The organism is Streptomyces sp. NPDC007971, from assembly GCF_042958635.1.
GTDB lineage: Bacteria > Actinomycetota > Actinomycetes > Streptomycetales > Streptomycetaceae > Streptomyces.
In genome coordinates, this window is the sequence record NZ_JBIBJK010000014.1 from 57,672 (window position 1) to 173,014 (window position 115,343).

Genomic DNA, 115,343 nt, shown 5'->3' on the forward strand with positions numbered 1-115,343 from the left:
CCTTCGCGCCCGTCGTCGGCCTGCTCCTCGGGCTCCGTGGCCTGAGCCGCCTCCTGTGTGCCGGCCCCTTCCGGCTCGGTACCGGCCGGTGCCTCGGCGGCCGACGCCTCCGTTGCCGTCTTCGGCCTGTCCCTGCCGAGGAGTCGTGCAAAAACGCCCATATCCACTCCATACGTTACTCGTGCGGGCGAAATCCCGCGTCAAACGGTGCGTCCGTTTGCGCCGCCCGGGTCACCCCGTCCGATGATCGGCGGGCGGCACCTCGGTGCAACGACCGGAGATCCCTCCCGTCACGTAACTCGTTCGAGGCGTGTCCCTGAGGTTTGCGAGACTGGTGCGGTGAGCAGTGCATCCTCCACCCCCCGCGTCATCGCCGTCGTCGGACCCACCGCGGCCGGAAAGTCCGATCTGGGCGTATTCCTGGCCCAGCAACTCGGTGGGGAGGTCGTCAACGCCGATTCCATGCAGCTCTACCGAGGGATGGACATCGGCACCGCCAAGCTGACGCCCGAGGAACGCGGCGACGTCCCGCACCACCTGCTGGACATCTGGGACGTGACGGTCACCGCCTCCGTCGCCGAGTACCAGAGACTGGCCCGCGCCCGGATCGACGCTCTGCTCGCCGAGGGCCGCTGGCCGATCCTGGTCGGCGGCTCCGGCCTCTACGTCCGCGGGGCCGTCGACAACCTGGAGTTCCCCGGCACGGACCCCGAGGTCAGGGCCCGTCTGGAGGAGGAGCTGGCGGTGCGCGGCCCGGGTGCGCTGCATGCGCGCCTGGCCGCTGCCGACCCCGAGGCGGCCCGCGCGATCCTGCCCAGCAACGGGCGCCGCATCGTCCGCGCGCTGGAGGTGATCGAGATCACCGGCCAGCCCTTCACCGCCAACCTCCCCGGTCACGACTCCGTCTACGACACCGTCCAGATCGGTGTCGACGTCGCCCGCCCCGAGCTCGACGAGCGCATCACGCGCCGGGTGGACCGGATGTGGGACGCGGGGCTCGTGGACGAGGTGCGAGACCTGGAGGCGCAAGGGCTGCGCGAGGGGCGCACGGCGTCGCGCGCGCTCGGGTACCAGCAGGTGCTCGCGGCGCTTGCCGGGGCGTGCAGCGAAGCGGAGGCGCGGGCGGAGACCGTACGCGCCACCAAACGCTTCGCGCGCCGTCAGGATTCATGGTTCAGGCGGGATCCCCGGGTGCACTGGCTGAGCGGTGCCGCGGCGGACCGTGCGGCACTTCCACGACTTGCCCAGGCGTTGGTCGAACGACCGGTTACAGCCTGATCACGTCATGGCATCGGGATGCGCCGCCGGTCATCGCGGCCCGTGACGCCGTGCCATCATCGAGCTCCGATCGACCGAGTGAAGTCCTAGTTGGGAGGGCGCGTGGCGATGGAGGCCGGCCCTCGCGACACCGCACCAAGTGCCGAGCACGTTAGCACCGGCGGCGAACCGGAACCGATCGAGGACCGTCTGATCGAGGACGGTCTGATCGAGGACCGTCTCACCGAGGACCGTCTGATCGAGGACGGTCTGATCGAAGACCGTCTGGCCGACGACGGCCCCGAGGACACCCCGGGCGGTGTGACCGCCGACGGACCGACGCCCGAGGAGATGTACGCGGGCGGTCCCGAGGTCGAGGTCGAGCTGCGCCCGCAGCGGCGCCTGCGCATCTGGCAGCTCGCGCCCATCGTGGCGCTGGCCGCGGGCGGCTCCCTGATGTTCGCCTTCCCGCTCGCCTTCGACTTCGGCGACAGCGGCGCGGTCATCGCCATGCTGGGCCTGCTGATCTGCTCCTGCGCCGCAGGCTGGGGCATGATGGCCGCCCGCCGCGTGGGCTACACCTGGCCCGGCCTGCCCCCGCGTGGCTCCGGACGCCGCCCCGACTGGCGGGTCGTGATCGGATACATGCTGCTGGTCGCCGTGGTGGCCGTCCTAGCGGTGTGGCGAGTGGCCCGGCTGCGCTGAAGCGCCCTGCCCTGCAAGGCCACGGGGCCGTTGTCGACGTCCGACTGCCGTCGCGTGGCCGCGATCGACCCCGACCGAAGCGGCCCCGCCACCCGACGCGCCCCTGATCGACACACCCCCACCGACTCGCCCCGGCCGTCCCGCACCGTCCCTCCGCTCGGCACCGGCCCCCACCTCTCGTCGGCACCCCAGCGGGCGCTCCCGAACCATCGAGGGCCGTGCGCTCCCGAACGGTCGACGGCCCTGCGTTCCCGAACGATCGACGGCTGTGCGCTCCCGTACGATCGAGGAATGAGCACGCGGATCGCCTTCCTCAAGGGTCACGGCACCGAGAACGACTTCGTGATCGTCCCGGACCCGGAGAACACCCTCGACCTCACCCCGGCCGCCGTGGCCGCCCTGTGCGACCGCCGCGCCGGGATCGGTGGTGACGGGGTGCTCCACATCGTGCGGTCCGCCGCGCACCCGGAGGCCCGGGAGATGGCCGCCGAGGCGGAGTGGTTCATGGACTACCGCAACGGCGACGGCTCGATCGCCGAGATGTGCGGCAACGGCACCCGGGTGTTCGCCCGCTACCTCCAGCGCGCCGGACACGTGGCCGAAGGCGACCTCGCGATCGCCACGCGCGCGGGCGTGAAGACCGTCCACATCGCCAAGGACGGTGACATCACCATCGGTATGGGCCGCGCAAGCCTGCCCGCGGGCGAGGTCACCGTGAGCGTCGGCGAGCGCAGCTGGCCCGCGCGCAACGTGAACATGGGCAACCCGCACGCCGTCGCCTTCGTCGACGACCTCGCGCACGCCGGCACCCTGTACGATCCGCCGCCGGTCTCCCCGGCGAGCGCCTACCCGGACGGTGTGAACGTCGAGTTCGTCGTCGACCGCGGCCCCCGCCACGTCGCGATGCGCGTGCACGAGCGCGGCTCCGGCGAGACCCGCTCGTGCGGCACAGGCGCATGCGCGGTCGCCGTGGCGACCGCCCGGCGCGACGGCGCCGATCCGGCCGTCACCGGTGCCCCGGCGACCTACACCGTGGACGTGCCCGGCGGTCGCCTGGTCATCACCGAACGGCCCGACGGCGAGATCGAGATGACCGGACCCGCCGTGATCGTCGCCGAGGGCGAGATCGACGGCAAGTGGCTGGAAAACGCGCTCAGCTGACCTGTCGAAACATCGGCCGCGGCGGCTCCGGACGCCCGGATCAGCGGTTTCGGGCGGCTGGGTCTGTTCGAAACCGCGGCCGAGTGCAGCGCAGGTGGCGCAAACTCTAAACCTCTTACTCATCGCTCGATTGGGTGATCCGTTTCACGGTCGGCGAGAGGCGGTCGGTCGCGCGTGCTGGGCTCGATAGCATCAAGCACCGGCACGGACGGGGGAACGTCGCCTTCCCTGAGCCGCGCATGCCCTGGGCTCTGTCCGCCGGTCGACGAGCCGGAGGTTGCCATGAGTGCGGAGGCCACGAACCCTGCGACCCCTGGCCCGGTAGCGCCCACGGCGCCCGCAGTGGCCCGCAGGAAGTCCCGTGCCCGGATCGACCTGCGTCGGCTCGGCCGGGCCGCGCTGCTCGGCCCCGCCGCCCGCGGCAGGCTGCCCGACGCGATCAGCCACGTCGTCGAGGCGCACCGCGCCCACCACCCCGACGCGGATCTCGAACCCCTGCGCCGCGCCTACGTCCTGGCGGAGTCCTCGCACCGCGGCCAGATGCGCAAGAGCGGCGAGCCCTACATCACCCACCCGCTGGCCGTGACCCTGATCCTCGCCGAACTCGGCGCGGAGACCACCACCTTGACCGCCTCCCTGCTCCACGACACCGTCGAGGACACGGATGTGACGCTGGATCAGGTCCGGGAGCAGTTCGGCGAGGAGGTGCGCTATCTGGTCGACGGTGTCACAAAACTGGAGAAGGTCGACTACGGGGCGGCGGCCGAGCCCGAGACCTTCCGCAAGATGCTCGTCGCCACGGGCAGCGACGTGCGGGTGATGTCGATCAAACTCGCCGACCGCCTGCACAACATGCGCACCCTCGGTGTGATGCGCCCCGAGAAACAGGAGCGGATCGCCAAGGTCACCCGGGACGTCCTCATCCCGCTCGCCGAACGCCTCGGCGTGCAGGCCCTGAAGACGGAGCTGGAGGACCTCGTCTTCGCCATCCTCCACCCCGAGGAGTACGCACACACCAGAGAACTGATCGCCGCGAACGCGACCGGCCCCGACGACATCCTCGCCGAGGTCGCCGACGAGGTCCGCGGGGTGCTGCGCGAGGCCGACATTCCGGCCGAAGTCCTCATCCGCCCCCGGCACTTCGTCTCCGTCCACCGCGTGGCCCGCAAGCGCGGAGAACTGCGCGGTGCCGACTTCGGCCGGCTGCTGGTGCTCGTGGGCGAGGACGCCGACTGCTACGCGGTCCTCGGCGAGCTGCACACGTGCATGACCCCGGTCGTCTCCGAGTTCAAGGACTTCATCGCCGTACCGAAGTTCAACCTCTACCAGTCGCTGCACACCGCCGTCGCCCGCGCGGACGGCCAGGTCGCCGAAGTCCTCATCCGTACCCACCAGATGCACAAGGTCGCCGAGGCCGGGGTCGTCGCGCTCGGCAATCCCTACGCTCCGTCGGCGGAGGAGCAGTCCCAGGCGGCCGACGGCGAGCGCGCCGACCCCACCCGCCCCGGCTGGCTCTCCCGCCTGCTCGACTGGCAGCAGGCCGCGCCCGATCCCGACACCTTCTGGTCCACCTTGCGCGAGGACCTCGCCCAGGACCGCGAGATCACCGTCTTCCGGCCCGACGGCGGCACCCTGGGCCTGCCCGAGGGCGCCACCTGTGTCGACGCCGCCTACGCGCAGTACGGCGAGGACGCCCACGCCTGCATCGGCGCCCGCGTCAACGGCCGCCTGGCGACCCTCAGCACGGTCCTGACGGACGGCGACACCGTCCAGCTCCTGATGGGACAGGACCCGGCCTCCGAGCCCTCCCGGGAGTGGCTGGAGCACGCCCACACCCCGGCCGCCCGCATCGCCATCCAGCGATGGCTGGCGGCGCATCCGGGCGGGGGAGCGGAGAGCGGGAGCGACGGCGCGGGCGGCAGCGCCACGGGTGCGGGAAGGGCCGCGGGCCTCGCGGCCGGCGGTGCCGGTGGTGCGCAGGGCGAAGGCGCCGGGAGCGAAGGAGGCACGGAGGGCGGGGGACACCGCACGGCCGCGGCGAACGGCGCGCCTGGCGCGGCCAAGAGCTCCCCCCGGACCACCCGGACCACCCGGCCTTCCGGGTCGTCCCGCTCCTCCGGGTCCCCCCTGCTCTCCGGGACCGACGCCGTCGCGTCCGGTCGCACCCCGCGCGGGTCCGCCGCACCCGACGGCGCCCCGGCCGCCCGCCCGCGCGGTGCCGACGTCCTCGCGGACCGTCCCGGAGTCGCCGTACGCCTCGCCGGCTGCTGTACGCCCGTACCGCCCGACGAGATCACCGGTTTCGCCGTACGCGGGGGAGTGGTGACCGTGCACCGCGTGGGGTGTGCGGCGGTGGCACACATGAAGAGTCGGGGGCGCGCGGAGATCGGCGTGCGCTGGGGAGAGTCCACCGCCTGCCGGGTCACACTGGTCGCTGAATCGTTCGGCCGCCCTCATCTGCTCGCCGATCTGACCGAGGCGATCGCCGTGGAGGGCGCCGAGATCGTCTCCGCGACCGTGGAGCCGCCCACCCAGCAGCGGGTGCGCCACACCTACACCCTCGAACTCCCCGACGCCGCCCACCTCCCGGCCCTCATGCGCGCGATGCGCGACGTGCCCGGGGTGTACGACGTGAGCCGGGCCCAGCACCAGGCGCCGGCGTCCTGAGGACGGTATCCCTGTACAGAGCCCTTCCTGTCCTGAGGACGGGATCCCCGCACAAAGCCCTTCCTGCCCCGGCGGGACTGGATTCCCGCACAGAACCCTTCTGCCCCGCCCTACTGCCCCGGGAACGGGACTTCGTCCGGAAGCCTTCCTGAAGAAGGCGTCCCCGACCCAACCCGTTCGAGTGGGCCGGAAGCGCGTCGCCGCCGAAGCGCCCCCGGGCGCTGGTAGCGGTGATGCATGCTGCTCACCCCCCGCTCGCGCCCGCACCCCCGGCCCGCCCGGCGCACGAAGGCCGCCCTGCTCGCCTCCGCCGTCTCCCTCTGCCTCCTCGCTGCCGCCGCTCCGGCCGAGCCCCTGGGGGTAGGCGACCGGCTCTTCCCGTATCTCGGCAACCCGGGGTACGACGTGGCGTCGTACGACCTGTCCTTCACCTACCCCGGCACCAACGACAAACCGCTCCAGGCCGTCACCACGATCAACGCCTGGACCACCGCCGACCTGGAGCGCATCAATCTCGACTTCGCCCACGGCACGGTCCAGTCCGTGCAGGTCGACGGCCACCCCGCCACCTTCAGCAGCGCGGGCGAGGACCTCGTCGTCACGCCGGACAGACCCCTGCACGAGGACAGCTGGACGCGGATCACCGTGAAGCACACCAGCAACCCCGTCGCCGCCAAGGACCAGGACGGCGGCTGGGTGCGCACCTCCGACGGCCTGGCCATGGCGAACCAGGCCGACGCCGCCCACCTGGTCTTCCCGTCCAACGACCACCCGTCCGACAAGGCGATGTTCACCTTCCGGATCACCGCGCCGAACGACTACACCGTCGTCGCCAACGGCGTGCCCGCCGGCGTGGAGAAGGTCGACGGCTCCACCACCTGGACCTACCGCACCCAGCACCCCATGGCCACCGAACTCGCTCAGGTGTCCATCGGCCGCTCCGCCGTCGTACGCCGTACGGGACCGGACGGACTGCCGATCCGGGACGTCGTGCCCAGCGCCGACCGCAAGGCGCTCGAACCCTGGCTCGCGAAGACGCCCGACCAGATCGCCTGGATGGAGGGCAAGGTCGGCCGGTACCCGTTCGAGACGTACGGCGTGCTCATGGCCCAGGCCTCCACCGGATTCGAGCTGGAGACGCAGACCCTCTCACTCTTCGAGAAGCACGTCTTCAGCGAGCCCGCCTACCCCAAGTGGTACATCGAGTCGATCATGGTGCACGAGCTGTCGCACCAGTGGTTCGGCGACAGCGTCAGCCCCCGCAGCTGGTCCGACGTCTGGCTGAACGAGGGGCACGCCACCTGGTACGAGGCCCTCTACGCTCAGGAGAAGGCGAACAAGCCCATGGAGGAGCGGATGAAGGCGGCCTACGGCTCCTCCGACCGCTGGCGTGAGGCCGGCGGCCCGCCCGCCCAGCCCAAGGCACCCGCGCCCGGGCAGAAGATCAGCATCTTCCGCCCCAACATCTACGACGGCGCGGCGCTCGTGCTGTACGCCCTGCGCCAGGAGATCGGCCAGCCCGCCTTCGAACGCCTGGAGCGGATGTGGGTCCAGGAGCACCGGGACTCCACCGCGAGCACCGCCGACTTCGTCCACCTCGCCTCGACCGTCGCAGGCCGCGACCTGACGGGCTTCTTCAAGGGCTGGCTGTACGGCGAGAAGACCCCGCCGATGCCCGGCCACCCGGACTGGAAGCCCACCGCGTCGCCCAAGAGCGCCAAGGGCCCGCGCCGGAAATAAGGCGGTGACGAGACGGGCCGTGCCGTGCGACCATCGTCAGGTCGGCGCGGCACGGCCCGCGGGAATCTCCCGGGGTGCTCGCGCGTTCTACGCTATGAGGGCCACTGTGGCCTCCCATCGACGTTAAGGATCCAATGACCTCCTCTTCTTCCCCTTCCCAGGACACCAAGCGCCTCGCGCACGCCTATCCCGAAGGTCTTCGGGCCGATGCCCTGATGGAAGAGGACGTCGCCTGGAGCCACGAGATCGACGGCGAGCGGGACGGTGACCAGTTCGACCGCTCCGAGCGCGCGGCCCTGCGCCGTGTGGCGGGCCTGTCCACCGAGCTTGAGGACGTCACCGAGGTCGAGTACCGCCAGCTCCGCCTGGAGCGGGTCGTGCTCGTGGGCGTGTGGACCACCGGGACCGTGCAGGACGCGGACAACTCCCTCGCGGAGCTGGCCGCCCTCGCGGAGACCGCGGGCGCGCTCGTCCTCGACGGCGTCATCCAGCGCCGCGACAAGCCCGACGCGGCCACCTACATCGGCTCCGGCAAGGCCCTGGAGCTGCGCGACATCGTGGTCGACACGGGCGCGGACACCGTCATCTGCGACGGTGAGCTGAGCCCGGGCCAGCTGATCCAGCTGGAGGACGTCGTCAAGGTCAAGGTCATCGACCGTACGGCCCTGATCCTCGACATCTTCGCCCAGCACGCCAAGTCCCGCGAGGGCAAGGCGCAGGTCGCGCTCGCGCAGATGCAGTACATGCTGCCGCGGCTGCGCGGCTGGGGTCAGTCGCTGTCCCGCCAGATGGGCGGCGGCAAGGGCGGCGGCCTCGCCACCCGTGGTCCCGGTGAGACCAAGATCGAGACCGACCGGCGACGGATTCGCGAGAAGATGGCGAAGATGCGCCGGGAGATCGCGGAGATGAAGACCGGCCGCGAGATCAAGCGCCAGGAGCGCCGGCGCAACAAGGTGCCGTCCGTCGCCATCGCGGGCTACACCAACGCCGGCAAGTCCTCCCTGCTCAACCGCCTGACGGGCGCGGGCGTCCTGGTCGAGAACGCCCTGTTCGCGACCCTGGACCCGACCGTCCGCCGCGCGGAGACCCCGAGCGGCCGCCTGTACACCCTGGCCGACACGGTCGGCTTCGTCCGCCACCTGCCGCACCACCTGGTCGAGGCGTTCCGCTCCACCATGGAGGAGGTCGGCGACGCCGACCTGATCGTGCACGTGGTGGACGGCTCGCACCCGGTACCGGAGGAGCAGCTGGCCGCCGTGCGCGAGGTGATCAGGGACGTCGGTGCCACCGACGTGCCCGAGATCGTCGTGATCAACAAGGCGGACGCGGCCGACCCGCTGGTCCTCCAGCGGCTGCTGCGGGTCGAGAAGCGCTCCATCGTGGTCTCCGCCCGCACCGGCCAGGGCATCGACGAACTGCTCGCGCTGATCGACAACGAGCTGCCACGCCCCTCGGTCGAGATCGAGGCGCTCGTCCCGTACACGCACGGCAAGCTCGTCGCCCGCGCCCACACCGAGGGCGAGGTGATCTCCGAGGAGCACACCGCGGAGGGCACCCTGCTCAAGGCCCGGGTGCACGAGGAGCTGGCGGCGGACCTGGCGCCCTACGCGCCCGCATCCGCGGCCTGACCCGGCGGCCCGCACCCGCGGGCTGACCCGGCGCTCCGACCCGGCACAGCAGGAAGGCCCGCCACCCCTCGGGGTGGCGGGCCTTCGCCGTACGGCAGTCCCTGACGTCCCTGACGTCCCTGACGTCCCTGACGTCCCTGACGTACCGGTGGTGCCGGCTAGGCCGGCACCGGCGCGGTCACCGACCGCCGTACGTCCTGCTCATGTTCTGGTAGAGCGCCTCGGCCGTCGGGCCCAGCTGCGGGCCCGCCAGCCAGGTGTTGTCCGCCGGGCCGATGGAGGTGTTGGACACCAGCGCGGTCTTGCCGTTCACCACCCGGAACCAGCCGCCACCGGAGGAGCCGCCGGTCATCGTGCAGCCGATCCGGTACATCGTCGGCAGCGACGGGCTCAGCGCCAGCCGACCGGGCCGGTCGAGGCACTTGAACATCTTCAGCCCGTTGTACGGCGGTGCCGCCGGGTAGCCCCAGGCACCCATGGTCCCGGCCGAGGCCGCGGACGGCGCCGAGAAGTCGACGTCGAGGGCCGCCCCGACCGTCTCCTCCAGCGACTTCGCCCCGGACTCGGGCTTCACGTGCAGCACCGCGTAGTCGTACGCCGCACCCGCGCCGCCCGTCTCCGAGCCGCCCTGGATCCACTGGTTCGACGTCGACGCCCAGTCCGCCCACCAGGTGCCGTAGGGGGCGACCTGCGAGGTGCTCGCGTTCGACAGGTCCGCCTCGGACTTGCCGAGGTCGTTGTACGACGGCACGAAGGCGATGTTGCGGTACCAGCCACCGTCCTTGCCGGCGTGCACGCAGTGGCCCGCCGTCCACACCAGGTTGGACTTGCCCGGATGGTTGACGTCCTTGATCACCGTTCCGGAGCAGACCATGTGGCCCTCGGGCGAGTCGAAGAAGACCTTGCCCACCGGCGCGGCGTTGTCGTGGTACGGCGTCTTCTCCGCCTCGGCCTGCACCGGCCGCGGCTCCGGGTCGCTCACGCCCTGGTCGGCGGCGGCGTCCTTGGCGGTGACCGTCTTGTTGGCCTCCTTCGCGGACTTCATCCGCTCCGGCTTCCACAGACCGGCGATCACCGGATTGACGAAGTCCTTGGCCTCACTCAGCCACTTGTTCTTGTCCCAGTCCTTCCAGCCGCCGTTCTGCCACTTGTCGACATCGATCCCGTGCTGCTTGAGCTTGTTCGCGATGTCGGCCGGGATGTGGACCTTGCCGCCGCCGTCGGCCCGGGAGGCCGAGGCCCCCGGCCGGTCGTCCGCCTTGTCGTCGCCCGAGCCGTTGCAGGCGGTGGCGGTGAGCGCCAGGGCGGCGACGAGACCGGTCGCGGCGAGGACGGTACGGCGCGGGCGCGCCGAGGAACTACGTGCGAAACGCATGCTGCGATGACCCCCGATGAAATGTTGACACCCCACTATGCCCGCGGGGTTGGGGACGGACGGCGGCGAGACGGTGAAGGTTTCCGTGAGGCGCCCCGCCGCCGTCCATGGCCCCGCCGAGCGGATGGGCCGCTCAACCGCCTACTGCCAAGGGCTCACTGCCGGGCGAACTTCTTGCTCACCGACTCGTACACGCCCTTGGCCACGTCGCCCAGCCGCGGACCGGCCAGCCAGCCCGAAGTCACCGGGCCGATCGACGTGTTGGACACCAGCGCCGGCTTGCCGTCGGCACCCGTCTCCACCCAGCCGCCGCCGGAGGAGCCGCCCGTCATCGTGCAGCCGATCCGGTACATCGTCGGGTCCGCCTTGGCGATCGAGAGCCGGCCCGGCTTGTCCTGGCACTGGTACGCCAGCTGACCGTCGTAGGGGGGCGCCGCCGGGTAGCCGGTCGCCGTGATGCTCTTCACCTTCGGCACGGCCGGGGCGTTGAAGTTCACCGGAAGCGCGCCGCCGACCGTCTCCTCCAGCGACTTGCCGGCGTTGCCCTGCTCCGGCGTCACGTGGATGACCGCGAAGTCGTACGAGGCACCCTTGCCGCCGGTCTCGCCGCCCCCGTCGATCCACTGCTGCGAGGTCTTCGCCGCGTCGGCCCACCAGACGCCGTACGGGGCGATCTCGGACCGGCTCGCGTTCTGCAGCTGCGCGGTGGAACTGCCCTGGTTGTTGTACGACGGCACGAAGGCGATGTTGCGGTACCAGCCGCCCTTCTGGCCGGCGTGGACACAGTGGCCCGCCGTCCAGATCAGGTTGGACTTGCCCGGGTGCGCCGGGTCCTCGACGACTGTCGCCGAGCAAACCATCGTGCCCTCGGGAGAGTCGAAGAAGACCTTGCCCGACGTGGCCGCGTTGGTGTGGTACGGCGGCCGGACCGCCTGGGCCTTCACCGGCGCCGGCGTCGGGTCCGTCACCCCCTGGTCACCGGAGATGTCGTTGTCGTCGACGCCCTTGTCCTTGTCCGGGTCGTTGGCGCCCCGCATCCGGTCCGGGTCCCACAGACCCTTGATGATCGGATTGATGAAGTCGTTGGCCTCGCGCAGCCAGTCCTGCCGGTTCCAGTTCTTCCAGGCGCCGTTCTTCCACTTGTCGACGTCGATCCCGTGCTCTTTGAGCTTGTTCTTGATGTCGTCCGGGATCTGGATCTTTCCGTCGCCGGTGCCGTTCGCGGTCGTGCCGGCGCTCGGCCTGCCGTCGGCGTTGTCGTCACCGTCGCCGTTGCACGCGGTGGCCGTCAGCGCGAGCGTGGAGACGAGAGCGACCGTCGCCAGCACGGGGGAGGTCCGGCGTGCCCCGCCGCTCCCTCTGCGAATGGTGAACGACGGCCGTATGGATCGCATGGTGGTGACTCCCCCTGCTGTAAAGGAACTCGGCGCTTCGGCCCTGACAACGGGACCACACACTATGCGCTCGCCGTGGGGGAGTTCCGACGGTACCGCAACGGTTCGGCTACAGCGGCCTGACCTGGCAATCACCCGGGGCTGTCCTTGCTGTCGGTCACCCGATAGCATCGGCCGCGCGGGGCGGGGTCAAGTTCGCGCAGTGGTGTCCGAGTTCTGTGGAAGTGTGGAAGTGGCTGTGGTTGCGGGTCGAGTGGTGCGTTTTGACAATGTGCGGGGTTTTGGATTCATCGCCCCGGCGCATGGCGGAGAAGATGTATTTCTTCACGTGAACGACTTGATGATTCCTGAGGAATATCTCCGTTCCGGCCTACAGGTCGAATTCGAGATCCAAGAGGGTGAGCGGGGCCTGAGGGCTTCGTCCGTACGGCTCGCCGACGGTGTCGACCGAGCGTCCCTGAAATCCCTTTCGGTGGGTCACGGAAACGCGGCGGATGACGGGGAGCCGTTGTGCGACGTGTTCTCCACGGCGGAACTCAACCGGGAGATCACGGAGCTGCTGCTGGCCACGGCGCCTTCCCTCACCGCCGAGCAGATCCTGGTGATCCGGCGCAAGGTCGTGGAATTCGGGCGCGGGCACGGCTGGGTCGAAGGCTGAGCCGACCCGTTCACGGCGACCGGACATCCGTGTCCGAAGACGCGCGTTCAACCCGGCCTGGCCAAAGGTGTGTTCAACCTGAACGGCCGGGCCCGGTGGCGTGAATGCAGACAACGTTGCCGTGTTACTGAGCGGTTGTGATGGGACTGTTCAACTGGCGCACGAACCGCGGTGATGTGCGTTGTTACGATCCGGCTCAAGGTGTTGGGCACGGTGCCCGGAGTGAGGGGTTTGGGGATGGCTGTCGGTCGAGTGATCCGGTTCGACGGGATGCGTGGGTATGGCTTCATCGCGCCGGACCATGGTGGGGAAGACGTCTTCTTGCATGTGAACGATCTGCTCATTCCCGAGTCGTCGGTGCGCTCGGGACTCATGGTGGAGTTCGAGGTCGAGGACGGTGACCGCGGGCTGAAGGCCTCCGGGGTGCGGCTCGCCGAGTCGCAGGAGCCGGCGGTGCTGGCGGAGGTGCCCGGCCCGCGGATTCCCGTGGCACCGGCCGGCCCGTCGTCCGCGGAGGGCCAGGACACGATGTGTGACGTACTCGGCTCGGCCGAGTACACCCGAGAGGTGACCGAGCTTCTGCTGAACTCCGTGCCGGAGCTGACGGGCCAGCAGATTCTCGCCATGCGCAAGCACTTGGTCCTGTTCGGCAAGCGGCACGGCTGGGTCGAGGACTGAGAGCAGGGTGCGAAGACCGGCAGCACGGGTTCGAGGACTGGAAACGAGGTCCGAGGGCTGACAGCACGGGTTCGAGGACTGAAGGCACGGCTTCGAGGGCCTACAGGACGGGCCGAGGGCTGACAGCAGGGGCCATCTGCTGACGGCCAGGTCCGAGGACCCACAGGACGAACGGACGGCTCGGGCGTCCGCATGCAGACCAGGGCCGGGTGCGCCCCCCGTTGCACCCGGCCCTTCCCTTTTCGGTGTGAGCGAATCAACCCGTGGAGAGGGGACATGCCATGACGGAGCTGCCCACAGCCGCCCCGCCGGGGCCGGCGGGCACCGGGGGCGAGCCGGACGGTCGCGCGGCCCTCGTCGAGAACGACCCGCGCGACCCGCTGGTCCGACTGGCACGGCTGCTGGACGAGGGAACCCTCACCGTCGTGCACGACAGCGACGCGATCACCACGGCGGTGGCGTCCGGCCGGGTCCACGGTGTGGACGTCATCGCGTTCTGCACGGACGCACGGGTGATGGGCGGAGCCGTCGGCTTCGAGGAGTGCAGTCGCATCGCGGACGCCATCGACCTGGCTCTCAGGGAGAACCGCCCGGTCATCGGCCTGTGGCACTCCGGCGGCGCCAGACTCGCCGACGGCATCGAAGCCATGGACGGGATCGGCCGGATCTTTTCCGCGACGGTCCGTGCCTCCGGCAGGATCCCCCAGATCTCCGTGGTGCTCGGCGCGGCCGCCGGCGGCGCCGCGTACGGGCCGGCCCTCACCGACGTGGTGATCATGGCACCCGCCGGCCGGATCTTCGTGACCGGTCCCGACGTCGTGCGCAGCGTGACCGGCGAGCAGATCGACATGGAGGGGCTGGGCGGGACCGAGGCCCACGGCCGCAAGTCCGGCGTGACCCACATCGTGGCCCGCTCCGAGGCCGACGCCTGCGAGCGCGCCCGGAGGGTGACCGCCCTGCTCGCCGTCCCCGGAAAGGCCGACCTGGAAGCGGTGGGCCCGGCCCGGGACCTGCGCGCGCTGCTGCCCGCCTCACCCCGGCGGGCCTACGACGTACGACCGCTCGTGACCGGGCTCCTCGACAGCGATCCCGGATATCCGGACGGCGCACCGGGCGAGGGCGGATCCTTCGAGGAGTTCCATGCGAAGTGGGCGCCGAACGTCGTGACCGGCCTCGGCCGGCTGGCCGGCCAGAACGTGGGAGTCATCGCCAACAACCCCTTGCGCAAAGGCGGTTGCCTGGACTCGCTGAGCGCGGAAAAGGCCGCCCGCTTCGTACGGCTGTGTGACTCCATGGGGGTCCCGCTGCTCAGCCTGATCGACGTACCCGGCTATCTTCCCGGCGTCGCCCAGGAGTGGGGCGGAGTCGTCAGGCGCGGGGCCAAACTGCTCTACGCCTTCGCCGAAGCGGTCGTACCGCGCGTCTCGGTCGTCACCCGCAAGTCCTACGGCGGTGCCTACATCGCCATGAACTCGCGGTCCCTGGGAGCCACCAGGGTGTTCGCCTGGCCCGACGCCGAAGTCGCGGTGATGGGCGCCGAGTCGGCCGTGGGCATCCTGCACCGCAAGGCGCTCGCCGCCGCGCCCGAAACGGAGCGCGAGGAGCTGCGCGCCCGCCTCGTCGACGAACAGAAGCGACTCGCCGGCGGTGTCGACCGGGGACTCGCGCTCGGGGTCATCGACGAGGTCATCGATCCTTCGCGGACCCGGGCCGCGGTGGCGGAGGTCTTCGCCGCCGAGCCCTGCCGGCGCGGGTCGCACGGAAACATCCCGCTGTGAGAGCCCGGACGGCAGCTGGAACCCCTCCAGCAGCTGGGACCCCTCAGTCCAGAGAGTGAGGCTGATCATGGACAACAACGGTGCCCCCAACGTGTTCCTCACCGGCGCCCCGGTCACCGCGGTCGCCGCCGAGGAGCGGCTGCACCATCTCGCGGATCTCGGCGCCTCCAAGGTCAAGATTCCGCGCGGCAACCGCTACGAGCATTTCGAGGCCAGTTCCGAGACCACCCTCGTCGACGACCGCGAACTGCGGGTCTTCGTGTGGACCCACAGCACCTACGTGGCCGAGTGACGGATCAGCCCGGGCAGTCGCACCCCAGGGAGCCGGTGGTGGAAGAGGTACGAGCCGAGATCGTCGCCGTCGTGAGCGAGGTGCTCACCGCGGCCGGAGACCCCATTGCCGAGGGCGAGCCTCTGGTCGTCCTCGAATCGATGAAGATGGAGATCCCCGTCCTCGCCGAGAACGGCGGCCGGATCCTGGAGGTCCAGGTCGTCCCCGGCGACACCGTCCAGGAGGGCGACCTCCTCGCGGTGATCGGCCGGTAACCCGATGAGCAGGGCATTTGTGTACTGACGCACGACCCGCACGCCGAAGCCGTGCACCGTCCGAGGCTCGGACGGCGCACAGCTTCGGGCCCGTGGGGTGTGCTTGTCCGGACCGTTGCCGGTGTGTCAGATTTCGATGGTCCGCGTGCTCGCACGCATCACGTGAACAGAAGAAGGGAACCCATGAGCACCGAGACGCTGGAGTTTCAGGCCGAGGCGCGGCAGCTCCTGCAGTTGATGGTCCATTCGATCTACTCGAACAAGGACATCTTCCTGCGCGAGCTCATCTCCAATGCCTCCGACGCCCTGGACAAACGGCGCCTCGCCGGCCTCACGGACGACAGCCTCCGGGCCGACGACCTCCACATCGCCGTCGAGGCCGACAAGGACGCGCGCACCCTGACCGTGCGGGACAACGGCATCGGCATGTCCCGCGACGACGTCGTGGGACTCATCGGCACCATCGCCCGCTCGGGTACCGCCGAGACCCTGCGCCAGCTGCGGGAGAACAAGGAATCGGCCGAGCTGATCGGCCAGTTCGGCGTCGGCTTCTACTCGACCTTCATGGTCGCCGACAACGTCACCCTGCTCACCCGCAAGGCCGGCGAACCGACGGGCACACGCTGGGAGTCGGACGGTGACGGCACCTACACCATCGAGACCGTCGAGGACGCGCCGGAAGGCACGTCGGTGACCGTCCACCTGCGTCCCAAGGACGAGGAGGACGCGCTCTACGACTACACCGAGGACTGGAAGATCCGGGAGATCGTCAAGCGGTACTCGGACTTCATCTCGTTCCCCATCAGGATGGGGGACGACACCCTCAACTCGATGAAGGCGCTGTGGGCCCGGCCGCGTTCCGAGGTCAAGGACGAGGAGTACCAGGAGTTCTACCGGCACGTCACCCACGACTGGACCGACCCGCTGGAGATCATCCAGATGCGGGCGGAGGGCACCTTCGAGTACGAGGCCCTGCTGTTCATCCCCTCGCGTGCTCCGCACGACCTCTTCCAGCGCGACGGCAGCCACGGCGTTCAGCTCTATGTCAAGCGCGTGTTCATCATGGACGACACCCGCGAGCTGCTGCCCGACTACCTCCGCTTCGTCAAGGGCGTCGTGGACGCGGCCGACCTGTCGCTCAACATCTCCCGCGAGATCCTCCAGCAGGACCGGCACATCCAGCTGATCCGCCGCCGCCTCGCGAAGAAGGTCCTGTCCACGATCAAGGACCTCATGACGAACGACGCGGAGAAGTACCGCACGTTCTGGCGGGAGTTCGGCCCGGCCGTCAAGGAGGGCCTGCTCGGCGGGGCCGAGGACCACAAGGCGATCCTCGACATCGCGTCGTTCGCCTCCACGGCCTCCGAGGAGCCGACCACCCTGGCCGACTACGTGGCCCGGATGAAGGACGGCCAGGACAAGATCTACTTCATGACCGGCGACAGCCGCGCACAGGTCGAGAACTCCCCGCACATGGAGGCGTTCAAGGCCAAGGAGTACGAGGTCCTGCTGCTCACCGACCCGGTGGACGAGATCTGGGTCGAGGCGGTGCAGGCGTACGAGGGCAAGGAGTTCCAGTCGGTCGCGCGCGGCGCGGTCGACCTGCCCTCCGACGAGGAGCTGTCCGAGGAGAAGTCCGGTGCGTACGCCGAGCTGCTGACGTGGCTGAACGAGACGCTCGACGAGGTGAAGGACGTCCGCCTGACGACCCGGCTCACCGACTCGCCGGCGTGCCTGGTCAGCGATGTCGACGGCATGACGCCGACCCTGGAGAAGATGTACAGGGCGATGGGCCAGCAGGTTCCGCAGGTCAAGCGCATCCTTGAGCTGAACCCCGAGCACCCGCTGGTCAGCGGGCTGCGGTCCGCTCACGAGGCTCGCGCGAAGGCCCCGGAGCTGACCGAGACGGCGGAGCTGCTGTACGGCACCGCGCTGCTCGCGGAGGGCGGCGACCTGGCGGACCCGGCGCGTTTCGCCAAGCTGCTCGCCGACCGCCTTGCCAGGACGATGTGAGGTCCTGACCGTTCGCCGGTCGTGACGAAGTCGCCCCGCGTCACGCGACGCGGGGCGAGTGAACCGAACCCTGATTACCCTTTGACAACTCTGACGGCCCCCAACTTTCCGAACATGTCGGGCTGTTGCGGGGCCATCGGAATACGCGCACGGCGGCGCCGGCCGACCCGGGCGGACAGTCAGCCGGAGGTGCGGGCGCGTTCGTCCCGGAAGTGCTGCTCCAGCACCTGGAGGACCTCCTTGCTGCGCTCGCTGATGAAGAAGTGACCGCCGGTGAACACCCGAAGGTCGATCGATCCCGTCGTGTGCTGGGTCCAGGCCTTCGCCTCGTCCAAGGTGGTCTTGGGGTCGTTGTCGCCGGTCAGTACGGTGATCGGGCAGTCCACGGTGGCCCCGGGCTCACAGCGGTACGTCTCGACCGCCTTGTAGTCGGCGCGCAGCGAGGGCATCGCGGCCCGCATCATCTCCTCGTCACCGAGCAGAGCCGACGCGGTCCCGCTCAGCCGACGCACCTCGGCAAGAATCGCGTCGTCACTGCGATGCGCGTTCTCGTCCCGGTACGTGGACGGCGCGCGGCGCCCGGAAGCGAACAACCGGACCGGACCCTGTCCGTCGGCCTCAAGACGGCGAGCCAGCTCGAATCCGAGGACGGCCCCCATGCTGTGACCGAGGAACGTGGTCGGGAGTTCCGGCTGCCGTCGGAGCACCTCGTATATGCGGTCGCCGAGTACGGCCAGGTCGTCGATGGACTGTTCCGTACGACGGTCCTGCCGGCCGGGGTACTGGATGGCAAGGACGTCGACATCAGGTCCCAGTTCCGCCGCCACCGGGAGGTAGAAAGACGCCGACCCGCCTGCGTGCGGGAGGCATACCAGCCGAGCAGCCGGATTTTTGGCGGGGTGAAATCGGCGGCACCACAGTTCATCTCCGGGCGAAGGCTGAGACATGCCACTCCAGAAAGTTGTCACACCGGATCATTAAGTTAAACCAGAACCTAGCGAATTGCCGGAACGCCTGCAAGGACGCCGGATGCCGTCCTATCTGCGGGTATGTGCTCAACTGGCAAAATGAAGCAGTTGAACGGCGACCGGAGAGCAGCCCTGATGGTACTTATCTCAACGAGGGCATGTGGCCGCCTGTTGCGTCGTTCCCATGGACCCGGTTACTGTTCCAAAATACGTGGCGACAATGAGAGGTGACGTACGTGGGGCACAAATTCTCCCTGGTTCTCAGCAGGCAGATCACCGATGAAGAGTCGGGAATCCTGCGCGAGTCCGGTTTCGCCGACGCGACTTTCGCGACCGATTCACTTCCGACCAACGCGGATGTCGCCGTGACGAAGATTGACTTCGATGACGCGGCCGCGCCCTCCCTGGCAGAGGCGATCGAATCGGCTCTTGAGACGGTGAAGAAGGTTCCGGACCTCACCGTCCCGGGCCTCACCGTGCCGGCAGTGCCGCAGGCCGCGGACGAGGACGCGCGTGTGGTGGTCGGCGAGGTGGTCGAGGGTTCGGCCGCCGAGAAGGAGCCCGCCAAGAAGCGGAGCAAGAAGGCGAGCGCGGCGGACAAGGCGTAGTCCGCCGTCGTGAGCTGATCGACCGCTGAGAGCGGCCGCCACGAACGCAGCGAAGCTCCGGTTGCCGGGGTGACTTTCCCGAGTCGCCCCGAACAACCGGAGCTTTGCTGCGTTCTCGCACATCTGTCACGCCCCGACCGGTTCGGCGGCAGCTGTTCAACTGACGTGGCACCACGGTTGAACACACCCGTGCGCCGCTCACCTTCGGCCATGCAGTTGAACAGACGTTTCGGTTGAACAGCGCGATCCGATGTCCTCCCGGATCCCGTTTCTTGTCGCCAATGCGGTGTGCGGATGCTGCTGCGGCCGTCGTCCGCCGGCCGTTTGTCGCAAAGAACACGGCACTGATCACACGGCACTGATCATGGCGGGAGTCTTCACACAGGACGGCGTGGCCGCCGCCGGGCACTGCCCGTTCGTGCTGGTGCGCACGGTGGTCGACACGCACCGCGCCGACGGTGAATGTGCGCTCCACCAGCGGCTGACGTGCGGAGAGCTGCAGGTGCCCACGTTCGTCCCGCTGTGGATGGTGCCGGCCGACGTGCCGGCCGCTACGGCCTCTGGAGCCACGGCCCGTGCACACGACGGACGGACGCAAGGGACGGCGCCCGCGGCGGTCTCGGAGTGCCGCGGGCGCCGCCCGCTGTCCGGCCCCCGGCCACACCGTGGTGGCGACCGGCTGACACGTGTCCGTGACGAGCGCGAAATCGCCGCGAGCGATACGCCGGATCCCGAAGAACGTCTGACCCCGAATGTGCGGAAGCGGGCTTAGCGAAGAACTGGCCGAAAGTGCTCGTTCATCGAACCTCCACACTTTCTCCATCTCGGTAAACTCGGTCCAGTTCGGCCGCTCTGACCAGAACGCATGGCCAGGATTCGATGTGGGGGCACGGCGGTTTGCCGTTCTTCGGCGCGACACACCTGCCCGCGGCCCCACCCGACTTGGCTTGAACGGGTTAGAATCGCTGCGTCCGGATGACCCCGCAGGTGATATCGCCAACGCTTCGGTGATATTTGCCCTGCGGTGTTCACGGAGGTGCCACGGACCTGTTCCCTGCAGTTCCGTTTTGTTCGGCTGAGTACGACCTGAGAAGAAATAAGCATAGCGCCAGGACTCTGGAGTACTACCGAGCGTAGCGCCGGACGTCTCAATGTAATGCGTTAAAGAAGTCGCAAATCCGCAGGTGTAGCTTCCGTGAAGGTGTGACGGACTGCTAGCCTGTCAGCCAGATTCTGAAAATCTTGATAATAGCCTGACCAGCTATTGACTTGCGAGGGTCTCGGACTTACGGGGGGTTTCCGCGCGACGTTTCAGATGTGCCTTGCGGGTTCCAGGGCATACGACATGAGTCGGATGAAGCAGCCACTGCTTCTTTGCTGCAAATAACTCGTCGTAGTTGTCATGGGGGTGCAGTATGGGCCTTGCCGGCCGCACTACAATTTCGACTGAAGTGGATGAGGATCAGCATGATGAGTCGGGGATAGTCTCCGTTCCCATTTTGCAGGTCCTGCCCGGAGACTCGCCGCGTCTGAAGGGCGAGGACAAAGTCCACGTACTGAGGCTCGCAGCGATAGAGAGCCCGCTGCCACCGATATTGGTGGATCGAAGAACCATGCGGGTGATAGACGGGATTCACAGATTGATGGCTGCCTCTCTCAAGGGGCAGAAAACGATTGACGTCCAGTTCTTCGATGGCAGTCGCGAGGATGCCTTTCTCAAGGCGGTTGAGGCCAACGTCGAGCACGGCCTCCCGCTGACGCAGGCCGATCGCACCGCAGCGGCGCTGCGCATCCTCAAGTCGCACCCCACCATGTCGGATCGCGCCATCGCCAAGTCGACCGGGCTCGGTGCCCGGGCGGTCGCAGAACTACGGCGTTCCTCCGACTCCGTACCGCACTCGAATTTCCGGGTGGGGCGGGACGGCAAGGTCCGTCCGCTGAACGGTGCGAAGGGACGGCTGCGGGTGGCGGAGCTGATCCGCGAGAACCCGGAGGCTTCGCTGCGTCAGGTGGCGCGGACGGCCGGGGTTTCCCCCGCGACCGCGCTCGATGTGCGGCGGCGCTTAGAACGGGGCGAAGAGCCTGTCCCCAGCCAGGGCGGCACTGTCAGCACGGAGACGGAGACCCCGACGAGGGATCACTTGCCGGTCCCGCCCCCGCCCGTGCTCGGGCCACCGTCGACCGCCACCCTCGAAAAGCTCATGCGGGACCCGTCGTTGCGGCAGAGCGAGCTGGGCCGACGGCTGTTGCGCATGTTCAAGGAGAACGTGCTGGGCGCCAAGGACATGACCGACATCTGCGCCTCGGTGCCGTCGCACTGCATTGAGTTGATCATCCAGCTCTCCCGTCACAACTCGCAGATCTGGGAGGACTTCGCACAGGAGTTGAACCGGCGGGCGCAGATCGTGAATCCTGAATAGAGCGCGGCCCGTTCGGCCGGACCGCAGTGGGTACGACGAGGAGCCGTGAGACCAGGATCCGCACGGCGATCACGCGGACCCTGGCCTCAGGTCTGCTCGTCCACCTGCTTGCCGCTTGTCGTCCGATGTGGCGTGACGTCGGCGGTGGGTTCCAGGGGCGTTGCGTCGGCAGCGGTCTTTGGGGGTGTGCTGCGGGGCTGGGATCTGCGGTCTGCCGGTCTGCCGGTCTGCCGGCCTGCTGATCTGCGGGGCTCTTGGGCTCTTGGGTCAGGGGGCCACGGAGCGCTTCTGCGTCAGGGCGACGAACGCGTCCTCCAGCCTGGCCTCGTCCACGCGAAGCTGTTCGGGCGTGATCTGGTGGCGCGCCAGCAGCGAGATGACCGTACTCAGTGCGTCGTGGTTGCCGGTCACCACCACGTAGTCGCCTCGGCGGGCGACACCGCTCACCTCGGGCAGCTCGGCCAACAGGGCCTCGTCGAGCGGTGCGGACGGCCGGAACTGGATGCGCTGCTCGGCCCGGAGTCGCTCGACCAGCTCGGCCGGCGTGCCGGTGAGCGCGATGCGGCCCTTGTCGAGCAGCGCGATTCGGTCGCACAACCGCTCGGCCTCTTCCATGAGGTCGGTGACCAGGAGGATGGTGACGCCGCTGTCGCGGACGGTCTCGATCAGTTTCCAGGTCTCGCGCCTGGATCGGGCGTCCAGTCCGGTGGTCAGCTCGTCGAGTACCGCCACCTGTGGGTTTCCGACCAGGGCCAGTGCGACGGAGAGACGCTGCTTCTGGTCGGCGGCCAGGTCGCCGCACAGGATCCCGCCCTGGGAGGTGAGCCCGAGCGCGTCCATGAGATGCCGCCAGTCGGCGGGGTTGCGGTAGAAGGAGCTGTAGAGCGACAGGGCCTCCGCGACCTGCATCCGGTCGGGTAACCGGCCCTGCTGTAGTTGGACGCCGAGCTGCCGGGTGATCTCGGCCCGTTCCCGGCAGGGGTCGGCACCGAGCACGCTGATCTCGCCGCCGTCGCGGTTGCGCAGCCCCTCGATGCATTCCACGGTCGTGGTCTTGCCCGCGCCGCCGGGGCCGAGAATCCCGAAGATCTCTCCTTCCTCGACGGTGAAGGAGACATCATCGACCGCCACGAGGTCGCCGTACCTCTTGTGCAGATTCTGCACCTCAATCACTGCGGACATGATCGTCCTTTCGTGTGCCTGCTTGCCTGGGCGTCATCGGCGTCTGTTCGCTTCCCCGCTCATGTCGACCAGCCTGGGGCAGGACCACCCGACACTAGAAAAGGTACGGTCGGCCCGTCTGCGCCTGGTATCCCGCTATGCCCCGTGGGGGGTGGGTCTAGGCCCACTCGATTTCCTCCCCTGCGCGTTCAAACATTGAGGCGTTGGCAAAGATCGCGCCGAATGACCGATGATGTCTGCAAGTTGACGAACAAACCGAGCATCGGGACCGAAAAGGCCAGCGAACAAGCTGTCTCGGGTCGAGCGAACCGGCGTGGATGGGCTGAAACTGAGCTGTGGCGGTGTGGACTTGCCGCAGTCGTCCGGCCTGGTGGGGGAGGGCGTGGCTGAATGAAGCCCCTGGCCGGTGTGACCGGCATCATGTTGTGGGTGTTGCAGGGGCAGGCTCCCTCTGTGCATCGCTGACGTACTGCGCGGGCGGACCCGCCCAGGCTTCCGATGACTCAATGGCACGGCTCGCCGCGCAAGCTGATCGACCGTTTCTGAAATTCGCAGCGGGTATTCAGGAATCGGCCTCAGTCGCACTGGAAGTCGAATCTCCGCGCCGACCGGGTTCCCGGTCCGATCGGACTTCAATTTCCTCAGACAACCGCGTCTTTTCCTCCATGGATACTGACGTAGCTGAGGGCGTCCCGAACCAGCTGTCGGTATCGCCGAAGAGCATCGGCCACGTCCGTGCGCACGGGGTCACCGTGGTGATGTGGGCGGGGCGGGTGGTGTGTCCGGCTGGACTGCCGATCTCCAGGCAGCCGCCGGACACTGTCATCCGGCACCCGATCCCGCCCAGCCCGGAGCCCGACGACGCGGCGGCACCCATCGGCACCCATCGGCATCCTCATGGTGACCATGCGGGCCTGGGCTCCGTCGTACCCCCCCGCTCGATCCATTCCAGCTCGGCCGTCTGCGCTTGGGTCAGGTCCGCCCGGGCGGCGTCCAGTTCCTTGACCCGCCGACTGCGGGGCGCTCGCCGCAGAAGGTGAGCCGGGGCAGCCGCCCGGTGCTTCGGCCCCCGCAGGGCAGATGCTGTCTCACCGGGCATGGCCACTTCCCTCTCTGTGCTCCGGTGCTCCGCTCTTGCCCCCTTCACCCGACCCCCGCTGATGAAGCTACGTTCGGCCGCCCTGCGCCCGGTGTCCTGCTGTGCCCCGGGCAGTGGGCCCAGCCCCGCCTTCCCCGCTGTCACTGTGCACAGCATCTGGTTTCCCTCCGTCACCGGGCACGGCATCCGGTCGCGGCGGCATCGCGGAGGCGGCTTGGAATCTCCCGGGTCGCAGTGTTGCTCGGCGACGCCCCCGGCCCTCGCCGAGCAGCGAATCGGCCCGTCCACGGGCAGTGATCTCGAATTAACCCGTAACCCCTGGGCCCGTTAGCGGTTGGTAGCGGTGGGGGGCCTGCTGCCTGTGCCCGGCCCCGCGGATCAACTTGCCTCTGGACAGCGGGGAGGACAGCGAGCCGTGGCCGTGACCGAATCGGTGGCTGATGGCACGGACGGGGGAGTGCGTGCCGTGCACGACGGGATCCTGCGGCGCCAGTCGGCGCGCGAGTCCGCTGCGCGGACCTACGCCCGGGCTCTGCCCATCGTGCCCGTCCGCGCACGCGGAATGACCATCGAGGGCGCCGACGGCCGCCGCTATCTCGACTGTCTCTCCGGTGCCGGAACCCTCGCCCTCGGCCACAACCACCCGGTCGTGCTGGAAGCCATCCGCCGGGTCCTCGACTCCGGCGCCCCCCTCTCCGTTCTCGACCTGGCGACCCCCGTCAAGGACGCCTTCATCACGGAGCTGTTCCGCACCCTGCCGCCCGGGCTCGCCGACCGTGCCCGCGTCCAGTTCTGCGGGCCGGCCGGCACCGACGCCGTCGAGGCCGCCTTCAAACTCGTCCGGGCCGCGACCGGGCGCACCGGCATGCTCGCCTTCACCGGTGCCTACCACGGCATGACCGCCGGAGCCCTGGCCGCCTCCGGCGGCGCCGGTGACGTACGGGTCGCCCGCCTGCCGTATCCGCAGGACTACCGCTGCCCCTTCGGTGTCGGCGGCCCGCGTGGCGCCGAGCTCGCCGCCCGCTGGTGCGAGTCTCTGCTCGACGACCCCAAGTCCGGCGTACCACTGCCCGCCGGGATGATCCTCGAACCCGTTCAGGGCGAAGGCGGGGTGATCCCGGCGCCGGACGACTGGCTGCGTCGCATGCGCCGGATCACCGCCGACCGCTGCATCCCGCTGATCGCCGACGAGATCCAGACCGGCGTCGGCCGCACGGGAGCCTTCTGGGCCGTCGAGCACAGCGGCGTCACCCCCGACGTCATGGTTCTGTCCAAGGCCATCGGCGGCAGCCTGCCGCTGGCCGTGCTCGTCTACCGCGACGACCTCGACGTCTGGCAACCCGGCGCCCACGCCGGCACCTTCCGCGGCAACCAGCTCGCCATGGCCGCGGGCACCGCCACCCTGGCCCACGTCCGCGAGAACGGCCTGGCCGAACGAGCCGCCACCCTCGGCTCCCGGATGATGAGCCGACTGAGCGCACTCCAGGCGGAGTTCCCCTGCGTGGGGGAGGTCCGGGGGCGCGGGCTGATGATGGGTGTCGAGCTGGTGGACCCCGAGAGCGAGGTGACCGGGCCGGACGCGAGCGCCTCCGGCGACGATCACCCCATGGCCATGGATGGTCCGGAGCCCACCCGCACCCCCCACCCTGCCGACCCCGGCCTTGCCGCGGCCGTCCAGCGGGAGTGCCTCCACCGGGGCCTCATCGTGGAGCTGGGCGGTCGCCACGCCGGCGTCGTCCGGCTTCTTCCTCCTTTGACCATCAGCGACGAACAGGCGGCAGCCGTGCTCGACCGCCTGGCCGATGCGGTGGCTGCGGCGGCTCGCCATCAGCAGCAACACGGACGCCCTCAGCGCCCTCACGACGGGCCCGCCGAACAGGCCGGCTAGCAGCGGCCGCACCCGGCGTGCCCCGCCGGCGGGACCGCTGAGCACGGCACAGCGTGCGTCCCTCATCGCGACCGCACCTCCCTCCAGGCCTTCCTGTCCAGCACCGTCATTCCCCGACCACCCGATCGACACCCCGACCGCCTCCTCGCAGCTCAGCCCAACACGGCTCTCCGTCGGCGCCGCCAGGGGCGCCCCATCGATGACGGCTCGACGACCGAGCGGACGACAGGACGAGAACCACCCGCACAGGACCCAGCCCAGCCCCCGAGGAGCCGCCTTGAACGCCACCCCCACCCCCGACGGCCGTTCCGGCAGCCCCGACGACCAGGAAGACTCCGGCCCCCTGCCCTCTCCCGTGCCGATCGCCGAGTCGGTTCCCCAGCAGAAGCGCCGGACGCCGGGCGCCGTGCGAGTGGACGAGCCCGGTACCGAGCCGCTGGAGAACCCCGACCCGTACATCGCAGCCCAGGCCGCCGCCGTGGAGAACCTCCTCCGCTGCTGGGTACGCGAGACAAATCTCCTCGCCTCCGCCACCAGTGCCCTTCGCATCCCCCTGCCCACCAGCGGCACCGCCCTGATCGCGCCGGTCCGCTACTGCTCCCCGACGGGCTGGCACCGCTTCGGACAGCCGCGTCTCGCCGGCGCCCCCCAAGCAGCCCCTCCCGTCGACGCGGTCACCCTCGCGGCCCTGCTCGCCAGGGAAACGCCCGGCGGCACGGCCTGCACGGCCGGAACCCCGGACCCTGCCCCTGCCGTCGACGGAGACCTCGTCGCCAGGGTGGCCGACTCCCTGCGCCGCACCGCCACCTTCATCCGCGACCGGCGCGAACACCCCACCGACGGCCCCGACCTCTTCCTCGGCGCGGAGCAGGCCCTCCTCCTCGGCCACCCCCTCCATCCGACTCCCAAGAGCCGGGAGGGTCTGACCGAGGCCGAAGCCCGGCGGTACTCACCGGAGCTGCGCGGCTCCTTCCCCCTGCACTGGATGGCGGTCGCCCCCTCTCTCGTCGCGGCCGACTCGGCCTGGACCGAGCGCGGCCGACCCGTCGCCGCGCACGACCTCTCCCGACGACTCGCCGAAGCCGCCCTGCCCCTGCCCGACGGTTACGCCGCCCTCCCTCTGCACCCCTGGCAGGCACGCGAGGTCCGGCACCGCGAGGCAGTCGCCGCCCTGCTCGACTCCGGTCTGCTGCGCGACCTGGGACCACTCGGCTCTCCCTGGTGTCCCACCTCCTCCGTACGCACGGTCCACCGATCCGGTGCCCCCGCGATGCTCAAGCTGTCGCTGGGCCTGCGCATCACCAACTCCCGGCGACAGAACCTGCGCAAGGAACTCCATCGCGGCGTCGAGGTGCACCGGCTGCTGCGCAGCGGCCTGCTCAAGCAGTGGCAGTCCGTACACCCCGGCTTCGACGTCGTCCGCGACCCGGCCTGGCTCGCCGTGGACGACGCGGACGGTCGGCCCGTGCCCGGCCTCGACGTCGTGATCAGGCACAACCCGTTCGCGCCGACCGACGACGTCAGCTGCGTCGCCGGACTCGTCTCACCGCGCCCCCTCCCCGACGAGTGCCCGAACACCGCACGGGAGCACAGCACTTCCCCCTTCCGGTCCCGACTGGCCCAGCTGGTCGCACGGCTTGCCGCCCGCACGGGCCGGCCCGTCGGAGCAGTCGCCGCGGAGTGGTTCCTGCGCTACCTGGAACAGGTCGTCCGGCCCGTCCTGTGGCTGGACAGCGAGGCCGGAATCGCCCTCGAAGCCCACCAGCAGAACACCCTGCTCCTGCTCGACCGCGACGGCTGGCCCGCCGGCGGCCGCTACCGCGACAACCAGGGCTACTACTTCCGCGAGTCCCGACGCCCCGAACTCGATGCGAGGCTGCCCGGCATCGGCCGGCACAGCGACACGTTCGTCTCCGACGAGATCACCGACGAGCGCTTCGGCTACTACCTCGCCATCAACAACGTGCTCGGACTGATCGGTGCATTCGGTTCCCAGCATCTCGCCGACGAGCGGCTGCTCCTCGCCGCGTTCCGCCGCTTCCTCACCGGCGTCGCCTCGGGACCCGACCCCCTGCGCAGCCCGCTGCCCCGTCTCCTGCTCGACTCACCCGTCCTGCGGTGCAAGGCCAACCTGCTGACCGGGCTGCACGGCCTCGACGAACTCATCGGCCCGGTCGACACCCAGTCCGTGTACGTCGCCATCACCAACCCCCTTCACTCCTGAACGAAACCGCACCGTCTTCCTCCGTCCCCGAGGACCACGACCCCCTTCGTCTCCTGAGAGGAACACAGCGTGCCTCCCACCGACGCGAGCGCCGGCACCAGCACCGGCTCCGTCCCCGTCCACACGGGCTGTCCGGACCCCCAAGCCGTCGCGGGCGCGGGACACACCGCCGCCTTCGGGGACGGCGAGGACACGCTGGACCTGCGCCTGCCCGACGAGTTCGTCACCCGCTTCGCCGGGGGGACAGCCGACGTGGAGACCGGCGGACGAGAGGCGGGTCAGGAGCATGCCGGGGTCGCCGCCACCAGGTATGGAAGACGAGAGGTCTGCCGTACCGAGGTCGAGGAGGACCTGCTCGACCACATCACCACCTGGGGAACGACCACGTCCCGCGTGGGTCCCTTCCGTCTGGTGCCCGTACGGGTCGAGCACGACCTACAGCTCGTCCACGGCTGGATGAACGACCCCGCCGTCACCGCGTTCTGGCAGCTGGGCGGGCACCTGAACAGGACGGAGAGCCACCTGCGTGCTCAGCTCGACGGCGACGGACGCAGCGTGCCGTGTCTGGGTCTGTTGGACGGCACTCCCATGAGCTACTGGGAGATCTACCGGGCCGACCTGGATCCGCTGGCCCGCCACTATCCGGCCCGCCCGCACGACACCGGGATCCACCTCCTCGTCGGCAGCGCCTCCGACCGAGGGCGGGGACTCGGATCCGCCCTGCTCAGAGCTGTGGCCGACCTGGTCCTGGACTGTCGCCCCGCCTGCGCCCGTGTCGTCGCGGAGCCCGATCTTCGCAACACCCCCTCCGTGTCCGCCTTCCTCAGCGCCGGCTTCCGGTACGCGGCCGAGCTCGACCTGCCCGGAAAGAGGGCCGCCCTCATGATCCGGGACCGTGTCCTGCGCGGTCTGATGTAGCGCCATGTGGTGGCGCCGTCACAAGGAGTACGAACGGCGGCTCGCTCAGGTTCCCGGACTCGCGAAGCCGATCCGCAACAGGCTCGGATGCCCACGACCTCGAAGCCGGTCCGCGACCGGTTCGGGTGTCCGGATCCTCGAAGCCGATCCGCGACGGGCTCGGACGCCCGGAGACCCGGACTCGATCCGCGACCGGCTCGGGTTCCCCGGTCGTCGACGCCGATCGGTTCCTGGATCCTCCGGGTCACTCGCCCCGTGCCTGCCCGAAGCCGCTCGGGCCGAAGATCGTGCGGACAGCTGCACGGCCCGGAGATCGTGCGGACACCCGCACACCGGAAGGCACACGTACCCATCCGCTCCCGCAGCTCGCCGCGCCGTCCCGCAGTCCTCCGCTCCGTTCCTGAGCGACCCGCACACCCGTCCCACCCCTGGAGCCCGGTCAGTGATCCCATCCCTCGTCCCAGCCTTGATCGCCCGTTTGTCAGTGCCGGGCCGTAGGGTGGTCGGGCTATGACGAAGCCCTCACTCCCCGAACTCCTGCATGCCGCTGTCGCAGCCGTCGGCGGCACGGAGCGCCCCGGCCAGGTGACCATGGCCGAAGCGGTCGCCGAAGCGATCGACGACGGATCCCACCTCCTGTGCCAAGCCGGCACCGGCACCGGAAAGTCGCTGGGCTACCTCGTGCCGGCGCTCGCGCATGGCGAGCGAGTGGTCGTGGCGACGGCCACGCTCGCACTGCAGCGCCAGCTCGTGGAGCGGGACCTGCCGCGCACGGTCGACGCCCTGCACCCGCTGCTGCGGCGCCGCCCGGAGTTCGCCATGCTCAAGGGCCGGTCGAACTACCTGTGCCTGCACCGCCTGCACGAGGGCGTGCCACAGGACGAGGAGGAGGGGCTCTTCGACCAGTTCGAGGCCGCCGCGCCCACCAGCAAGCTGGGCCAGGACCTGCTGCGTCTGCGTGACTGGGCGGACGAGACCGAGACCGGCGACCGCGACGCCCTCACACCCGGTGTCTCCGACCGTGCCTGGGGGCAGGTGTCGGTGTCGTCCCGGGAATGTCTGGGCGCGTCGAAGTGTGCCTACGGCGCCGAGTGCTTCGCCGAGATGGCCCGCGAGCGTGCCAAGCTCGCCGAGGTCGTCGTCACGAACCACGCGCTCCTTGCCATCGACGCCATCGAGGGCGCCCCGGTGCTGCCGCAGCACGAGGTGCTGATCGTGGACGAGGCACACGAACTCGTCTCCCGTGTCACCGGCGTCGCCACCGGGGAACTCACTTCCGGCCAGGTCAATCGTGCGGTGCGCCGAGCCGCCAAGCTCGTCAACGAGAAGGCCGCCGACCAGCTCCAGACGGCCGCCGAGGGCTTCGAGCGCCTGATGGAGCTGGCCCTGCCCGGCCGTCTGGAGGAGATCCCCGAAGACCTCGGCTATGCCCTGATGGCGCTGCGGGACGCTGCCCGTACGGTCATCTCGGCGATCGGCGCGACGCGCGACAAGTCGGTCCAGGACGAGGACGCGGTCCGCAAGCAGGCTCTCGCCTCGGTGGAGACGGTGCATGACGTGGCCGAGCGCGTCCTGAACGGCTCGGAGTGGGACGTGGTCTGGTACGAGCGCCACGACCGCTTCGGCGCCTCGCTGCGTGTCGCCCCCATGTCGGTGTCCGGGCTGCTCAGGGAGAAGCTCTTCGCGGACCGCAGCGTCGTCCTCACCTCGGCGACCCTCAAGCTGGGCGGCGACTTCAACGGCGTCGGCGCCTCCTTGGGGCTGGGCCCCGAAGGCGTCGAGGGCGAGGACCTGCCCCAGTGGAAGGGCGTCGATGTGGGCTCGCCCTTCGACTACCCCAAGCAGGGCATCCTGTACGTCGCCAAGCATCTCGCGCGCCCCGCACGGGACGGCGAGCGCGGCGACATGCTGGACGAACTGACCGAGCTCATCCAGGCGGCCGGAGGCCGCACCCTCGGCCTGTTCTCGTCGATGCGGGCCGCTCAGCAGGCTGCGGAAGAGCTGCGCTCCCGCATCCCGGAGCACCCGATCCTGCTCCAGGGCGAGGAGACCCTGGGTGAGCTGATCAAGAACTTCGCTGCCGACCCGGCGACCTGTCTCTTCGGCACCCTGTCGCTGTGGCAGGGCGTCGACGTCCCGGGACCCAGCTGTCAGCTGGTGGTCATGGACAAGATTCCGTTCCCGCGCCCCGACGACCCGCTGATGAGTGCCCGCCAGAAGGCGGTGGAGGACGCCGGCGGCAACGGCTTCATGGCCGTGGCCGCCACCCACGCGGCTCTGCTCATGGCCCAGGGCGCCGGCCGTCTCGTACGCGCGTCCGGGGACCGAGGGGTGGTCGCCGTACTCGACCAGAGGCTCGCCACCGCACGGTACGGCGGCTATCTCAAGACGTCGCTCCCCGACTTCTGGTACACGACGGACCGCAATCAGGTGCGCAGGTCGCTCGCCGCGATCGACGCGGTCGCGAAGCAGGCGGAGGCACAGGAGGCCCAGTGAGCGTGGGGTGGCCCGACCCGGTGCAGGGACGGGCCACCCCACGATGCAAGAAGTCCGCGACCACATCTATGGTCCAGACCCTGCACAGCACAGGGCCCCGGAACCGGCGCAGGGGTTCCGGGGCCCGGTCAGGGGACAGCCGTTCGGCCGGTCCGCCGCAGCCGTCACACGCGGCGCAGCACTGCGACGACCTTGCCCAGGATGGTGGCGTCGTCGCCGGGGATCGGCTCGTAGGCCGCGTTGTGCGGGAGGAGCCAGACGTGGCCGTCCTCGCGCTTGAAGCGCTTGACGGTCGCTTCGCCGTCGAGCATGGCCGCCACGATGTCGCCGTTCTCGGCGACGGGCTGGCGGCGGACGGTGACCCAGTCACCGTCACAGATCGCGGCCTCGATCATGGAGTCGCCGACGACCTTCAGGACGAAGAGTTCACCGTCGCCGACGAGCTGCCGGGGGAGCGGGAACACGTCCTCGACCGACTCCTCGGCGAGGATCGGGCCACCGGCCGCGATACGGCCGACCAGCGGCACGTACGACGCGGCGGGCTTGCCCGCGGTGTCCGTGGGCTGCACGGTCACGGCCTGGTCGGACCCGCGCACCTCGTACGCACGCGGGCGGTGCGGGTCACGGCGCAGAAAGCCCTTGCGCTCCAGGGCCATCAGCTGGTGCGCGACCGAGGAGGTGCTGGAGAGGCCCACGGCCTGGCCGATCTCCCGCATCGACGGCGGGTACCCGCGCCGCTGTACCGAGTCCCTGATGACCTCGATCACCCGGCGCTGCCGGTCGGTGAGCCCGGAGCTGTCCGCCCGGATCCCTGGAGGTCGGCCCGGCAGGGAGCGCTTGTGTCCCTCGGGATTCGTGGCTTCGTTCATCGCATGTACCGGCTCGACTCGGCCCTGGGAGCGGTCCTGGGCAGTGATGGTGGCACTGTCTGCGGTGGTGGTCACGTCGGCCCCTCTCGATGGTCTCCCTGCTGGACAACGGTAGTTGCTTTCGAAAGGTTGCGCCAAACACACGTTCGAGTGAAAAAGTGCGATTCGCCAGACGTGATCGTGTGTCCGGGTGTATGACTCGCGCGACCCGTGGCGGACAAAAGCGTCCATCGTTGTACTCTTCACCGCCAGGGCAAACCACCTCGTGGGCTGTTTCCCAGTCTGCCATCCGGAATCCCGTCCACCGGGATCCGGGCCCCTTCTGCGCCGGAGTCCCACGCGTCCTCCGTGCGGCGCCCACGGTATCTCCGTAAGTGCCCAGGCCGCACGGCTGTGCGCCGCGTGTCGGGCGGGGCGGTCGCAGACGCCCGGGCCTGCTCTTTTCGCAGCGACACGCGAGGCTGCCTCGGTGTATGAGCCAAGCCCTACATCTAGTGGTTGGATGGCTACAGCGGCCCACAACTTGTGTTTTCAGGGGTCCCCCGGGTCTTCGGGGCCTCCGCGATCGCCTATGCTTGGGGCTGCTTCGAGGGGCCCGTGAGGCCCAGCGAGGCTATTGAGTCTGCTGTGAGGAGGGTTGGAGATCATGCACTGCCCCTTCTGCAGGCACCCCGACAGCCGCGTGGTCGACAGTCGTACGACCGACGACGGCACGTCGATCCGCAGGCGCCGCCAGTGTCCCGACTGCTCCCGTCGTTTCACGACCGTGGAGACGTGCTCGCTCATGGTGGTCAAGCGGTCCGGAGTCACTGAGCCGTTCAGCCGTACCAAGGTCATCAACGGTGTGCGCAAGGCATGCCAGGGGCGGCCTGTCACCGAGGACGCACTCGCCCAGCTCGGCCAGCGGGTCGAGGAGGCGGTGCGGGCCACCGGAAGTGCCGAGCTGACCACCCACGACGTGGGCCTGGCCATACTCGGCCCGTTGCAGGAGCTCGACCTCGTCGCCTATCTGCGATTCGCCTCCGTCTACAGGGCGTTCGACTCGCTCGAGGACTTCGAGGCCGCCATCGCGGAGCTGAGGGAGGCGACGCGAGGCCTCGCCGTGGACGGGGACGCGGGAGCGGGGGGCCAGGAAGACGAAGGCGGGCCCGGAGGGACCACGCAGGTCCTGGTGCCCGCCCGCACCGCCGACTGACCGACGGGCCGGAACCGGACGGAGACCCGGATTCCGGCCGGGTGGCGGCGACCCAAGACCTGTTGCGGGCGCCAGCTGAGGGCGCCCGCAACACAAGACAGAACACCGTGTCACGGGAACATCGTGGCACTTCAGGGCGTTTTAGCCCGTAGAGGGAGGCGGCATGACAGAGACGGCGAGCGGTCCGGCACGAGGTTCCCGAGCGAAGGGCGCCAAGGCCACCAAGGGGCTGCGTATCGAGCGCATCCACACCACCCCCGGCGTGCACCCGTACGACGAGGTTGCGTGGGAGCGCCGTGACGTCGTCATGACCAACTGGCGCGACGGCTCGGTCAACTTCGAGCAGCGTGGCGTCGAGTTCCCCGACTTCTGGTCGGTGAACGCGGTCAACATCGTCACCAGCAAGTACTTCCGCGGTGCCGTCGGCACCCCGCAGCGCGAGGTCAGCCTCAGGCAGCTGATCGACCGCATCGTGAAGACGTACCGGAAGGCCGGCGAGGAGAACAAGTACTTCGCCTCGCCCGCCGACGCCGAGATCTTCGAGCACGAGCTGGCCTACGCCCTCCTGCACCAGATCTTCAGCTTCAACAGCCCCGTCTGGTTCAACGTCGGCACCCCGCAGCCCCAGCAGGTCTCCGCCTGCTTCATCCTGGCCGTCGACGACTCCATGGAGTCGATCCTCGACTGGTACAAGGAAGAGGGCATGATCTTCAAGGGAGGCTCCGGCGCCGGCCTGAACCTCTCCCGCATCCGCTCCTCCAAGGAGCTGCTCTCCTCCGGCGGCAACGCCTCCGGTCCCGTCTCGTTCATGCGCGGCGCCGACGCCTCCGCCGGCACGATCAAGTCCGGTGGTGCCACCCGCCGCGCCGCCAAGATGGTCGTTCTCGACGTCGACCACCCCGACATCGAGGACTTCATCGAGACCAAGGTCAAGGAGGAGGAGAAGATCCGCGTCCTGCGCGACGCGGGCTTCGACATGGACCTGGGCGGCGACGACATCACCTCCGTCCAGTACCAGAACGCCAACAACTCGGTCCGGGTGAACGACGAGTTCATGAAGGCGGTCGGGGAGGGCGGCCAGTTCGGTCTGCGCGCCCGCATGACCGGTGAGGTCATCGAGGAGGTCGACGCCAAGGCGCTCTTCCGCAAGATCGCCGAGGCCGCCTGGGCCTGCGCCGACCCGGGCATTCAGTACGACGACACCATCAACACCTGGCACACCTGCCCCGAGTCCGGCCGGATCACCGCGTCGAACCCGTGCAGCGAGTACATGCACCTGGACAACACGTCCTGCAACCTCGCCTCGCTGAACCTGATGAAGTTCCTCAAGGACGACGGCAAGGGCAGCCAGTCCTTCGAGGCCGAGCGCTTCCAGAAGGTCGTCGAGCTGGTCATCACCGCGATGGACATCTCGATCTGCTTCGCGGACTTCCCGACCCAGAAGATCGGTGAGAACACGCGCGCGTTCCGCCAGCTCGGCATCGGCTACGCCAACCTCGGCGCCCTGCTGATGGCCACCGGCCACGCGTACGACTCCACCGGCGGCCGCGCCCTCGCGGGTGCCATCACCTCCCTGATGACGGGTACGGCCTACCGCCGCTCCGCCGAGCTGGCCGCGGTTGTCGGCCCGTACGACGGTTACGCCCGCAACGCCGAGGCCCACAAGCGCGTCATGAAGCAGCACGCCGACGCCAACGGCACGGCCGTGCACATGGACGACCTGGACACCCCGGTGTGGGCCGCCGCCACCGAGGCCTGGCAGGACGTGCTGCGTCTCGGCGAGCAGAACGGTTTCCGTAACTCCCAGGCGTCCGTCCTCGCCCCGACCGGCACCATCGGTCTCGCGATGTCCTGCGACACCACCGGTGTCGAGCCCGACCTCGCGCTGGTGAAGTTCAAGAAGCTGGTCGGCGGCGGCTCCATGCAGATCGTCAACGGCACCGTCCCGCAGGCCCTGCGCCGCCTGGGCTACCAGGAGGAGCAGATCGAGGCGATCGTCGCCCACATCGCCGAGAACGGCAACGTGATCGACGCTCCCGGTCTCAAGCTTGAGCACTACGAGGTGTTCGACTGCGCCATGGGCGAGCGCGCCATCTCGCCGATGGGTCACGTCCGCATGATGGCCGCGATCCAGCCCTGGATCTCCGGTGCCATCTCCAAGACGGTCAACATGCCGGAGACGGCGACCGTCGAGGAGGTCGAGGAGATCTACTACGAGGCCTGGAAGCTGGGCGTCAAGGCGCTCGCGATCTACCGCGACAACTGCAAGGTCGGCCAGCCGCTCTCCGCCAAGACGAAGGAGAAGGAGAAGACCGAGATCACGGAGAAGACCGAAGCGGTCATCCGTGAGACGGTCGAGAAGGTCGTCGAGTACCGCCCGGTCCGCAAGCGCCTGCCCAAGGGCCGCCCGGGGATCACCACGTCCTTCACGGTCGGCGGCGCCGAGGGCTACATGACCGCCAACTCCTACCCGGACGACGGCCTGGGCGAGGTCTTCCTGAAGATGTCCAAGCAGGGCTCGACTCTCGCGGGCATGATGGACGCCTTCTCCATCGCCGTCTCGGTCGGCCTCCAGTACGGCGTGCCCCTGGAGACGTACGTCTCGAAGTTCACCAACATGCGCTTCGAGCCGGCCGGCATGACGGACGACCCGGACGTGCGGATGGCGCAGTCGATCGTCGACTACATCTTCCGTCGCCTGGCGCTGGACTTCCTGCCCTTCGAGACCCGCTCCGCCCTCGGCATCCACTCCGCCGAGGAGCGTCAGCGCCACCTGGAGACCGGCTCCTACGAGCCGGCCGATGACGAGGTCGACGTCGAGGGTCTGGCCCAGTCGGCGCCCCGTGCCCAGGAGCTGAAGGCCGTCGCCACGCCGAAGGTCGAGACCGAGGTGGCCAAGCCCGCCGCGAAGCAGGCGCACACCAGCGCCGAGCTGGTGGAGATGCAGCTGGGCATCCAGGCCGACGCCCCGCTGTGCTTCTCCTGCGGTACGAAGATGCAGCGAGCCGGTTCCTGCTACATCTGCGAGGGCTGCGGCTCGACCAGCGGCTGCAGCTGATGACACGAGGGTCCTGAAGCGAGGGGCGCCGGCCGTGGCCGGCGCCCCTCGCCGTGTGCGGTGCACTCGCTTGCTGCGCCGCTGTCCGTGTGATCGGCACCGAACGGTGCCGGGAGGACTCGCGGCCGCGGCCCCCACAGGCCTCCCACGGGTTCCCCCAGGCCTCCTGGAGGCCCCGCGTGTCAGGTCCGGGGGTCCGGGGCGGTCCGGGGCGTCAGGTCTGGGGTGCCCTGCCCAGGATCCGCGTGAAGGTCGCCGGATCCTCGTCGAAGCCGTGGACACCGGCGCGGAAGTTCCATGCGTCCGACTCGTCCCGCACGAACTCGGCGATGGTGGCCGCCGTGGCTCCGGGGACCGAGCCGAAGTCGTCCTCGGCGAGAACGGTGTAGCCCTCACGCAGGCGCATGGCCGGATTGAGCACGTCGGCGAACGTCTTGTGGCCGGGCTGCTGCTGAATGACGACACCGACCACCACGCGCGCGTACTGGCTGCCGAGCCGGTCGAGTTCGAGTGTCATCACCTCGTCCCAGCCGAAGCCCCGCCCGTCCGTGCTGTCGCGGTTCAGGAAGATCGTGCCGTCCGGCGAACGGCTGTCGAAGTGCACCAAGTAGGCCGGAGCCCCGTACGCGTCACCCGATGTGAACGTCGCGGCGACGATGTCGAGATCGGTGGGCGGCCGACCCGCGGGACTGGGGTCCCACTTGAGCCCGACCTCGACCTTGCGGATTCCCTTGTTGAAGCCAGTCACCGGGCTTTCCCTTCCCCCTGAAGATCCCTCTTCCCAACTCCTCTGGAGCCAGCGCTTGTTGCCCATCGTGCCATGCGCACGGGGGCGCGGGCGCGGCTGATCTCCGCCGGAGCGTGACCGGCGCCACGTCCGCTGGCCTTACGATGGCGCGGTGCTGGTCAAGTGGATTCGCTGCACCGTGGTGGACCGCCGCGGCTTCGAGCGGGGGCAGCGAAAATGGGCGGGGCTTCTGGGGGAGCCGGGATTTCGGGGACAGGGCGGAGGCTGGAGCCGGCAGCGAGCCGGAGTGGCGCACATCTTCGCCTTCTGGGAGAGCCGCGCCTTCTACGACTCCTTCATGGCCCGCTCCCACGACCGCCTGGCGGCGGCCCAGTCCGGCACGTTCAAGGATCCCCAGGCCAAGCTGTTCGAGTACCGCTTCGACGTGAAGACCGGCTTCGAGCCCCGGTTCACGGACACCGACCTGATCCGCGTGGCGCTCTGCAGGGTGAACGAGGAGCGTGTCGAGCACTTCACCCTCATGCAGGAGAAGGTCTGGAACCCCGCGATGGCCGGCTCGCCCGGCATGATCCGGGGCATGTTCGCCGAAGCGCCGGAGCAGGAGTTTCTGATCCTGTCCATGTGGCGTTCGGCGGCCGAGCACGGCAAGTACCGTACCGAGCGGGTGGAACGCCTCGCCCTGCGCGCCCAGACGGAGGCGGACATCGCGGCCCTGTCGGGCGACATCGTGGAGCTGGAGCCGTCCTGGACGGTGTGACGGGGCACGGGGCGCAGGGCACGGGGTGCGGGGCAGGGGGCGCAGGGCACGGGGTGCGGGGCAGGGAGAAAGTTCGAAAAGCAAACGCTCGGATCGCGCGCTCCGGAGGGGCGGGGAGCGGCCTTGGCGCAGGTTTTCATGTGACATACGCCGTATGGAGCCCGTAGGAGTGCTCGCCGGCCCTTCACTCGATCTAGGGTTTTGGCATGGCACGACCACGGCGCATCGTTCTTGTCCGGCACGGCGAATCGACGGGCAATGTTGATGACTCCGTGTACGAGCGGGAGCCCGACCATGCTCTCGCACTCACCGAGCGCGGCCGATGGCAGGCGGAGGAGACAGGCAAGGAGCTCAGGGAGCTCTTCGGCCAGGAACAGGTGAGCGTCTACGTCTCCCCGTACCGCCGCACGCTCGAGACCCTGCAAGCGTTTCACCTCGACCCGGATCTCATACGGGTGCGGGAGGAGCCCAGGCTGCGCGAGCAGGACTGGGGCAACTGGCAGGACCGCGACGACGTGCGTCTGCAGAAGGCGTACCGGGACGCGTACGGCCACTTCTTCTTCAGGTTCCCGCAGGGGGAGTCCGGCGCCGACGTGTACGACCGGGTCGGGGGCTTCCTGGAGAGCCTCTTCCGCAGCTTCGAGGCTCCCGACCATCCGCCGAACGTGCTCCTGGTGACGCACGGCCTCGCGATGCGGCTGTTCTGCATGCGCTGGTTCCACTGGACGGTGGCGGAGTTCGAGTCGCTGTCGAATCCCGGGAACGCCGAGGTGCGGATGCTCGTTCTCGGGGAGGACGGAAAATACGCACTCGACCGGCCCTTCGAGCGCTGGCGGGACCCGGTGCCGAACTGGGTCACCGGATAAAGTGGCAGTGCGATGACCGCTGATTCCTCTTCCCCTGCGCCCCTGGACCGTGCCCTGGCCAGCCTGCGCGGACTTGCGGTGGGCGACGCGCTGGGCTCGCAGTTCTTCGTTCCCGAGAACTATCCCTTGCTCAAGCGCCGCGAGCTGCCCACGGGCTCCTGGCAGTGGACGGACGACACGGAGATGGCCTGCTCGGTGGTGGCCGTCCTGGCCGCCCACCAGCGCGTCGACCAGGACGCACTGGCCCGCTCCTTCGCCGAGCACCACGATTTCGACCGGGGTTACGGCCCTGCGGTCAACCGTCTGCTGCGTCTGGTCCGGGAGGGGCAGGACTGGCGAGAGTTGGCCGCCGCACTCTTCAACGGACGGGGCTCCTGGGGCAACGGCGCGGCCATGCGGATCGCGCCCCTGGGTGCCTGGTACGCGGGCGATCCGGAGCAGGCGACCCACCAGGCGGAGATCTCGGCCTACCCCACGCATCAGCACCGTGAGGCCGTCGTGGGCGCCATGGCCGTCGCCGCGGCCGCCTCGCTGGTCGCCTCACCGGACGGCCCGCCCAGCCCCGAGGCACTCCTCGACGGCGTCGTCGCGCTCGTGCCGAAGAGTGCCGTCGGTGCGGGTCTGCGCCGTGCCCGGGACATGCTCGACTACGGGGATGCGGCCACCGTCGCGGCCGTTCTGGGCTGTGGACGCCGTACGTCCGCCCATGACACGGTCCCGTTCGCCCTCTGGTCCGCCGCGCGGTCGCTCACCGACTTCGAGGCGGCATTCTGGACGACCGCCCAGGTGGGCGGGGACGTCGACACGACCTGCGCGATCGTGGGCGGTGTCCTTGCGTCCGGCAGGACGGGGGCGCCGCCCACGGAGTGGTCGGAGCGCACCGAGGCGCTGCCGGACTGGGTGTCCACGGGCCTCTGAGAGCCGGCTCACGAGGTTTTCGGGCAGCGGACTTCTCCTGGGCGGGGGGCGAGCTTCTCCTGTGCGGGTGCGCGTCTCCAGTTGCGGCAGTTGTGTGCACAGCCCAGTCGCGTCTCGAAAACTCTCCGTGTTCGATGGGAACTCTGCGTGACCGTCGGGCGTTGTCCGGGTGCCGGCCTCCCTGCGACGAGCTGTTCGAGTGCTCGGGATGGGCAGCGGGGTGGGGCGGAGACGAGGGATGTCAGGGGGTGTGGGGTGATGCCGTTCGCGCCGACCGAACTGGTCATGTGTGTCGCGGTGGTCGAGCTGGTTGCGTGGGCCGTGCTGGTCATCTGTGTGGCGGTGGCGGTGCCGGTCGCGTGGGCCGTGCCCGGCTCGTTTGCCTTCGTGGCGGGAGTCGTGACCGTGGTGCGGCCGGCCGGGCCACTGCACTTTCCGTCTCTCCCCCGGCAGTGGTGCGGCCGGCCGCGGCCTCGCGTCGCGACTCCGGGCGGGTCAGCCGATGCCCGGGCCGGCAGTGCCGGCGAGGGCATCGAGGTCGCTCTTGCGAACCTTGATCACCAGCAGGGCGGTGAGGAACGCGAGTCCGGCCATCGCGGCGGCCGGGACGAACGCGACGGAGATGCCGTGCGCGAGCACCTCGTGACCCCAGGGCCCCGGCAGCTGGTGCGTCTTGGCGAACTGCGCCTTCTGCTCCGGCGAACCACCGGCGAGGAACTTCGGCAGCTGCTTCTTGGCCTCGTCCTTGCCGGCAGAGCCGAACACCGTCGTCAGGATGGACAGGCCCAGCGAACCGCCCACCTGCTGCATGGCGTTGAGCAGCCCGGAGGCCGCACCCGCCTCGTGCTGGGCGACACCGGAAACCGCTGTGACCGTGGCCGTCACGAAGTTCAGGCCCATGCCGAAGCCGAACACCAGCATGGGGCCCAGTACTCCGCCGAGGTAGGAGCTGTCGGGGCGGATGAAGGTCTGCCAGACAAGCCCGATCGCCACGAGTACCGTGCCGGCCATCATGAACGGCTTGGGACCGAGCGTGGGCAGGAACCGCTGGGACAGGCCCGCGCCGACCGCGATCGCCACCGTCACCGGGAGGAAAGCCAGGCCGGCCTTGATCGCGCTGTAGCCGAGCACGTTCTGCACGAACAGCACGATGTAGAAGAACATCCCGAACATGGCGGCTGCCAGGCTCAGCATGATCACATATGTGCCGGCGCGATTGCGGTCGGTGAACATCTTGAGCGGGGTGATCGGCTCCTTCGCCCGCATCTCGGTGAGGACGAAGGCCGCCAGCAGAACCACCGCCGCGCCGAACGAGCCGAGGGTGAGGCCGTCGCGCCAGCCCTCCTCGGAGGCGCGGATGAAGCCGTAGACCAGCGAGGCCATACCTGCGGTCGAGGTCAGCGCGCCGGCGATGTCGAACCGCCCCGGGTGCCGCTCGGATTCGCTGATGTACAGGGGCGCGAGGGCGACGATCAGCAGGCCGATCGGGACGTTGACGAAGAGGACCCACCGCCAGTCGAGCCAGTCGGTCAGCATGCCGCCGGCGAGCAGGCCTATGGCACCGCCTCCCGCGGAGACGGCGGCGAACACGCCGAACGCCCGGTTGCGTTCGGGGCCTTCGGGGAACGTGGTGGTGATCAGAGCCAGCGAGGTCGGCGAGGCGATCGCGCCGCCCATGCCCTGCAGGGCGCGTGCGGCCAGCAACTGCCAGGGTTCCTGAGCGAGCCCGCCGAGCAGCGATGCGAAGGTGAACAGCAGAATGCCGGTCATGAACACACGGCGGCGGCCGAGGACGTCACCGGCCCGCGCGCCGAGCAGCAGCAGGCCGCCGAAGGTGAGCGTGTAGGCGCTGACCACCCATGTGAGGTCGGTGGTGCTGAACTTGAGCGCGTCTTGAATGTGCGGGAGCGCGATGTTCACAATCGTCGCATCGAGGACCACCATGAGTTGGCAGGCCGCGATGACGGTGAGTGCGATGCCGGGGTGCCCCTCCCGGCGGGCCGCGCCCGGTTTCTGTTCCTGCAACAGCTGAGAGGTTGTCACTGTGCGTCCCCCATGAAGGCGTTAGTGAACGCTCGCGTTCACTGGCGCGTCAACGGTAGTGAGTCCTCAACAGTGAACGCAAGCGTTCACTTAATTCCGCACCGCGCATCACGTCCCCCTTTGCTGTGACGCGGCGCACTCCGCCCCAAGAACCCCCGCTTCCCCTTGTTTGCTGGAGAAATTCAGATGGTTACCTCGCGCTGGACGGCTGCCCCTGACCGGACGGTCTCCCCTCGTCGGCGCGGTGCGGTGCTCGAGCGCGCGATCCTGGATGCCGCTCTGGAGCAGCTCAGTACGGTCGGCTGGGCAGGGCTGACGATGGAGCGTGTCGCGGCCGGTGCCCAGACCGGCAAAGCCGCGCTCTATCGCCGGTGGCCCTCCAAGGAAGCCCTGGTCGCCGATGCGCTCCGGGCCGGGCTGCCCCGCCTCGAAGCGGTCCCCGACCTGGGGAGTGTGCGCGAGGACCTCCTGGTCCTGTGCCGGCTCGCGCGGGACGCCATGTACTCGCGCCCCGGTGTCGCCCTGCGCTCGGTGATTCACGAATGTGATCCAGCGCAGGCCGAACGTTTCCATGAGGTGATCTTCGAAGGCGTGGTGGAGCCGACGATCGCGTTGCTGCGGGGGGTTGTCCTTCGTGGAATCCAGCGGGGAGAGGTGCGGTCCGACGCGGCCAATGGCTACGTATTCGACGCCATCCCGGCGATGATGATGTATCGCTCCAAGATGTGCACAAGTGAATGGGATGACCGGGATCTCGAGGAGATGATCGAGCGGTTGATGCTGCCGTTGCTGCGGCCGCACGGCGTCTGAACCAGGGTGCCGAAGACGTTGGCGCCGACCCCGGGGTCGGGGTGTCGCCCGAGGTCGTAGGCGTCGTAGGCTAAGGGCGCCATGCCGTACGAACCGCCTACTCACACCGTCGAGCGCTCACTGCGCGCCACGACCGGAGCGAAGATCATTGCCGGCGTCGACGAGGTGGGCCGGGGGGCGTGGGCCGGACCTGTCACCGTCTGCGCGGCGATCACCGGACTCCGCCGACCGCCCGAGGGCCTGACCGACTCCAAGCTGCTGACCGTCAAGCGGCGTGTGGCACTGGACGAGATACTGCGGTCGTGGGTGACGGCCTACGCCCTGGGGCATGCTTCCCCCGAAGAGATCGACGACCTGGGGATGACCGCCGCGCTGCGGCTCGCCGCCGCTCGTGCCCTGGAAGCCCTGCCGGTCCGTCCCGACGCCGTCATCCTCGACGGGAAGCACGACTACCTCGGAACTCCGTGGAAGGTGCGCACGGTGATCAAGGGCGACCGGTCGTGCGTGGCCGTTGCGGCGGCGTCGGTGATCGCGAAGGTTCAGCGCGACAAAATGATGGCCGAACTGGGTATCGACCATGCAGACTTCGGATTTGCGGACAACGCCGGGTATCCGTCCCCCGTGCACAAGGCCGCACTGGAGGAGCGGGGGCCCACCCCGTACCACCGTTTGTCGTGGGCGTATCTTGATGGGCTGCCCCAGTGGCGGCACCTCAAGAAGGTCCGCAGTTGGGCGGACGGAAGCGTTCCGGAAATCGAGGGTCAGCTCGGCTTCGACTTCTGACGGTTCCGGTCGCACTGATGTGCCACCCGGTCATCTGCTCCGCACCAACGTTTGATAAATATCAGCTCATGCCTCTCATTCCCGAGGAGCCTCAGATTCACGAGAGTGCCCAGGGTCCCCGCGCCACCCCGGCCAGTGGCCGCACCGCGCCGACCCCTCGTCCCGTACCCGGTCCCCGCCCCGCGGCTCCGTCCCGCCCCGGTCGTCCCGGCCCTCAGCGGCCCACACCTCCGGTGCAGCGCACGCCGCGTGACGCGGGTCCGGCCAAGCCAGGCCCGTCGGGCCCGGCTGCTCCCGCCGCCCCGGCGGCGACTCCGCAGATCCAGCTGATCCCGGCCTCGGCCGAGGGTGCGCTCGACGCCGCCGAGGAGGCGGTGGACCTGCTGCTCGACGCGGGCCGTGCCCCCGGCGACGTGCTGGTGATCACCACCGGTGCCCAGCACCCGTGGGCCGAGCACGAGCTGTCCTTCGGCGACGCCTCCTACTGGGCGCAGCATGACAACGGCGACGACGTCTTCTATGCGGACGCCGCCGTCGCCTCCCGTGCCGCGTCCCGCCCCGTGGTCGTCGTGGCTGTCAACGGCGGCCCCGCTACCGCTGCTTCCACGGCCCTCCCGCTGGCCCACGCCCGGGCCGGTGCACTGCTGATCGTCTGCGGTGACCCGCAGCAGATCAACTCGGTGCTGGGCGCGGGCGTCTGAGTCCCGTCCGGCACCCCGCCGCGTCGGGGGGTGCCGACGGAGCCGATCCGACGGCATCCGCACGGTGGCGTCTTCGGCATGCCCGGATGGCCGGCAGTGGCCGTTCTCCTCTGTGGGACGGCCGCATGGCAGAGCGGCGGATGCCGCCCGCGGCCGCAGTGGGCGTCACGGGAGTGTGCTGCGTGACCGGTGGCCTTCGAGTGTGAGTGCCGGTACGGGCAGCCGCCCTCGCACTCCCTTGGCGTTCCGGTCGGCCAAGGGCCGCGCTGTTCAGCGGGCGGCCGCTCGGCGCAGGACCTCGGAGACCGGACCGCCGGTGCGAGGAGCCGGCATCGGGGCTTCGGACATGGCGAAGGGCTCCGGTTCCGAGTGGGCGCTCGGGAGGCGCCCGCCGCGTCCCTCGCCGAGCACCTGCCAGCCGTCACCGGTCAGCGTGATGTACGCCCCGCAGCGCAGTCCGTGCAGTGTGCACGCGTCCCGCAGTCCCCACATCCAGGCGCCGTCCTCCTCGGTCCAGCGCGCGTCGCCGTTGCGGCAGTAGAGCAGTACGGCCGTACGTACCGGAGTGCGGCGGCGCAGGTCGTGCGGAATGATCCGGCGCAGCTGGGCGAGCAGCGCGTTGCGGAACATCCAGCCGTCGGCCGGAGCGGGATGCCGGACGAACGAGGCGCTGGCACACAGCCGTTCTTCGGGGTCGAGGACGGCCACGACCGCCACGGACGGTTTGGGGTGATGGCGGACGTGCAGCCCGCTGACGACCTCACGGGGGTTGCGCAGCAGGGGGATTCCGGCGGCTGCCCACTCTGCGGGCTCGAGCAGGCGGCTGGCGGAAGCGGACGTCGACACCGATGCCGCCGAGGACGAGGCGAATCCGAAGGTCACGTTCCTCCCTTCGGCTACGCGCCCACACTGCGGGCGAGGTCGGGTTCGGGGGAGCGCGCACCGCAGCAAAGCCCAACCGGATCACGGACGAGCCGTGCGGGGAGCGGACCTCAATTCTTCCTGTCGAACTTGGATGCGGCAACGAGCAATTGGGGCCACCGACTGTTATCTGGTGGTGCGTGGCTTATATCCCTACCCATTGGAGCCACCGATGACCCCCGGAGCGTTCGACCACGGCACGTTCGTACACCGTGACCAGTGCCGACGCACCACCGGTTGCCGGCGTCAGCCCTGAACGGCCAGCACCAGAGGCAGCACCTCAGCGGCCCCGGCCCTTCTGAGCAGACGCGCGGCGACCGCGAGGGTCCAGCCGGTCTCCATGAAATCATCCACCAGCAGGACCGGACCGCGGGCCTCGGCGAGCGCGGAGGCGAGGTCGGGCGGCACCGTCAGCGCCCCGTCGAGCGCCTTCAGGCGTTGGGCACTGTTGCTGCGGGACACCCGCGAGGTGTCACCGCAGTACTCCACGGAGCCGAGCAGGGGCAGTCGGCCGATCTCGGCGATGCGGGCCCCCAGGGAGCGGATCAGCGCCGGCCTGCTGCGCGAGGCGACGGTCACGACACCCACGGGTCGGGGCTGGGCACCGGCCGTGCCCGAGGCCCAGCCGCCGGGCCCTCTGGCCCAGTCGGCCAGCACGTCCACCACGGCTCGCGCCACGTCGTCCGGCACGGGCGCGTCAGGTGCCTGGGGCGCGAACAGGGGGCGAAGCCGGTTGCCCCAGCCGATGTCCGAGAGCCGACCCAGTGCCCGTCCGGGAGAGGCCTGCTCACCGGCCGGAATACGTCCCTTGAGGTCGATGCCGATCGCCGGGAGGCCAGTCGGCCACATGCGCCGGGGCTCCACCTCGATCCCGGCACGACCCAGGTCGACACGCGCCGCGTCCAGGGCTGCCGTGGAGGTACCAGGGGTGAAGCGCGGCTCCGCGCAGTTGTCGCAGCGGCCGCAGGGCTTGGCGCCCTCGTCGTCGAGCTGCCGCTGGAGGAACTCCATCCGGCAGTCCGTGGTGGCCGCGTACCCGCGCATCGCCTGCTGCTCGGTCGCGCGCTGGCGGGCCACCCACGCGTACCGCTCGGCGTCGTACGACCACGGCTGCCCGGTCGCGATCCAGCCGCCCTTGACGCGCTGCACCGCTCCGTCCACGTCGAGGACCTTCAGCATCGTCTCCAGCCGGGAACGGCGCAGTTCCACCAGGGGTTCCAGAGCAGGCAGCGAAAGCGGCCGGTCCGCGTGGGCGAGCACGTCGAGGGTGCGGCGCACGAGGTCCTCGGAGGGGAAGGCGAGCGACGCGAAGTACTCCCAGATCGCCTCGTCCTCTTTGCCCGGCAGCAGCAGCACCTCGGCGTGCTCGACGCCGCGGCCGGCGCGGCCGACCTGCTGGTAGTAGGCGATGGGAGAGGACGGCGAACCGAGGTGCACGACGAAGCCGAGATCCGGCTTGTCGAAGCCCATGCCCAGCGCGGAGGTGGCGATCAGCGCCTTGACCCGGTTGGCGAGCAGATCGTCCTCGGCCTGCTGGCGGTCGGCGTTCTCCGTCCTGCCCGTGTACGACGCGACGGTGTGACCGCGCTGCCGCAGGAACGCGGTCACCTCCTCGGCTGCTGCCACGGTGAGCGTGTAGACGATGCCCGAGCCCGGCAGATCGTCGAGATGGTCGGCGAGCCAGGCCATCCGGTGTGCGGCGTCCGGCAGCCGCAGTACGCCGAGACTCAGGCTTTCCCGGTCCAGCGGCCCGCGCAGGACCAGGGCGTCCGAGGTGCCGCCGGTGCCGAGTTGTTCGGCGACATCGGCGGTCACGCGTGCGTTCGCCGTGGCGGTCGTGGCCAGTACCGGGACGCCGGGCGGGAGATCGCCGAGCATGGTGCGCAGCCGACGGTAGTCCGGGCGGAAGTCGTGGCCCCAGTCGGAGATGCAGTGGGCCTCGTCGACGACGAGCAGGCCGGTCGCCGCGGAGAGCTTGGGCAGGACCTGGTCACGGAAATCGGGGTTGTTCAGTCGTTCCGGACTGACGAGCAGCACGTCGACCTCACCGGCCGCGATCTCACCCTGGACGTCCTCCCACTCCTCGGTGTTGGAGGAGTTGATGGTCCGGGCGTGGATACCGGCGCGGGCCGCGGCCTCCACCTGGTTGCGCATGAGCGCGAGCAGCGGCGAGACGATCACCGTGGGTCCGCTGCCTCTGGCCCGCAGCAGCGAGGTCGCCACGAAGTACACCGCGGACTTGCCCCACCCCGTGCGCTGCACGACCAGGGCCCGGCGCCGATCGGCGACCAGGGCCTCGATGGCCCGCCACTGGTCCTCGCGCAGTCGGGCGGCGCCCGTCGTGTCGCCGACGAGCCGGGCGAGGACGGTGTCGGCCTGTGCCCGGAGGTCCGCATTGCTCGTGTGCTCCATGCGTCCCATACAACAGGACGGAACTGACAGCCGGGCGCGAGCGGGCTGTCGCAGCCCTTTTGCTGTGGACAAAGACCGCGCCCGGGCAGCGGTTTTGTCGTGTCCCTGGTCGAACTTATCCACAGCCTCAAGCGGAATCTCAAGATCCGCGAGATCGTCGGCCTATGACGAACCACAGCGAAACGACCGGACCCTTCGAAAACGGCGACATCACAGGGCACGAGCCATGGCGCGAGGCGTCCGCGCACGACACCCAGGTCACCCTGCGCAGCCCGGCCGAGCTGGCCGACGCCCTGCCCTATCTGCTCGGCTACCGCCCCGAGGACAGCATCGTCCTGGTCGCCCTGCACGACCACGGAGGCCCCGGCAGGTTCGGCGGCCGGGCCCGGTTGGGCATCCCCGCCGCCGAGGAGGACTGGTCGGCGGCCGCCCGGCAGCTGGTCCAGGGGCTGGTGACGGGGTGCGGGCGGCGTGGCGCCCGGCCCGAGCGGATGGTCGCCTACGTCTGCCAGGAACCGGGCCGTGGCGAGACGGGGCGTGACGTCATGCTCCGCCTCCAGCCGCTCGCCCAGCTGTTGCGCACCGAGTGCGGCATGCTCGATGTGCCGGTGATCGAGGCACTGTGCATCTCGGACGGCCGCTTCTGGTCGTACTGCTGCCCGGCCGAGGGATGCTGCCCCGGCGACGGAACGCCGATGGGACTGCCCGGTACCTCGGTGCTGGCCGCCGCAGCCACCTACGCGGGGATCCAGGTACGCGGCACCCTGCGCGAGCTGCGTGTGAGGCTGCAGCCCTGGGAGACCGGCGCGGCCCTGGAACAGGAGATCGCGCTGGACGCGGCGGGCATGTCCCTGGTGCCGCGCATCCTGGACGACACTGCCCGCGCGAGCGTGGCGGAGGAGACCCTCGAACTCGCCGAGCGGGTGATCCGCAGGCTCGCCGCGGCACCACCGGTCTCCGGCACGTACCCGGCCGACATGCGTGACGACGAGCTGCTTGCGAACGACGAGGCGGCGACGCTGATCCTCGGGCTCCAGGACCGCACCACGCGCGACCGGGCGGCCGCGTGGATGGAGGGCGACGAGGCGGCTCCGGCCCTGCGGCTGTGGCGGGCACTGGCCCGCCGCTGCGTCGGACCCTACGGCGAGCACGCCGCCGCCCCGCTGACCCTGGTGGGCTGGGTCGCATGGTCGAGCGGCGACGAGCTGGAGGCCCGGGAGGCCCTCGCCATGGCGCTCGGCGCGGATCCCGACTATCTGTTCGCCCGCCTGCTGCATCAGGCCTGCAACGAGGGGCTGGACCCCGAATCGATCCGCCGCTGCCTGCGCGCGGATCGCGAGGGGCGAACGCAGACCGTGCCCGTGGAGCCGACGGGAGCGGCGGCCGAGGCTGCCTCGGACATGCCTTCGGACGCCCCGTCCGGAAGCGACGTCGCAGAATCCGGGACGTCCGGTCGAGCGGACGGTTGCAGTGCCGAGCCGGCCCCGGGGGCAGGCGCCCGTCGGCGCCGTCGGATCCGGTCCGCATCGCGCACCGACAGCGGACATCGTCCGTCCCGAGGGGCGGCGGGGCGGCGCCGCCCCGCCGGCTCCCACCCCCAGACACCGGCCGGCGGACCTTCGCGTCCGGGCAGTGGGAGGCAGGGTGGCGCGCAGGAGCGTTCGGCCGGCGGCGCGAGCCGCGGCACCTCGGCGGGGAGCGGTCACCCGGAGACGGAGGGAGACGGATGAGCGGGAAGCGTGGGAGCGCCGACCGCCGTCGGGCCGGGCCACCGGCCGGCAGCGCTGCCAGAAGACACGTCCCACCAGGGCGGGAGAGGCCGAGGCAGCGCGGGGCGGGGCGACGTGCGATGGGCCTCCTCGAAGCCGGGCCCCAAGTGGGTGCGGTGTCGTTGTGGGGAGGTGTGCCCCGGGCCCTGGCCGTCCCCCTGGACTGCTGAGCCGCTTCGGACGCGTAGTCCTCTTCGGACGCGTGGTCCGCTGGGGGCTGGTGCGCCGCCTGTCCCGAGTGCGCCGCCTGAGAGTGCCGCCCGACCGACAGATGGTCGAGCCGGCGCCCGACCCGCCGGCCGGGCGCCCCTGTTCGACGGGTGACCGTCCGGCAGGCTTCCCCCACGCGAGGCGTGACCCCGACGTACCCCTCTCCGTTCACCTGAGTGGCGGAGCGCCCGGACGGGTGGTGCCGCTGTCCGACCCCTGTCCAGCAGGGCGCCCCACTCCGCGCCCACCCCGTCCGAGGCACACCGAGCGCAGGAGAAGCCACGCCATGCACCAGCAGCAGACTCGGCCCTCCGCCGCCGACGACAACCGCCCGCTCCCGGGCAGGCGCGACACCTTCCCCCAGGCCGGCGCCGCCATCACCGCACCCGAGATCGTCCTTGTCCCGGGCAGGCCCCCAAGGTCCCCGGCCGCCCAGGGCCCGTCCCGCGCCCCGGCCCCACTCGCCGGCGGGCCCCGTCGCCAGGCCGCCGCGCCCTCTTCCACCGCCTCCGGGCGCGCACCGTACCCGTCGCCCCGGGCCGCCCCCGACCTGCCTCCCACCCACACCGCGCTGATCTGCGTCGCTCTCCCCGCGCTCGCCATCTCCGGCCCACAGGGACAACTGGCCGGCCGGGGACTGGAAGGCTTCTACCGGGGCGGCAGGCGTCTGCTCTCGCGATGCCAGCTCCGGGTGGCCGGGCGCGAGCCGCTCGTGGTGCAGGCCCGGATGACCGGAGCCGACCGGGCCCGCTTCGTCGGGACACTGCGTGCCTCCCCTGCGGCGGGCCCGGATCCCGACGTCGTCGTCGAGCGCATCCGCAACGCGGACGGGACCGAGCGCATCACACTGCTCAACGCCACCCTGCGCCCCCTGCGCCTCCCGGTCGAGGTCGCCCTGGGCACGGACCTCGCCGACCTCGGCGCCATCGCCTCCGGATCGACCGGCCCTGAATTCCCGGCCAGCGTCCACGACTCGGGCCTGCGCTGGGCCTCGGACCGCGGCGGTGCCTGCGTCACCGCACACCCGCCGCCGGCCGACGCGCTGGCCTCCGCCGGACTTCTGCGCTGGGAACTGGAACTGCCTCCGGGCGGAACGGCGGACGTGGAACTCCGGGTACGCCCCGACGGACCGGGAGGAACACCGCTGCGCGCCGTGCGCCAGGCCGCGTCCAGCCCGCTCGCACCCGCACGGGCGGCGGGCGACGATCCCCGGGTGGCCACCCTGCTGCGGGCCGCTGTCGACGACCTTTTGGCTTTGCTGCTGCGGGACCCCGCCCACCCCTCCGACACTTATCTCGCCGCGGGTGCGCCCTGGCGCTGTGGAAGGGCACCGGCCGAGGCACTTGCCGCGGCCCGGATGACACTGCCTCTCGGTACCCGGCTCGCCGCGGGCACGCTGCGCGCCCTGGCCCGCACCCAGCTTCCGGGCCCTGGCCCACGAGCCGGTCTCCTACCCGGACCGCGGCGCGACGCGGGCGCCTTTCTCCCGGCCGCCTGCACGGGCACGGAGGCCACGCTGCTCTTTCCCGTCCTGCTCGCCGAAGCCCGCCGCTGGGGGCTGCCCGAGCAGGAGACACAGGAACTGCTGCCCGTGGCCGAGCGCTGTCTGACCTGGTTGCGGACCGCAGCAGGCGACGGCACCTACCTTGCCGACCCGCAGCCGGCGGGCCCGGTCCGCTGCGAGACACAGGCCCACGCCCACAGGGCTGCCGTCCTCGGTGCCGATCTCCTCGACGCCTACGACAGGCCAGGGGGAACCGAATTACGGCAGTGGGCCCAGGCCGCGCGAAACGCGTTCCGGAAGGACTTCTGGGTCGAGGACCGCGGTGGCGGCCGCCCGGCCGCGGCCCTGATGCCGGACGGCCGCCCCCTTCCGCAGCTCGGTTCCACCGCTGTGCATCTCCTCGACACCGGGCTTCTCGACGGGGGCAGGCTCGCCCCCGGCCTGCTCGACAAAGTGCAGACCGAACACCTCGCCAGGCTGCTCGGCGGCCCGGCGATGGACACGGGCTGGGGGCTGCGCAGTCTCGCCGCCAAGGAGGCCGGACACAATCCGTTCGGTCACCGGAGCGGAGCCGTCCGGGTCCATGAAACCGCGCTGGCCATCGCCGGGCTGGCCGCCGCCGGCTACGAGAAGGAGGCGACCGGCCTGCTGAGAGGGTTCCTGGACGCGGCGGAGCACTTCGACCATCGGCTGCCGGAGATGCACTCGGGGGAGCAGCGCTCGGCCGGCCGAGCCCCCCTCCCACACCCGGCGGCCTGCCGCCCGGCGGCGACCGCCGCAGCCTCCGCGATCCTGGTCCTGAGCGCGCTCGCGGGCATCCGCCCGGACGCGCCTGCTCGCACTGTCACGCTGCGCCCGGTTCGGAGCGCGCCCCTCGGAGAGATCACTCTCACCGGGCTGCGCGTGGTGGGGGCTCCTTTTGCCGTGCGGGTCAGCAGACTGGGCCTCGCCATGGTCGAGGATGCGGCGGACGGCCTGCAATTGGGGGTGTGACCTCGTACAACGCCGTCGGCACCGCAAACGGGCGCCGACCGTGCGCCCATACCGGAACGAAGAGGATCCGTCGTCGATGCGGATGACGAAGGGAGTGTTTATCGTCAGGCAGACGACTATGATCGCCGCATGCCCTACGACCCGTCAGCCTTTCCGCCATTCGCCGTCACCGTGGACCTGGTCGTGCTGACCGTGCGCCGTCATGCCCTGTGTGCGCTGGCGGTGCGCAGGGGCGAGCCGCCGTTCCAGGGGCGCTGGGCGCTGCCCGGCGGGTTCGTGCGGGCCGACGAGGACCTGTCCCAGGCGGCAGCTCGCGAACTGGCCGAGGAGACCGGGCTGCGCGCCCACGATCCCTCGGTTCCCGCCCAGGACAACGGCGCCCACCTGGAGCAGCTGGCCACCTACGGAGACCCGAAGCGGGACCCGCGAATGCGTGTCGTCAGCGTCGCGCACCTCGCCCTCGCACCCGATCTGCCCGCGCCCCGGGCGGGCGGTGACGCGAGCAACGCACGCTGGGCACCGGTCGAGGAACTGCTCCAGCAGGGCGGATACGGCCGCGACGGCGAACCCCTGGCACCCCTGGCCTTCGACCACGCCCAGATTCTCTCCGACGGTGTAGAGCGGGCGCGCTCCAAGATCGAGTACTCGTCGCTGGCCACCGCGTTCTGCCCGCCCGAGTTCACCGTCGGCGAGCTGCGCCGGGTCTACGAGGCGGTGTGGGGTGTGGCCCTCGATCCGCGCAACTTCCACCGCAAGGTCACCGGAACCCCGGGATTCCTCGTTCCGACCGGCGGCACGACCACCCGCCAGGGGGGACGGCCGGCCCAGCTCTTCCGGGCCGGCGGCGCCACCCTGCTCAACCCTCCGATGCTCCGTCCCGAGGTCTGACTTCCGACGCTCCGCCCCGAGGTCTGACCGCCCAAGCTCCGCCCCGAGGTCCAAGCGGTCTCCGAGCGACCTCCGAGCGATTCGGCGCCCACGGCGCCGGTCCGCCGGGAGCGGGTGTGTGAGCCGGGGCTCGATCCGTCGAATGGCGGACATGAGCCCTCGTGGCACGGACGCCACCGTGCAGCAGGTCGGGTTATACCGGAAAAACCGGACATTGCACGCTATCTTGCTGCAGGTGATCCAGGCCTTCGGACTGACCAGCAACGCCCGCAAGGCGCACCCGCCCGCCGTCGACGACGTCTCCTTCGAGGCGCGCGCCGGCCGCGTCACCGCGCTCCTCGGGGCGGCGGGCGCTGGCAAGTCGACCACGCTCAGACTGATGCTCGAACTGCAGCCGGGGCGCGGCATCACCCATTTCCGAGGACGGCCCCTGAACAGCATCCCGCATCCGTCGCGGGAGGTAGGCGTACTTCTCGGTGATGTACCGGGTCATCCGGCGCGCTCGGTCCGTGGTCACCTGCGCATGTTGTGCGCGGCCGCGGGCGTTTCCGCCCGGCGCGCCGACGAGGTCCTCGAAGTGGTCGGTCTCGTCAGTCTCCGTGAGGAGCGCCTCGGCACTCTCTCGCGCGGCATGGACCGCCGACTCGGACTGGCCTGTGCGCTGCTGCCCGACCCGCACACGCTCGTCCTGGACGAGCCCACCGGCGGCCTCTCGGCCCGAGAGGCGCGCTGGCTGCACGACATGATGCGGGCGTACGCCGCCCAGGGCGGCACGGTGCTGTTCACGACGACCGACTCCAAGGAGGCCGCCCGCACGGCCGACCGGGTCGTCACCCTCGACGGCGGCAGACTCGTCGCCGACCAGGAGGCGGGGGAGTTCGCACGTACCCGGTTGCGACCACGGGTGGCCGTCCGCAGCCCCCACGCCGCCCGCCTCGCGGCCCTGCTCACCAAGGAGGCGCGCACCGCGCAGCGCTCGGTCGAGGTCGTGCGCGAGGGCGGCAACCGTCTGTCCGTGTACGGCAGTACGACCGCCGACATCGGCGAGACCGCGTTTCGTCACGGCATCCTCGTTCACCAACTCGCTGATGAGGTGGGGGACATGGGGCCGGGCGCGGACGCGCGATCCGGCGGCGGGGCGGAGGCGGCCGACGAGACGGCGGCGAACGGGCGGGAGCAGGCCGCACCGGATTCCGTGTCCGATGAGTGGTCACGAAGCGCACCGGGCTCCGGGTCGGACGGGTGCGGCCCGGAGTCCGCGCAGGGGGTGCCCGGCGTCGCTGACGAGGAAACGGAACGTGCGGTGCCGGACACCTCGGCGCGGGAGTCGGGGCAGGACCTGGGCGGCGAGGGGGCCTCGCTCGGGGAGCCCCATGGCCACCAGTCCGTGCCGGACGGTATGGAGAACGCCGACGGCACCCCCGTCGCCGGGGCCTCGCAGGCCGACAGCACTTGCGAGGCCCACCGCCCGTCCCCCGACACCGCCTCCCCCGCGGACCGCGACGACGAAGCCTCCCGCACCGGCATGCCCGCGATCGCCACAGGCCGGCGACCCGCTGCGGTCGCTGCGGAAACCGGTCTTGCGGGTGCCTGCGCCGACACGGAACCGCAATCCGGCGCGACGCGTACTGCCGTCGGCGCCCGGGCGGCGGGCGCGACCGTTCCCGGTGCACGGACTCCGGACGCCCGCAATGCGGGCAGCCGCCAACCTCAGGCCGGGCAGCCCACGCGTTCCCAAACGGCGCGTGCCCACGTCGACCTGTCCCCCCTGCCACCCCCCATCTCCGTCCGCCCCGCTCACAGTCCGCTCCGTCCGCTGCGCTACGAGCTGCGTCGTGCCACCGGAATCGGGGTCGGCTTTCTCACCTGCGGGGTCGTGCTGGTGGTGTCCGCGCTCACCGCCGTGGTCCTGGCGCGGATCGGTCACACCCCGCAGGCGCGGCTCTTCGCGGCGTGGCCCCGGGAGCTGCCGCTGCCGCCCGCGGCGCTCGCTGCGGGGCTGCTCGGGGCGCTGGCCTTCGGCGACGAGTTCCGCCACCCCGCGCTGGCGGCGGACCGTGGCACCGTGCCCCGCCGGCTGGGGCTGCTCACCGCCAAGCTCGTGGTCTCCGGGGCCACGGCCGTGATGCTGGCCTTCCTCACCATGGGTTGCGACGCCGAGATGCTCTACCTCGTCTACGGACGGGAGCTCACCAGAGTTCCCTCGGACTGGCTCTCGCTGAGCGTGAGTTGGTTCGGGCTGGTGATCGGCTGCGCCTGGGCCGGGGTCCTTGCGGCCGGCGTCTTCCGGTCCACCACGGCGGGTCTCGCTGCCGTCCTCGCCGTACCCGTCGCCATCGTCCCCGTCGTCCACAAGATGCTGCACGGGCAGGCTGTGCCGATGGCTGCCGGCCTGTCCCTGCGGATGCGGGAGCTGTTCCTCCTGCAGTGGCCCTTCGGGGGGGAGCGCTATCTGCTCGGCGTAGCCCGGGTCGTCGCCCAACCCGTCGGGGGTGCGATGTCGTTGTCGCTGGTCACGCTGTTGTGCGCGTATGTGGTCACCACGCTGCGTACCAGTGTCCGGTGAAGGCTGTCCGCACGCTTCCGGACCCGGTGTGTGCACAACTCCCCGGAGAAAGCCCGTTTCTTTCCGATAAGGCGTCAATTGCGATGCTGTGAGCGATCACCCTTTCGTGTGCTTTTCACCAAAGACCTCAAGGGAGTTGGAGGCGACGCCGACAAAGGATCCGTGAGTACCCTTGCGCACACCATGATGACCGCCGCCCGCTCCGCAGACTCAGGTCTGACCGGCCCGGGCGAACTCGACCGCTACCCCTACGCCGAGGCCCCGGTGGCCGACCGCGTCGGAGCACCCGCCTGGGAGGGAGCGGACCCGGATCTCGGCCGGGTGGGCCGGCGTGCAGCGGGCAGCCGCGGACGCGGACTGCACGGCCAACTCGTCCAGCAGCTGGGTCAGATGATCGTCTCCGGTGACCTGGGGGCGGACCGCCCGCTGGTGCCGGAGGAGATCGGCCAGCGCTTCGAGGTCTCCCGCACCGTCGTCCGCGAGTCCCTCCGTGTCCTGGAGGCCAAGGGCCTCGTCAGCGCCCGCCCGAACGTCGGCACCCGCGTACGGCCCGTCAGTGACTGGAACCTCCTGGATCCGGACATCATCGAGTGGCGGGCCTTCGGGCCGATGCGCGACGACCAGCGCCGCGAGCTGAGCGAGCTGCGCTGGACCATCGAGCCACTCGCCGCCCGTCTCGCCGCCGGGCACGGGCGCGAAGAGGTGCAGCAGCGGCTCTCCGACATGGTCGAGATCATGAGCCATGCCATGGCACAGGGCGACGCGCTGACCTTCTCGCGTGCCGACACCGAGTTCCACGCCCTGCTGATCCAGATCGCGGGCAACCGCATGCTCGAGCACCTCTCCGGGATCGTCTCGGCCGCCCTCCAGGTCTCCGGCGGCCCGGTCACCGGCTGTGACCGGCCGAACGAGGGCTCCCTCGCGCTGCACGCGCGGATCGTCGACGCCCTCGGCACCGGCGACGGTACGGCGGCAGAGGTGGCCATGCGCCAACTGCTCACCGTCCACCCCGAGGTGGAGCGGGTGGTCCCCGCCCCGCGCGAGCACTGAGCCCTGCCGCAAGCGGTGTGGTCGCCGGTGTGCCGCGCTGTGATGGCCTCTCGTGGCGGCGCCGGGCCAGGGAACCGGCCGTCGCCGGGCCCCACCGGATCCTCGGAATCCGGTGGGGCCCGGCGGCGCGGCGGGCCGCCGCGGTAGGTGGAACGGCTCCGATCGGTCCATCAGTGACATCCTTTGCCCATGGCTGACCGCTTTTGACCGCTTACGGGGTGTGACTCGGGCCACGCAGATTGGGCGTAACGCTCGTGGGAACTGCGCGATGACCTAAGAGGTGACAGTCGCGGAGGGAATACGGACGCCATGACAGGCGCTGTGCATCTCCCCGGCCCCCGCCCGCTCCGTCGGCCCATCCCCAGGCCGGTGGTCGGCTCCTGTCCGCTGTGGACGGGGCCGGAAGCCGTTTTCCAACGTTCCGAGAGGTTGTTCGTGTCGGCCAGCACATCCCGTACGCTCCCGCCGGAGATCGCCGAGTCCGTCTCTGTCATGGCGCTCATTGAGCGGGGAAAGGCTGAGGGGCAGATCGCCGGCGACGATGTGCGTCGGGCCTTCGAAGCTGACCAGATTCCGGCCACTCAGTGGAAGAACGTACTGCGCAGCCTCAACCAGATCCTTGAGGAAGAGGGTGTGACGCTGATGGTCAGTGCAGCAGAGCCCAAGCGCACCCGAAAGAGCGTCGCAGCGAAGAGCCCGGCGAAGCGCACCGCCACCAAGACGGTCGCGGCGAAGACGGTGACCACCAGGAAGGCCACCGCCACCACGGCGGCCCCGGCTGCGCCCACCGCTCCGCTCGCCGACGATCCCGCCGAGGAAGCCACGTCGGCCAAGAAGGCCGCCGTCAAGAAGGCGACTGCCAAGAAGACGGTCGCGAAGAAGACCGTCGCCAAGAAGACGGCCGCCAAGAAGACCACGGCGAAGAAGGACGACGCCGAGCTGCTCGAGGAAGAGGTCCTCGAGGAGACCAAGGTCACCGACGAACCCGAGGGCGCCGAGAGCGCGGGCTTCGTCCTGTCCGACGAGGACGAGGACGACGCACCCGCCCAGCAGGTCGCCGCGGCCGGTGCCACCGCCGACCCGGTCAAGGACTACCTGAAGCAGATCGGTAAGGTCCCCCTGCTCAACGCCGAGCAGGAGGTCGAGCTGGCCAAGCGCATCGAGGCGGGTCTGTTCGCCGAGGACAAGCTGGCCAACGCCGACAAGCTGGCGCCGAAGCTCAAGCGCGAACTGGAGATCATCGCCGAGGACGGCCGCCGCGCCAAGAACCACCTCCTGGAGGCCAACCTCCGTCTGGTGGTCTCCCTGGCCAAGCGGTACACCGGCCGCGGCATGCTCTTCCTGGACCTCATCCAGGAGGGCAACCTCGGTCTGATCCGCGCGGTCGAGAAGTTCGACTACACCAAGGGCTACAAGTTCTCCACGTACGCCACCTGGTGGATCCGTCAGGCCATCACCCGCGCGATGGCCGACCAGGCCCGCACCATCCGTATCCCGGTTCACATGGTCGAGGTCATCAACAAGCTCGCGCGCGTGCAGCGCCAGATGCTCCAGGACCTGGGCCGTGAGCCCACCCCGGAGGAGCTGGCCAAGGAACTCGACATGACCCCCGAGAAGGTCATCGAGGTCCAGAAGTACGGCCGTGAGCCCATCTCCCTGCACACCCCGCTGGGTGAGGACGGTGACAGCGAGTTCGGTGACCTCATCGAGGACTCCGAGGCCGTCGTCCCCGCCGACGCCGTCAGCTTCACGCTTCTGCAGGAGCAACTGCACTCCGTTCTGGACACCCTGTCCGAGCGCGAGGCCGGCGTCGTCTCCATGCGCTTCGGCCTCACCGACGGTCAGCCGAAGACGCTGGACGAGATCGGCAAGGTGTACGGCGTGACCCGTGAGCGCATCCGCCAGATCGAGTCCAAGACCATGTCGAAGCTGCGTCACCCGTCGCGTTCGCAGGTGCTGCGCGACTACCTCGACTAGGTCCCGGCCGCAGGACGGCTAAGGCCCGGTTCCCCTCGCGGGAGCCGGGCCTTCGTGCTGCGAGCAACCGCGCCGTGCATGACTCTGGGTGTCCCAGCGCCACCCCGGAGTGAGGAGTTTGCATGCGCCGTTCCGTTGTCCGGACTCTGATCCGGCCGCTTTCCCTGGCGGCTGCCATGACCGTCATACCCTTGGTGGGAACGGCCTCGGTGGCCGCCGACAGTGTCGTTGTCGGCGGATCTCCGATCGATGTGTCCCAGGCCCCGTGGACGGTTGCACTGTCCAGTCGTGCCCGGTTCGGAGGTACGCGGGCGGGGCAGTTCTGCGGTGGTGTGGCGGTCACGCGGACCACCGTGCTCACCGCGGCCCACTGTCTGGCCGAGGATGTCCTGGGGGCGCCACCTGATCGTGTGTCCGATCTCAAGGTCATCAGCGGTCGCACGGACCTGCTCGCGGAGGGGGGCGCGGAGATCGCTGTACGGGACGCCCGGGTCAATCCGCGTTACGACGCCGCGTCCAACTCCGGCGACTTCGCCGTGCTCACCCTGGCCGAGCCCCTGCCGCAGAGCGCCGTCGTGTCCATGGCACCCACCGGTGATCAGGCATACACCCCAGGGACGGAAGCCCTGGTCTCCGGATGGGGCGACACCTCCGGCGGCGGTGCCTATGCACGCCGGCTGTACGGAGCGCATGTCCATGTGCTGGCCGACGACGTCTGTGCCCGCGCCTACCCGGGCGGCCCGGACGGCGCCTACCGGGCCGACTCCATGCTCTGTGCCGGGGAGATCGCGGGCGGTCCGGACTCCTGCCAGGGCGACAGCGGAGGCCCCCTGGTCGCCTCCGGACGACTGGTCGGGCTCGTGTCCTGGGGGAGCGGCTGCGGGCGTCCTGGCAGCCCTGGTGTCTACACGCGGGTGTCCGACGTACTCCGCGCCCTGCCGTCGGCCGCTGCGGGGCCGCAACGGCCTCGCAAGGCGCCCTGAGAGCCTGAAACGGGGGCATGAGCACGGGCGGCCGCTCCTCACAGGAGTGGCCGCCCGTTCACCGGCCTGTGCCGGGGCTGGCTCGTCGTGGGTGCGAGATTCAGCGCTCTTCTTCGGAAACGATGCCCGGAACGGACGTCAGCCGCTCCGTCTCGTCCTGTATCTCAGCGGCGATCTTCTTGAGTTCCGGCTCGAACTTGCGACCGTGGTGGGCGCAGAAGAGCAGTTCTCCGCCGCTGAGCAGGACCACACGCAGGTAGGCCTGGGCGCCGCAGCGGTCGCAGCGATCGGCGGCCGTCAGCGGGCTCGCGGGGGTCAGAACAGTAGTCACGTCGCCTCTTCTCTAGCTCGACGAGCTGTCGTACCAGGGTCAACATCCAACCAGCCCGAAAACGTTCCCGCTCGTGGCTTTTCCTCGAAAAATCTTTCCGGGGCTGCTGTCTGCTGCCGGTTGGCGGCGAATGAGCCGTAGTGCGTGTCTTGTGTGCTTACGGTTTCGCGCTGTTTTCGGTTCACATCCTCCCGGCGGGGTTGCCGGTTGTTCATGAGGACGTGCCCGGAGCCTAAATGGTTCATGCCTCCAATGGAACGTGATATGTACTTCACTCCATCGAGGGATCGAACATGCATGCGAGCGTGGACTAGGCTGAGTTCTCGACGAGGGTGGCGTTACAACGGCTCTACCAGGCCTCGGTACCCTCTGAGCGGCGACCGAAGCCGCCCCCTTACCCACGAGGGGGTTACCTGAAATTCAGCGAGGAGCGAACCGCGTGACCGCCGATACGTCCGTGCCGTCCACAGCGCTGCTGGCAGGAGCAGACCGGGACGGTTCCAACTACACCGCGCGGCACCTCCTCGTCCTTGAGGGTCTCGAGGCCGTGCGCAAGCGCCCGGGCATGTACATCGGCTCGACCGACAGCCGCGGCCTGATGCACTGCCTGTGGGAGATCATCGACAACTCGGTGGACGAGGCCCTCGGGGGCTTCTGCGACCACATCGAGGTGATCCTCCACGACGACGGCTCCGTCGAGGTACGGGACAACGGCCGTGGCATCCCCGTGGACGTGGAGCCCAAGACCGGGCTGTCCGGTGTCGAGGTCGTCATGACCAAGCTCCACGCCGGCGGCAAGTTCGGAGGCGGCTCGTACGCCGCCTCCGGCGGTCTGCACGGTGTCGGTGCCTCCGTGGTCAATGCGCTCTCGGCCCGAGTCGACATCGAGGTGGACCGCGGGGGCCACACCCATGCCATCAGCTTCCGGCGCGGTGTGCCGGGCGTCTTCCGGGGCGAGGGCTCGAACGCGAAGTTCGAGGCCAAGAGCGGCTTGGTCAAGGCCAAGAAGATCCCCAAGACCCGCAGCGGCACGCGCACGCGGTACTGGGCGGACCGGCAGATCTTCCTCAAGGACGCCAAGCTCTCCCTGGAGACGCTGCACCAGCGCGCGCGGCAGACCGCCTTCCTGGTGCCGGGCCTGACGATCGTCGTCCGTGACGAGCTCGGGCTCGGGGAGGGCGGCAGCAAGGGCGAGGAGTCGTTCCGTTTCGACGGCGGCATCAGCGAGTTCTGCGAGTACCTGGCAAAGGACAAGCCGGTCTGTGACGTCCTCCGCTTCTCGGGGCAGGGCACCTTCAAGGAGACCGTCCCGGTCCTGGACGAACACGGCCAGATGACGCCCACCGAGGTCACGCGCGAGCTGGGCGTGGACGTGGCCATGCGCTGGGGCACCGGCTACGACACCACCCTGCGCTCCTTCGTGAACATCATCGCCACCCCCAAGGGCGGCACCCACGTGGCCGGATTCGAGCAGGCCGTCACCAAGACGCTGCTCGAGACGTTGCGGGCCAAGAAGATGCTGCGCGTGGCCGAGGACGACATCGCCAAGGACGACGCCCTGGAGGGCCTGACCGCGGTCGTCACCGTGCGCCTGGCCGAGCCGCAGTTCGAGGGCCAGACCAAGGAGGTGCTCGGCACCTCGGCGGCCCGCCGGATCGTGCTCAACGTGATCTCCAAGGAACTCAAGGCGTTCCTGACGAGCACGAAGCGTGACGCGGCGGCGCAGGCGCGGGTCGTGATGGAGAAGGTGGTAGCCGCTGCCCGCACCCGCGTCGCGGCCCGCCAGCACAAGGACGCCCAGCGGCGGAAGACCGCACTGGAGTCCTCGTCGCTGCCGGCCAAGCTCGCCGACTGCCGCAGCGACGATGTCGACCGCAGCGAGCTGTTCATCGTCGAGGGAGACTCCGCGCTCGGTACGGCGAAGCTCGCGCGGAACTCCGAGTTCCAGGCGCTGCTGCCGATCCGGGGCAAGATCCTCAACGTGCAGCGGTCGTCGGTGACCGACATGCTCAAGAACGCCGAGTGCGGCGCGATCATCCAGGTCATAGGAGCTGGCTCGGGCCGCACCTTCGACATCGACCAGGCGCGGTACGGCAAGATCATCATGATGACCGACGCCGATGTGGACGGCTCCCACATCCGGTGCCTGCTGCTGACGCTGTTCCAGCGCTACATGCGGCCCATGGTCGAGGCCGGGCGGGTCTTCGCCGCGGTGCCGCCGCTGCACCGTGTCGAGATCATTCAGCCGAAGAAGGGCCAGGACAAGTACGTCTACACGTACTCGGACCGTGAGCTGCGCGACAAGCTCATGGAGTTCCAGAGCAAGGGCATCCGGTACAAGGACTCCATCCAGCGCTACAAGGGTCTGGGCGAGATGGACGCCGACCAGCTGGCCGAGACCACGATGGACCCGCGCCACCGGACTCTGCGCCGGATCAACCTCTCGGACCTGGAGGCCGCCGAGCAGGTCTTCGATCTGCTCATGGGCAACGACGTCGCCCCCCGCAAGGAGTTCATCTCCAGCTCGGCGGCGACACTGGACCGCTCGCGCATCGACGCGTAGCCGAAGTGCCGACTCGGGTCGGCCTGACCGCTTGTCGCAAGCAGTCAGGCCGGCCGCCGGGTGTCGGGTGGCGGTGCGCTTTCCGATCGGCGACGGGGCGCGTGAGCGGTCCTCGGACTCGCCGGTGGGCTTGTATCTCCCGGATCCTCGGACTCGCCGGTGAGTTTGCGCCGCCGCCCCCGGGTCCTGTGACTTGCCGGTGTGCCTGCCCCGACGTCCCCGGGTGCTGCGACTTGCCGGTGGGCCTGCGCCGCCGCCCCCCCGAATGGAACCTGTTGCTCTCGCTTCGGCTCCCTTCCCGGCATCGCGGCTGTCCTGACGTACCGCTGCTCCGGCTCACGACGCCTCGGGCTCAGGCCGACGACTGGCCTGGCCCGACGTTGCCGTGATCGGCCGGTTTCGGGGTCGGCGAGTGCCGTGGCCGGTCGGTTCCGTGATCCGCCGATGCGGTGGCCGGTCAATGCCCGGGGCAGCCGATGCCTTGCCGGCCGTTTCCGGGATCAGGTCCGTCCGCGCTCACCACAGACCGGCTCCAGCGTTGGCCAGCCCCCGACCAGCCGTGCTCCCACAGCCTCCTCTATCGCAGCCGGGCAGCGGCAGAGGCGCCGCCCGCGTGGCTCGTCGGCGGTCCGTCCACCCGTGGGTGGAGTCGAGCCGCCTGTGAGGTTCCACCCTCGATCCACCCTGGCTCCGATCTCCTGACCTGCGAATTTCCGTAGCTTCGAAGGTGTCGGACAGCGCTCGCTCCCGACACCCCTTCTCGCTCACGGAGGCAGTGATGTCCGGGCTCGTCAACGTGTTGGTGACCGTGGCAGTGGTCGCCATAGTGATCGTGCGCCAGTTCCGTGCCCGTGCGATCGACACCGACCGGCGCTGGTGGCTGCTGCCCGTGATTCTCGGGGTCGTGGCGCTGCGTGAGCCCGGCATACTCGACGCCCACCACCGGATCGAATCCGCGGTGCTGCTCGCCGTGGAGGTGCTCATAGGCCTGGCCACGGGTGCCGGCTGGGCCTGGACCACCCGTGTCTGGACGGAACCGGACGGCGTGGTGTGGACCAAGAGCACCAAGGCGAGTGCCGCCGTGTGGGCCGGGGGCATAGCCCTGAGGGTCGGTGTCTTCGCCTTCGGCATCCTGCTCGGCGTGCACCAGGACAGCTCGGCGCTGATGCTCGGCCTGGCCGGCACCCTGCTGGTCCGGTCCGGGATCCTGGCCTGGCGGGCGCAGTCCATCGGTTCCGCGAGCCGGCCGGCCCCGGCGTACGGTGACGGCATGGCGCCGGCGTGGAAGGAGCGCGTGTGACGGAGAACGCCTGGACACGCTGGCCGTCGCGAGAGGCGCTCGGCCACGTGGGGACCCCCCGGCCCCGACGCCTGCTTGCCTGGGCCGTCAGGGTGCTGGTGATCGGGTTGCTCCTCTGGGGGGCCTTCAGCCAGAAACACGTCGGCATGGGGGGCGCGCTCGCGGCCGCGGCAGCGGTGCTGCTGGCCGCCGTCGTCTCCTGGGCCTTCTTCCGCAGCACCTACGAGCACCGGCTGGTGCTCTCCCTGGCGCTCATGAGCGTGCTCCTGGCCATCGCCGTCGCGGCCCAGGCAGTGGGGTTCGAGGGACCGGCCCTGGTGATCTGGTGCGGTTGCGGGGTCTCCGCCCTGGAGCGGCTGCCTCTCGGGGCCGCCCTGCCCGTGACGTCGGTGGCGCTGGCCTCGTACTCAGCGTTCAACAACGACGTGTGGCTGACCACCGCCGCCACGGTGGGCGGCATGGCCCTGGCCGGATACGTCATGCGGCTGGACGCGGAGGCCCGGGGGAGCGCGCAGCGGCTCCTCGCCCAGGAGCGGGCCGCGAGGACCGCCGAGGCGGAGTCGGCGGCGCTGGCCGAGCGGGCGAGGATCGCCCGGGAGATCCACGACGTGCTCGCCCACAGCCTCTCCGCGCAGCTGGTGCACCTGGAGGCGGCCCGGTTGCTGATCGAGCGCGGCGCCGACCGGGACCAGATTCTGGAGAGGGTGGTGGCCGCCCGGGGCATGGCCAGGGACGGCCTGTCCGAGACCCGGCAGGCACTGTCCGCGCTGCGGGGTGAGCTCACCCCGCTGGAGGACTACCTGAGCGAACTGGTCAGCGCGGCCGACGGCGCCGAGGTCACCGTCACGGGTGAGCGCAGATCGCTGTCGGCCGAGGCGTCCCAGGCTGTGCGCAGGGTGGCGCAGGAGGCGCTGACGAACGTTCGTAAGCACGCTCATGGCGCCAAGGTGTACCTGCGACTCGACTACGGCGAGCAGGAAGTGACGCTGGACGTGCGGGACTCGGGCGGTCGTCCGGGCGAACTCACGGGCGCGGGCGGCGGGTACGGTCTGCTGGGAATGCGGGAGCGGGCCGAACTGCTGGGCGGCTCGCTGGACGCCGGGCCGGACGAGGAGGGGTTCGTGGTGACGTTGAAGGTGCCCGTATGACGGAGACGGAGGGGGAGAAGAAGCCCGCCCGCGTGGTGGTCGCCGACGACCAGACCGTGGTCCGGGAAGGGATCGTGATGCTGCTCGGCCTGCTGTCCGGTGTGGAGGTCGTGGGTTCGGCGGGGGACGGCGAGGAGGCGCTGCGGCTGGTCGGGGAACTCGCTCCGGACGTGGTGCTGATGGACCTGCGGATGCCCCGCTGCGACGGTGTGGAGGCCACGCGGCGTATCCGGGCGCAGTACCCGGGGACCCAGGTGGTGGTGCTCACCACGTACGCGGACGACGAGTCCCTGTTCCCCGCGCTGCGTGCGGGAGCCCGGGGGTATCTCACCAAGGACGCGGGCGGCGACGAGATCGTGCGGGCGGTGGAGAGTGTCCTGTCGGGGGAGGCGGGGCTGTCGCCGAGCGTCCAGCGCCGGTTGCTGGAGAGGCTGTCGGAGCCGGAGCCCGCACCGGCGGCTGCCGAGGCTCCCGACGGGCTGACCGCGCGGGAGACCGAGGTACTGGTGCTGATCGCCGAGGGCCTGAGCAACCAGGAGATCGCCCGGGCACTGCACGTCTCCACCGCGACCGTGAAGACGCACATCAACAACCTCTTCGCCAAGACGGGCCTCAAGGACCGGGCTCAGGCGGTGCGTTACGCCTACGGAAAGGGGCTGGTGCGGCCGCCCGGGGAGTGAGTCACCTGATGGGGTGAAGAGCCTGGGGAAGAAGAGTCAGGGAACTTCCCGATCTGTCCATCCTTGGGCATGCAGTCAAGCGATGGTCGTTCCCGTGAAGCCGGGGACGGTCCCGGCAGTTCGGCCGGCAGGCGAGAAGACCACGGAGCGCCCTCCCGCGACGCACGGTACGAAGACCCTTGGTACGACGCACTGGCCTCCGGCTGGGGCGAGGTGGACGGCACCGGGATGCCGGCAGGGGCCGTGCCGTCCGCGCGCGGGGAGCGGGACGGGGCGGAGGTTCGTGCCCGCGACGTCTATGCCGAGGTGCAGCGCAGCGAGGCGTTCCAGGAGGTGCGCAGCCGGTACCGAAGGTTCGTGGTGCCGGGAGTCGCCGCCTTCCTCGTCTGGTACGTGGGGTACGTGGTCGCCGCGACGACCGCGCCCACGCTCATGGCCCGTCCCGTGGCCGGAGCCGTGAACGTGGCGATGCTCGCAGGACTCGGGCAGTTCCTCACCACCTTCCTGTTCACCTGGGCCTACGCGCGGCATGCGCGGCTGCGCCGGGACCGGGCGGCGCTGGAGCTGCGCTGGGACACACAGGAACTGACCCGCGGAGTGCAGGGAGGCGCCTCGTGACCGGTGGACATCAGACGCTGGCGCTGCTGCTGTTCAGCGGCTTCGTGGCCGTGACCCTGGGCATCACGACATGGGTGAGCCGCAGGCGGCATGGTTCGGCAGAGGAGTTCTATGCCGGAGGGCGGCTTTTCTCCCCGATGGAGAATGGTTTTGCCATCGCGGGGGACTACATGTCGGCGGCCTCCTTCCTCGGGGTCACGGGGCTCATCGCGCTCTACGGCTACGACGGGCTGCTCTATGTGGTGGGCTTCCTCGTGGCCTGGCTGGTCGTGCTGTTCCTGGTGGCGGAACTGGTGCGCAACTGCGGGCGGTTCACCCTGGCCGACGTGGTGGCCGCGAGGATGAGTGAGCGGCCGGTGCGGATCGCGGCAGGAACGTCCTCGGTGACGGTGTCCGTTCTGTATCTGGTCGCGCAAATGGTGGGCGCGGGCAGCCTGGTGGCGCTCCTGCTGGGGCGGACGAGCGGGGCGGCCCAGGCCTGGACGGTCATCGGGGTCGGTGCCCTGATGGTGGTCTACGTGTCGCTCGGCGGGATGCGGGCCACCACCTGGATCCAGATCGTGAAGGCGGTGCTGCTGCTCAGCGGGACGGTCGTGCTGACCGTGCTGGTGCTGGTGCGGTTTCACGGCGATGTCGACCGGCTGCTGCTGGCGGCCGCCGACCGCAGCGGTCACGGGAAGGCCTTTCTGGCGCCGGGACTGAAGTACGGCGGGAGCTGGACCGCCCGCCTCGACTTCATCAGCCTGGGGCTCGCGCTGGTGCTGGGCACGGCGGGGCTGCCGCACATCCTGTCCCGCTTCTACACCGTGCCGACCGCGCGGGCGGCCCGGCGTTCGGCCGTGTGGTCCATCGGGCTGATCGGAGGCTTCTACCTGATGACGATCGTCCTCGGGTTCGGGGCCGCCGCCGTGGTCGGACCGCAGACCGTGCGCGGCTCGAACGCGGCCGGGAACACGGCCGTGCCCCTGCTGGCCCTGGATCTGGGCGGGGGCGCCGGTTCCACTGGTGGAACGGTTCTGTTCGCCGTGGTCGCGGCTGTCGCCTTCGCCACGATCCTCGCGGTGGTCGCCGGGATCACGCTCGCCTCCTCGGCATCCGTGGCCCACGACCTGTATGCGTCCCTGCGGCGGCCCCACGGCAAGGCGCGCAGCGAGGTGACGGTGGCGCGCATCGCGGCGGTCGGTATCGGGGTCGTCGCGATCGCGCTGGGCCTGCTGGCCCGTGACCTCAACGTCGCGTTCCTGGTCGGCCTCGCCTTTGCGGTGGCCGCGTCGGCGAACCTGCCGGTGCTGCTGTATTCGCTGTTCTGGCGCGCCTTCACGACTCGTGGCGCGGTGTGGGCGGTGTACGGCGGGCTGATCCCCGCGCTCGGGCTGGTGCTGCTCTCCCCGGTGGTCTCCGGCAGCCCGGACTCGCTCTTCCCGGACGTCGACTTCCAGTACTTCCCGCTGCAGAACCCGGGCATCGTCTCCATCCCGCTCGGCTTTCTCGCCGGATGGCTGGGCACGGTCACTTCGGACGAGGTCGCGGACGAGGCCAAGTACGCGGAGACCGAGGTACGGTCGCTGACCGGCGCGGGAGCCGTGTAGCCGGCTCGGTGGGGCATGGCGGGGACTGCCGTCAGGGAGCCACCCACGCGTACCGGTGCTCCGGGCGACCGGTGTCGCCGTACTTCAGGGAGAGGCGCAGACGGCCCGCCTGTTCCAGGGTGCGCAGGTAGCGCTGGGCGGTGGAGCGGCTCAGACCGGTCTCGGCCGCGACCTCGTGGGCCGACAACGGGTGGTCCGCGCGGTGCAGGACGCCGCAGATGAGATCGGTCGTGGGCTCCGACTGGCCGCTGGGCAGGCCCGGCGCGGACGGTGCCGGGGCCGTGCGCAGGGCCCCGAAGATCCGGTCCACCTGCTCCTGGCCCGTCAGCCCCCGGCCGCCCACCCGGTCGACGGTGCGGCGCAGCGCGGCATAGGAGTCCAGACGGGTGCGCAGGGCCGCGAAGGTGAAGGGCTTGACCAGGTAGTGCAGGGCGCCCAGGCGCATCGCCCGCTGGACGGTGGTCACGTCGCTGGCCGCCGTGATCATGATGACATCGGTGCCGTGGCCGTGCTCCCGCATGCGGTGGACGAGTTCGAGACCGGTCTGGTCCGGCAGGTAGTGGTCGAGCAGGACCAGATCGATGCCGCCGCGCTCCACGGCGGCCAGCGCCTGGGCGGCGCTGTGCGCGCGGGCGGTCACCCGGAAGCCGGGAACCTTTCCCACGTACTTGGCGTTTATCTCTGCGACGCGGAAGTCGTCGTCCACGACCAGGACGTGAATCATCAGGCCTCTCCTTCAAGGCCGGCGAGCGTTAAGCCCGTGTTTCGTGCTCCGCAGTTGTAGCGCGAGCAAAATGAGCACAACAGGTTCTTGCGAGCAAAAGAACGGCTTGTGCTCACAAGACTGCTGCTGTGGCCGGGGCCACACCTACCGTCCCGGCCCATGAGCGCAGACACCAGCCCCGCCATCGAGCTACGGGGCGCGAGCAAAACCTTCAGGACCCCGTCAGGGGGTCTGCACACCGCCGTCCGGAACCTGGACCTCACGGTCGGGCGCGGTGAGTTCGTGGCCGTCGTCGGCCCGACCGGCTGCGGCAAGTCCACGACGCTGACCCTGGTCAGCGGCCTGGAGGAGCCCACCGAGGGCGAGGTGCTGGTGGCCGGCGAGCCGGTCGACGGCGTCGGCGGCAAGGTCGGTTTCGTCTTCCAGCAGGACGCCACCTTCCCCTGGCGGACGGTCCTGTCCAACGTCATGGCGGGCCCGCGATTCCGCGGCGTGCCCAAGGCGGAGGCCAGGCAGAAGGCCCGCGAGTGGCTGGCCCGGGTCGGCCTCGCGGCCTTCGAGGACCGCTATCCGCACCAGCTCTCCGGCGGCCAGCGCAAGCGTGTCGCCCTCGCCGCCACCTTCGTCAACGACCCCGAGATCCTGCTCATGGACGAGCCGTTCTCGGCGCTCGACGTGCAGACCCGGGCGCTCATGTCGGACGAGTTGCTGGAGCTGTGGGAGGGCACCGGCGCCTCCGTCGTCTTCGTCACCCACGACCTGGAGGAGTCCATCGCGCTGGCCGACAAGGTCGTCGTGATGACGGCCGGACCGGCGACCGTCAAGCAGGTGTTCGACATCGACCTGCCCCGGCCGCGCAAGGTCGAGTCGGTGCGCCTGGAGCCGCGGTTCATCGAGATCTACCGCGAGATCTGGGAGTCGCTCGGTGAAGAGGTCCGCATCACGCGCGAAAGAGGTGCCGCTCATGTCGCCTGACGTTCTCAGCACCCCGGTCGCCGAGACCTCCAGGACCACCCCGGACCGTGCGCAGAGTCGCGCGCAGGCCGCCCGCCGCCGCAAGATCGTCGTCACCGCCGCGCGCGTGCTGCTCCTGGTGGCCGTCCTCGGGCTGTGGGAGGGGCTGTCCCGGGCGAAGGTCATCGACCCGTTCAACTTCTCCATGCCCTCGAAGATCTGGGACCAGATCGACACCTGGGTGATGCACGGAACCGCGCTCGGTTCCCTCGGGGAGCAGATCTGGTACACGCTGTACGAGGCGCTTCTCGGCTGGGTCATCGGTGTGATCGCCGGCGTCCTCCTCGGTATCGCGCTCGGGCGGATCACCTTGCTCGCGGAGATTCTTGGTCCATACATCAAGGTGCTCAACTCGATCCCCAGGATCGTCCTGGCGCCCATCTTCCTCATCTGGTTCGGGCTCGGCCCGTCCTCCAAGGTGGCCTCCGCCGTCGTGCTCGTCTTCTTCCCGGTGTTCTTCAACGCCTTCCAGGGCGCCCGCGAGGTGGACCGCAACCTGGTGGCCAACGCCCGCATCCTGGGGGCGAGCGACCGCAGGGTGACCCTTCAGGTCGTCATCCCGTCGGCGACGTCCTGGATCTTCACCAGCCTGCACGTCAGCTTCGGATTCGCCCTGATCGGCGCCATCGTCGGCGAGTACATCGGCGCCACCAAGGGCATCGGCCTGCTCGTCGCGCAGTCGCAGAACACCTTCAACGCGGCCGGCGTGTACGCCGCGATGGTCATCCTCGCGGCGGTCGCCCTGGTCGCCGAAGGGCTGCTGACCTTCGCCGAGCGCCGCATCTTCCGCTGGAAGCCCACCGGTTCCGACAGCTGACCCGCCTGTCCCGGCCCGCTCGCCCCACCTCCCCGCCCTCTCACAAGGACGTGAACCGCCATGCGCAAGACCGCCAGATACACCTCGCTCGCCGTCTCCGGCCTGCTCGCCCTCTCCTCGCTCACCGCCTGCGCCAATGACGCGGCCAGTTCGACCGCCGACACCGGCAGCGGCGGGGGCGGCGGCAAGGGCGAGACCGTCAAGATCATGGTCGGCGGCCTCGACAAGGTCATCTACCTGCCCGCGATGCTCACCCAGCGCCTCGGCTACTTCCAGGCGGAGGGGCTCAACGTCCAGCTGCTGAGCGAGCCCGCCGGCGTGCAGGCCGAGACCGCGCTCGTCTCCGGTCAGGTGCAGGGGGCGGTCGGCTTCTACGACCACACCCTCGACCTCCAGGTGAAGGGCAAGTCGGTGGAGTCGGTCGTGCAGTTCTCGCACGCGCCCGGTGAGGTGGAGGTCGTCTCGAACAAGGCGGCCGGCGACCTCACCTCGCCCAAGGACTTCAAGGGCCGGAAACTGGGAGTGACCGGACTCGGTTCCTCGACCGACTTCCTCACCAAGTACCTCGCGGTCAAGAACGGCGTGAACGTCAGCGAGTTCACCCCGGTCGCGGTGGGGGCGGGACCGACGTTCGTCGCGGCGCTCCAGAACGGCGCGATCGACGGCGGCATGACGACCGATCCGACCGTCGCCACCATCCTGGACAAGAAGGCCGGGAAGGTCCTCATCGACATGCGCACCCCGGAGGGGTCGCAGCAGGCGCTGGGCGGGCCTTACCCGTCGTCCAGTCTGTACATGCAGACGGACTGGGTGAACGGACACAAGGACACGGTCCAGAAGTTGGCCAATGCATTCGTCAAGACGCTCAAGTGGATGTCCACCCACAGCGCCTCGGAGATCGCGGCCAAGATGCCCGCCGACTACTCCCAGGGCAACAAGATGCTCTACACGCTGGCCGTCAAGAGCACGCTGCCGATGTTCACCAAGGACGGCGTCATGCCCGGCGGCGGTCCCGAGACCGTCGAGAAGGTGCTCAAGGCGTTCAACCCCAACATCAAGAACGCCAAGGTGGACCTGAGCAGGACGTACACGACCGAGTTCGTCGACAAGGCCGCCCAGTGACCCCTTGCTGAAGCCCGCTCAGGCGCGGGTCGCCCACACGTAACGGTGTTCCGGGCGGCCCGCGTCGCCGTACTTCAGGGTCAGCCGGGCCCGTCCGGTGCGCTCCAGCAGCTTGAGATAGCGCTGGGCGGTCTGGCGGCTCACCCCCGTCCGCTCGGCGATGTCCTGCGCGGACAGCGGCCCCTCGGCGCTCGTCAGGCACTGGCGCACCAGCTCGGCCGTCGTGGGGGAGTGTCCCTTGGGCAGTCCGGGTTGCGAGGGCGCGGACAGGGCGCCGAAGATGCGGTCCACCTCTGCCTGCTCGGCCTCGCCGCCGCCGTCCAGCGTGCGGCGCAGCTCCGCGTACGCCTCCAGCTTCGCGCGCAGTCCGGCGAAGGCGAACGGCTTCACCAGGTACTGCAGCGCTCCGTGCCGCATGGCCGCCTGGACGGTCGACACGTCCCGCGCGGCCGTCACCATGATCACGTCGGTCTGGTGGCCACGGCGGCGCATCTCCTGGACGACCGCGAGTCCGGTGTCGTCGGGCAGGTAGTGGTCCATGAGGACCAGGTCGAGCCGCGGCGCCGTCTCCAGCCGCCGGAGCGCCTCGGCCGCGCTGTGGGCCTCGCCGGCCACGTGGAAGCCGGGCACCTTCTCGACGTAGGCGGCGTTGACCCGGGCGACCCGGGTGTCGTCGTCCACGACCAGGACCTCGATCATCGCGCGTCCTCCTCGGCGGGGGCCGGAATGCGGGGCGGGGGCATGTCGTCCGGTTCCGCGGGTCCGGTGAGTGCGGGCTGCGGCCCGGTCGGTGCGGGATCCGGCTCGGTCAGTGCCTCGGGCAGGACGACGGTGAACTCCGCGCCCCCGCCGTCCGCCGCGCCCACGGCCGCGCTCCCGCCCTGCCGCTCGGCGAGCCGGCGCACCAGCGAGAGCCCGAGTCCCCGTTTGCCGTGCGCGGGCGGCTTCTTGGTGGACCACCCCTCCGTGAAGATCGACTCCCGTTGGTCCTCGGGGATTCCGGGCCCGGTGTCACGCACCCGGAGGACGACCGTACGTCCCTCGGCGCGCAGCTCGACCTCCACGCGCGCGTGGAGGGTGCCGCCGACCGCGTCGAGCGCGTTGTCGACGAGGTTGCCCACGACCGTGACCAGACCCCGGGGGTCGATCAACCGGTCGGGGAGCCGGGTGCGTTCCGACACCCACAGGGCGACGCCGCGCTCGGCCGCCACGGTCGCCTTGCCGACGAGCAGGGCGGCGAGCAGCGGGTCCTGGATCTTTTCCGTGACCTGTTCGGCCGTGGCCCGGTGGTCCCCGACGACCTCGTCGACGAACTCCACGGCGTCGTCGTACATCTCCAGCTCCAGCAGGCCGAGCAGGGTGTGCATACGGTTGGCGTGTTCGTGGTCCTGGGCGCGCAGGGCGTCGATCAGGCCGTGCGTGGAGTCGAGTTCGCGGCCCAGCTGCTCCAGTTCCGTGCGGTCGCGCAGGGTGGCCACGGCTCCGCCGTCGTCCGTGGGCATCCGGTTGGCGACCAGAACCCGCTGGCCGCGTACGGTCAGCAGGTCGGTGCCCGTCACCCGCCCGGCCAGGACGTCCGTCGTACGTCCCTCGCCGAGCGCTGCGTCGGGGGACTGCCCGACGGCCTCGTCGCCGATGCCCAGCAGCCGTCGTGCCTCGTCGTTGAGGAGGCGGATGCGGCCCCCGCGGTCGAGAGCGACCACGCCCTCCCGGATGCCGTGCAGCATCGCCTCCCGCTCGGCGAGCAGCGCGGAGATGTCGGAGAAGGCCAGGTCACGGGTCTGCCGCTGGACCCGGCGGGAGATCAGCCAGGCGGCCAGCGCGCCCACCGCGAGGGCACCGCCGGCGTAGGCCAACAGCCCCGGGATCGCGCTGATCAGCCGGGCGCGCACACTGTCGTAGGCGATGCCGACCGAGACGGCGCCGATGATCCGGTGGTCGGCGTCGTACAGGGGCACCTTGCCGCGGGCCGAGCGGCCCAGGGTGCCCCTGTCGATCTCCATGACCTCCTTGCCCTTGAGGGCTTCACTCGGAGAGGTGGAGACAGGGTTGCCGATCTGCTCGGGGGTGGGGTGCGACCAGCGCACCCAGTGCAGGTCCAGCACCACGATGTACTCGGCGTGGGTGGCGCGGCGGATCCGCTCGGCCTCCTTCTGCACCGGGCCGTTCCTGGTCGGTGGCGTGTTGCGGACGCCTTCGGCGATCTGCGGGTCCTGCGCCGTGGTCTGGGCGATGGCCAGGGCGCGGCGCATCGCCTCCTGGTCCAGTTGCTTGCTCAACGGCGCCAGGAAGAGTCCGGTCGCGAGCACCGCCACTCCCGCGGCGATGGCCACCTGCATCAGCAGCACCTGCGAGAACATCCGCCGGGGCATACCGAGGCGCAGGCGGCGGCGTGCGGGGGCAGTGGGGCGCATACCCACGACGGTACGTGGACGGGCGGCGGCCGCCGCGGGGATGTGGCGTGGATCTCTTGACCAGTTCTTGACGAAGCGGGACCGCCTCGGGGCACCGGAGAGGGCCCGGCCGGGTTCGCCGTCGGGGAGAGCCCGGCTCAGCTCGCCAGTGCCGCCGTCCGGAGCTCGTGCACCGCCACCACGTCCATCCGCGCCGGCGACCCGAGCACCGTCGCCCCGCAGCTCTCCGGGCGCGGCGGCAGGGACGCGCCCTGCGCCACCGTGACGCGCCAGCAGCGGCCGTCGGTGTGGGTGACGGTGACCTCCCAGCGCGGGGCCCTGCCCTCGGTCCGTACGACGCTCAGCGTGCCGGCCGTGTACTCCGCGGCCGTCGAGCGCACGGCCAGCTCGGCCGCCTGGCCGGGCCGCTCCCAGGCGGAGGACCCGCGGCATCCCTCGACCACCACACGGCCCTCCTGGATCCCGCGCAGGGCCTCCTTGACCGTGTGCGCCTCCGCGCGTCCGTACGCGTAGCCGTACGGCAGGACGAGCACGGTGGGCGAGAAGCGATGACCACCCAGATGGGTGACCTCCCAGACGCCGTGCACGCCCGATGCAGCCAGCTCGGCGGCGAGGGGACGGCCCAGGAGGGCACAGCAGGCGTCGCGCTTGCCGTTGGTGCACACGAGCGCGAGCGGGTCGCCCCGGTGCGGCCGGCCGCCGAGCGCCGCGTCGAAGGAGCGGGGGTCGCCCGCACCGAGAGCCGCGAAGTCGAGGCCGAGCAGCCGCTGCGGATCGCGGGTGGTGGCGCTGTGCAGCCAGACGTTGCCGGGGACGGTGTGGCCCACGTACACCTGCCGGAGCGTGGCCGTGCCGGGGTCCGCGTGGCGGCCGGGGCGCCGGATGAGCGCGACGCGGACGCCGGTGCCCGCGGCGGCCGTCTCCACCGCGCGGCCCAGCGCGGGGGCGAGATGGCTCGACGTGAGCGCCTTGACGCCCCAGGGGCCGGGCTGCTCCAGCAGCAGCCAGGTCGTCGCCGTGGCAGCCGTGCCGGAAACGGGCTCGTCGAGGCTGCGGGAGACGGTTGCGCACCTACTCACAGAGGTGAGCCTAACCTGACTTTCCCCGGGGCGACTTCCGGCTCTCTCGATTTCTACTCCGGCAAGGGCTGCGGAGGGCGCGGACCGACGTAGTGACCGCTGGGGCGCATCCGCAGTGGGCGCTCGCCGTACTCCTCCAGGACATGGGCGATCCAGCCCGCCGTGCGGGCGACGGCGAAGATGGTCTCGCCGGCCGTGGCGGGCATGCCGCAGGAGGCGGTGAAAACGGCGAGAGCCATGTCGACGTTGGCGTGCAGCGGGGTGTGGCGGGCGGTGGTGGCCACGATGTCGCGGGCCGCGAGCAGGGCGGGCTCGGCGCGCGGGACCTGTTCCAGAAGTGCGAACAGCGCCCGCGCGCGCGGGTCTTCGCCGGAGTAGAGCCGGTGGCCGAGTCCGGGGATACGACGTCCCGCACGCAGTTCGTCCGCGATCACCGGGACCGCGGTGCCCTGGTCGAGCACGTCCAGCAGCATCCGGTGGGCCAGACCGCTGGCCGCGCCGTGCAGCGGGCCCTCCAGGACGCCGAGACCGGCGGAGACGGCCGCATACGCGTGCGCGCGGGCCGAGGCGGCGACGCGGACGGCGAGTGTGGAGGCGGCCAGGTCGTGGTCGACCAGCAGCGCGAGGGCGGTGTCGAGGACGCGCAGCGATTCCTCGTCCGCGGGGCGGCCGGTCAGCCGGCCCCACAGGCGGTGGGCCAGAGGGCCCTCGTCCTCGGGGGCGTGCAGCACCGGCGGCAGCGCGGAAACGAGCGTGGGGATGAGGATGCGCGCCGTGCTCAGTACGGCCTTCTCGGACAGGTCGAAGCGCAGCGGGTCCTCGGCCGCCGCGGCGATCGCGGCCACCCGCAAGCGGTCGGTGGGGGAGGTGTGCCCGGGTAGGGCGTGCACGGCGTGGCGGGCGACCTCGACAGTGGATTCGGGCGCCGTGAAGGTCACTCCCGGGGTCATCCGTCCGGTCCACAGCCACTCCGCGACCTCCTCGTAGGAGTGGTGGGCGGCCAGCTCGGTGGCGTCGACGCCCCGGAAGTAGTACCGGTCCCTGTCGATCAGCGTGATCCTGGTCCGTACGGACAGCTCCCCGCCGGAGCCCGGACTCCCGGCCGCGTCGCGCCGGTTGCGCCGGGCCAGGGCCTCGACCTCCCGCGCCTCGAACGTGCTGGCGCGGCCGCCCGGCTCGCGCCTGCTGCTGAGCAGGCCGCGGCTGACGTAGGCGTACACCGTCTCCGGCTTCACGCCGAGCAGTTCGGCGGCCTCCTTGGTGCTCAGCCTGCGCCCGGGACGGTCGGGAACGGATTCGTGATCGCGCATGGAGGCCACCGTAGTCCTCTCCGCACATGTTGATGCGATGTACTGATCCAATCAATATTGACAGAATTCAAGTCAAGGATGGACAGTCGGATCAAGTTCAGGGAGGAAAAAGCATGTCCATCAACAGGACCGCACCCGTCGTCGAGGTACCGCGCGGCCTCGCGGGGGTCGTCGTCACCGACACCGAGATCGGAGACGTCCGGGGGGTCGAGGGCTTCTACCACTACCGCCAGTACTCGGCCGTCGAACTCGCGCGGACCCGCGGCTTCGAGGACGTCTGGCACCTCCTCGTACACGGCGCACTCCCGAACGCGGAGCGCCGCGCCGCCTTCGCCGCCGAGACTGCAGAACTGCGCCGGCTGCCCGAGGAGGTGCGCGCCGCGCTGCCCGCCATCGCGGCGGCGAGCCGCCTCTCCGGCCCGCTCGCAGGGATGCGCAGCGCGCTGTCGCTGCTCGGCGCGGCGAAGGGATTCAGGCCGGTGTACGACACGGACGCCGACCGGCGGCGCACGGACACCGTCGCCGCCTGCGCCGCGGTCCCGACCCTGCTCACCGCGCTGTACCGGCTCGGGCAGGGACTGGACCCCGTCGCACCGCGCGAGGACCTGTCGTACGCGGCCAACTACCTCCACATGCTCACCGGCGAGGAACCGGATCCACGGCGGGCCAGGGCGGTCGAGCAGTACCTGATCTCAACTATTGATCACGGATTCAATGCATCAACCTTCACCGCGCGGGTCATCGCGTCCACGGGCGCCGATGTAGCCGCGTGTCTGGTCGGGGCCGTCGGCGCACTGTCCGGGCCGCTGCACGGTGGGGCACCCAGCCGCGCCCTCGACACCCTGGACGCGATCGGCACGCCGGACCGGATCGACGCCTGGATCCGGGAACGGGTGGTCGCGGGTGACCGCATCATGGGCTTCGGGCACGCCGTCTACCGCACGGAGGACCCCCGTTCGCGCATGCTGCGCGAGATCGCGCAGGGCTTCGGGGGCCCGCGCGTCTCCTTCGCCGTCGAGGTCGAGCGGCAGGTCGAGGCGATCCTCGCCGAACTGAAACCCGGCCGCGAACTGCACACGAACGTCGAGTTCTACGCGGGCGTGGTCATGGAACTGTGCGGACTGCCCCGGGAGATGTTCACCCCCACCTTCGCGGCCGGCCGCGTGGTGGGCTGGAGCGCGAACATCCTGGAACAGGCGGCGGACTCGAAGATCATCCGCCCGGTGGCGCGGTACGTGGGGCCGCAGCCGACGGTGGCGGTGCCGGCGCAGCTCTGAGAGACGGAGCGCGCCCCACCCGCTCGCCGCAGACCGCCGACGCACCCCGGCGGCATTCCGCCGGAGACCACCCAGCCCCAGCGCACAGGCGGAGAGCCCTCAGCCCCAGGGCGCCGGATGGGCAGCATCCAGGCCCAGCGCACCCGGTGGAGAGCACTCGGCCTCAAGGCGGCTCCCGCGGAGAGCGTCCACCCCAGGGCGCCCAGGCCCAGGGTGCTCAGGCCCAGGACTCCCGGCCGTCGGGCGTCCCCCTCTTATGCTGGTCCGGCAGTCGGTCCACACAAGAGAGGGCGCCCGTTGGGCATCAGTCGCACCCCGCAGCAGATCCCCGTCGTCGTACTCGCCGGATTCCTCGGATCCGGGAAGACCACGCTCCTCAACCACCTCCTGCACCGCAGCGGAGGCAGCCGGATCGGCGCGATCGTCAATGACTTCGGAGCCATCGAGATCGACGCGATGGCCGTCGCCGGAGCCCTCGGCGACTCGACCGTCTCGCTCGGCAACGGCTGTCTGTGCTGTGCCGTCGACGCGAGCGAGCTCGACCTCTACCTCGACCGGCTCGCCGCGCCCGCCGCCGGCATCGACGTCATCGTGATCGAGGCCAGCGGGCTCGCCGAGCCGCAGGAACTGGTGCGGATGGTGCTCGCCAGCGAGCATCCCGGCATCGTTTACGGCGGACTCGTCGAGGTCGTCGACGCGGCCGAGTTCGACGGCACGCGGGCCCGGCACCCCGAGATCGACCGGCATCTGGCCCTCGCCGACCTCGTCGTGGCCAACAAGCTGGACCGGGCGCCGGACGCCGACCGCGTCCTCGGCCTCGTCCGCTCGCTCACCGACCGTGCCGCCGTGGTCCCCGCCACCTACGGCCGTATCGACCCGGAGTTCCTCTTCGACTGCCGTCCGAGCGAGGAGCGCATCGGGCAACTGTCCTTCGACGACCTGCACGAGCACGGCGACGACGAGCACGACCCCGACCAGGACCGCGCCGACCAGGACCGCGACGGCCACGATCGGGCCGGCTATGACCACACCGACCACGGCCACGCCGGTCATCTGCACACCGGCTACGACAGTCTGTCCTTCGCCGCCGACCTGCCGATGGAGCCCCGCAGGCTGATGCGGTTCCTGGACAGCCGTCCGGAGGGGCTGTACCGGATCAAGGGGTACGTCGACTTCGGACCCCACGACACCGTCAACCGGTACGCCGTCCACGCCGTCGGCCCGTTCCTGCGCTTCTATCCCGAGCCCTGGCCGCCCGCCGAGGCCCGCCTCACCCAGCTCGTCCTGATCGGTTCCGGCATCGACGCGGGTGCCCTCGGCAAGGAACTGGAGGCGTGCAAGCAGGACGTCCCGCACGCCGACGAGCACGGCATGTGGGGCGTCCTGCGCTACGTACAGGGCCCGGACGACGGGGATCCGGAGGATCCGCCGACCCTGAGCCTTCAGGATCCTCCGGCCTAGCGCACAGGTCCGGATCCTCCGGCCCAGCTGTATTGCCCTGTGAGGCTCGGGATCCTCCGGCCGAGAACGCCGGTCCGGATCCTCCCGCCTAGGACAGCGGTCCCGCGACGACCCACACCGTCTTCGGCAGCGACGTGCCCGAGCCGTCCCGGCGCGGGTCCAGGTCCGGCAGCTCGGCCGGCGTGCCGTTCTTCTGCGCAGCCCGGGCCGGGACCGGTCCGGCCCAGGCCACCGACAGGCAGTCCTCGCCCTTCAGGAAGCGCTGACAGCGCACGCCGCCGGTGGCCCGCCCCTTGCGCGGGTACTGGTCGAACGGGGTCATCTTGGCGGTCGTCTGTACCGAGTCGTCCAGCGTGCCGCGCGAGCCCGCCGCCGTGAAGACCACCGCGTCGGCCGCCGGGTCGATCGCGGTGAACGAGATCACCTTCGCGCCCTCGGTGAGCTTGATGCCCGCCATGCCGCCCGCGGGACGGCCCTGCGGGCGCACGATGGAGGCCTGGAAGCGCAGCAGCTGTGCGTCGTCCGTGATGAACACCAGGTCCTCCTCGCCGGTGCGCAGCTCCACCGCGCCGACGATCCGGTCGCCCTCCTTGAGCGTGATGACCTCCAACTCGTCCTTGTTGGACGGGTAGTCGGGCACCACACGCTTGACGACGCCCTGCTCGGTGCCGAGCGCGAGCCCCGGGGACGACTCGTCCAGCGTGGCCAGGCAGACCACCGTCTCGTCGTCCTCCAGGGAGACGAACTCCGCCAGCGGAGCCCCTCCGGCGAGGTTCGGGGCAGTTGCCGTCCCGGGCAGCTGCGGCAGGTCCACCACGTTGATCCGCAGCAGACGGCCCGCCGAGGTCACCGCTCCGATCTCACCGCGCGTGGTCGCCGGAACAGCCGAGACGATCACGTCGTGCTTGACCCGCCCGGCGTCCGCGTCCTCCGGGAAGGGCTCATTGCCCGTCGTGCGGGCCAGCAGGCCTGTCGAGGACAGCAGCACCCGGCACGGGTCGTCGGCGACCTGGAGCGGCACGGTGGCGACCGGGGCACCGGCGGACTCCAGCAGGACCGTGCGCCGGTCGGTGCCGAACTGCTTGGCCACGGAGGCCAGTTCGGCCGAGACCAGCTTGCGCAGCTCCGCGTCCGAGTCCAGGATCCGGGTCAGTTCCTCGATCTCCGCGGTGAGCCGGTCCTTCTCCGCCTCCAGCTCGATGCGGTCGTACTTGGTGAGCCGGCGCAGCGGCGTGTCGAGGATGTACTGCGTCTGGATCTCGCTCAGCGAGAAGCGCTCCATCAGGCGCTCCTTGGCCTGCGCGGAGTTCTCGCTGGACCGGATCAGCCCGATGACCTCGTCGATGTCGACCAGCGCGGTCAGCAGGCCCTCGACCAGGTGCAGCCGGTCGCGGCGCTTGCTGCGGCGGAACTCGCTGCGGCGCCGCACGACCTCGAAGCGGTGGTCGAGGTAGACCTCCAGCAGCTCCTTCAGGCCCAGGGTGAGCGGCTGGCCGTCCACCAGGGCCACGTTGTTGATGCCGAAGGACTCCTCCATCGGGGTCAGCTTGTACAGCTGCTCCAGGATGGCCTCGGGCACGAAGCCGTTCTTGATCTCGATGACCAGGCGCAGGCCGTGCTCGCGGTCGGTGAGGTCCTTGACGTCGGCGATGCCCTGGATCTTCTTGGCGTTGACCAGGTCCTTGATCTTGGCGATCACCTTCTCGGGACCGACCGTGAACGGCAGTTCGGTCACGACCAGGCCCTTGCGGCGGGCGGTCACGGTCTCGATCGAGACCGTCGCGCGCATCTTGAAGGTGCCGCGGCCCGTCGCGTACGCGTCCCGGACGCCGTCCAGGCCGACGATCCGGCCGCCGGTGGGCAGGTCGGGGCCCGGAACGTGCTTCATCAGCGCTTCCAGATCCGCGTTCGGGTGCCGGATCAGATGGCGGGCGGCGGCGATGACCTCGCGCAGGTTGTGCGGCGGCATGTTCGTCGCCATGCCGACCGCGATGCCCGAGGAGCCGTTCACCAGCAGGTTCGGGAACGCGGCGGGCAGTGCCACCGGCTCCCGCTCCTGGCCGTCGTAGTTGGGGTTGAAGTCGACCGTGTCCTCGTCGATGGACTCGGTCATCAGGCTCGTCGCCGAGGCCATCCGGCACTCGGTGTAGCGCATGGCGGCCGGCGGGTCGTCGTTGCCCAGCGAGCCGAAGTTGCCGTGGCCGTCGACCAGCGGGACGCGCATCGAGAACGGCTGGGCCATGCGCACCAGGGCGTCGTAGATCGACGCGTCGCCGTGCGGGTGCAGCTTGCCCATGACCTCGCCGACGACGCGGGCGCACTTCACATAGCCGCGGTCGGGGCGCAGGCCCATCTCGTTCATCTGGTAGACGATGCGGCGGTGCACCGGCTTGAGACCGTCGCGGGCGTCCGGCAGGGCGCGCGAGTAGATGACCGAGTACGCGTACTCGAGGTAGGAGCCACGCATCTCGTCCACGACGTCGATGTCGAGGATCTTCTCCTCGAACGAGTCGTCGGGCGGCGGGGTCTTCGTGCTGCGGCGGGCCATCCTGCCTGGCTCCTTCTATCTGGTCGCTCGCCTACGGGGCGCTCATGTCGGTGTGGAGAGGGTAATCGTGCTCACCCCTCCGGGCCTCCGCGCGCTCGCCCTCTCGACACGACGCGCCCCTGCAGCTCGCTCTTGCTGAAGCGTTTGACGGATCTGACGCGGACCATTGTGGACCGAGGTACTGACAACCCGGGCCGCGACCCGGTCTCCGCAGCCCGGACCGGGACCGCCGACCGGCACCGGGAGGGACCGCCGACCGGCACCGGGAGGACCGCGGACCGGTACGGGGAGGAACCGCGGACCGGTACGGGGAGGACCGCGGACCGGTACGGGGAGGAACCACGGACGGGTACCGGGGAGCGCCGCGGACCGGTGCCGGAGAGCGCTCCGGAGCCGTCCCACGCCACCCGGGACGCAGGCTACGCGATCCGCTGTGGGCGTACGCCCGGCGGGAACTTCGCCGAGGCGTCGCACGCTTGCATACAGTGGCAGGACCGGCAGGAAATCCGCGGTTTCGACGACCGCCTCCGCTCGCGAAGGGACGTACATGCCCATGGGTCACACGACCACAGCCGAGGCAGGCTCCGGGGGCCTGACAGCGACCGAGCACCGCCTGGCCAACGGTCTGCGCGTGGTGCTCTCCGAGGACCACCTGACCCCGGTGGCGGCGGTCTGCCTCTGGTACGACGTCGGCTCCCGCCACGAAGTCAAGGGGCGCACCGGCCTGGCTCACCTTTTCGAGCACCTGATGTTCCAGGGTTCGGCCCAGGTCACGGGCAACGGCCACTTCGAGCTCGTGCAGGGTGCGGGCGGCTCGCTCAACGGCACCACCAGCTTCGAGCGCACCAACTACTTCGAGACCATGCCCACCCACCAGCTGGAGCTCGCGCTGTGGCTGGAGGCCGACCGCATGGGCTCGCTGCTGGCCGCGCTGGACGACGAGTCCATGGAGAACCAGCGGGACGTCGTCAAGAACGAGCGCCGCCAGCGCTACGACAACGTGCCCTACGGCACCTCCTTCGAGAAGCTGACCGCGCTGGTCTACCCCGAGGGCCACCCGTACCACCACACGCCGATCGGCTCGATGGCGGACCTGGACGCGGCCACCCTGGAGGACGCGCGGCGGTTCTTCCGCACCTACTACGCGCCCAACAACGCGGTGCTCTCCGTGGTCGGCGACATCGACCCCGTGCAGACCCTTGCCTGGATCGAGAAGTACTTCGGGTCGATCCAGGCCCACGACGGCAAGCCCGAGCCCCGCGACGGCTCCCTGCCCGAGACCATCGGCGAGCAGCTGCGCGAGGTCGTCGTCGAAGAGGTGCCCGCCCGCGCCCTGATGGCCGCCTACCGGCTGCCGCACGACGGCACCCGCGAGGCGGACGCGGCCGACCTGGCCCTCACCGTCCTCGGCGGCGGCGAGTCCTCCCGCCTGTACAACCGGCTCGTGCGCCGCGACCGCACGGCCGTCACGGCCGGCTTCGGCCTGCTGCGCCTGGCGGGCGCGCCCTCCCTCGGCTGGCTGGACGTGAAGACCTCCGGTGACGTCGAGGTCCCGGTCATCGAGAGCGCGATCGACGAGGAGCTGGCCCGGTTCGCCGCGGAGGGCCCTACGCCCGAGGAAATGGAGCGCGCCCAGGCCCAGTTGGAGCGCGAGTGGCTGGACCGGCTCGGCACGGTCGCCGGCCGCGCGGACGAACTGTGCCGCTACGCCGTCCTGTTCGGCGACCCGCAGCTCGCCCTCACCGCCGTCCAGCGGGTCCTGGCGGTGACCCCCGAAGAGGTTCAGGAGGTCGCCAAGGCCCGCCTGCGCCCCGACAACCGCGCGGTCCTCGTCTACGAGCCGAAGTCCCCGGAGGGCGTCGAGGACGCCGACGTGCCCGAGGACCCGGAGCAGGAAGCGACCGTAGAGGTCGGCAACGACGACGAGGAGACGGCCAAGTGAGCGAGCTCGCCACGATGGACTTCCACCCCCGGCCGCAGGCCGGCGAGGCCAGGCCCTGGGCGTTCCCGGCCCCCGAGCGCGGCAGCCTGGACAACGGCCTGACCGTGCTGCGCTGCCACCGCCCCGGCCAGCAGGTCGTCGCCGTGGAGGTGCTGCTGGACGCGCCCCTGGACGCCGAGCCGGCCGGCCTGGACGGCGTCGCCACGATCATGGCGCGGGCCTTCTCCGAGGGCACCGACCGCCACTCCGCCGAGGAGTTCGCCGCCGAGCTGGAGCGGGCCGGCGCCACGCTCGACGCGATCGCCGACCACCCCGGCGTCCGCCTCGCCCTGGAGGTCCCGGCCTCCCGGCTGGCCAAGGGACTCGCCCTGCTGGCCGACGCCCTGCGTGCGCCCGCGTTCGCAGAGAGCGAGGTCGAGCGGCTGGTCCGCAACCGCCTGGACGAGATCCCGCACGAACTGGCCAACCCCTCCCGCCGGGCGGCCAAGGAACTCTCCAAGGAGCTGTTCCCGGCGACCTCGCGCATGTCGCGCCCCCGTCAGGGCACCGAGGAGACGGTCGAGAAGATCGACGCGGCGGCCGTACGCGCCTTCTACGACCGTCATGTGCGGCCCGCCACGGCCACCGTGGTGGTCGTCGGCGACCTCACCGGTACCGACCTGGACGCGCTGCTCGCCGACACCCTGGGCGCCTGGACCGGCACCCCCGGCGAACCCCGGCCCGTGCCTGCGGTCAGCGCCGACGACACCGGCCGTGTCGTCATCGTGGACCGGCCCGGCGCCGTCCAGACCCAGCTGCTCATCGGCCGCATCGGCCCGGACCGGCACGACCGGGTGTGGCCCGCCCAGGTGCTCGGCACGTACTGCCTCGGCGGCACCCTCACCTCCCGCCTGGACCGGGTCCTGCGCGAGGAGAAGGGGTACACCTACGGGGTGCGCGCCTTCGGGCAGGTCCTGCGCTCCGCGCCGGACGGCACGGGTGCCTCGATGCTCGCCATCAGCGGCTCCGTGGACACTCCGAACACTGGTCCCGCGCTCGGGGACCTGTGGACGGTGCTGCGCACGCTCGCGGCGGACGGCCTGACCGACGCCGAGCGCGATGTGGCCGTGCAGAACCTCGTCGGGGTGGCGCCGCTGAAGTACGAGACCGCCGCCGCCGTCGCGAGCACCCTGGCGGACCAGGTCGAGCAGCACCTGCCCGACGACTTCCAGGCGACGCTGTATCAGCAGCTCGCCGCCACCGGCACGGTGGAGGCCACCGCGGCGGTCATCAACGCCTTCCCGGTGGACCGCATGGTGACGGTCCTCGTCGGCGACGCGGCCGAGATCAAGGCGCCGGTCGAGGCGCTCGGGATCGGTGAAGTCACCGTCGTGACGGCCGAGTAGCAGCCGCACGGCACCACGCGCGCGGGGCTCTGACGGCCGACGGGTCATCAGGGCCCCTTGCCGTGCGCCCGCCTTCTCCGGACGGCCGTGCGCCCGCCTTCTCCGGACGGCCGTGCGCCCGCCTTCTCCGGATGTCCGAATTGAGGCAGAGCTGCCTGTCTGCCCTGTGGGATGTACTACAAAAACGCGGATCCGTTTGGGGATCGAAAGTCGGGCCGCTTAGCGTCGTCCGGGCTGTTCGTCAGGCAGTGCGCCGCACCCGCGGCACCGGACAGTCATCGCCGAGTCCCCGTACGGCGCGAGCCAGGGGAGCCGGGGACCCACCGCAGTCCCTGGGGTGAATCGGACGCCCGCGCGCGAGCGAGGGGGTCCGTAGGAGACCTTCCTGCTCCGAACCCGTCAGCTAACCCGGTAGGCGAGAGGGAAGGAAAGGACCAGCCACTTCATGGCGTTCACAGGCGCCACCGGGAAGCACCGCAGGCCCGGCCGGGTCAGGCGCACCTCCACCCGGGCGGCCGGCATCGCGGCCCTCACCGGAACCGGTGTCATCGGTACCCTCGCTGCCACGCCGGCGCTCGCCGCCGCCGACAGCCCCGCCGAGCAGACCGGCCTCACCCCGGTCATCACCGTGAGCGACTCGCTCGCGGAGCAGATCGACGAGCAGGCCACCGCCCAGAAGGAGGCCGCCGAGCAGAAGGCGGCCGAGGAGGCCGCGGCCAAGGCCGCCGCCGAGAAGGCCAGGAAGGACCGCGAGGCCCGGGCACGCGCCGCCCGTGACGCCGAGCGCAAGCGCCTGAACGCCTTCGTGGCCCCGATCGCGAACTCCTACGTCTCCACCGGCTACAAGACCGGCGGCTCCCTGTGGTCCTCCGGTTCGCACACCGGCATCGACTTCCACGCGGCCAGCGGCACGACCGTCCACGCGGCCGGCGCCGGCACCGTCGTCTCCACCGGCTGGGGCGGCGCCTACGGCAACCAGATCGTGATCCGGATGGCGGACGGCATGTACACCCAGTACGGCCATCTGTCGTCCATCGGCGTCACCGTGGGCCAGAAGGTCACCCCGGGCCAGCAGATCGGCCTGTCCGGCGCGACCGGCAACGTCACCGGACCGCATCTGCACTTCGAGGCCCGTACGAGCCCCGACTACGGCTCGGACATCGACCCGGTCGCCTACCTCCGCAAGCACGGCGTGAACGTCTGACCCCGGCGGCCACCCCGTGCCCGTCCGACCCCCGGCGGCCACGGCTCTACCGTCCGACCCCCGGCAGGCACGGCGTGACCGTCCGGCCCCTGGCAAGTACGGCGTGATCGCCGGACACCCGGCACGCACGGTGTGAGTGTCCGAGACCAGCCCAAGCCCCGGCTCACGAGCCGGGGCTTTCGCTGTTTTTCACTGCGCCGACAGCACCCGCTGTCCAAAAAATATCCATGGATTCCGGCCCGCCGTCGGAAATTCCGGCGCATTGCAATAGAGTCACGGAACACACGTCCATCGTCGACGTTTCACGGGGATTAAGACGGAGGTCGGTCATGCGTGTTCCGGCGCAGTCGGTGTGCACGGCGATCCGGGACGACATCGTCGCCGGTGTCCACGAGCGCGGCAGCCGCCTCACCGAGGAAGTCCTGGCCCGTCGCTACGGCGTCTCGCGCGTCCCCGTCCGCGAGGCGCTGCGCACCCTGGAGGCGGAGGGGTTCGTGGTGACCCGGCGGCACGCGGGTGCCTGTGTGGCCGAGCCGACCGAGCAGGAGGCCGCGGACCTGCTGGAGATGCGCGTGCTGCTGGAGCCCCTCGGCGCCTCCCGGGCCGCCCAGCGGCGCACCGAGGCCCATCTCAAGGTGCTGCGCGGTCTGGTCCGGCTGGGCCAGGAGCGGGCCAGGCACGGCAGCAGCGAGGATCTGCGCTCGCTGGGCGGATGGTTCCACGAGACACTCGCGCAGGCCTCGGGCAGTTCCTCGCTGACCTCGGTACTGACCCAGCTGCGGCACAAGATCGCCTGGATGTACACCGTGGAGGCACTGCCGAGCCCGGTGGATCTGTGGGCGGAGCGCGGCGCCATCGTGGACGCGGTGGCGCGCGGCGACGGCGAGCGCGCGCGGGCGATCACGGCGCTCCACGCCGAGCGCGCGACGGCCGCGCACCGGCTGCGATTCCCCTCACAGGGGGACCACGCGGAGCGCGTGAGGAATTCGCAACATGCTGTAAACATGCCGAGCCTGCGGCATTAACACGGGCGCCGTATACAAAGAGGAGATATTCGGCGGACGTGCATTTCCGCTGCCTTTTTCTCGGCGCCTCGTGAATTCGCGACCGTGCACCGTTCGTGCGGCCGCGGTGAATTCATCCGGCCGCCCACGCCCAAACCTTCCGCCGCTCACGCCCAAGCCTCCCGCCGCTCACGCCCAAGGCTCCGGTCGGCCATGCGCAGCGCTCCGGCTGTCCCGCCCAGGACGCAGCGGCCCGACAACGCGGAAGCCGCGCCGCCCGGAAAGGGCGACGCGGCTTCCGCGTACGGCTCAGACGGTCTCGGGCAGCTCTTCCAAGCCCTCGGCGACCAGCTTGGCCAGACGGTCCAGGGCGGCCTCGGCGCCCTCGGCGTCGGAGGCGAGGACGATCTCCTCGCCGCCCTGGGCGCCCAGGCCCAGAACGGCGAGCATGGAGGCCGCGTTGACGGGGTTGCCGTCGGCCTTGGCGATCGTCACGGGAATACCGGAGGCCGTCGCGGCCCGGACGAAGATGGAGGCGGGGCGGGCGTGGAGACCCTCGGCCCAGCCGACGTTGACGCGGCGCTCAGCCATGTGTTGCTGCCCTTCACTGTTCAGGGTTGTCTAGACCAGTTTCCCATATCGCGAAGCGTGCCCGGAGCGGGCCTTCGTCCTGCCCCGGTGTGTCGCCGGACCGCGGCCTCGGTCCGGCCTTCGTCCTCCACAGACTGCCTCGCGCCGTTGTCGTACGCGAGCCGTACTCTGGGGCCCATGCAGAGCCCGGCGGACCGGCGCGACCGGCATGAGTACCCCGCCCACTGGGAGGCGGACGTGGTGCTGCGCGACGGGGGCACCGCGCGCATCCGGCCCATCACCGTTGATGACGCCGACCGCCTGGTCAGCTTCTACGAGCAGGTCTCGGACGAGTCGAAGTACTACCGCTTCTTCGCGCCCTACCCGCGCCTGTCCGCCAAGGACGTCCACCGCTTCACGCACCACGACTTCGTGGACCGGGTGGGACTCGCGGCCACCGTCGGCGGCGAGTTCATCGCCACCGTACGCTACGACCGCATCGGCCCCAACGGCCTGCCCGCCTCCGCACCCGCCGACGAGGCCGAGGTCGCCTTCCTGGTGCAGGATGCCCACCAGGGCCGCGGAGTCGCCTCCGCCCTCCTGGAGCACATCGCGGCCGTCGCGCGCGAGCGCGGCATCCGCCGCTTCGCCGCCGAGGTGCTGCCCGCCAACTCCAAGATGATCAAGGTCTTCACGGACGCCGGGTACACCCAGGAGCGCAGCTTCGAGGACGGCGTCGTCCGCCTGGAGTTCGACCTCGAACCCACCGACCGCTCGCTCGCCGTGCAGCGGGCCCGGGAGCAGCGCGCCGAGGCCCGCTCGGTACGGCGGCTGCTGGCACCGGGCTCCGTCGCGGTCGTCGGCGTCGGCCGCACTCCCGGCGGTGTGGGGCGCAGCGTCCTCGGCAACCTTCGCGACGCCGGCTACTCGGGCGCCCTGCACGCCGTGAACCGGGCCTTCCCCGAGGACCTCAAAGAGGTCGACGGAGTGCCGGCGCACCGCTCGGTGCGCGACATCGCAGGTCCGGTGGACCTCACCGTCGTCGCCGTACCGGCCGAGCAGGTGCCCGCGGTGCTCGCCGAGTGCGGCGAGCACGGGGTCCAGGGCCTGGTCGTACTCGCCGCCGGGTACGCCGAGAGCGGGCCCGAGGGCCGCGAGCGCCAGCGGGCCCTCGTCCGGCACGCGCGCGCGTACGGCATGCGGATCATCGGCCCCAACGCTTTCGGCGTCATCAACACCGCCCCCGACGTCCGCCTGAACGCCTCGCTGGCCCCGGAGATGCCGCGCCCCGGCCGCATAGGGCTGTTCGCGCAGTCCGGCGCCATCGGCATCGCGCTGCTGTCCCGGCTGCACCGGCGCGGCGGCGGGGTCACCGGGGTCACCGGCGTGTCCACCTTCGTGTCCGCGGGGAACCGGGCCGACGTCTCCGGCAACGACGTCCTGCAGTACTGGTACGACGACCCGCGCACCGACGTCGTCCTCATGTACCTGGAGTCCATCGGGAACCCGCGCAAGTTCACCCGCCTGGCGCGGCGCACGGCGGCGATGAAGCCGCTGGTGGTGGTCGAAGGGGTCGGTTCCGCGCCGCAGGGACACGCGGTACGGGCGACACGGCTGCCGCACGCGACCGTCTCCGCGCTGCTGCGGCAGGCCGGGGTGATCCGGGTGGACACGATCACCGAACTGGTCGACGCGGGCCTGCTGCTCGCCCGGCAGCCACTGCCCGCGGGGCCCCGGGTGGCCATCCTCGGGAACTCGGAGTCGCTGGGGATCCTGACGTACGACCGGTGCCTTGCGGAGGGCCTGCGGCCCTCGCGCCCGCTGGACCTGACGACCGGGGCGACGGCGGGCGACTTCCACCGGGCGCTGGCGCGGGCGCTGGCGGACGACACGGTGGACGCGGCGGTCGTCACGGCGATTCCGGCGATCGGTGAAGGGGCGCCGGGCGACGCGGAGCTGGCGGAGGCGTTGCGGTCGGCCGCGGCGGGGGTGTCCGGGAAGCCGGTTCTCGTGGTGCATGTGGAGCTGGGCGGGCTTGCGGAGGCGCTGTCGGCCGCGGCGAGCACGGCGCCACAGGCCGCCGCCAGGGCTCCCGGCGCCGAGGACGGAGCCCGCCTTCCCCTTCTTTCGCCCGCGCGTGAGCCCGGGGAGCCCCGTCGCCCTGCGGAGCGGCTGCCCGTCAGCCCGGTGGCCCCTGCCGGGAGCGCCGGCAGCACGGCAGGTCCGGGCGGAATCGGCAGCACGGCGGGCCTTGGTGGGGCCGGCAGCACGGCGGGCCCCGGTGGGGCCGGCAGCACGGCGGGCCCCGGTGGGGCCGGCAGCTCGGCGGGCCCTGGCGAAGCCGGCAGCACCGCAGGTCGTGGAGAAGGAGAAGGCCCCGGCCCCGAGGGGCCCCGCCTCATCCCCGCCTACCCCGCCGCCGAGCGTGCCGTGCGTGCGCTCGCCGAAGCCGTGAAGTACGGACAGTGGCGGCGCGAGGCCGCACACCCGGGCAAGGTGCCGGAGTACGACGACATCGACGAGAAGGGGGCCGCCGGGCTGATCGCGCAGCTGCTGGAGCGCGGGCAGGGGTTCACGATCGACCAGGCGGAGACCTGCGAGCTGCTCGCGAAGTACGGCATCCAGGTGCGCCGGGCGCTCCCCGCGCCCGCCCCGGACGCCGCCGCCGAGGCCGCCCGCGCCCTCGGCTATCCCGTGGCCCTCAAGGCCACCGCCCCGCACCTGCGCCACCGCGCCGACCTGGGCGGGGTTCGGCTGGACCTCGCGGACGAGGAGCAACTGCGGCGCGCCTACACCGAGTTGACCGAGCTGTTCGGGGAGCCCGAGGAGCTGCGGCCGGTGGTGCAGCCGATGGCGCCGCGGGGAGTCGACACCGTCGTACGTGCCGTGATCGACCCGGCCGCCGGGGCCGTGCTGTCGTTCGGGCTCGCCGGGGCGGCCTCGCAGCTGCTCGGGGACATGGCGCACCGGCTGGTCCCGGTCACCGACCGGGAGGCGACGGCGCTGGTGCGGTCCATCCGGACGGCACCGCTGCTGTTCGGATGGCGCGGCTCCACGCCGGTGGACACGCCAGCGCTGGAGGAGCTGCTGCTGCGGGTGTCCCGGCTCGTGGACGACCACCCCGAGGTCGTGGCCGTCACTCTGGAGCCGGTCGTCGTCGCCCAGCAGGGCGTGAGCGTCCTCGGGGCCACCGTGCGGCTCGCGCCGCCGCCCGCCCGCAACGACCTCGGCCCGCGCACGCTGCCGGCCTACTGAGCGGGGGGAGGGGGCATGGAGATCGCCGGGCGGGAACCGCCCGAGGGCGGCCGGTGGGACCGGGAGGTGATCGTCCGGGACACCGGGCAGCTGCGGCCGGCCGCCGGAGACGACCTCACGCACCACCGCGGCCTGGAGCTGGTCCTCGCCGCCCCGGCCTTCGTGCCCCGCCCGCCCGCCTTCCACGACCTCGCCTTGCGCCCGCCCGCCTTCCACGACCTCGCCTTGCGCCCGCCCGCCTCCCATGACCTCGCCTTGCGCCCGCCCGGCTTCCAGGCCCCCGTCTTCCGCCCGCCCGTGGACGAGGAGACGACGCTTCCCACGCGGGGGTGTTCGGCGAAGCACCGCCGCTCGTGGTCGCGTTCGAGGCGGAGACCGGCGGCCGCGATCCCGTCTCCTGTCCGGTCGCCGCAGGGCGGCCGGACATCCTGCCGGGGCTCGTCCTGCGCCGGGCGCATGCCGGCGCCGAGGTCGCCCCGGGGCCCGCGACTGGCCCGGACCCCCCTTGCCCACGGATTAGGATGGACGCCATGGCCAAGACCAGTACGACGACCCAGGGGCTGCGCACGGCGATCGAGCGCAGCGGCTACTACCCGGCCCTCGTGGCCGAGGCGGTGGAGGCCGCTGTGGGCGGCGAGCCCATGCGGTCGTACCTGGTCCACCAGGAGACCACGTTCGACCAGAACGAGGTGCGCCGGCATGTGACCGTCCTGGTCCTCACCGGCAACCGCTTCATCGTCAGCCACACCGACGAGCAGGCCGCCGACGACACCTCCCCGACGCCGTACGCCACGACGTCCACGGAGTCCGTGAAGCTCAGCAGGATCTCGTCGGTCGTGGTCAGCAGGGTGGTCGCGAACCCGGAGCAGTACAAGCCGGGCACGCTGCCCCGCGAGGTCGTCCTGACGATCGGCTGGGGCGCGGTCAGCAGGATCGACCTGGAGCCGGCCGCCTGCGGCGACCCCAACTGCGAGGCGGACCACGGCTACACGGGCAGCTCCACGGCGGACGACCTCAGCCTGCGGGTCAGCGAGGCCGGGGACGGCCCGGAGACGGTGCGCCAGGCGCTCGCCTTCGCGCAGGCCATCTCCGAGGCGACCGCGGACGTCACGCGCTGATGTCCCACCCGTATCCCCCCGCCGCCCATGATCGAGGGCGCTCCGTGCCCACCCCGGCCGGCTCCTCCCACTGGGACCACCCGGAGCCGCTCGCCCTCGACACCGCGCCGCTGCCCGAGTACGGCAGCGGCTCGCTCGCCGATCTGCTGCCCACGCTGGCCGCCGGCCTCGGCGTCCCCGGTACGACCGCCACGATCACGGAACTGACCCCGGCCGACCGGGTCTGCGTCTTCCTGATCGACGGGCTCGGCTGGGAGCAGCTCAGGGCGCACCCCGACGAGGCGCCCTTCCTGACCTCGCTGCTTCCCGGCTCGCGCGGCGGCACCGGACGCCCGCTCACCGCCGGCTACCCGGCGACCACCGCGACCTCCCTCGCCTCGGTCGGCACCGGCCTGCCGCCGGGCGCCCACGGCCTGCCCGGCTACACGGTGCGCAACCCGGCCACCGGCGAGCTGATGAACCAGCTCCGCTGGCAGCCGTACACCGACCCGCGCCCCTGGCAGCCGTATCCCACGATCTTCCAGCTGGCCCACGAGGCCGGTGTGCACGCCGCCCAGGTGTCCTCGCCCGCCTTCGAGCACACCCCGCTGACCAAGGTCGCGCTCAGCGGCGGCAGTTTCCACGGCCGGCTGACCGGCGAGGACCGCATGGACCTGGCCGCCGAGCAACTGGCCGCGGGGGACCTCTCCCTGGTGTACACGTACTACGCCGAGCTGGACGGCGCCGGGCACCGCTACGGCGTCGCCTCCGACACCTGGCGCGGACAGCTCATGCGCGTCGACCGGCTCGCCCAGCGCCTGGCCGAACAGCTGCCGCCGCGCAGCGCCCTGTACGTCACCGCCGACCACGGCATGGTCGACGTCCCGTTCGACGAGCAGCACCGCATCGACTTCGACGAGGACTGGGAGCTGCGTGCCGGGGTCGCCCTGCTCGGCGGCGAGGGCCGGGCACGGCACGTGTACGCGGTGCCGGGCGCTCAGGACGACGTCCTGACCGTCTGGCGCGAGGTGCTCGGCGAGCAGTTCTGGGTGGCCTCGCGGGACGAGGCGATCGAGGCGGGCTGGTTCGGGCCGCCCGGCGTGTGCGACGAGCGCGTGTACGCGCGCATCGGGGACGTGGTCGCGGCCGCGCACGACGACGTCCTGATCATCGCCTCCGAGCGGGAGCCCAAGGAGTCGGCGCTGGTCGGCAACCACGGCTCGATGACCCCTGCCGAGCAGCTGGTTCCGCTGCTCGAAGTACGCTCCTGACCCCCCGCCCTCCGACCCCTCGCCGAAAGGTGCTCAACTCCTCATGCCCGAGCTGGTGTTCTTCTCCGGAACGATGGACTGCGGGAAGTCGACGCTGGCTCTGCAGATCGAGCACAACCGCTCCGCGCGCGGTCTGGCCGGCATGATCTTCACCCGGGACGACCGGGCGGGCGAGGGCAAGCTGTCCTCCCGGCTGGGTCTGGTCACCGACGCGGTGGAGGTCGAGGACGGGCAGGACCTCTACGCGTACCTGGTCGAACACCTCTCCCAGGGCGGACGCGCGGACTATGTGATCGCGGACGAGGCGCAGTTCCTCGCGCCCGGGCAGATCGACCAGCTCGCGCGCGTGGTGGACGACCTCGGCCTGGACGTCTACGCCTTCGGGATCACCACCGACTTCCGCTCCAAGCTCTTCCCGGGCTCCCAGCGGCTGGTGGAGCTCGCCGACCGCATCGAGGTGCTCCAGGTCGAGGCGCTGTGCTGGTGCGGCGCCCGGGCCACGCACAACGCCCGCACGATAGGCGGCGCGATGGTGGTGGAAGGCGCCCAGGTGGTGGTCGGCGACGTCAACCAGTCGGCGGGCGAGATCGGCTACGAGGTGCTGTGCCGCCGCCACCACCGGCGCCGGATGACCGCCGCATCGGCCCGCGCGGCGGCCCTGTCCCCGGACGTCCTGCCGGTCTCCGCGGGCTGAGGTCCGGCCCGGGGCCGCGGGCCGAGGTCCGGCCGGGGCCGTCCGCGAGCGGCTCATCCGGGGTTCTGGACCACCGAGAAGACCGCTCCCTCCGGATCCGCCACCGTGCCGACCCGGCCGTGCTCGCTGTCGTGGGCCGGCTGGAGCACCCGGCCGCCCAGCTCGGTGACCTGCCGCAGTGTCCGGTCGGTGTCCGCGACCTCGAAGTACGTCAGCCAGTGCGGCCCGCGGTCCCGGGGCAGCGCGTGGCCGACCCCGTGGACGCCGGCCACCGGGCGGCCCGCGACCTGCAGGGTCACGTAGTCGAAGCCGGCGGGCAGCACGGGCTCCTCCTCGTACCCGAAGACGGTCTCGTAGAACTTGGCGACGCTCTCGGTCTCGAAGGTGAGCAGCTCGTTCCAGGCCGGTGTGCCGGGTACGCCGCTGATCGCCGTGCCCAGGTGGACGGCCTGCTGCCAGATCCCGAACACCGCCCCGGACGGGTCGGAGGCGATGGCCAGCCGGCCGGCCTCGGCCGCGTCCAGGGGGCCGACGGCCACCGTGCCGCCGCACAGCCGTACGGTGTCGGCCGTCTGGTCGACGTCGTCCGAGGCGAAGTAGGGCGTCCAGGCGACCGGCAGCCGGCGGTCCTGCGGCAGCTGGCCCATGCCCGCCACCTCGTGCCCGTCCAGCAGCGCCCGCACGTAGGGGCCGAGCTGCTGCGGGCCCGGCCGGAACTCCCAGCCGAACAGCGCCTCGTAGAACTTCTCGGTCGCGGCCAGCCCGTGCACCATCAGGCTCACCCAGCTGGGCGTGCCGGGCGCGCGCCGCGCGTGTGGACCGGCCGACTCCCGTGCCTCGGTCATCGATCACTCTCTCCCCGGCCCCTCACGGTGGCCGTGTCGCTTCCGCTCCCCGGAGGGCGGTGCCGCTGGTGCGTGCCCGCCCGTGCCGGTACCCGCATCCTCCGGTGTGCCGCATGCCGTGCCGCGCCTTTGCCCGGGCGGGGCGGTACCCCTCGGAGGATGTCCGGTCTGCCGTCGTACGCGGCTTCCTGACGATGGACGACGGCTGTCCGTCAGCTGTACAGCGTGTACCCGATCCCGTACGCCTGGTGATCGACCCTGTACGGCGGAGCAGAGTAGCCGTACCTGGACGCCGCGGCCACCCCTGGCGTAAGGATGGACGTCATGACAGCCATCATCACCGCAACCGAACTGGCCCAGGACCTGGCCACGCAGCGCCCGCCCGTCCTGCTGGACGTCCGCTGGCAGCTGAGTGTGGCGCAGGCGGCGGGTGCCCCGGCCTTCGACGGCCGCGCCGAGTACGCGGCCGGGCACATCCCCGGCGCGGTCTTCGTCGACCTGGACCGGGAGCTGGCCTCGGCTCCCGGAGACCGTGGCAGGCATCCGCTGCCGGACCTCGCGGAGTTCGGCGCGGCCATGCGCCGTGCGGGCGTGTCGGCAGACCGCCCGGTGGTCGTCCTCGACGGCGGGCAGGGCTGGGCGGCGGCGCGCGCCTGGTGGCTGCTGCGCTGGACGGGTCACCCGGACGTGCGGGTCCTCGACGGTGGTCTGCCCGCCTGGCAGGGCCCTCTTTCGACGGACGTGCCGGCCCCGGCCGAGGGCGACTTCGAACCCGCGCCGGGCGCGGCCGGGTTGCTCGACGCCGACGGGGCCGCCGCCCTGGCCCGCGCGGGCGTCCTGCTGGATGCGCGCGCGGGGGAGCGGTACCGCGGCGAGGTGGAGCCGATCGACCGGGTCGGCGGGCACATCCCGGGCGCGGTGTCGGCGCCGACGAACGAGAACGTGGGCCCGGACGGCCGTTTCCTGCCCGCGGCGGAACTGCGGGACCGGTTCAAGGCCCTCGGTGTCTCCGACGACGCGGAGGTGGGCGTGTACTGCGGCTCGGGCGTCTCCGGCGCGCACGAGGTGCTGGCCCTGGCGGTCGCGGGCGTGCCGTCGGCCCTGTACGTCGGTTCCTGGTCGGAGTGGTCCTCGGACCCGTCCCGCCCGGTCGCGGTCGGCGCGGACCCGCAGTAGGCAGCCGAAAGCGGGGGCACGCACGCGTGTCCCCGCTTCATACGGCCGTACGGCCGGTTTACTCCTGTTTCTTGCGTCGCGTGCCGAACACGATCTCGTCCCAGCTCGGCACGGCGGCACGGCGGCCGGGGCGGACACCGTCGGCCTCGGCCTGACGGTCGGTCGCCCCGATGAGCCGGTCGCGGTGGCTGCCCACCGAGCGGGGCATGAGGACGTCCGCGTAGGCGGAGCCGGCCGAGGCGGCGGGCGCCGGGGGCTCCTCCGCCTCGGGCTCGTCGACGGGCTCCTGCGGGGTCTCCGACGGCCGTTCCGGAACCACCAGGTCGCCCCGGAAGCTCGGCACCGCCTCCAGGAGACTGGTGAGCGAGTCGCGTTCGCCGGCGTTCTCCTCGACGGGCTCGGACGGCTGTGCCGGCAGGCTCGGCCGCTCCCGGTCGCCCCGGTCGAGGGCGCGGTCCATCGAACGCTCGCGCGGCAGCCGGGCGATGCGCGGGACGAACGGGAAGCTCGGCTCCGGCACGGCGAGGTCGTCGGACTCGCCGATCAGCGAGCGCGCCTCGTCGTCGACGGCCTGGACGAGCCGCCGGGGCGGGTCGTACGTCCAGCTCGCCGAGTGCGGTTCACCCGCGACCCGGTAGACGAGGAGGACCTCCCAGGTGCCGTCGTCGCGGCGCCAGGAGTCCCACTGCACGGAGTCCTTCTCGGCGCCGCGCAGCAGCAGTCGCTCCTGGACGGCCTCGCCGAGCAGCGGGCCGGAGTTCTCGCCGGGCCTGCGCACCGGGGTCTTGCGGGCCCGCTCGGCCATGAAGGCGCGCTCGGCCAGCACGGGGCCCTCGAAGCGCCGGACCCGGTCGACGGGAATGCCGGCGAGCTGGGCGACCTCTTCCGCGGTGGCACCTGCACGTATACGGGCCTGGATGTCGCGGGGGCGGAGATGGCTCTCCACCTCGATCTCGATCTGGCCGAGGCGGGGACGGTCGCCACGCACGGCGGCACGCAGCCGCTCGTCGATCGGAAGCGTGTACTCCGTTGCGTCGGCAGCCTTCAGCACCAGCCGTGTGCCGTCATTCGAGACGGCCACGACACGCAGTTCGGGCATGGGGACCTCCCGGGTGGTGCCTGCCGACGTCACGTGCGTCGCTGCTTCCGCTAGTCGAGTGTGGCCTGCCCGGGTGCAGCCTGCCACAACCTTGCCGAGTTGCCCGGCGTGTCGGGCACGGGCCCTGGGACGCCGTTATGGCACGGTTACCTATTCGCAACGCTAAGTGACCAACGTCGTCACCCTGTGCAACTGGCCCCCTCCCGGCGGTCCCGTAAGGCCGCGGACACCCTGGTGGGAGACCGGACCCAGGGCTCGCAACAGTACTCCATTTGGACCACGTGCGTGGATCGGCGCGCCGCCCAACTTCTGGCAAGGCGTGCAACTCCGCCGTACGTCAACGGGTTTCGGTGATCGCGAACGTGGTGAACTTCACGTAATCCCCAGAAACGGAACTAATGGTTTCGTTCGCACGTCCCTTTCTTGTGCAGTCGACCGATCCGGTCGTTCGGTCACTCAGGCACGGGAAAGGCAGGCAAGGTCCGGGTATGCGTGAAACACCCGATCCGGGTAGGAAGCGGATCGAGCTGAGCGTCCCTCAGGTCGCGGGCAGTGCCCTGGCGGCGGTCGTGGCGGCCAAAATGGCTTCGTACTTCGGGGTGTACGGCACGATCCTCGGTGCCGGGCTCGTCAGTGTCGTCGCCACCTGCGGCGGCTCCGTCTTCCAGCACTTCTTCAAACGGACCGGGGAGCAGATCCGGGACGTCACGGTCACCTCCCGGCCGCAGGGCCAGGATGCGCAGGGCCAAGTTCCTGCCGCCCCGGGGAAGTTCACGGAGGGGACCGTCTACCGCGCGCGGGTGCGGAGCTGGAAGCGCCCCGTCCTCGCTGCCGCCCTCGTCTTCGGCGTCACCATGGCCGGCATCACCACGTACGAGCTGGTGAACGGCAGCAGCTTCAGCGGCGGTACGGGCACGACGGTCAGCGACGCCGTCGGCGGCCGGGGCCCGTCCGCCTCCGGGGCCGACGAGGACAAGACCCCTTCACAGGTTCCGTCTCCCTCGTCTCCCGCGTCGTCCCCGCAGACACCGTCGGCGGGTGCCCACGACGGTGGTGCGACCGGCGGCGCGACGCCCGAGCCCGGCCACTCGCCGAGCGGGGAGCCGAGCGGCCGCCCGGCCACCGCGACCCCGACACCCAGCGAGTCCACCGCGACGCCTACGCCCCCAGAACCCTCCGCAAGTAGTCGTTCTGGAACAGCCGTTCCGGGTCAAGACGGTCCCGCAGCGCCGTGAACTCGCCGAAGCGCGGATACACCTCGGCGAGGTACTCCGCGTCCCGGGTGTGCACCTTGCCCCAGTGCGGCCGGCCCTCGTGCGCGGTGAAGATGCGCTCGGCCGCGGTGAAGTAGGCCTGGTAGGGCGTGCCGCGGAACATGTGGACGGCGATGTACGCGCTGTCCCGTCCCGAGGCGGTGGACAGGGTGATGTCGTCGGCCGGGGCGGTGCGCACCTCGACCGGGAAGCTGACGCGCATGCCGGAGCGCTCGACCATGGCCTTGAGCTCACGCAGCGTCTCTGCCAGGGCCGCGCGCGGGACGGCGTACTCCATCTCCACGAAGCGCACGCGGCGCGGCGAGGTGAAGACCTTGTAAGGGATGTCGGTGTACGTCCGCGCGGACAGGGCCCTGCTGGAGAGCCGGGCGATCGCCGGAACGGTCGCGGGCGCGGCGCGGCCGACCCACTGGGCCACCTGGAAGACACCGTTGGAGAGGAACTCGTCCTCGAACCAGCCCGCCAGCTGCCCCACCGGCCGCTCGGGCCCGGCGCTGCGGTTGTTGCGCTTGGTGTTGGTGTTTCCAGTGTGCGGGAACCAGTAGAACTCGAAGTGCTCGTTCTCGGCCCACAGTTGATCGAACTCGTCCAGCACCTGCTCGAAGGGCATCGGTTCCTCGCGCGCGGTGAGCAGGAAGAGCGGCTCGACGGCGAAGGTGATCGCGGTGACGATGCCCAGGGCGCCGAGGCCGATCCGGGCGGCCGCGAAGACCGCGCGTTCCTCTTCGGTCCCCTTCCGCGAGCAGGTGAGCACCGAGCCGTCCGCCGCCACGAGTTCGAGTGCCTCGATCTGGGCGGCGATGGAGGCCGACTCGCGGCCGGTGCCGTGCGTCCCCGTGCTCGTGGCCCCGGAGACGGTCTGCTCCATGATGTCACCCATGTTGGTGAGCGACAGGCCCTCGCGCGCCAGGGCCGCATTGACCCTCTTGAGCGGGGTGCCCGCCTCGACCGTGACGGTCATGGCGCTCCGGTCGATGCTGCGGATCCCGGCCAGCAGCTGAGGGCGGATCAGCACACCGTCGGTGGCGGCGATCGAGGTGAAGGAGTGCCCGGTCCCGACCGCCTTCACCTTCAGCCCGTCCTCGGCGGCCCGGCGCACCGCGGCGGCCAGTTCCTCCACCGACGCCGGCGTGACCTGCCGCGCGGGGCGGGCGGCGACATTGCCGCCCCAGTTACGCCAGGTGCCGTTCTTCGCGCTCGCTGTGGTGCTCAACGGTGCCTCCCCGACCCGCGGCCGGCCTGCGCAGCCGGCGGTACCCGAGGAAACCGACCGCGACCGCGACGGCCCCGGACACGGCCGGAACCCCGTACCCGGCGCGCGCCCCGGCTGCGTCGATCACCCAGCCGGCCACGGACGAGCCGAGCGCGACCCCGACCGCCAGGCCGGTGCTCACCCAGGTCATGCCCTCGGTGAGTTTCGCGCGAGGTACGTGCTCTTCGATGAGGGACATCGTCGTGATCATCGTCGGTGCGATGGACAGCCCCGCAACGAACAGCGCCACGGCCAGAAGCGGCAAGTTTCCGACCAGTAGGAGGGGGATCATACTCACGGCCATCGCTCCCACGCCCAGTAGCCAGCGACGTTCCGGTGCCCCCGTGAACCGCAGCAGTCCGAAGACCACGCCCGCGGCGCAGGATCCCGCGGCGTACAGCGCCAGCACCACGCTCGCGGCGCCCTTGTGGCCGCGCTCGTCGGCGAAGGCCACGGTGACCACGTCGACCGAACCGAAGATCGCCCCCGTGGCCGCGAAGGTCCCCACCAGCACCTGGAGCCCGGCCGAGCGCAGGGCGCTGCCGCCGCCGTGCCGCTCGCGCGGGTGCGGCTCCGGTTCGGTGGCGCGCTGGGCGGTCAGCCAGAGGACACCGGCGGCCAGGAAGCAGGCGGCCAGCAGCGGGCCCGCCTCCGGGAACCAGACCGTGGACAGGCCGATGGAGATGATCGGCCCGAAGATGAAGCAGACCTCATCGACCACCGACTCGAACGAGTAGGCGGTGTGGAGCTTCGGCGTGCCCCGGTACAGGGCCGCCCAGCGGGCCCGGATCATCGCGCCCAGGCTCGGCACCGAGCCGATGCCGGCCGCGCAGACGAACAGCACCCAGTCCGGCCACCGCAGATGCGCGGCGAGCAGCAGCCCGCAGGCGGCCACGAGCGCCGCGAGGGTGGCGGGGCGCAGCACCCGGCGCTGGCCGTGCCGGTCCACCAGCCGGGATATCTGCGGTCCGATCGCGGCGGCGGACAGCGCGATGGTGGCGGACAGCGCGCCCGCGAGGCCGTAGCGCCCGGTGAGCTGCGAGACCATCGTGACCACGCCGATGCCCATCATCGACAGCGGCATCCGGCCGAGGAATCCCGCGGCCGAGAAGCTCTTGGTGCCGGGTTCGGCGAACAGGGCGCGGTAGGGGCTGGGCACGTGGTCTCCGGGGCGGTCGTAAGGCGCGAAGGCTGCCGATACAGCTTACGAGTTAGGTAACCCTAATTGCACTGGGATTCACGGCAGGAAATACCGGACTAAACCCCCTGGAACTCGACTCTTCACCCAGCCGTTGCCCGGCTGTCCCTGCCGGGTGGCAGGATCGAGTCATGCCTGACGCGCTCGATGCCACCCCGTACGACGCCCTGCTCCTGCTCTCCTTCGGCGGCCCCGAAGGCCCGGACGACGTGGTCCCGTTCCTGGAGAACGTCACGCGCGGGCGCGGCATCCCCAAGGAACGACTCAAGGAAGTCGGGCAGCACTACTTCCGGTTCGGCGGGGTCAGTCCCATCAACGACCAGAACCGCGCCCTGCTGGACGCCCTGCGCAAGGACTTCGCCGAGCACGGCCTGGACCTGCCGATCCACTGGGGCAACCGCAACTGGGCTCCGTACCTCACGGACACCCTGCGCGAGATGGCCGCCGAGGGCCGTCGTCGCATCCTGGTCCTCGCCACCAGCGCCTACGCCTCCTACTCGGGCTGCCGCCAGTACCGCGAGAACCTCGCCGACGCGCTGGCCACCCTCCGGGCGGAGGGCGTCGAGCTGCCGAAGGTCGACAAGCTGCGGCACTACTTCAACCACCCCGGGTTCGTCGAGCCCATGATCGACGGGGTGCTGCGCTCCCTCGCCGACCTGCCCGAGGACGTCCGCGACGGCGCCCACATCGCCTTCACCACGCACTCGATCCCGGACGCCGCCGCCGACACCTCCGGCCCCGTCGAGGTCCACGGAGAAGGCGGTGCCTATGTCGAGCAGCATCTGGACGTGGCCCAGCTGATCGCCGACGCCGTCCGCGAGCGCACCGGCATCGACCACCCGTGGCGGCTCGTCTACCAGTCCCGCTCCGGCGCCCCGCACATTCCCTGGCTGGAGCCGGACATCTGCGACCACCTGGAGAAGCTGCACGGCGCCCAGGTCCCCGCCGTCGTCATGGCGCCCATCGGCTTCGTCTCCGACCACATGGAGGTCCTCTACGACCTCGACACGGAGGCCACCGCCAAGGCCGGGGAGCTGGGTCTGCCGGTGCGCCGCTCGGCCACCGTCGGCGCCGATCCGCGCTTCGCGGCGGCGATCCGCGAGCTGATCCTGGAGCGGGCCGCCGTGGAGCGCGGCCAGGAGGTCGCACCGTGCGCCCTGGGCGCGCTCGGCGCGAGCCACAACCTCTGCCCGGTCGGCTGCTGCCCGGCCCGTGCCCCCCGCCCGGCCGCCGCGGGCGCCGACAGCCCCTACGCGTGAGGAGACCCGTGACCGACCCCCTGCACAGGGAACTGCTCGACCTGGCCCAGGAGGCCGCCCGCCGCGCCGGCGAGCTGCTGCGGGACGGCCGCCCGGCCGACCTGGCGGTGGCCAGGACCAAGTCGAGCCCGATCGACGTCGTCACCGAGATGGACATCGCGGCGGAGAAGCTGATCACCGATCTGATCTCCGGCGTGCGCCCCGAGGACGGCTTCCTCGGCGAGGAGGGCGCCGACACCGAGGGCACCAGCGGCATCCGCTGGGTGATCGACCCGCTCGACGGCACCGTCAACTACCTGTACGGGCTGCCGACCTGGGCCGTGTCCATCGCGGCCGAGCAGGACGGCGAGACCGTCGTCGGGGTCGTCGGAGCCCCGATGCGCGGCGAGACGTACCACGCGGTCCGCGGCGCCGGTGCCTGGGCCACAGGTGCCTGGGAGGGCGAGCGCGCGCTGTCCTGCCGCCCCGCGCCCCCGCTGGACCAGGCCCTGGTCTCCACCGGCTTCAACTACGTCTCTGAGGTCCGTGCCCACCAGGCCGAGGTGGCCGCAAGGCTCGTCCCGCTGCTGCGTGACATCCGGCGCAGCGGCTCCGCCGCGGTCGACCTGTGCGACGTGGCCTGCGGCCGGCTGGACGGGTACTACGAGCGCGGGCTGAACGCCTGGGACTTCGGGGCGGGCGACCTGATCGCCCGGGAGGCGGGCGCCCTGACCGGCGGACGGCCCGGTGAGCGGCCGTCGCGCGATCTGACCGTCGCGGCCACCCCCGGGGTCTTCGAGCCCCTCCAGCAGTTGCTGGAGGATTTCGGGGCCTGGCACGACTGACCGGATGCGCTCCGCCGTGGGCGCCTGCGGACCCGGCCGCGGCGGATGGTCGCCGCAGCCCGCAGCCCGCAGCCCGCAGCCCGCAGCCCGCAGCCCGCAGCCCCGCAGCCCCGCAGCGTCGCGGAAGCGCTGAGGCGGGGAGGGACCGCAGAACAGGCGGAGAAGAGCCGGAGAAGAGCCGGAGAAGAGCCGGAGAAGGGGCCACGGGAAGGTCTTGGGAAGGCCCTGGGAAGGCCGGAAGCAGAGGCCGGCAGGGCCGGGCCCCGGCCACGGGAGACGACAGGACCCCCGGCGCTGGATTCGCCGGGGGTCCTGCCATGTGCGCTCAGGGCCGGTCGGATCAGACGCGTGACGCGCCGACCTCCACACCGTGTTCGGCGGCGAGGCGGCGCAGGTCGTCGAGTTCGGCCTGCTCCACCTCGACGAGGAAGTCGTCGCCCTCGTCACGAGCCCGCGTCAGGTCGGACTCGGTCGCCTTTATGCGCTGCAGAAGTCCTGCGGTGAATGCGTCCATGCTGCGCCCCCTCGTCCTGGGTCGTGGGTCGGTGGCACGGGGGTGTGCCCAATCTGGGAGGGGCGATCACGTCTCTCGCAGGTGCCCAGCGCAGCCCTGCCGGGCGGCGACGGTGCCGGACACCCACGCCCGTTCTGCGAAAGCGGAGGGCGAAGTACCGCATGGTGTTGCGGCACATGCAGAGCGTGATCGCGGGGTGTAAAGCCGTCCTCCCCCCGCTCCCTTCCACGGAAACCTAACCGGAAGAGAAAATCTCGCATTCCCGGGCCGACGCCCGGATCCCTGCGGTCCGGCCCCCGCCTTACAGCCGACTTATGGCCGAAAAGGGCAGGATGGGGCTCACCATCCCACGGACACCCCTGCCCGCAGGCGCTCACAGCGCGCTACGCGGGTGGACACAGGAAGGACAAGCGACGTGCGCGTACTCGTCGTCGAGGACGAGCAGCTGCTCGCCGATGCGGTGGCCACCGGACTGCGCCGGGAGGCCATGGCCGTCGACGTCGTGTACGACGGTGCGGCCGCCCTGGAGCGCATCGGCGTCAACGACTACGACGTGGTCGTGCTCGACCGCGACCTCCCGCTCGTGCACGGCGACGACGTCTGCCGCAAGATCGTGGAGCTGGGCATGCCCACGCGCGTGCTCATGCTCACCGCGTCGGGCGACGTCAGCGACCGGGTCGAGGGCCTGGAGATCGGCGCCGACGACTACCTGCCCAAGCCGTTCGCGTTCAGTGAGCTGATCGCGCGCGTGCGCGCACTCGGACGCCGTACGAGCGTGCCCCTGCCACCGGTCCTGGAGCGCGCCGGCATCAAGCTTGACCCCAACCGCCGCGAGGTCTTCCGCGACGGCAAGGAGGTCCAGCTCGCGCCCAAGGAGTTCGCGGTCCTGGAGGTGCTGATGCGCAGCGAGGGCGCGGTCGTCTCGGCCGAGCAGCTCCTGGAGAAGGCCTGGGACGAGAACACCGACCCGTTCACCAACGTGGTGCGCGTGACCGTGATGACACTGCGCCGCAAGCTGGGCGAGCCGCCCGTCATCGTCACCGTCCCCGGCTCCGGCTACCGGATCTGATCCGCCATGGCCACGACACCGGCGCCGCCCCAGGCGCCCCCGAAACCCACCTGGGACCCCCGCAGGCCGCAGCCGCCCTTCCCATGGCTGCGCCCGACCATCCGGATACGGCTCACGCTGCTGTACGGCGGCATGTTCCTGATCGCCGGCATCCTGCTGCTGTCGATCATCTATCTCCTGGCCGCACAGGCGATCAGCACCGGCAACCAGCCGCTGTTCAAGATCGTCAGCGGCACGAACATCCGGGTCACCAGCGACAACTGCCCCGCGATCGCGGGCGTCAACTCCAGTTCGCTGCAGCTGTCGGACTTCAACGACGTGATCTCCCACTGCGTGGACCAGCAGCGCCAGACGGCGTTGGACGATCTGCTCAGCCGCTCCCTGCTGGCCCTGCTGGGTCTCGCCGTGATCGCCTTCGCGTTCGGCTACGCGATGGCGGGCCGCGTGCTGTCCCCGCTCGGCCGGATCACCCGCACCGCCCGCCAGGTGGCCGGTTCCGACCTGTCCCGCCGCATCGAGCTGGACGGACCGGACGACGAGCTGAAGGAGCTGGCGGACACCTTCGACGACATGCTGGAGCGGCTGCAGCGCGCCTTCACGGCCCAGCAGCGGTTCGTCGGCAACGCCTCCCACGAGCTGCGCACACCGCTCGCGATCAACCGCACGCTCCTGGAAGTGCACCTGTCCGACCCGAACGCGCCGGTGGAGCTGCAACAGCTGGGCAAGACGCTGCTGGCCACCAACGAGCGCAGCGAGCAGCTCGTGGAGGGCCTGCTGCTGCTCGCCCGCAGCGACAACCAGATCGTCGAGCGCAAACCGGTCGACCTGGCCGAGGTGGCCGGGCAGGCCATCGACCAGGTGCACGGCGAGGCGGAGGCCAAGGGTGTGGAGATCCGGGGCGAGCGCAAGCCCGCCGTGGTGCAGGGCAACGGTGTGCTGCTGGAGCGGATCGCGCTGAATCTGGTGCAGAATGCGGTGCGCTACAACGTGGCCGAGGCCGGCTGGGTCGAGGTCACCACCGAGGTGGAGCACGGGCAGGCGGTGTTGACCGTGGCGAACACCGGGCCGGTGGTACCGGCGTACGAGATCGACAACCTCTTCGAGCCCTTCAGACGGCTCCGTACGGAGCGCACGGGGAGCGACAAGGGCGTGGGACTCGGCCTGTCCATCGTCCGGTCCGTGGCCCGCGCGCACGGCGGCCACATCGCGGCGCAGCCCCGCGAGGGTGGTGGCCTGGTGATGCGCGTCACCATGCCGCTGTGAGAAGGATCCGACACGCACAGTGGATGTTCGCTTTGCGCGGAATTTTCCGGCCGCCCCGAGTGGTTGTCCCTGTGCGATCGATCACATGGGCCGATTTCCGGCCATGCACTATCCGTGATCATGACAGGAGTCGTAAAGCCGGGAAAATCCGGGTTTTCAGGGCTCTTGATCACGGGAAGTACACGGTGAGGCGCCTTTGAGGTGCGGCATTGGAACCGTGTACGGTCCTCACCGCCATCCAAGCCGATCACTCTTGAGGAGTCGGGTTGGGTGTCGATTGAGTAACAGACCTTGATGTGAGGCAAAATCTCCGCCTCAGGTCGGGCACAAGTCCGGCCTCTCACGCGTTACGTGCGCTGGAGACACCGCAGACACCCAGAGGGGGAGAGCGACATGGCAACCGATTACGACACTCCACGCAAGACCGACGACGACGTCGACTCGGACAGCCTTGAAGAACTGAAGGCCCGCAGGAACGACAAGTCCACCTCCGCGGTCGACGTCGACGAGTTCGAAGCCGCCGAAGGCCTCGAACTCCCGGGCGCCGACCTCTCGAACGAGGAGCTGGCCGTCCGTGTCCTGCCGAAGCAGCAGGACGAGTTCACCTGCATGAGCTGCTTCCTTGTCCACCACCGCAGCCAGCTGGCCAGGGAGAAGAACGGCCAGCCGATCTGCCGCGACTGCGACTGAGGACGGGTCGGCCGTGACTGGCTCGACCCCTCCGCGGAAGCGCCGCTTCTCTTTGCCGGGAGCGGACAAAGGGCCGTCCAGCGGCCCGCACGGCGTGCGTGACGACGAGCGGGGCTCATCCGGTGTGGGAGCCTCGCTCGAGTCGGCGTCCGGCCCAGGTGGCCTGTGGACGTCGGCGCGGCGGACCGCGCCCGTCGCAGTGCGACGGGCTGCGGTGATCCGTGACAAGGCCCGGCATCTGGCCCGGGAAGGCGCCCGTAAGGGCGGCAGCCGCGCTCGGGCGGGGCTGGGCTACCTCGCGGACCGGATCATCGAGATCGCCCCGCGTATCCCCGTACGCGACCTCGCGACGCTGCGCAGGCAGTTCCCGGGCCTGGGGCCCGAACAGCTCGCCGACAAGCTCGTGGCGGGCGCGGCCGGCGCGACCTCGACGGTCGGGGCCGGTATCGGTGCCGCGGCGATGCTGCCGGTGCCGCCGGCCATGCCGACGGAGCTGGCCGCGGAGATCACCGGGGTGGCCGCGATCGAGCTGAAGCTCATCGCCGAGCTGCACGAGGTGTACGGCCTGCGGCCGCCGGGGAATCTCGCGGCCCGCAGTACCGCGTATCTGTCCTCCTGGTCGGGGGAGCGCGGGATCAACGTCATGAAACCGTCGACCATCGACACGGCCCTCGGGGGCCGGATGAAACGCGAGCTGCGTCAGCAGATCATGAAGCGGATGGTCCGGGACCTGCCCAACCTCATGCCGTTCATGGTGGGCGCGGCGGTGGGAGCGGTCATGAACCGCCGTGACACCAAGAGACTCGCCGCGCGGATCCGGACGGACCTGCGGAAGGTGCAGGTGCCGTGGGACGCGCTGCCCGAGCTGCCGCTCCTGGAGAAGCCTGCGGACGCGCTGACGATGGACGAGCTCTCCGGGGAGCTGATCACGGACGAGCTTCCCGAGGAGCGGTGGGACTGAGTCCACCGACGCCCCGGGCGGAGCGTCCTGCACCCCGGGCGGAGCGTTCTACGCCTGCGGGCCCTTGGCCGCCTCGATGGCCGCCGCCAGGAGTTCCGGCTCGCGGGTCGACAGGTACAGGTACGGCGTCGGGTCCTCCGGGTCGGTGACCTCGACGCGCAGGGCCGTGGGGATGTAGGAGCGCAGCAGGAGGAAGGCGCGGGTGTCGGCCTTGTACGTGCGCCAGGCCCGGGCCTCCTCGGCGTCCATGATCTCGGACGTGCCGAGCGCCGACACCGGGATCTTCGCCTCGCCGGCGATCAGCGAGTCGCCCACCACACGGATGCGCAGGGAGCCGTAGGCGCTCGCGACCACCGCGGCCGCCGCCGTACCGCCCACCAGGCCGCCGAGCAGCGGCAGCGTGCCGAAGGGGAGCAGGATCAGGGCGAACGAGACGCCCACGAGGAAGCTGATCAGCCACCACGAGCGGGGGGCGGTGAGGCGTTCTTCGTAGGGGGTGGCGGAGAGCTGCATGGAGCAAGCTTGGCACGGTATCGGGAATCGGCCGACGCGCGGGTAAGGTCTGCGGCTGTGACTGGTAGTTCCGCAGCTCTCAAGCCTCCCGCCGATGCCGTGACACCGGTGCGGCACCCCGACGCTCCCGCGCCCGGCGAGCTTCTCGGTGCCCACTACGAACAGTGTTTCGGTTGTGGCGGCGAGCAGTCGCACGGCCTGCACCTGGAGGCCCGCGCCGGCGAGGGTGTCTCGCTGACCGCCGAGTTCACCGTGCAGCCCGCCCACCAGGGCGCCCCGGGCCTCGCGCACGGCGGAGTGCTGGCCACCGCCCTCGACGAGACCCTGGGCTCGCTGAACTGGCTGCTGCGGACCATCGCCGTCACCGGGCGGCTGGAGACCGACTTCGCGCGTCCGGTCCCGGTGGGCACCACGCTGTACCTGGAGGCCGAGGTCACGGCCGTCGCCGGACGGAAGATCTACTCCACCGCCACCGGGCGCATAGGCGGCCCCGGGGGCCCCGTCGCCGTCCGCGCCGACGCCCTGTTCATCGAGGTGAAGGTCGACCACTTCATCGACCACGGCCGCAAGGAGGAGATCCAGGCCGCGATGAGCGACCCGGACCAGATCCGCCGCACCCGCGCCTTCGAGGTGAACCCGTGACGTCCGGCGGCCCGCCGAGCTCCGCCGACGACCTCGTGCGTCCCCACAACGACCCCGTGAGCACCGACAACTCCGTGAGCACCTCGTGAGTACCGACAACTTCCTGAGTACCGACAGCCCCGTGGACACCGACGACCTCGTGCGCCCCGAGCACCTCCCGGCCCCCGCGCGCCGGGATCCCCTGAACGTGCTGATCCGCCGTGTCGACCCCGGCGTACCGCTTCCGGCGTACGAGCACCCGGGGGACGCCGGTGCCGATCTGCGCACCACCGAGGCGTGCGAGCTGAAGCCCGGTGAGCGGGCGGTGCTGCCCACGGGTGTGTCGATCGCGCTCCCGGAGGGGTACGCGGCCTTCGTGCACCCGCGTTCGGGCCTGGCCGCCCGCTGCGGTGTCGCACTCGTGAATGCCCCAGGGACGGTTGATGCCGGGTACCGTGGGGAGATCAAGGTGATCGTGGTGAATCTCGACCCGCGCGAGGCTGTGCGGTTCGAGCGCTTCGACCGGATTGCCCAACTGGTCGTCCAGCAGGTCGAGAGGGTCCGCTTCCAGGAGGTCGCGGAACTTCCCGGCTCGGCACGGGCCGAGGGGGGCTTCGGGTCCACCGGCGGTCATGCCGCGGTGGGCGGCGAAAGCGGCTCAGACGGTCCGGCCGCCATGGGCGGCGGGGCGGGTGGGAATCGATACGCTTCGGTCGTATCCGACCGGGAAGGACAGTGACGTGTTCGGACGTCGCAACAAGAAGGGTGCCGCCGAGGACGCGGCCGGCGAGGCCGAGCAGGTCGTCGACAGCGTCGACACCGAGGCGGACAAGGAAGAGGCCGAGCGCGAGCGCGTCCGGCTGGAGCCCGGGCCCCGGCCCGACGGGCCGTGGGACAGCACGGAGGTGCACGACCCGGCCGAGGGGCGTGTCGACCTCGGCGGTCTTTTCGTGCCGGGCGTCGACGGCATGGAGCTGCGGGTCGAGGTCGCCGGTGACGCGATCGTCGCGGCGACCGTGGTGCTGCGCGACAGCGCCGTTCAGCTGCAGGCCTTCGCCGCGCCCAAGCGCGAGGGCATCTGGGGCGAGGTCCGCGAGGAGATCGCGGGCGGCATCACCCAGCAGGGCGGCATCGTCGACGAGGTCGAGGGCCCGCTGGGCTGGGAGCTGCGTGCCCAGGTGCCGGTGCAGCTGCCGGACGGCACCGGCGGCTTCCAGGTCGTGCGGTTCGTCGGTGTGGACGGTCCGCGCTGGTTCCTGCGCGGTGTGATCTCCGGGCAGGGGGCCGTGCAGCCGCAGGCGGCCGGTCTGCTGGAGCAGATCTTCCGGGACACGGTCGTGGTCCGCGGTGAGGGCCCGATGGCGCCTCGCGACCCGATCGTCCTGAAGCTGCCCGACGACGCCCAGATGATGCCCGAAGGTGTCCAGCAGGAGGAGGGCTCGCGCTTCTCCGGCGGCATGGGCCAGCTGCAGCGCGGACCGGAGATCACCGAGGTCCGCTGAGTACGCCGCTCGGCGCAGCGGTTCGGCGGGGCAGTTCCGCCGAACAGTGCGGCGGGGCGACTTGGTAGTGCAGTGTGCAGTGCAGCGGGGCAGCTTCGCAGGGTAGTTCCGTAGAGCAGTTCGAGGGCCGTACCCCCTTCACGGGGTGCGGCCCTTTCGCATGCGCGACCTCTTGACGGGCGATTGGTCTGTACCTACGGTCTCCGGCCAACGCCTGTGTTCACAAAGGCGCTCATCGTTCACGTACAAGAACGGAGCCGCTATGCGCCGAACCGGCCTCCTGGCCACGGTCGCCGCCCTCGTCCTCACGGTCCTCGCCGCCCCCGCCCATTCCGCAGCCGCCCCCGCGGCCCCGGCCGCCTTCGTCCACCCCGGTGTCGCGGTCTCCCAGCCCCAGCTGGACCTCGCCCGCAGCAAGGTGCTGGCCGGCGCCCAGCCCTGGAAGGGCGCGTACGACCGGATGACGGCGAGCCCGTACGCGGACCTGAACCGCACGCCCAGGCCCCGGGCCACCGTGGAGTGCGGCCCCTACTCCGACCCCAACCTCGGCTGCACCGACGAGCGCGAGGACGCGATCGCCGCCTACACCGACGCCCTCGCCTGGTACGTCACCCGCGACGCGCGCTACGCCCAGAAGGCCATCCAGATCATGGACGCCTGGTCGGCCACCATCACCAGCCACACCAACAGCAACGCACCCCTGCAGACCGGCTGGGCGGGCTCCTCCTGGCCCAAGGCCGCCGAGATCATCAAGTACACGTACACGGGGAACTGGGCCGGCGCCGGCCGCTTCGCGACCATGCTGCGCAACGTCTATCTGCCGGTCGTCCTCAAGGGCTCCAATTCCAACGGCAACTGGGAGCTGACGATGATGGAGGCCGCTGTCGGCATCTCCGTCTTCCTGGACGACAAGGCGTCCTACGACACCGCGATGACCAGGTTCCGCGCCCGCGTGGCCGCCTACGTCTACCTGGCCTCCGACGGCGACCTGCCGAAGACCGTGCCCAGCCAGAACCTGAACACCCGCGACAAGATCGTCTCCTACTGGCAGGGGCAGTCCACCTTCGTCACCGGGCTCACCCAGGAGACCTGCCGGGACTTCGTGCACACCGGGTACGGCATCTCCGCGATCTCGCACGTCGCCGAGACCAGCCGGATCCAGGGCCAGGACCTCTACGGCACCGACGTCGGCGAGCGGCTGCGGCAGGCGCTCGGCTTCCAGTCCAGGTACCAGCTCGGCGCGGCCGTCCCCGGCTGGCTGTGCGGCGGCTCCCTCAAGCTCGGGCTCGGCCCGGTCACCGAGGTCGGCTACAACGCCCTGCACAACCGGCTCGGCATCGCCATGACCAACACCCAGGCACTGACCCTCGCCAACCGCCCGGCGGGCAGCAACAACCTCTTCGTCGCCTGGGAGACGCTCACCCACGGTGACAACCCCGCCTGAACCGTTGAACGGCCGGGTGCCCCGCGGCGATACTGGCGCCCGGCCCACGGGGGACACGGGGGAGGCGCGATGAGTCAGGTGCTCGCCGGGACCATGGTGCGGGTCGAGGACGTCCACAGGTCCTACGGGGGCGGTGCCGCCGCCGTCCACGCTCTGCGCGGTGTCTCCTTCGAGGTCCCGCGCGGCGAACTCGTCGCCCTCAAGGGACGCTCGGGCTCGGGCAAGACCACCCTCCTGAACATCGTCGGCGGGCTCGACACCCCCGACCGGGGCCGGGTCGAGGTCGACGGGCAGGACCTGGCCGCGCTGGGCGAGAGCGGGCTGCTGGAGCTGCGCCGGGACCGGGTCGGATTCGTCTTCCAGTCCTTCGGGCTCATCCCGATCCTCACCGCCGCCGAGAACGTCGGCGTACCGCTGCGGCTGCGCCGGGCCGATGCGCGCGAGCGCGAGGAACGCGTGGAACTGCTGCTGTCCCTGGTCGGGCTCGCCGACCACGCGGCCCAGCGGCCGGGCGAACTGTCCGGCGGCCAGCAGCAGCGGGTCGCCATCGCCCGTGCGCTGGCCAACCGCCCCGCGCTGCTCATCGCCGACGAGCCGACCGGCCAGCTGGACGCCGAGACCGGCCACGCCGTCATGGAGCTGCTGCGGGCCGTCGTCCACAGTGAGCAGGCCACCGCCCTGGTCGCCACGCACGACACCACCCTGCTCGACCTGGCCGACCGGGTGCTGGAGCTGCGCGACGGCGAGATCGTGCGGGACTGACACCGTCCGGCCCGCGCCGAGCCCCCCGCCGGGACCGGTCCCCGCGCCGAGCCCCTCTCTTCGCCGATAGCCCCTCCCGGCCGAAACCCCATTCCCCCGAGAACCCTTCGCCGAGGCCGTCCGCCGCCGCCGATACCGCCCACGCCGATAATGTCCGCCCCTGCGGAGCGCCTCCAGCCACGTCAGAGTTGCGTCAAAGACCCCCGTTGACCGGGCCCTCGTCGCTTTTGTCCACACCGTTGGCCGTAAGGTCGACGCTGCGTACGCAGTAGTCATAGGGAAGACAATGGGGCCATGGCACGCGGCAAGCTTCGGATCTACCTCGGTGCTGCCCCCGGTGTGGGCAAGACCTACGCGATGCTCTCCGAGGCGCACCGCCGGACCGAGCGGGGCACCGACTGCGTGGTGGCCTTCGTGGAGCACCACGGACGGCCGCGTACCGAGGTGATGCTGCACGGCCTGGAGCAGGTGCCGCGCAAGCAGCTGGAGTACCGGGACGCCACCTTCGGCGAGATGGACGTCGATGCGGTGCTGCGTCGCGCCCCCGCCGTCGCCCTCGTGGACGAACTCGCCCACACCAACATCCCCGGCTCCCGCAACGCCAAGCGCTGGCAGGACGTCGAGGAGCTGCTGGCCGCCGGCATCGATGTCGTCTCCACCGTCAACATCCAGCACCTGGAGTCGCTCGGCGACGTGGTCGAGTCGATCACCGGGGTGCGGCAGCGGGAGACGGTGCCGGACGAGGTCGTACGGCGTGCTGACCAGATCGAGCTGGTGGACATGTCGCCGGAGGCGCTGCGCCGCCGGATGGCGCACGGCAACGTCTACAAGTCCGACAAGGTCGACGCGGCGCTGTCCAACTACTTCCGGCCCGGCAACCTCACCGCCCTGCGCGAGCTGGCGCTGCTGTGGGTCGCCGACCGGGTCGACGAGTACCTGACCGAGTACCGCAGCGAACACCGGGTCTCCGCGATCTGGGGCTCGCGCGAGCGGATCGTCGTCGGCCTGACCGGCGGCCCCGAGGGCCGCACCCTGATACGACGGGCCGCCCGGCTCGCCGAGAAGGGCGCCGGCGGCGAGGTCATGGCCGTCTACATCTCCCGCAGCGACGGGCTGACCGCGGCCTCCCCGAAGGAACTGGCCGTCCAGCGCACCCTCGTGGAGGACCTCGGCGGCACCTTCCACCACGTCGTCGGCGACGACATACCGGCCGCGCTGCTCGACTTCGCGCGCGGCGTCAACGCCACCCAGATCGTGCTCGGCTCCTCGCGCCGCAAGGCCTGGCAGTACGTCTTCGGCCCCGGTGTCGGCGCCACGGTCGCCCGGGAGTCCGGACCCGACCTCGACGTCCACATCGTCACCCACGGCGAGGTCGCCAAGGGCCGGGGGCTGCCCGTCGCCCGGGGCGCCCGCCTCGGCCGGGCCCGGATCATCTGGGGCTGGGTGGTCGGACTGGCCGGCCCGGTGATCCTCGCCGTGCTGCTGAACACCATCGACCTCGGCCTCGCCAACGACATGCTGCTGTTCCTGGCGGTCACGGTCGCGGCGGCCCTGCTCGGCGGCCTGCTGCCCGCCCTGGCCTCGGCGGCCTTCGGCTCCCTGCTGCTGAACTACTTCTACACCCCGCCCCTGCACCGGCTGACCATCGCCGACCCGAAGAACATCGTGGCCATCGCGATCTTCGTCGGCGTCGCCGTGTCGGTCGCCTCGGTGGTGGATCTGGCCGCCCGCCGCACCCACCAGGCGGCCCGGCTGCGCGCCGAGTCGGAAATACTCTCCTTCCTCGCCGGGAACGTGCTGCGCGGCGAGACCGGCCTGGAAGAGCTGCTGGAACGGGTCCGTGAGACCTTCGGCATGGAGTCGGCGGCCCTGCTGGAGCGGGCGGGCGACGTCGAGCCGTGGACCTGCGCGGGCCGCGCCGGGTTCGGACCGTCCCTGGAACGGCCCGAGGACGCCGACGTCGACATGCCGGTCGGCGACCACATGGCGCTCGCGCTGACCGGCCGGGTGCTGCCCGCCGAGGACCGCCGGGTGCTGGCCGCCTTCGCCGCCCAGGCCGCCGTCGTCCTGGACCGCAGGCGGCTGCAGGAGGAGGCCGACCGGGCCCGCACGCTCGCCGAGGGCAACCGCATCCGCACCGCCCTGCTCGCCGCGGTCAGCCACGACCTGCGCACCCCGCTGGCCGGGATCAAGGCCGCCGTCTCCTCGCTGCGCTCCGACGACGTGGCCTGGTCCGAGGAGGACCAGGCGGAGCTGCTGAAGGGCATCGAGGAGGGCGCCGACCGGCTCGACCACCTCGTCGGCAACCTGCTCGACATGTCCCGCCTGCAGACCGGCACGGTCACCCCGATCATCCGCGAGATCGACGTGGACGAGGTGGTCCCGATGGCCCTGGTCGGCGTACCCGAGGACAGCGTCGAGCTGGACGTCCCCGAGACCCTGCCCATGGTCGCGGTCGACCCCGGGCTGCTGGAGCGGTCCGTGGCCAACCTGGTGGAGAACGCCGTCAAGTACAGCCCGCCCGGGCAGCGTGTCCTGGTGGCCGCCAGCGCCCTGGTGGACCGGGTCGAGGTGCGCATCGTGGACCGCGGCCCGGGGGTGCCGGACGATGCGAAGGACCGCATCTTCGAGCCCTTCCAGCGCTACGGTGACGCCCCGCGCGGCGCCGGGGTCGGCCTCGGCCTCGCGGTCGCCCGCGGCTTCGCCGAGGCCATGGGCGGCACCCTGAACGCGGAGGACACGCCGGGCGGCGGGCTCACCATGGTGCTCTGCCTCCGCGCGGCAGGATCACGTCCCGAGCCGGTCCCCGTCGGGGAGTCCGGCACAGAACCAGAGAGGCAGGCCCTATGACCCGGGTGCTCGTGGTCGATGACGAGCCGCAGATCGTGCGCGCCCTCGTGATCAACCTCAAGGCGCGCAAGTACGAGGTCGACGCGGCCCCCGACGGCAGGACTGCCCTCGAACTCGCCGCCTCCCGCCATCCCGACGCGGTCGTCCTCGACCTGGGCCTGCCCGACATGGACGGCGTCGAGGTGATCAAGGGACTGCGCGGCTGGACCCGGGTGCCGATCCTGGTGCTGTCCGCCCGCCACTCCTCGGACGAGAAGGTCGAGGCGCTGGACGCCGGCGCCGACGACTACGTCACCAAGCCCTTCGGCATGGACGAGCTGCTGGCCCGGCTGCGGGCCGCCGTGCGCCGGGCCGAGCCGGTCGGGGCGGGCGAGGACGACGTGACG

92 protein-coding genes and 1 riboswitch (2 of these 93 cut by a window edge) are annotated in these 115,343 nt (G+C 70.8%); of the genes, 67 read left to right on the forward strand and 25 right to left on the reverse strand.

Annotation, left to right across the window (positions count from 1 at the left end):
* Positions 1–161, reverse strand: partial view of a hypothetical protein gene (locus ACFZCP_RS28085; protein WP_391431737.1) — the 5' portion only. 118 nt of this gene lie to the left of the window's left edge; only the first 161 of its 279 coding nucleotides appear in the window; it begins with the start codon at positions 159–161; its stop codon lies beyond the left edge, outside the window.
* 178 nt (positions 162–339) lie between these two features.
* On the opposite strand from ACFZCP_RS28085, the gene miaA reads away from it, so the two are divergent.
* The 6 genes from miaA (at position 340) to hflX (ending at position 9,158) form a co-directional block, all read left to right on the forward strand.
* Positions 340–1,278 carry a tRNA (adenosine(37)-N6)-dimethylallyltransferase MiaA gene (gene miaA / locus ACFZCP_RS28090; protein WP_391431741.1) on the forward strand — a complete coding sequence of 313 codons (939 nt, stop codon included), beginning with the start codon at positions 340–342 and terminating at the stop codon, positions 1,276–1,278.
* A gap of 108 nt (positions 1,279–1,386) precedes the next feature.
* Positions 1,387–1,962 carry a hypothetical protein gene (locus ACFZCP_RS28095; protein ID WP_391432152.1) on the forward strand — a complete coding sequence of 192 codons (576 nt, stop codon included), beginning with the start codon at positions 1,387–1,389 and terminating at the stop codon, positions 1,960–1,962.
* Positions 1,963–2,253: 291 nt separating this feature from the next.
* The gene (dapF, locus tag ACFZCP_RS28100) at positions 2,254–3,123 is read left to right on the forward strand and encodes a diaminopimelate epimerase (RefSeq protein WP_391431744.1); all 870 of its coding nucleotides are present in this window, start codon (positions 2,254–2,256) and stop codon (positions 3,121–3,123) included.
* Positions 3,124–3,405: 282 nt separating this feature from the next.
* Positions 3,406–5,790, forward strand: a complete 2,385-nt coding sequence (locus tag ACFZCP_RS28105; RefSeq protein WP_391431747.1) for an HD domain-containing protein — start codon at positions 3,406–3,408, stop codon at positions 5,788–5,790.
* Positions 5,791–6,027: 237 nt separating this feature from the next.
* Positions 6,028–7,530: a M1 family aminopeptidase gene (locus ACFZCP_RS28110; protein ID WP_391431750.1), complete on the forward strand. Its 1,503-nt coding sequence runs from the start codon at positions 6,028–6,030 to the stop codon at positions 7,528–7,530.
* A 134-nt stretch (positions 7,531–7,664) separates the two neighbouring features.
* Positions 7,665–9,158: a GTPase HflX gene (gene hflX, locus ACFZCP_RS28115; RefSeq protein WP_391431753.1), complete on the forward strand. Its 1,494-nt coding sequence runs from the start codon at positions 7,665–7,667 to the stop codon at positions 9,156–9,158.
* A 178-nt stretch (positions 9,159–9,336) separates the two neighbouring features.
* Here hflX and ACFZCP_RS28120 read toward each other — a convergent pair whose 3' ends face one another.
* Together ACFZCP_RS28120 and ACFZCP_RS28125 are read right to left on the reverse strand one after the other, a co-directional pair.
* A complete protein-coding gene (locus tag ACFZCP_RS28120; RefSeq protein WP_391431757.1) occupies positions 9,337–10,533 on the reverse strand; it encodes a trypsin-like serine peptidase in 1,197 nt (398 codons plus the stop codon).
* A 155-nt stretch (positions 10,534–10,688) separates the two neighbouring features.
* Entirely contained in the window at positions 10,689–11,927 is a 1,239-nt protein-coding gene (locus tag ACFZCP_RS28125) for a trypsin-like serine peptidase (protein ID WP_391431760.1), read from the reverse strand.
* 238 nt (positions 11,928–12,165) lie between these two features.
* Here ACFZCP_RS28125 and ACFZCP_RS28130 point away from each other — a divergent pair, with 238 nt between their 5' ends.
* The 6 genes from ACFZCP_RS28130 (at position 12,166) to htpG (ending at position 17,600) form a co-directional block, all read left to right on the forward strand.
* Positions 12,166–12,585, forward strand: a complete 420-nt coding sequence (locus ACFZCP_RS28130) for a cold shock domain-containing protein (RefSeq protein WP_391432156.1) — start codon at positions 12,166–12,168, stop codon at positions 12,583–12,585.
* Between the two features lie 237 nt (positions 12,586–12,822).
* Positions 12,823–13,263 (forward strand): cold shock domain-containing protein, encoded by a 441-nt coding sequence (locus ACFZCP_RS28135; protein WP_391431762.1) that lies wholly within the window; start codon positions 12,823–12,825, stop codon positions 13,261–13,263.
* A 281-nt stretch (positions 13,264–13,544) separates the two neighbouring features.
* Positions 13,545–15,041: a carboxyl transferase domain-containing protein gene (locus ACFZCP_RS28140; RefSeq protein WP_391431765.1), complete on the forward strand. Its 1,497-nt coding sequence runs from the start codon at positions 13,545–13,547 to the stop codon at positions 15,039–15,041.
* A gap of 67 nt (positions 15,042–15,108) precedes the next feature.
* Positions 15,109–15,333 carry a DUF5988 family protein gene (locus ACFZCP_RS28145; protein ID WP_362687639.1) on the forward strand — a complete coding sequence of 75 codons (225 nt, stop codon included), beginning with the start codon at positions 15,109–15,111 and terminating at the stop codon, positions 15,331–15,333.
* A 38-nt stretch (positions 15,334–15,371) separates the two neighbouring features.
* A complete protein-coding gene (locus ACFZCP_RS28150; protein ID WP_362687636.1) occupies positions 15,372–15,587 on the forward strand; it encodes a biotin/lipoyl-binding carrier protein in 216 nt (71 codons plus the stop codon).
* Positions 15,588–15,770: 183 nt separating this feature from the next.
* Complete coding sequence (gene htpG, locus ACFZCP_RS28155) at positions 15,771–17,600, forward strand: molecular chaperone HtpG (protein WP_391431769.1); 1,830 nt, start codon at positions 15,771–15,773, stop codon at positions 17,598–17,600.
* Positions 17,601–17,779: 179 nt separating this feature from the next.
* Here htpG and ACFZCP_RS28160 read toward each other — a convergent pair whose 3' ends face one another.
* Positions 17,780–18,547, reverse strand: a complete 768-nt coding sequence (locus tag ACFZCP_RS28160; protein WP_391431772.1) for an alpha/beta fold hydrolase — start codon at positions 18,545–18,547, stop codon at positions 17,780–17,782.
* Positions 18,548–18,795: 248 nt separating this feature from the next.
* Between ACFZCP_RS28160 and ACFZCP_RS28165 the strand changes: the two genes are divergently transcribed.
* Positions 18,796–19,176 (forward strand): hypothetical protein, encoded by a 381-nt coding sequence (locus ACFZCP_RS28165; protein WP_391431776.1) that lies wholly within the window; start codon positions 18,796–18,798, stop codon positions 19,174–19,176.
* Positions 19,177–20,627: 1,451 nt separating this feature from the next.
* A complete protein-coding gene (locus ACFZCP_RS28170) occupies positions 20,628–21,596 on the forward strand; it encodes a transcriptional regulator (protein WP_391431779.1) in 969 nt (322 codons plus the stop codon).
* 267 nt (positions 21,597–21,863) lie between these two features.
* Here ACFZCP_RS28170 and ACFZCP_RS28175 read toward each other — a convergent pair whose 3' ends face one another.
* A complete protein-coding gene (locus ACFZCP_RS28175; RefSeq protein WP_391431782.1) occupies positions 21,864–22,778 on the reverse strand; it encodes an ATP-binding cassette domain-containing protein in 915 nt (304 codons plus the stop codon).
* Positions 22,779–24,292: 1,514 nt separating this feature from the next.
* Here ACFZCP_RS28175 and ACFZCP_RS28180 point away from each other — a divergent pair.
* The 4 genes from ACFZCP_RS28180 (at position 24,293) to ACFZCP_RS28195 (ending at position 31,403) form a co-directional block, all read left to right on the forward strand.
* A complete protein-coding gene (locus ACFZCP_RS28180) occupies positions 24,293–25,765 on the forward strand; it encodes a diaminobutyrate--2-oxoglutarate transaminase family protein (protein WP_391431785.1) in 1,473 nt (490 codons plus the stop codon).
* Between the two features lie 277 nt (positions 25,766–26,042).
* Positions 26,043–27,989: an IucA/IucC family protein gene (locus tag ACFZCP_RS28185; RefSeq protein ID WP_391431788.1), complete on the forward strand. Its 1,947-nt coding sequence runs from the start codon at positions 26,043–26,045 to the stop codon at positions 27,987–27,989.
* A 69-nt stretch (positions 27,990–28,058) separates the two neighbouring features.
* Positions 28,059–28,907: a GNAT family N-acetyltransferase gene (locus tag ACFZCP_RS28190; protein ID WP_391431791.1), complete on the forward strand. Its 849-nt coding sequence runs from the start codon at positions 28,059–28,061 to the stop codon at positions 28,905–28,907.
* A gap of 510 nt (positions 28,908–29,417) precedes the next feature.
* Entirely contained in the window at positions 29,418–31,403 is a 1,986-nt protein-coding gene (locus ACFZCP_RS28195; protein WP_391431794.1) for a helicase C-terminal domain-containing protein, read from the forward strand.
* A 164-nt stretch (positions 31,404–31,567) separates the two neighbouring features.
* Here the strand turns inward: ACFZCP_RS28195 and lexA are convergent, their stop codons facing one another.
* On the reverse strand, positions 31,568–32,347 hold the full coding sequence (gene lexA, locus ACFZCP_RS28200) for a transcriptional repressor LexA (RefSeq protein ID WP_030750750.1): 780 nt from the start codon (positions 32,345–32,347) through the stop codon (positions 31,568–31,570).
* 571 nt (positions 32,348–32,918) lie between these two features.
* Between lexA and nrdR the strand changes: the two genes are divergently transcribed.
* Together nrdR and ACFZCP_RS28210 are read left to right on the forward strand one after the other, a co-directional pair.
* Positions 32,919–33,467, forward strand: a complete 549-nt coding sequence (nrdR, locus tag ACFZCP_RS28205; protein WP_391431799.1) for a transcriptional regulator NrdR — start codon at positions 32,919–32,921, stop codon at positions 33,465–33,467.
* A gap of 163 nt (positions 33,468–33,630) precedes the next feature.
* The gene (locus ACFZCP_RS28210; RefSeq protein WP_391431802.1) at positions 33,631–36,525 is read left to right on the forward strand and encodes a vitamin B12-dependent ribonucleotide reductase; all 2,895 of its coding nucleotides are present in this window, start codon (positions 33,631–33,633) and stop codon (positions 36,523–36,525) included.
* A 214-nt stretch (positions 36,526–36,739) separates the two neighbouring features.
* Here the strand turns inward: ACFZCP_RS28210 and ACFZCP_RS28215 are convergent, their stop codons facing one another.
* On the reverse strand, positions 36,740–37,273 hold the full coding sequence (locus ACFZCP_RS28215) for a TerD family protein (RefSeq protein ID WP_391431805.1): 534 nt from the start codon (positions 37,271–37,273) through the stop codon (positions 36,740–36,742).
* A 151-nt stretch (positions 37,274–37,424) separates the two neighbouring features.
* On the opposite strand from ACFZCP_RS28215, the gene ACFZCP_RS28220 reads away from it, so the two are divergent.
* The 3 genes from ACFZCP_RS28220 to ACFZCP_RS28230 all read left to right on the forward strand — a co-directional run bounded on the left by ACFZCP_RS28220 (position 37,425) and on the right by ACFZCP_RS28230 (position 39,814).
* On the forward strand, positions 37,425–38,030 hold the full coding sequence (locus ACFZCP_RS28220) for a YdbC family protein (RefSeq protein ID WP_362687603.1): 606 nt from the start codon (positions 37,425–37,427) through the stop codon (positions 38,028–38,030).
* A gap of 206 nt (positions 38,031–38,236) precedes the next feature.
* Positions 38,237–38,896 (forward strand): histidine phosphatase family protein, encoded by a 660-nt coding sequence (locus ACFZCP_RS28225; RefSeq protein ID WP_362687600.1) that lies wholly within the window; start codon positions 38,237–38,239, stop codon positions 38,894–38,896.
* 12 nt (positions 38,897–38,908) lie between these two features.
* A complete protein-coding gene (locus tag ACFZCP_RS28230; protein WP_391431810.1) occupies positions 38,909–39,814 on the forward strand; it encodes an ADP-ribosylglycohydrolase family protein in 906 nt (301 codons plus the stop codon).
* Positions 39,815–40,309: 495 nt separating this feature from the next.
* On the opposite strand, the gene ACFZCP_RS28235 is transcribed toward ACFZCP_RS28230, so the two are convergent.
* Positions 40,310–41,857: a DHA2 family efflux MFS transporter permease subunit gene (locus ACFZCP_RS28235; RefSeq protein ID WP_391431814.1), complete on the reverse strand. Its 1,548-nt coding sequence runs from the start codon at positions 41,855–41,857 to the stop codon at positions 40,310–40,312.
* A 186-nt stretch (positions 41,858–42,043) separates the two neighbouring features.
* Here ACFZCP_RS28235 and ACFZCP_RS28240 point away from each other — a divergent pair, with 186 nt between their 5' ends.
* The 3 genes from ACFZCP_RS28240 to ACFZCP_RS28250 all read left to right on the forward strand — a co-directional run bounded on the left by ACFZCP_RS28240 (position 42,044) and on the right by ACFZCP_RS28250 (position 44,151).
* The gene (locus ACFZCP_RS28240) at positions 42,044–42,667 is read left to right on the forward strand and encodes a TetR/AcrR family transcriptional regulator C-terminal ligand-binding domain-containing protein (RefSeq protein WP_391431817.1); all 624 of its coding nucleotides are present in this window, start codon (positions 42,044–42,046) and stop codon (positions 42,665–42,667) included.
* 81 nt (positions 42,668–42,748) lie between these two features.
* The gene (locus ACFZCP_RS28245) at positions 42,749–43,450 is read left to right on the forward strand and encodes a ribonuclease HII (RefSeq protein WP_391431820.1); all 702 of its coding nucleotides are present in this window, start codon (positions 42,749–42,751) and stop codon (positions 43,448–43,450) included.
* 68 nt (positions 43,451–43,518) lie between these two features.
* A complete protein-coding gene (locus ACFZCP_RS28250) occupies positions 43,519–44,151 on the forward strand; it encodes a hypothetical protein (RefSeq protein ID WP_391431823.1) in 633 nt (210 codons plus the stop codon).
* Between the two features lie 270 nt (positions 44,152–44,421).
* On the opposite strand, the gene ACFZCP_RS28255 is transcribed toward ACFZCP_RS28250, so the two are convergent.
* Positions 44,422–45,033, reverse strand: coding sequence for a hypothetical protein (locus ACFZCP_RS28255; RefSeq protein WP_391431826.1), 612 nt, complete (start codon positions 45,031–45,033; stop codon positions 44,422–44,424).
* 285 nt (positions 45,034–45,318) lie between these two features.
* Positions 45,319–47,484, reverse strand: a complete 2,166-nt coding sequence (locus tag ACFZCP_RS28260; protein ID WP_391431828.1) for a RecQ family ATP-dependent DNA helicase — start codon at positions 47,482–47,484, stop codon at positions 45,319–45,321.
* A 164-nt stretch (positions 47,485–47,648) separates the two neighbouring features.
* On the opposite strand from ACFZCP_RS28260, the gene ACFZCP_RS28265 reads away from it, so the two are divergent.
* The 7 genes from ACFZCP_RS28265 (at position 47,649) to ACFZCP_RS28295 (ending at position 59,424) form a co-directional block, all read left to right on the forward strand.
* Positions 47,649–49,214: a DUF4192 family protein gene (locus tag ACFZCP_RS28265; RefSeq protein ID WP_391431831.1), complete on the forward strand. Its 1,566-nt coding sequence runs from the start codon at positions 47,649–47,651 to the stop codon at positions 49,212–49,214.
* A 535-nt stretch (positions 49,215–49,749) separates the two neighbouring features.
* Positions 49,750–51,960 carry a glycogen debranching N-terminal domain-containing protein gene (locus ACFZCP_RS28270; protein ID WP_391431833.1) on the forward strand — a complete coding sequence of 737 codons (2,211 nt, stop codon included), beginning with the start codon at positions 49,750–49,752 and terminating at the stop codon, positions 51,958–51,960.
* A gap of 129 nt (positions 51,961–52,089) precedes the next feature.
* A complete protein-coding gene (locus tag ACFZCP_RS28275; protein WP_362687570.1) occupies positions 52,090–52,848 on the forward strand; it encodes an NUDIX hydrolase in 759 nt (252 codons plus the stop codon).
* Positions 52,849–53,083: 235 nt separating this feature from the next.
* Positions 53,084–55,414, forward strand: a complete 2,331-nt coding sequence (locus tag ACFZCP_RS28280; protein WP_391431838.1) for an ATP-binding cassette domain-containing protein — start codon at positions 53,084–53,086, stop codon at positions 55,412–55,414.
* 162 nt (positions 55,415–55,576) lie between these two features.
* Positions 55,577–56,464: an FCD domain-containing protein gene (locus tag ACFZCP_RS28285; protein WP_391431840.1), complete on the forward strand. Its 888-nt coding sequence runs from the start codon at positions 55,577–55,579 to the stop codon at positions 56,462–56,464.
* 435 nt (positions 56,465–56,899) lie between these two features.
* Positions 56,900–58,441, forward strand: a complete 1,542-nt coding sequence (locus tag ACFZCP_RS28290) for an RNA polymerase sigma factor (protein WP_391431842.1) — start codon at positions 56,900–56,902, stop codon at positions 58,439–58,441.
* Between the two features lie 122 nt (positions 58,442–58,563).
* On the forward strand, positions 58,564–59,424 hold the full coding sequence (locus ACFZCP_RS28295; protein ID WP_391431845.1) for a trypsin-like serine protease: 861 nt from the start codon (positions 58,564–58,566) through the stop codon (positions 59,422–59,424).
* A gap of 100 nt (positions 59,425–59,524) precedes the next feature.
* Here ACFZCP_RS28295 and ACFZCP_RS28300 read toward each other — a convergent pair whose 3' ends face one another.
* Positions 59,525–59,755 (reverse strand): hypothetical protein, encoded by a 231-nt coding sequence (locus ACFZCP_RS28300; RefSeq protein WP_391431848.1) that lies wholly within the window; start codon positions 59,753–59,755, stop codon positions 59,525–59,527.
* A 439-nt stretch (positions 59,756–60,194) separates the two neighbouring features.
* Between ACFZCP_RS28300 and ACFZCP_RS28305 the strand changes: the two genes are divergently transcribed.
* From ACFZCP_RS28305 to ACFZCP_RS28330, 6 genes are all read left to right on the forward strand, one after another.
* Positions 60,195–62,318 (forward strand): DNA gyrase subunit B, encoded by a 2,124-nt coding sequence (locus ACFZCP_RS28305; protein WP_391431851.1) that lies wholly within the window; start codon positions 60,195–60,197, stop codon positions 62,316–62,318.
* A 778-nt stretch (positions 62,319–63,096) separates the two neighbouring features.
* Complete coding sequence (locus tag ACFZCP_RS28310; protein ID WP_391431853.1) at positions 63,097–63,618, forward strand: DUF1453 domain-containing protein; 522 nt, start codon at positions 63,097–63,099, stop codon at positions 63,616–63,618.
* Positions 63,615–64,766 (forward strand): histidine kinase, encoded by a 1,152-nt coding sequence (locus ACFZCP_RS28315; RefSeq protein WP_391431856.1) that lies wholly within the window; start codon positions 63,615–63,617, stop codon positions 64,764–64,766. Before ACFZCP_RS28310 ends, ACFZCP_RS28315 begins: the two co-directional genes overlap by 4 nt.
* The gene (locus ACFZCP_RS28320) at positions 64,763–65,446 is read left to right on the forward strand and encodes a response regulator transcription factor (RefSeq protein WP_362687542.1); all 684 of its coding nucleotides are present in this window, start codon (positions 64,763–64,765) and stop codon (positions 65,444–65,446) included. Before ACFZCP_RS28315 ends, ACFZCP_RS28320 begins: the two co-directional genes overlap by 4 nt.
* Before the next feature lie 69 nt (positions 65,447–65,515).
* Positions 65,516–66,064 carry a DUF485 domain-containing protein gene (locus tag ACFZCP_RS28325; protein ID WP_362687539.1) on the forward strand — a complete coding sequence of 183 codons (549 nt, stop codon included), beginning with the start codon at positions 65,516–65,518 and terminating at the stop codon, positions 66,062–66,064.
* Positions 66,061–67,653: a cation acetate symporter gene (locus ACFZCP_RS28330; protein WP_391431862.1), complete on the forward strand. Its 1,593-nt coding sequence runs from the start codon at positions 66,061–66,063 to the stop codon at positions 67,651–67,653. Before ACFZCP_RS28325 ends, ACFZCP_RS28330 begins: the two co-directional genes overlap by 4 nt.
* 31 nt (positions 67,654–67,684) lie before the next feature.
* Here ACFZCP_RS28330 and ACFZCP_RS28335 read toward each other — a convergent pair whose 3' ends face one another.
* Entirely contained in the window at positions 67,685–68,377 is a 693-nt protein-coding gene (locus ACFZCP_RS28335; RefSeq protein ID WP_362687533.1) for a response regulator, read from the reverse strand.
* A gap of 159 nt (positions 68,378–68,536) precedes the next feature.
* Here ACFZCP_RS28335 and ACFZCP_RS28340 point away from each other — a divergent pair, with 159 nt between their 5' ends.
* From ACFZCP_RS28340 to ACFZCP_RS28350, 3 genes are read left to right on the forward strand one after another with little or no spacing between them, the layout of a single operon-like run.
* Positions 68,537–69,352, forward strand: a complete 816-nt coding sequence (locus ACFZCP_RS28340; RefSeq protein ID WP_362687530.1) for an ABC transporter ATP-binding protein — start codon at positions 68,537–68,539, stop codon at positions 69,350–69,352.
* Positions 69,342–70,208 (forward strand): ABC transporter permease subunit, encoded by an 867-nt coding sequence (locus ACFZCP_RS28345; RefSeq protein WP_391431869.1) that lies wholly within the window; start codon positions 69,342–69,344, stop codon positions 70,206–70,208. Before ACFZCP_RS28340 ends, ACFZCP_RS28345 begins: the two co-directional genes overlap by 11 nt.
* Before the next feature lie 60 nt (positions 70,209–70,268).
* The gene (locus ACFZCP_RS28350) at positions 70,269–71,330 is read left to right on the forward strand and encodes an ABC transporter substrate-binding protein (protein WP_391431873.1); all 1,062 of its coding nucleotides are present in this window, start codon (positions 70,269–70,271) and stop codon (positions 71,328–71,330) included.
* Positions 71,331–71,348: 18 nt separating this feature from the next.
* On the opposite strand, the gene ACFZCP_RS28355 is transcribed toward ACFZCP_RS28350, so the two are convergent.
* From ACFZCP_RS28355 to ACFZCP_RS28370, 4 genes are all read right to left on the reverse strand, one after another.
* Positions 71,349–72,029 (reverse strand): response regulator, encoded by a 681-nt coding sequence (locus ACFZCP_RS28355; RefSeq protein WP_391431877.1) that lies wholly within the window; start codon positions 72,027–72,029, stop codon positions 71,349–71,351.
* Complete coding sequence (locus ACFZCP_RS28360) at positions 72,026–73,744, reverse strand: ATP-binding protein (RefSeq protein ID WP_391431880.1); 1,719 nt, start codon at positions 73,742–73,744, stop codon at positions 72,026–72,028. Before ACFZCP_RS28360 ends, ACFZCP_RS28355 begins: the two co-directional genes overlap by 4 nt.
* A 137-nt stretch (positions 73,745–73,881) precedes the next feature.
* Complete coding sequence (locus tag ACFZCP_RS28365) at positions 73,882–74,823, reverse strand: sucrase ferredoxin (protein ID WP_391431884.1); 942 nt, start codon at positions 74,821–74,823, stop codon at positions 73,882–73,884.
* Positions 74,824–74,876: 53 nt separating this feature from the next.
* Positions 74,877–76,133 (reverse strand): citrate/2-methylcitrate synthase, encoded by a 1,257-nt coding sequence (locus tag ACFZCP_RS28370; protein ID WP_391431887.1) that lies wholly within the window; start codon positions 76,131–76,133, stop codon positions 74,877–74,879.
* 113 nt (positions 76,134–76,246) lie between these two features.
* Between ACFZCP_RS28370 and ACFZCP_RS28375 the strand changes: the two genes are divergently transcribed.
* Positions 76,247–77,410 carry a citrate synthase gene (locus ACFZCP_RS28375; protein ID WP_391431890.1) on the forward strand — a complete coding sequence of 388 codons (1,164 nt, stop codon included), beginning with the start codon at positions 76,247–76,249 and terminating at the stop codon, positions 77,408–77,410.
* Positions 77,411–77,707: 297 nt separating this feature from the next.
* Positions 77,708–78,871: a GTP-binding protein gene (locus tag ACFZCP_RS28380; RefSeq protein ID WP_391431893.1), complete on the forward strand. Its 1,164-nt coding sequence runs from the start codon at positions 77,708–77,710 to the stop codon at positions 78,869–78,871.
* Positions 78,872–78,959: 88 nt separating this feature from the next.
* On the opposite strand, the gene ACFZCP_RS28385 is transcribed toward ACFZCP_RS28380, so the two are convergent.
* Positions 78,960–81,419, reverse strand: coding sequence for a DNA topoisomerase (ATP-hydrolyzing) (locus ACFZCP_RS28385; RefSeq protein ID WP_391431896.1), 2,460 nt, complete (start codon positions 81,417–81,419; stop codon positions 78,960–78,962).
* 547 nt (positions 81,420–81,966) lie between these two features.
* Between ACFZCP_RS28385 and ACFZCP_RS28390 the strand changes: the two genes are divergently transcribed.
* The 3 genes from ACFZCP_RS28390 to ACFZCP_RS28400 all read left to right on the forward strand — a co-directional run bounded on the left by ACFZCP_RS28390 (position 81,967) and on the right by ACFZCP_RS28400 (position 85,950).
* The gene (locus tag ACFZCP_RS28390; RefSeq protein ID WP_362687500.1) at positions 81,967–83,361 is read left to right on the forward strand and encodes a pitrilysin family protein; all 1,395 of its coding nucleotides are present in this window, start codon (positions 81,967–81,969) and stop codon (positions 83,359–83,361) included.
* Positions 83,358–84,746, forward strand: coding sequence for an insulinase family protein (locus tag ACFZCP_RS28395; RefSeq protein ID WP_391431901.1), 1,389 nt, complete (start codon positions 83,358–83,360; stop codon positions 84,744–84,746). Before ACFZCP_RS28390 ends, ACFZCP_RS28395 begins: the two co-directional genes overlap by 4 nt.
* 269 nt (positions 84,747–85,015) lie before the next feature.
* Positions 85,016–85,179: riboswitch (cyclic di-AMP (ydaO/yuaA leader) on the forward strand.
* A 12-nt stretch (positions 85,180–85,191) separates the two neighbouring features.
* A complete protein-coding gene (locus ACFZCP_RS28400; protein ID WP_391431904.1) occupies positions 85,192–85,950 on the forward strand; it encodes a peptidoglycan DD-metalloendopeptidase family protein in 759 nt (252 codons plus the stop codon).
* Positions 85,951–86,113: 163 nt separating this feature from the next.
* On the opposite strand, the gene ACFZCP_RS28405 is transcribed toward ACFZCP_RS28400, so the two are convergent.
* Complete coding sequence (locus ACFZCP_RS28405) at positions 86,114–86,281, reverse strand: hypothetical protein (RefSeq protein ID WP_362687491.1); 168 nt, start codon at positions 86,279–86,281, stop codon at positions 86,114–86,116.
* On the opposite strand from ACFZCP_RS28405, the gene ACFZCP_RS28410 reads away from it, so the two are divergent.
* A complete protein-coding gene (locus ACFZCP_RS28410) occupies positions 86,280–86,975 on the forward strand; it encodes an FCD domain-containing protein (protein WP_391431908.1) in 696 nt (231 codons plus the stop codon). The two genes, ACFZCP_RS28405 and ACFZCP_RS28410, sit on opposite strands and share 2 nt — an antisense overlap.
* 288 nt (positions 86,976–87,263) lie before the next feature.
* Here the strand turns inward: ACFZCP_RS28410 and ACFZCP_RS28415 are convergent, their stop codons facing one another.
* On the reverse strand, positions 87,264–87,545 hold the full coding sequence (locus tag ACFZCP_RS28415; protein ID WP_330307773.1) for an HPr family phosphocarrier protein: 282 nt from the start codon (positions 87,543–87,545) through the stop codon (positions 87,264–87,266).
* Positions 87,546–87,722: 177 nt separating this feature from the next.
* Here ACFZCP_RS28415 and ACFZCP_RS28420 point away from each other — a divergent pair, with 177 nt between their 5' ends.
* The 4 genes from ACFZCP_RS28420 to ACFZCP_RS28435 all read left to right on the forward strand — a co-directional run bounded on the left by ACFZCP_RS28420 (position 87,723) and on the right by ACFZCP_RS28435 (position 93,841).
* Complete coding sequence (locus tag ACFZCP_RS28420; RefSeq protein WP_391431912.1) at positions 87,723–90,779, forward strand: GNAT family N-acetyltransferase; 3,057 nt, start codon at positions 87,723–87,725, stop codon at positions 90,777–90,779.
* Positions 90,780–91,300: 521 nt separating this feature from the next.
* The gene (locus tag ACFZCP_RS28425; RefSeq protein WP_391431916.1) at positions 91,301–91,897 is read left to right on the forward strand and encodes a DUF5998 family protein; all 597 of its coding nucleotides are present in this window, start codon (positions 91,301–91,303) and stop codon (positions 91,895–91,897) included.
* Complete coding sequence (locus ACFZCP_RS28430; RefSeq protein ID WP_391431919.1) at positions 91,897–93,147, forward strand: alkaline phosphatase family protein; 1,251 nt, start codon at positions 91,897–91,899, stop codon at positions 93,145–93,147. The genes ACFZCP_RS28425 and ACFZCP_RS28430 overlap by 1 nt, the downstream gene beginning before the upstream one ends.
* 43 nt (positions 93,148–93,190) lie before the next feature.
* Positions 93,191–93,841: a thymidine kinase gene (locus tag ACFZCP_RS28435; RefSeq protein WP_391431922.1), complete on the forward strand. Its 651-nt coding sequence runs from the start codon at positions 93,191–93,193 to the stop codon at positions 93,839–93,841.
* A gap of 53 nt (positions 93,842–93,894) precedes the next feature.
* Here the strand turns inward: ACFZCP_RS28435 and ACFZCP_RS28440 are convergent, their stop codons facing one another.
* Positions 93,895–94,686 (reverse strand): VOC family protein, encoded by a 792-nt coding sequence (locus tag ACFZCP_RS28440; protein WP_391431925.1) that lies wholly within the window; start codon positions 94,684–94,686, stop codon positions 93,895–93,897.
* Positions 94,687–95,010: 324 nt separating this feature from the next.
* Between ACFZCP_RS28440 and ACFZCP_RS28445 the strand changes: the two genes are divergently transcribed.
* The gene (locus ACFZCP_RS28445) at positions 95,011–95,862 is read left to right on the forward strand and encodes a rhodanese-like domain-containing protein (protein WP_391431928.1); all 852 of its coding nucleotides are present in this window, start codon (positions 95,011–95,013) and stop codon (positions 95,860–95,862) included.
* 58 nt (positions 95,863–95,920) lie between these two features.
* Here the strand turns inward: ACFZCP_RS28445 and sepH are convergent, their stop codons facing one another.
* Positions 95,921–96,961, reverse strand: coding sequence for a septation protein SepH (gene sepH / locus ACFZCP_RS28450; RefSeq protein WP_391431931.1), 1,041 nt, complete (start codon positions 96,959–96,961; stop codon positions 95,921–95,923).
* Positions 96,962–97,449: 488 nt separating this feature from the next.
* Here sepH and ACFZCP_RS28455 point away from each other — a divergent pair, with 488 nt between their 5' ends.
* On the forward strand, positions 97,450–98,196 hold the full coding sequence (locus tag ACFZCP_RS28455; protein WP_391431934.1) for a hypothetical protein: 747 nt from the start codon (positions 97,450–97,452) through the stop codon (positions 98,194–98,196).
* Here ACFZCP_RS28455 and ACFZCP_RS28460 read toward each other — a convergent pair.
* Together ACFZCP_RS28460 and ACFZCP_RS28465 are read right to left on the reverse strand one after the other, a co-directional pair.
* Positions 98,120–99,448 carry a D-arabinono-1,4-lactone oxidase gene (locus ACFZCP_RS28460; RefSeq protein WP_391431938.1) on the reverse strand — a complete coding sequence of 443 codons (1,329 nt, stop codon included), beginning with the start codon at positions 99,446–99,448 and terminating at the stop codon, positions 98,120–98,122. The genes ACFZCP_RS28455 and ACFZCP_RS28460 overlap by 77 nt on opposite strands.
* On the reverse strand, positions 99,408–100,646 hold the full coding sequence (locus ACFZCP_RS28465; RefSeq protein WP_362687461.1) for an MFS transporter: 1,239 nt from the start codon (positions 100,644–100,646) through the stop codon (positions 99,408–99,410). Before ACFZCP_RS28465 ends, ACFZCP_RS28460 begins: the two co-directional genes overlap by 41 nt.
* 170 nt (positions 100,647–100,816) lie before the next feature.
* Here ACFZCP_RS28465 and ACFZCP_RS28470 point away from each other — a divergent pair, with 170 nt between their 5' ends.
* Both ACFZCP_RS28470 and ACFZCP_RS28475 read left to right on the forward strand, forming a co-directional pair.
* The gene (locus tag ACFZCP_RS28470) at positions 100,817–101,944 is read left to right on the forward strand and encodes a ferrochelatase (RefSeq protein ID WP_362687458.1); all 1,128 of its coding nucleotides are present in this window, start codon (positions 100,817–100,819) and stop codon (positions 101,942–101,944) included.
* A gap of 8 nt (positions 101,945–101,952) precedes the next feature.
* Positions 101,953–102,768 (forward strand): inositol monophosphatase family protein, encoded by an 816-nt coding sequence (locus tag ACFZCP_RS28475; RefSeq protein WP_391431945.1) that lies wholly within the window; start codon positions 101,953–101,955, stop codon positions 102,766–102,768.
* A 340-nt stretch (positions 102,769–103,108) separates the two neighbouring features.
* Here ACFZCP_RS28475 and ACFZCP_RS28480 read toward each other — a convergent pair whose 3' ends face one another.
* Positions 103,109–103,282 (reverse strand): hypothetical protein, encoded by a 174-nt coding sequence (locus tag ACFZCP_RS28480; protein ID WP_020942705.1) that lies wholly within the window; start codon positions 103,280–103,282, stop codon positions 103,109–103,111.
* A gap of 415 nt (positions 103,283–103,697) precedes the next feature.
* Between ACFZCP_RS28480 and ACFZCP_RS28485 the strand changes: the two genes are divergently transcribed.
* From ACFZCP_RS28485 to ACFZCP_RS28500, 4 genes are all read left to right on the forward strand, one after another.
* On the forward strand, positions 103,698–104,351 hold the full coding sequence (locus tag ACFZCP_RS28485) for a response regulator transcription factor (RefSeq protein ID WP_003993508.1): 654 nt from the start codon (positions 103,698–103,700) through the stop codon (positions 104,349–104,351).
* A 6-nt stretch (positions 104,352–104,357) separates the two neighbouring features.
* Complete coding sequence (locus tag ACFZCP_RS28490; RefSeq protein WP_391431950.1) at positions 104,358–105,614, forward strand: ATP-binding protein; 1,257 nt, start codon at positions 104,358–104,360, stop codon at positions 105,612–105,614.
* Positions 105,615–106,007: 393 nt separating this feature from the next.
* A complete protein-coding gene (locus tag ACFZCP_RS28495) occupies positions 106,008–106,304 on the forward strand; it encodes a DUF4193 domain-containing protein (RefSeq protein WP_005481602.1) in 297 nt (98 codons plus the stop codon).
* Positions 106,305–106,317: 13 nt separating this feature from the next.
* Entirely contained in the window at positions 106,318–107,265 is a 948-nt protein-coding gene (locus ACFZCP_RS28500; protein WP_391431953.1) for a hypothetical protein, read from the forward strand.
* Between the two features lie 48 nt (positions 107,266–107,313).
* Here the strand turns inward: ACFZCP_RS28500 and ACFZCP_RS28505 are convergent, their stop codons facing one another.
* Positions 107,314–107,778, reverse strand: coding sequence for a DUF3093 domain-containing protein (locus tag ACFZCP_RS28505; protein ID WP_362687446.1), 465 nt, complete (start codon positions 107,776–107,778; stop codon positions 107,314–107,316).
* 57 nt (positions 107,779–107,835) lie between these two features.
* Here ACFZCP_RS28505 and ACFZCP_RS28510 point away from each other — a divergent pair, with 57 nt between their 5' ends.
* The 7 genes from ACFZCP_RS28510 to ACFZCP_RS28540 form a co-directional block, all read left to right on the forward strand.
* A complete protein-coding gene (locus ACFZCP_RS28510) occupies positions 107,836–108,420 on the forward strand; it encodes a PaaI family thioesterase (protein WP_362687443.1) in 585 nt (194 codons plus the stop codon).
* Positions 108,421–108,601: 181 nt separating this feature from the next.
* Positions 108,602–109,138 carry a dUTP diphosphatase gene (dut, locus tag ACFZCP_RS28515; RefSeq protein WP_391432159.1) on the forward strand — a complete coding sequence of 179 codons (537 nt, stop codon included), beginning with the start codon at positions 108,602–108,604 and terminating at the stop codon, positions 109,136–109,138.
* Between the two features lies 1 nt (position 109,139).
* Entirely contained in the window at positions 109,140–109,901 is a 762-nt protein-coding gene (locus ACFZCP_RS28520; RefSeq protein WP_362687440.1) for a DUF3710 domain-containing protein, read from the forward strand.
* A 262-nt stretch (positions 109,902–110,163) separates the two neighbouring features.
* A complete protein-coding gene (locus ACFZCP_RS28525) occupies positions 110,164–111,345 on the forward strand; it encodes an alginate lyase family protein (protein ID WP_391431959.1) in 1,182 nt (393 codons plus the stop codon).
* A 69-nt stretch (positions 111,346–111,414) separates the two neighbouring features.
* Positions 111,415–112,107, forward strand: a complete 693-nt coding sequence (locus tag ACFZCP_RS28530) for an ABC transporter ATP-binding protein (protein WP_362687434.1) — start codon at positions 111,415–111,417, stop codon at positions 112,105–112,107.
* A gap of 294 nt (positions 112,108–112,401) precedes the next feature.
* Complete coding sequence (locus ACFZCP_RS28535; RefSeq protein WP_391431964.1) at positions 112,402–114,957, forward strand: ATP-binding protein; 2,556 nt, start codon at positions 112,402–112,404, stop codon at positions 114,955–114,957.
* Positions 114,954–115,343 carry the 5' portion of a response regulator gene (locus tag ACFZCP_RS28540; RefSeq protein ID WP_362687428.1) on the forward strand. It continues 297 nt past the right edge of the window, so only the first 390 of its 687 coding nucleotides appear in the window; the start codon lies at positions 114,954–114,956; its stop codon lies off the right edge, out of view. Before ACFZCP_RS28535 ends, ACFZCP_RS28540 begins: the two co-directional genes overlap by 4 nt.

Excerpts from the sequence above, each read along its gene's own strand:
- ACFZCP_RS28370 (WP_391431887.1), bottom strand. The coding sequence starts at position 76,133 with ATGCGCGATCACGAATCCGTTCCCGACCGTCCCGGGCGCAGGCTGAGC.
- ACFZCP_RS28120 (WP_391431757.1), bottom strand. The coding sequence starts at position 10,533 with ATGCGTTTCGCACGTAGTTCCTCGGCGCGCCCGCGCCGTACCGTCCTC.
- ACFZCP_RS28355 (WP_391431877.1), bottom strand. The coding sequence starts at position 72,029 with ATGATCGAGGTCCTGGTCGTGGACGACGACACCCGGGTCGCCCGGGTC.
- ACFZCP_RS28440 (WP_391431925.1), bottom strand. The coding sequence starts at position 94,686 with ATGACCGAGGCACGGGAGTCGGCCGGTCCACACGCGCGGCGCGCGCCC.
- ACFZCP_RS28260 (WP_391431828.1), bottom strand. The coding sequence starts at position 47,484 with ATGGAGCACACGAGCAATGCGGACCTCCGGGCACAGGCCGACACCGTC.
- ACFZCP_RS28340 (WP_362687530.1), top strand. The coding sequence starts at position 68,537 with ATGAGCGCAGACACCAGCCCCGCCATCGAGCTACGGGGCGCGAGCAAA.
- ACFZCP_RS28145 (WP_362687639.1), top strand. The coding sequence starts at position 15,109 with ATGGACAACAACGGTGCCCCCAACGTGTTCCTCACCGGCGCCCCGGTC.
- ACFZCP_RS28385 (WP_391431896.1), bottom strand. The coding sequence starts at position 81,419 with ATGGCCCGCCGCAGCACGAAGACCCCGCCGCCCGACGACTCGTTCGAG.
- ACFZCP_RS28140 (WP_391431765.1), top strand. The coding sequence starts at position 13,545 with ATGACGGAGCTGCCCACAGCCGCCCCGCCGGGGCCGGCGGGCACCGGG.
- ACFZCP_RS28410 (WP_391431908.1), top strand. The coding sequence starts at position 86,280 with ATGCGTGTTCCGGCGCAGTCGGTGTGCACGGCGATCCGGGACGACATC.
- ACFZCP_RS28105 (WP_391431747.1), top strand. The coding sequence starts at position 3,406 with ATGAGTGCGGAGGCCACGAACCCTGCGACCCCTGGCCCGGTAGCGCCC.
- ACFZCP_RS28295 (WP_391431845.1), top strand. The coding sequence starts at position 58,564 with ATGCGCCGTTCCGTTGTCCGGACTCTGATCCGGCCGCTTTCCCTGGCG.
- ACFZCP_RS28210 (WP_391431802.1), top strand. The coding sequence starts at position 33,631 with ATGACAGAGACGGCGAGCGGTCCGGCACGAGGTTCCCGAGCGAAGGGC.
- ACFZCP_RS28275 (WP_362687570.1), top strand. The coding sequence starts at position 52,090 with ATGCCCTACGACCCGTCAGCCTTTCCGCCATTCGCCGTCACCGTGGAC.
- ACFZCP_RS28270 (WP_391431833.1), top strand. The coding sequence starts at position 49,750 with ATGCACCAGCAGCAGACTCGGCCCTCCGCCGCCGACGACAACCGCCCG.
- sepH (WP_391431931.1), bottom strand. The coding sequence starts at position 96,961 with ATGCCCGAACTGCGTGTCGTGGCCGTCTCGAATGACGGCACACGGCTG.
- ACFZCP_RS28265 (WP_391431831.1), top strand. The coding sequence starts at position 47,649 with ATGACGAACCACAGCGAAACGACCGGACCCTTCGAAAACGGCGACATC.
- ACFZCP_RS28250 (WP_391431823.1), top strand. The coding sequence starts at position 43,519 with ATGCCTCTCATTCCCGAGGAGCCTCAGATTCACGAGAGTGCCCAGGGT.
- ACFZCP_RS28345 (WP_391431869.1), top strand. The coding sequence starts at position 69,342 with ATGTCGCCTGACGTTCTCAGCACCCCGGTCGCCGAGACCTCCAGGACC.
- ACFZCP_RS28175 (WP_391431782.1), bottom strand. The coding sequence starts at position 22,778 with ATGTCCGCAGTGATTGAGGTGCAGAATCTGCACAAGAGGTACGGCGAC.
- ACFZCP_RS28110 (WP_391431750.1), top strand. The coding sequence starts at position 6,028 with ATGCTGCTCACCCCCCGCTCGCGCCCGCACCCCCGGCCCGCCCGGCGC.
- ACFZCP_RS28400 (WP_391431904.1), top strand. The coding sequence starts at position 85,192 with ATGGCGTTCACAGGCGCCACCGGGAAGCACCGCAGGCCCGGCCGGGTC.
- ACFZCP_RS28525 (WP_391431959.1), top strand. The coding sequence starts at position 110,164 with ATGCGCCGAACCGGCCTCCTGGCCACGGTCGCCGCCCTCGTCCTCACG.
- ACFZCP_RS28530 (WP_362687434.1), top strand. The coding sequence starts at position 111,415 with ATGAGTCAGGTGCTCGCCGGGACCATGGTGCGGGTCGAGGACGTCCAC.
- ACFZCP_RS28480 (WP_020942705.1), bottom strand. The coding sequence starts at position 103,282 with ATGGACGCATTCACCGCAGGACTTCTGCAGCGCATAAAGGCGACCGAG.
- ACFZCP_RS28445 (WP_391431928.1), top strand. The coding sequence starts at position 95,011 with ATGACAGCCATCATCACCGCAACCGAACTGGCCCAGGACCTGGCCACG.
- ACFZCP_RS28125 (WP_391431760.1), bottom strand. The coding sequence starts at position 11,927 with ATGCGATCCATACGGCCGTCGTTCACCATTCGCAGAGGGAGCGGCGGG.
- nrdR (WP_391431799.1), top strand. The coding sequence starts at position 32,919 with ATGCACTGCCCCTTCTGCAGGCACCCCGACAGCCGCGTGGTCGACAGT.
- ACFZCP_RS28310 (WP_391431853.1), top strand. The coding sequence starts at position 63,097 with ATGTCCGGGCTCGTCAACGTGTTGGTGACCGTGGCAGTGGTCGCCATA.
- ACFZCP_RS28350 (WP_391431873.1), top strand. The coding sequence starts at position 70,269 with ATGCGCAAGACCGCCAGATACACCTCGCTCGCCGTCTCCGGCCTGCTC.
- ACFZCP_RS28495 (WP_005481602.1), top strand. The coding sequence starts at position 106,008 with ATGGCAACCGATTACGACACTCCACGCAAGACCGACGACGACGTCGAC.
- ACFZCP_RS28325 (WP_362687539.1), top strand. The coding sequence starts at position 65,516 with ATGCAGTCAAGCGATGGTCGTTCCCGTGAAGCCGGGGACGGTCCCGGC.
- ACFZCP_RS28455 (WP_391431934.1), top strand. The coding sequence starts at position 97,450 with ATGCGTGAAACACCCGATCCGGGTAGGAAGCGGATCGAGCTGAGCGTC.
- ACFZCP_RS28195 (WP_391431794.1), top strand. The coding sequence starts at position 29,418 with ATGACGAAGCCCTCACTCCCCGAACTCCTGCATGCCGCTGTCGCAGCC.
- ACFZCP_RS28230 (WP_391431810.1), top strand. The coding sequence starts at position 38,909 with ATGACCGCTGATTCCTCTTCCCCTGCGCCCCTGGACCGTGCCCTGGCC.
- ACFZCP_RS28390 (WP_362687500.1), top strand. The coding sequence starts at position 81,967 with ATGCCCATGGGTCACACGACCACAGCCGAGGCAGGCTCCGGGGGCCTG.
- ACFZCP_RS28135 (WP_391431762.1), top strand. The coding sequence starts at position 12,823 with ATGGCTGTCGGTCGAGTGATCCGGTTCGACGGGATGCGTGGGTATGGC.
- ACFZCP_RS28430 (WP_391431919.1), top strand. The coding sequence starts at position 91,897 with ATGTCCCACCCGTATCCCCCCGCCGCCCATGATCGAGGGCGCTCCGTG.
- dapF (WP_391431744.1), top strand. The coding sequence starts at position 2,254 with ATGAGCACGCGGATCGCCTTCCTCAAGGGTCACGGCACCGAGAACGAC.
- ACFZCP_RS28240 (WP_391431817.1), top strand. The coding sequence starts at position 42,044 with ATGGTTACCTCGCGCTGGACGGCTGCCCCTGACCGGACGGTCTCCCCT.
- ACFZCP_RS28225 (WP_362687600.1), top strand. The coding sequence starts at position 38,237 with ATGGCACGACCACGGCGCATCGTTCTTGTCCGGCACGGCGAATCGACG.
- ACFZCP_RS28360 (WP_391431880.1), bottom strand. The coding sequence starts at position 73,744 with ATGCGCCCCACTGCCCCCGCACGCCGCCGCCTGCGCCTCGGTATGCCC.
- ACFZCP_RS28245 (WP_391431820.1), top strand. The coding sequence starts at position 42,749 with ATGCCGTACGAACCGCCTACTCACACCGTCGAGCGCTCACTGCGCGCC.
- ACFZCP_RS28535 (WP_391431964.1), top strand. The coding sequence starts at position 112,402 with ATGGCACGCGGCAAGCTTCGGATCTACCTCGGTGCTGCCCCCGGTGTG.
- hflX (WP_391431753.1), top strand. The coding sequence starts at position 7,665 with ATGACCTCCTCTTCTTCCCCTTCCCAGGACACCAAGCGCCTCGCGCAC.
- ACFZCP_RS28335 (WP_362687533.1), bottom strand. The coding sequence starts at position 68,377 with ATGATTCACGTCCTGGTCGTGGACGACGACTTCCGCGTCGCAGAGATA.
- ACFZCP_RS28470 (WP_362687458.1), top strand. The coding sequence starts at position 100,817 with ATGCCTGACGCGCTCGATGCCACCCCGTACGACGCCCTGCTCCTGCTC.
- ACFZCP_RS28405 (WP_362687491.1), bottom strand. The coding sequence starts at position 86,281 with ATGACCGACCTCCGTCTTAATCCCCGTGAAACGTCGACGATGGACGTG.
- ACFZCP_RS28415 (WP_330307773.1), bottom strand. The coding sequence starts at position 87,545 with ATGGCTGAGCGCCGCGTCAACGTCGGCTGGGCCGAGGGTCTCCACGCC.
- ACFZCP_RS28375 (WP_391431890.1), top strand. The coding sequence starts at position 76,247 with ATGTCCATCAACAGGACCGCACCCGTCGTCGAGGTACCGCGCGGCCTC.
- ACFZCP_RS28420 (WP_391431912.1), top strand. The coding sequence starts at position 87,723 with ATGCAGAGCCCGGCGGACCGGCGCGACCGGCATGAGTACCCCGCCCAC.
- ACFZCP_RS28425 (WP_391431916.1), top strand. The coding sequence starts at position 91,301 with ATGGACGCCATGGCCAAGACCAGTACGACGACCCAGGGGCTGCGCACG.
- htpG (WP_391431769.1), top strand. The coding sequence starts at position 15,771 with ATGAGCACCGAGACGCTGGAGTTTCAGGCCGAGGCGCGGCAGCTCCTG.
- ACFZCP_RS28435 (WP_391431922.1), top strand. The coding sequence starts at position 93,191 with ATGCCCGAGCTGGTGTTCTTCTCCGGAACGATGGACTGCGGGAAGTCG.
- ACFZCP_RS28095 (WP_391432152.1), top strand. The coding sequence starts at position 1,387 with ATGGAGGCCGGCCCTCGCGACACCGCACCAAGTGCCGAGCACGTTAGC.
- ACFZCP_RS28490 (WP_391431950.1), top strand. The coding sequence starts at position 104,358 with ATGGCCACGACACCGGCGCCGCCCCAGGCGCCCCCGAAACCCACCTGG.
- ACFZCP_RS28160 (WP_391431772.1), bottom strand. The coding sequence starts at position 18,547 with ATGTCTCAGCCTTCGCCCGGAGATGAACTGTGGTGCCGCCGATTTCAC.
- ACFZCP_RS28320 (WP_362687542.1), top strand. The coding sequence starts at position 64,763 with ATGACGGAGACGGAGGGGGAGAAGAAGCCCGCCCGCGTGGTGGTCGCC.
- ACFZCP_RS28505 (WP_362687446.1), bottom strand. The coding sequence starts at position 107,778 with ATGCAGCTCTCCGCCACCCCCTACGAAGAACGCCTCACCGCCCCCCGC.